Origin of the sequence: Acinetobacter sp. 102 (assembly GCF_037028485.1) — a bacterium.
GTDB classification, from domain to species: domain Bacteria; phylum Pseudomonadota; class Gammaproteobacteria; order Pseudomonadales; family Moraxellaceae; genus Acinetobacter; species Acinetobacter higginsii.
In genome coordinates this window covers 1-115,343 of sequence record NZ_JAZEZK010000011.1, presented here as the reverse complement: position 1 = coordinate 115,343, position 115,343 = coordinate 1, and the positions used below count along the sequence as shown (strand labels likewise).

Below are 115,343 nucleotides of genomic sequence, written 5' to 3'. Positions count from 1 at the left end.
AATGCAGCAGTCGCCTTAGCTGAATCTTTGGCATCAAATGCCCAAGCGACATCAACATATTCACGGCTTAGATCAACCTGTAGATAATTGGCAAGATCCTTACTGAAGTAATAGCTTTGCATTGGTTCGCCATTCTGGTTGGTTGCTTCCTCTTGGTCAGCGACTGTCTTGCCAACTGCTTTTAAAATGGCTTTATCGTTACGTAAATCAACTTTGGCAACCGCCTTTGTATAATCTACTTTTGGCCAGTTAAAGTGAGGACGATCTTCATCAGCCAATTTTTCATAATGTGCTTGAGCATTGGTTGCATTTTGCTTAGGGTCATCGGTCAGTTCAAACGGTGGCTTATTATCTTCAGCTTCCTGGTCAATTACAGCCTGTGTTTTATCTATTTTTGGTTGTACTTTTTCAGCCTTAGGTGTATTCGTTTTTTCTAATGATTCTTCAACACTTTTTTTGGTACCTTGTTCAGCAGGGGGAGCAAAAACACCAATCATAGCAAATGAAAAAAGACTGACAGCAACTCCATAAAGACTGATTTTGCCTCGACTTAATGGAGATTTTCCACGTACAGCAGACAATGATGGTTTGACCAATAAAGTGATGGTTGCAATAACTGAAACCAAAAAAATCATAAAGAATAGAAGTGCCAAAGAAATCCCTCACTAAAACAGATTATTATAAAAATAGTGAATCATTATATTGACATAGTGATTCACTATCGGCAACATGTAAAGACGCAGCAAAATCTGCGTACAGATGTGGAAGTCTGTTAATTCATCCCAAAGAGCAGAAAACATCCGCTCATATGCGGCTTTTTTTTGCCTATAATGGCTGATCGGCTATACTTGTTATGGTAGATCGGGCAGGGTAAATCGTGTATTCGATTTAGCCGTTTCTTTGGGTACGGTACTTCCACCCCTGTTCGGTCTATCACCATTCTGTGGAAGGAGTGGCGGTAGGTTTGCAACGAACTTACCCAAAGGAAGTAAGTCATGAAAAAAACTATCCAAGTCATTGAACACACTCCAATCAATAACTGGCACGATTACAAACAACGCCAGAAACAACGAAAATTCGCCCTAATCCGTAAAAATTTTATTGATGGTTTTGCAGCCCTAAGTACCGTTGTATTTACGGTTTCATTATTCTTTTTGGGAGGGCGATAAGTCATGAATACAGAATTAATCCCATACGTTCCCATTGCCCCTCGCGTTCAATCAAAACATCGGGAGCTTGTCGGAATCTGCGTTTTGTTCTTTGAAATTATAGACAGATCTGTATATTTATCTGTTAAAATCAATCACGTACATGACAAAGGGTGGCTCGCAATATGTCCAGATCAAATCAATGATCTTGCAAACGAGTTACAACTAAAACCTATCAACGTCCAAGAGTTAAAGAATGCTCTTGAGAATCTGATTTATCCCAAATTTATTGGCGAAAAAACCATTCAAAGCCCTATCTGGAACAATGTGGAAGTCACCGTATGGGAATTCCAATTAAATCAGATTGATAGGGTAGAGGAAATGAAAACGACTTATACAGATGCGTCACTGAATATTGACAGCTCACTTGGCGCGCTACGCGTTTGGAGAAAGTCGCTAGAAGCTTCCACTGGTGATAAAGATGTCATTTATAACAATAACGATTTGATCTTTCTGATACAGGATCTGGAACACAAGCTAGAGAAAGTCCAGCGATATGTCGAAGATACTGAGTAAATAAAAAAAGCCTCCATAAATGGAGGCTTTCTCAATTTTAATCATACTTTTTCAAGATCTTTGGCATAGGTTTTACTTAGACCTAAAAGAGCAAGCTGCCCATCGGGTGATAACTGTCTATATGCCTTCAATAGCAAACTTTCCTCACTTGTGAGTCCAGCATAGTCTGGATCAATACCTAAGAGCACGTAGCGAATATCTACACCATTCTTATGCAGATTGTGTAAATAGATCCACTGGTCAGGCACATTACCACGTACGTATGCACCTAAAGTATTGTCACTAGCACCTATTTCTCTCGAAAGAGGCTTCGCTTTCAAATTCTTTTTTTCAAGCTCCTCTTTAAAACGTATCGCTATCTCCGCTTGAATAGTCGGGATATCAGGCATAAAAATATTTCCTTTTTATGTTTAAAGGTAAAAATTCTGTGCTATAGTGATTCATAGCAAATCACTATGTTCTAAGGATAACGTATGAGCACAGAAAAAACACCTCCGTACCTTACCCGTGCCCCCAAGCTGGAAGAGCCTCGAAAAAGCGTAATTATTTACTTACCCCTCAATGAATATAACGAAATCACAGGTTTGGCCAAAGCCACCAATCGCAGTAAATCAAGTATCGCTGGCGAACGCTACAACGTAGGCAAAGCACAAGAGGGCTAATCAGATGCATCATTTCAAACAAAAACGCGAGCACCGGTACAACGTCAACTTAAACGATGACGAAGCAAAGCTATTCGATTTATTGAACAAAATGACAGGCGAGCATACGGGGGTAATCATAAGAAACCTCGCGTTAAAGCAAGCACTTGCCCTATTAACATCAGATGATTCGGTTGATTTTAGTCTAGATAACATCCTAAACAAAGGCACGCTTGAGCACCTCCAAGGGAGCTGAATATGCCGACAAATAAAACTGTAGCTCTCACAGAAAGAGAAAGGGTCATCATCGAAGAGGCCAGAGTTCAACTAGGACTCGAATCGATGGAAGAAACAATCGAATTTCTTTATCGCCAACGACTTAAAAATAAACTTTTTAGCCTCGCTGGACGTGAAATCGTCAAAAAGAAACGTAGCTTGTAGAAGAAATATGTATCCAGAAACTCAAAGCTTGATTGTAGATCGGTTGCACAACGACTACGGTTTTAAAGTTAAAAACGGTAAATTACGTGGCGGACGTTGCCCTGAATGCAATCATAAAGAGCGTTCGGCTTGGGCACATGCTGAAGCACCATGGGTCGTGTTCTGCCCACGTAAAGTTGAATGTGGGAAAGAGATCTCGATTCGAGATCTTTATCCCGACATTTTCGAAAAGTGGGAGAAACGTTTTAAACCCACTCAAGAAGATCCCAACAAAACCGTGAATGCCTATCTAGTTGAAGGGCGTGGTTTTCCTCTGGAGAAACTTTCTGAACTGACTTATTCACAGGAATATTATAGAAGCCCTGATCATGATCTTGGCTCAGTTACATTACGCGTTCCGATTACGGATGAAGAGGGCAACGAAGGCTGGTGGCAGCGTATTCTCGATGATCATGGTGTATTGCAGAAAACTACGGTTAAATACAAGTGGGAGTCTAAGACACATGCTTGGATGACACCAAATACCAATTATATTGATTCAAAAGAAATTTGGATTACTGAAGGCATTTTCGACACGATCGCGCTTTGGCTTTCAGACATCACCAGTTTTTCTGCTTTAACAAGCAATAATTACCCCTCTATATTTCTTAATTTATTAGCCAGCAAATGTGATGGTTTAGGTAAACCTCGACCAAAACTGGTATGGGCGTTTGATAATGATCAAGCTGGCCATGATGGTATTTTTAAAAATTTAGCATTAGCCGCAGCGGATGGTTGGGAGTGTGAAGTTGCATTACCACCTGGTGGACGTAAAAAGACAGATTGGAATGATCTTTATAAACAAAACCGCCTCACTTTTGGCTATTTAGAAACATATAAATATTACGGCTCTTTACTTATAGCCGAAAAAGCTGTGGATAAAGGCATACTTATCTACAAGCACAAAGGAACTAAATCATTTCCTTTTGATTTCAATAATCAGGTGTATTGGTTCAAGCTCGATATGGACAAATACGATGACTATATGAAAAATATCAAAGCTGACCCAGATGACAATGAAGATTGGGCAGAGGAAGAAAAAGAAAAAGCTATAACAGAACGTCGAGATGCAGCGATTTTGGCTGCAGCTGAAGCCAAGTTAATCATGGATTGTAGACCGCGTGGTTTGTATTACCAATACATGGCTGAAATCGACGAAGCCGACTATTACTTCCAGATAGATTTCCCTCGCGGTGCCAAGACCATAAAAAATACATTCAGCGCAGGGCACATCTCGTCAGCTTCAGAGTTTAAGAAACGTCTTTTACACATTGCACCAGGTAAATTTTACAAAGGTAACAGCAATCAACTTGATGCATTTTTAGAGCGTGAGCTCACCGATATTAAGCGCGTTCAATTGATCAATTACATTGGCTACCATGCCGACCAGAAAGCCTATGTTTTAGGTGAATTAGCCTACCAATCAAGTAAACAGTTCAGACTAAACAAAGAAGATTATTTCGAACTCCCAAACAAAACTAACCTAAAGTGCAAAGCCCCTTTTGCTTTAGAAATTAATCCGAACTTAACAGATTATAAAAAACAATGGATTACTGATTTTATCGATGCGTACAGCGTTAGAGGTCTCATCACATTAACGGCATTTTTTGGCAGCTTATATGCCCAACAGATCCGCAAAATGCATAAATCTTTTCCATTCTTTGAAGTGGTCGGTGAACCTGGTACGGGTAAATCCACCCTGCTTTTATTCTTATGGAAATTGTTTGGTCGAATCAAATATGAAGGTGTCGATCCAGTTAAATCCACCAAATCAGGCTTAATTCGTACCTTCAGACAAGTTTCAAATTTGCCAGTGGTATTGATTGAATCAGAGCGTGAAAACGAGAAGGGAACAATTAAGCAGTTCGATTGGGATTCTCTTAAAACGTTATTTGATGGTGGATCGCTCGGTGCACAGGGGATGAAAACGGGTGGTAATGAGACCTACGAGCCACCATTTATGGGCACGATCATTATCAGCCAAAATGCTGAGGTTGTATCGACTACGCCAATTATGGAACGTATCGTTCACACCAAATTTTGGAAGAGCCAACTCACAAAAAACAGTCTATATGCATCACGCAGACTCGATAAATACGAGCCAGAGGATGTCAGTCAATTCATCCTGCAATGCTTATCAAAGGAAACAGCGATCTTAGAAGCCTACAAGCTTGGCTTTGAAAAATATGATGCCATTTTGCACCAGGAACAAAACAACATCCGCAGTTCACGTGTGGTTCAAAACCATGCCCAATTTATGTCGCTATTTGATGCCCTTTGCAAACATGTTTGCGAGGTTCCATTAGAGATCCAAAAGCAAGTTCATGCCGAATTTATTGCAATGGCTCAAACACGGGACAAAGTGATCAAGTCAGATTCGATCATTGTTCAGAATTTCTGGAACACCATTGAAGAAATGGAAGATTCAATAACTAAGGTTCAGCACCATGACAGCGTTGTGAATCACTCTGCCAAAGCTGACATTTTTGCGATCAATTTTGCTCATTTATACAAAGTCGCAGCGGATTATCGATATTCACTTCCAGAAGTAAACGAATTGCAGACTGCGTTACGTCACAGTCTTCATTACCGCTTTGTCGAGGCCAATAAAGCCATTCAAAGCAAAATCACAAGTTCAACAAAACGATGCTGGATCTTTGAAAAACCAGTGTCATCACGGGATTAATCCCATTTTTAAGGAAAATCACTATGTATAAGTTAAATATTTCAACACCAGCATTTCTGCATGCTTCGTTACCAATATCGATGGAAGTTGGTGAATTTCTAATAAATCGTTTGAATCAATTAGACAGTCAAACTATTCACCGCGATGAATTACAACAAAAATTGGGCTATCCCGTTGGTGTTGGCTCTAACTCAGGTTCGTTCTTACAGAACATATATAACTTTACTGATGCGATTTTAAAAGAATCAAATGCTCATCGTTTTACCGTTCAAATCGAAGCAATCCCAGCACATCAAAAAGTTGATTCAATTTTTAAAGGTAAAGATTCAATTCCAGAGGAGGGACGTTCAGTCATTGTAATTTTTGTGGATCAAAGAATTGAATCCGATGTCAGATATTGCGCTGGTTGCAAGGAATGGCATGCAAAAAATGGCAATGTGAAAGTCACCCGCATACACAAGTGGGCATATACAGAAGATTTCTACAATTTATTGAAATTGCCTGAATTTCCTGAAGCTGAATCTAAAAGCAAAGAAGATAAAAGTATGGAGGATATTTCAAATGATTTAGCACGACTATTTTTACTCAAAGCACTCTTGGGCGCTGCAAAGTCTAGATCTGAAAACCCACGTTCATTTTTCTAATATTTATAGGCACACATACAAAAGCGGCCACTTTTGTATGTGTCACACAACTACCGGAGAGCAATTATGCAAAATGATTCTACAGTACAAACCGAACAAGCGGAAATTCCAGCTTACTTACAGTGTGAGCCACGCACATTCAAAGTCAAATTAAACCACTGGCATGAGGATACTTGCGAGCTTGAATTTACAGTTGTCATTAAATGTATTGATGACGAACTACATGAGCACAATAATTTTTGGTCTGGCCATAGAGGTCGACTCAGTGAAAACGATGGGGACATTGTTGCTGTAATTTTAAAAATGATCGGAAGAAGTGTCTTCTGGTGGTGCTATGAAAATAATTCAAATTCATTACATGAAAAATATGGAGTTAATTCAATTTTTCATCAAGAAGGCTGGTTGTCAAACTGTTTTGAAATTACGAAATTATATTTTGAAAGCCATGTTGATGAAGATGATTTCGAATTTGAACCAGTTCAATCAGAAGGAGCATCTTCATGAGTAAATATGACGAAATGGACTGGAAATGCCGTCGCTGCCGTTGGGTAGGAAATCAAAAAGAATTGATTGGTAAATACAACAAAAAGCATGGCATGACAGACAATGTTTGCCCACGTTGTGAGTGTTCAGTTTTCACCCTTGTTGAACGTAAGGAGCAGTCAGATGCAAAACAATAAATTTCCTAGAAGTCTGATCGAAGACATGTTCAATTCCAATGTCACTTTTGAAACGATTATGCATATTCCAAGCCTAACTGCATCGGATTCACAAAATGTATCTGATCAATTTGAAGAGTTCCTTGGTGATGCATACGAAGATTGGACCAGTAAATCCCTTTTTAAACAGTGCCCAGCACTTGAATCAACACTTATACAAATTCGTGACAATGAAGAAATCATGCAATTTGCTGGGGAAGTAATTCAAGATTTTTACCGTGCATGTGATGATCTTGAGTTTCTTATCCTTATTTCAATTCGGATTCCATATAACTTCAAGTTTGATCAAGAAGGTAAATACAGATCAAACAGTTTGGGTGGTGCATTTCGTCAGCAATGGATCTTAGCCAAGCACATGATTGATGCTGCTGAGATTGCAGTAAAAAGAGCAGAGGATCTGCACCAGGAGGAAGAATCAAAAGCCCGTAAAGAACAAGGACTGGAGGCTCAATCATGAAATATAAAGTTGATCCAAAATTCAAGGAACATTACATCGAATTGGTGGGAGAGGATGATTCTGACTTCACGGTCGATAAGGATGGATTACTTGAGGATCGAGATGCATTCATTTGCCATGCAATATGGGAACTAAAAGAAGAGGAAATTAAAAAGTATCAAGAAACTCTTGAAAACTTACCACTTCAAAACGACTGCATGATCGGTCAAACGTGGTTTATGAAAGGTACACCAGTTGCCAATCTGATCAAACATGCAGAAAGTGTTTATAAAGCTGAATCCGTTGCTCAAAACTCTAAGATCCAATTTGGTACGGACGATAATAAGACCTGGTGGGCACATGACGTTCCATATTTCGGTACAGTTCAACTAGATCTAATTGAAGAACATGGCTTGATCGAATGGGACATCTATTTCAACGAATGTTGGCAAGGTCCATTTGAATCTAAATCCCGATGTATTCAACATCTTGAAGAGTGTATCGCTGAAAAACGAGAAGAAGCGAAAGAGGGATAACCATGTCTACAAAAAAATATCAGGTACGGATTCGTAAAGATTTATCCAATAGCCCTATTCAACAAAAAGCAGCTTCATTGCTTGGAGCTTGTGCAGTTTCTGAGATTAGAACTCTGATAGGAAAGTTCCAAAATCTTAATGATGCGTTTGAAAAAATGGCAACTGTTAAAGAATTAGAAGAGTACGAAATTATTTCAATCATTCTAATTGATACAGATAACAGTGAGCAGCTGGGCGAAGATTTTGACTGGGAGGGCGAAGCCCATGTCTAAATATCAATGTAAATGTGGTGGTCTTATCCTTCCAAACTTTGATTTATACAAGGTGGATGATGAAGTAAATTTCATGATCCAAAAAAGAAAGCGTATTGGTAATGGTGAAATTCTTGTTAATCAAACAGCCTACCAAGGAAAAATTACCAAAATTGATGGCGATGACATCACAGTCAAAGCTGCAGTACGTACTTATGTGCTTTCACGTTATGAAATAACTCCAAAAGATGCACCAGGACCAATCGAATATTTCCGCCTAGGTAAATGCCGATGTGAATTGGATCAACAGGAGCTATCAGCATGAATATGGCAGTCTTAAATCTTCAAAAGGTGGGTAGACCAACCAAATTAAAAAGCACCCACGGTACCTGGTGGGATTCAGAATTAATCGTTCTGGAAACTATGCTCGAGGAGCACAAAACATTTACTGAAATTGCAGATGTGCTGGATTGCACACCGAAGCGCGTACGTCAAAAGGTGGATTGGCTCAGAGCCAAAGGATTACCACCAAGCAAAGGCGGTCGACCAAGACATGCGTTTCGTCGTACTAGAGGCAGTTGGTGGGATTGTGAAGTTGCGGTTTTAAAGGCCATGCTTCAGGAAAAATTCAAGGTTCCTTACATTTCTGAAGTACTGGATCGAGACACTAATTGTGTTCATACCAAAATTAAATATTTACAGACTAAGGGGGAGCTATGAGAGGCGTAAACAAAGTTATTTTGGTCGGCTCGCTTGGAGCGAACCCCCAATCTAAAAATTTTCCGAATGGTGGCTCTTATGCTCAATTTTCTATCGCTACATCCGAACGCTGGCAAGACCAGCGTTCAGGGGAATGGCGTGAAAATACAGAGTGGCATCGTATCGTGGCATATGGCCGTTTAGGTGAGATCGCGGTGCAATATCTTGCCAAAGGCGCAAAGGTTTATATCGAAGGATCTCTTCATACACGCAAGTACACCGATGAAAAGCGAATCGAACGCTATGTGACTGAAGTAAAAGTAAGCCAGATGCAAATGCTCGACACTCAGCCGATCGCTAACCCAGTATAAGGATAACAATGATGGATTTTCAAAATATTGTGATCGCACGTCAGGCGATCACAGACAAACATGGTACCAGTAAACCCCAACTGACGATCCTAAGAGAAATGGAATGTCCTGTGTGTACAAAGGGCAAAATTAGCTATCAAATTAGTGCACACAATGGCCATATCGCTGCCGAATGTTCTACCAATGACTGTGTAAGATGGATGGAATAATTATGTACCCAAACCAAGGTTTAATTTTCGATACAGAAACCCACAAATTACATGGCGACATCATCGAAGCTGGTGCATTAGATTTCACGTTTGAGAATGGTGAGCTAAAGATCGGATATGAGCATGATCTTGGCAGATTCAAACCAAGTGAATCTATCGGTTTAGGTGCTATGGCCGTGCATCATATCTTTGATGAGGATCTAAAAGACTGTAAACCATTTACAGATTTCAAAATCCCAGTGAGATTAAATACTCGGTATTTGATTGGCCATAACATTGATTATGATGTCCAAGCTATGAATAGAACAGGTTTTGATTTCAATGCCCAACTGTTTCAACCTTTTGAAGCAATTTGTACGCTAGCGATGGCTCGACGTTTATGGCCACAATTGGAAAGCCATTCATTAACTGCCCTTGCATACCATGTCAGTGAGAATAAAAGGCAAACTCGTGTTTGTCTAAAAGAAGCACATAGTGCAATTAATGATTGTTACACGACCTTTGAAATTTTAAAGGCCATAGTCGAAACGGCAGGGCTTAAAGACATGGAGGATCTCGCTGCGTTCTCATATAATTCTCGGACCCCAACGCATATTTTTTATGGCGATTACAAAGGCTACGCAATTTCTGACTTACCCGATCAAGTCCTAGATGATCTTATTTCCAAATCAGATGGACATCTATTGAGTTCATTGCGGACTGAATCTTTTAGACGAAGTGAACTCCCTTTCTGAACCTATTAAACACCTCAAATGCGCCTCCGAATGAGGCGCATTTTTTTTACAATAAGTTTATGTGATTTTTAGGAAATATTATGGCAGCGGGTATCGAGTGTCGTGGCAATAGCCTACGAATGTGGATTCTCAACAAAGGTGAAAAACTTAATGAGCCTTTAGACTGGCCAGCGACTCCTGAACATACAGAAAGAGCCAAACAATGGGCAGAGTTGATCACCTTAGAAATGAAAATGGGAAAATTTGAGCTTTCAAGACATTTCCCAAATTCAAAAAATTTAAAGGAAAACCAAATTTCATTTTATGCAAAAATTTACTTAGATGACATTAAAAAGGAAGTGGCTCCGAGTACTTATGCTTCGTATGAAGGGCATGTGAAAAATCACATAAACCCCAAATGGGGCAGACTTCACCCAGAAGAAATTGAAACTAAACAGGTAAAAAAGTGGATTAAGCAACTGAAGGAAACGCATAGCAGTAAAACGATCCGTGAAATTATTACGAGATTCTCTCAAGTCCATGCAGTATGGCGTGACGAGAATAAAGTAGCCTTTGATCCATTCCAAAATATCACCATTCACCAGGCGGATACTCCAGAGCCAGATCCATTCACTAAAGCTGAAATCAATCGATTACTTCAGACAGAAACGGATCTCGATATCGAGAACCTCTTACCTTGCCTTTTCTGGACTGGACTATCCATGTCGGAACAGATCCCGATCGCATGGGAGGATATCGACTTAGATAAAGGTACGATCCAAATAAACCGGTCTTATGTTCGTGGCGTTTATCGTGTGACCAAGAATCGTCGTCGTAAACGTGAAATTAAACTGTTACAGCCAGCATTAGATGCATTGAAGGAGCAATATCATTTTTCAGGTAACACACGCACCCAAGTGATTGAAGTACTCCAGCGCGATAACCACAGCTATAAGGAGGAACGTTTAAGGTTTGTTTGGCTCAATCGCGAACGGTCGACACATTTTGAATATCACGAACTACGTTATCGATGGGGCAAACATCTCAAAAAAGCCAAGGTTCGCAAACGTGGAATTAACCAAGGACGACATACATTTGCTAGTCAATTATTATCCAGTGGCCAAGTACCTCCAGAGTGGATCGCGGAGCAGCTGGGCCACGCTGATACATCCATGATCTATAAGCATTACGGGAAACTGATAGCAGAGGATATGCCAGACTATTTGTCAAAAATTAATAATTATATTCAGCAGTAATAATGTGAATAGTAATTCACTAAAAAATTACTCCAGTTAGTCACTTATAAGTACCTGAATTTTTTAGGTACTTTTTTTTTATTACTCCATTACTCGACGAAAAATAGCATCCCATATCAATTCGGCCACACCAAATCTAGCGATCGTTGTCCTGGTGCAATGGTAAAGATTTATCAGTGAAAGTGGCCAGACATTCCCATATTTGACTGTTTTAGGCATTCTTGAATTTTAAGTAACTGTTATATATTGATTTATTTTTAATTTGTGTGGGGTTCGAATCCCGTCATTCACCCCAATTTCGGAGCATAGCACAGCCTGGTAGTGCACCTGGTTTGGGACCAGGGGGTCGTAGGTTCGAATCCTACTGCTCCGACCATCATCTTAAAAGATGAGATAAAATACCGCTAAGTTAGCGGTTTTTTTACGTCTGGATTTTTTAAATTTAATAGCTTAAATTGAGTCCGTAGCCGTAGGTCGCGGCGTACCAATTCACGATAAATGTAGAGATTAAAAATACAAGAACTAAGATCATGATGAATTTATAGCTCGCTTTTTTGGCTGCTATAAGATAACCAGCCAACATGCTTAAGATGAACCAAAACCAAGTATAGATCATTAAAAAGTTCTTAAATGAACCACTGCAACCTTCTATACATGGCCTTTTATGTTTTAATAAGTTAATAAAAATTTCATGCGAAAGTTGCATTAAAACAATGATAATGATGAGACTTAAGATAGGGTATATAATCTTTTTTATCATTTGACCTCAAAAAATAATATTCGCTTGGATTGAGCATAATCCGTATATTGATATCGACCTATATTCATTCTATTTATACCAAAAAAGAATCTAGGTACTGTTGTCCAATTATTGGTTAGCCTAAAATTATTCCATAGATCTATATGTCCTCCAGAGGCAATATCTCTAAGCTCTTCTAGCCCATCTCTTTGCCAAAAGTCTCCAAAGTAAACAATTCCTGTACGGCCTTTAATTTTTTTCTGCCAATCTTTGCCAGTGATATCCTCCGCTGGGCCGATACCACAAACTGGACGTGTTTGTAACCACTGGGCAAATTCATTTGCTCTTGTTGAGGTGGGTAATCCTTTTAAAAGTAAGCGACCAATAGTTGCTTCATTTTTTTCTGGTTTTATTAGTTTTTCTGAGAAAGAAGTCATTTTTATACCAGTGCGATGAAATGTAACACTCATTCGAATTGCACATTGATTTTCAAACTCGTCAGGTATTTTTCCATTTACAGTATAAGGTGGAGTTTTGTCACCATAGTAATTATCCCATAACTCTTTAAATGTTATTGGCACAATACCCACCATACTACAAGCCGCAACAGAACCTCGTTTGGGATTTGTTTTAACAGTCCCCGATTGATTAACTGGCATCACCACCACGCTTGGTGAGTGCTTCTTCACCTAAATAGAGTTTATAAGAAGCATGTCCCTCGGTTTCAATCCGTGGCAGTTTCCCATCAGTACCAATTGTGCCTTGAAAGATTTTACCGTCAGCTGTTTCGATCAAGTAGGGCATACCTTCGGCAAAACTAAACTCAGCTGCCACTTGTTCATCGAAAACCTGAGGGCTGCTGGTATTGAGGAAGTTGCTAACAGCGGATGAACTATTCGGGCCTGTACCGATTCCGTTATCTCTCACCACAAGGCTTTGATTCGGGAAAAAGGTTGCGCCGCAAGTGGCTTTGTCACCTGCCATAATAATTGTTCTAGTGCCTGCCATTAAAAAGCCTTTGCCTGAGGATTGAGCTGTAGCCATCACTTGGCATTTGGGGCAATAGTGCTTCATTCCTTCTACATGTGCTGGAATCCCTTCAATGAGAAAGGTGTGATCTGCCTCTTGTACTATGCCACCGTGGTCTGTATGACAACCTTTGGTGATGAGTGCCTTCATTATTTTATCCAGTAAATAATATTCAGTTATTTGAAAAATTTGTTTTAATAAAACTAATAAGTGATTTATTTACTTGGTTTGGCTATTCAAAGTAAAGTGGAATGCAAACATTGTCCTGATGTGTTAAAGGAGTAAGTTTGAAGTGTTGATTGATGAGTCCATTCTGAGCCTTTTGCCAGTTTTAAATAGACATGAATGAATATTATTAGGAGGTGACTTATTGGCTTCTGAAAGATTGCATTTTTACTGCAAGGGCATTGCTTGATTTGGCTATTGCGCTTTGAGGATGATCCAGTTAAGTTGCTTATATTGATATGAATTGGTTAGACAACTACAACAGTATTTAAATGCCGTGTTCGGCATAATGCTTCCACTTTTTAAAAAGAAAAAACAGAGTATAGCGATGACAGAAACAGCTTTTGATTTTGTAATTATAGGTGGTGGTTCAGCAGGATCGGTACTGGCTGGGCGATTATCAGAAAATCCAAATATTTCGGTATGTTTATTAGAAGCTGGTGGTGATGGCAATAGTTGGTTGGTGAATACACCTTCAGCAGCAGTGATTAGTATTCCGACTAAAATTAATAACTGGGCTTTAGAAACCATTCCACAAAAAGGATTGAATGGCCGAAAAGGCTATCAACCGCGAGGTAAGTGCTTAGGTGGAAGTTCTGCCATCAATGCAATGGTGTATATCCGTGGACATCGCAGTGACTACGATCATTGGGCTGCTTTGGGTAATGCGGGATGGTCTTATGACGATGTTTTACCATATTTTATAAAATCAGAGCATAACGAGCGCATTCGTAATGAATATCATGGGCAGCATGGTCCACTTAATGTCAGTGAATTACGTTCAGATAATCCTTATCAAAAAACTTTTGTTGAAGCTGCGAAGCAGGTGAATTATCCACTCAATGATGATTTCAATGGTGCAGAACAAGAAGGACTCGGTGTTTATCAGGTCACGCAAAAAAATGGCGAACGCTGGAGTGCTGCCCGAGGTTATCTATTTCCTCATTTAGGCCAGCGCTCCAATCTACATGTGATTACCAAAGCTTTGGTGTCAAAAATTGTGATTGAAAATGGTCGTGCTGTTGGGGTCGAATATAAACACAATGAACAAAGCACAGTTGTTCGAGCCAAGAAAGAAGTCTTATTGTCAGCAGGAGCATTCCAGTCACCACAAATCTTGATGCTATCTGGTATTGGCCCACGTCAAGAGCTTGAAAAGCACGGTATTCCCGTTGTTAAAGATTTGGCGGGTGTGGGTGAAAACCTGCATGACCATCCAGACTTTATTTTTGCTTATAAGACCAAGCAAATGGAGGGAACCTTTGGGGTGTCAGTGGGTGGAAGCCTAGATCTAGTCAAGCAGATTGGACGTTATCGTAAAGAGCGTCGCGGTTTGATCACCACCAATTTTGCTGAGTGTGGTGGTTTCTTAAAAACTCGTCCTGAGCTGGATAAGCCAAATCTACAACTGCATTTCGTGATTGCGGTGGTGGATAACCATGCGCGCACCATGCATATGGGACACGGGATTTCATGCCACGTCTGTTTGTTGAATCCGCGTGCGCGTGGTTCAGTCAAACTCAGTGGTAAACATGTGGATGATCCATTGCTGATTGACTTTAAATTCCTTGAGGATGAACAAGATCTTCAGGATATGGTCGATGGTTATAAAGTCACGCAAAAGTTAATGAACGCACCCGCTTTAAGTGAAAAAATTAAAGAGGATATGTTTACCGCCAATGTGCAGTCTGATGATGAAATTCGTGAGATTTTACGCCAACGTGTCGATACGGTGTATCACCCAGTCGGCAGTTGTAAAATGGGTGTGGATGAGATGGCCGTGGTTGATCCTGAACTGAAAGTCTATGGTATTGAGGGACTGCGAGTTATTGATGCCTCCATTATGCCAACCGTGGTGAATGGTAATACCAATGCACCGACGATTATGATTGCTGAAAAAGCGGTGGACTTAATTCGTCAAACGTGGAAGTAAACTTAAACGATCAGTAATTGGAGCTAAGCTAGAAATATCTTAGCTCTTTTCATTTTCAGCGTTGTTGCGTGGCGTTTCCAACATACGTGGAAAGGTGAAGTTATAATTTTCCAGTGCATAGCGAAACAATTGAGCAGGGCGCTTGCCGACAATTTTTTGCTGTCCTGTTTCTTCAACTGCACCTGCTTCCTGCATACGCCGTCTGAATGATTTCTTTTCTAATGTATGACCTAAAATAATTTCATAAATGGTTTGTAATTCGGTCAGGGTAAAAAGCTCAGGCATGAGACTGGCGGGTAGAGCGGTGTAACGGGTTTTGTTGCCAAGGCGATCATAAGCGAGTTGGAGCAGTTGTTGATGATCAAAGGCTAAATCCAGTTGTAATGCTTGATCGATCGGAAGCCATTGACTATGCTCAGTGGTGTGACTTGCTTGAATTTCAAATTTGTCAAAATCAATCAGGGCAAAATATAAAGCGGTAATCGACCAGCCGCGTGGATCACGATGTTGATTGCCAATGGTTTCGACTTGTTCTAGGTAAGGGGAATGAATCCCTGTTTTTTCAAGTAGTTTGCGGTGTGCCGTTGCCATTAAGTCTGGGTCGGTTTTTAAATCGACAAAGCCACCCGGTAGCGCCCATTTGCCTTTTTCGGGAAAGTTGGAGCGCTGAATCATTAAGACTTGTAATTGACCTTTTGCCACAGAAAAAATTGCCATATCGACCGTAAACAGTGGGGTGTCATAGTCTGTTTTTTGGTAGTGGGCAAGGTATTCCTGTTCGGACGTATAGGTCATTTGGTGTTATCTCATGGATGAGTGAATCAAGTATAAAGGTTTTTATAGATTTGAATGTGCTGTTTATAAATGAAAAAACAGTTTAGCTTGTTTCGGCATAGCAACATTCGTCATCGAGAAATCAAAACTTTTGTGTATTGGCAATTGCATACTTTTGGGGATAAGGCCTAAGCAAAAACTGTTCATTGCTGCGGTTAGTTGATGCTGCATCCTGAGCCCAGTTCAAAATAGCATTCTGAATTTCGTGCAAGATTGTTAAATGGGCGGCATTCATGCCGCCTGTCATGATGTAACGTAGATGAACTGCAAATTAGAGGTCTTGATATTGCTTAGACCAATCTCTCCCGAATTTGATCGAGCGAGCATTCTCTTAACAATTGACCATTTTCAAATACTGTTTGCAGTGCCCCCATCTTCTCCTGTTCAAAGCTTTGTTGATCAAAGAGCTCAAAACCATTTTCGGTTTGTTCAACCCGTAATAAGCCCTTGGCTGATTTTTTAACACCCGAGTCGGTCACTGGATCTTTAAACAGTTCGCGACCGACGCCATTGACCTGCCCCCACGTGGCTTTTACAGCAAAACCAAAGCTATCGCGAGTCAAATAGTTATAGGTATAGCTGCCAATTCCAAAAACCAGATTGTTGGAAGCAAAGCCTTTGGCTTCCAAACCTTTTAAGATATTTTGTGCACGTTCTAGGGTAATTGAGTCACCATAGATTAAGCCAACACGCTCATTCAGTACTTTATAGCCTTGCGTTGTTTCTGTGCCGCCAAAAATCTCCCATAAACATTGCACTGCACCTTTATAAGCAGGACTATCTCGCTCAGCATCAGGATCGCCGCAGATAATTTTCACGGGATCACCTGAGTCAGGGCGAAACACCACTTTGGCGAGTCCGAGGGCATTCGGTTGGCGTTTTAAAATCTCTGCTTTTAATTCCACGCTAAACTCGGTAATCACACGCCAGAAATCCCAAGTATCTGAAACGATACTGACTACCCCAGCAGGATAAAGCTCACAGATCAGGCGTCTAAAGGTTTCGATTTCACTTTCTTCACTGCCCATACACATCACACTGTGTTCTGTTGCAGGCACTGAAACACCGATGACACCAGTGGCGTTATAATATTCTTCAGCATAGTCAATTGATGCAACTGAATCGGTACCGATAAAACTGGTCAAGTGCCCCACGCCTGATTGGGCTGCATCATAGATCCCACTCATCCCACGGCTACTAAAATCATGGCCTTGAACAGCAACAAAGTCTAAAGGTGCACCTGTTTTTTCTGCATATTGGGTCAACAAGCGTTTGTATTCATAGGCAATGCTGGCGGTGGTACAGCTTTTCCAGAGTTCGGCACTGAGCACGGTTTCAATATAGTTGGTTAACCAAAAGAAATTCGGATCAGTATTGATGATGGTCAATACTGGTACTTTGATATTGACGCGGCTACCTTCTGGCAAGGCTTTAATTTTTAATGGTAAATAACCAAGATCGTGCAAGGCTTCGATGTGCTCGACGGGCACAGCACCTTCACCTAAAGCGTTGTCCATACGGCGTTTATAGGCTGCCACCACTTTGGCTTTAGCTTGATTGAAGAAGCCTTCATTCCAAGTTTCAATCAGAAAGTGTTTGATAAAGCCTTGCAGACCAAAGAACACAATCTTGTCATCAAAGTCAGGCAGCATTTTGGCTAAACGTGATGAACGCGGGGTAAAGTTGGCATAGACGTATTCAGTTCCCACTGGATACTGGCGACGGTGGTCTGCTTTATAGAAATCAATTGCATTGAGTGGGTTAATTTTAATACTCATTTTTATCGGCCTTTTGCTTTAATCTTGATTTTGAAAATTGATGATATTGAGTTTGCTTGCTTCTGCTTGTGGCAGGCTATTGCTGGTAAAGAGCTGATCGACCAAGCCATCAAATACCGCGAGACCTTTGCTAAAAATGCCATGGGTGACATACAAAATAATGTTTTGGCAATTTAGGCTGCGTAGTTGTTTGGCAATACCAATAAAGGTGGCACCACCATCGCAAATATCATCGGTGATCACGGCTGTTTTTCCTGTCAAATCAGGGCTATCCACCGCCGTTGTTCTAATTTTGCCAGTGCTTGGATCACGTTTCTTTTCACAGTGAATCACTTCAATGGTCTGTTGGCGTTTCGGATTGATACCGTTTGCAATCGCTTGGGTGCGTTGTATTGCACCTGCATCAGGGCAGATCAATACCGTATTGTCGGCGCTTAAAATCTGCATTAATGCTGGGCTTTGCTGGATAATCTCAATCGGTTCAATATTGATTACCTGTTGGAAGCTGGTATTTTTGCGTAACAGCTCAAGGGTCACTGGGCTATGGCAATCCCACACCACAATTTTCTGACGTTGTCCCACAAATTTTTCGCTATTGCTATTCAATAGCTTGGTCATTAAATCTAGAGAGAAGGCCTGACCTTGTGCACAGATACGGTCTTGACGTGCATAGGGAAAATAAGGGATTTCCACCGAAAGGCGAGTGCCTTGTTCTAGTAACACATTTTCCAATAATAGATAATCCATCACATCTGTACTGTTCTGAAGTGAGGCTTTGATCTGCGTGTCAGCTTGTAATTGGTTCAATAACTCAGGTTGTAGTTGAATATGACGTTCACCACCTGAAAACTGCAAAAACTCGATGGGAACATTGGCTTGAGTTGTCATAAGTTGAATCGTCATTTTTAATTTCTCTTTTATAGTGGCTTAAAGCCAGTAAATATATAGTGTCATAAAGACACTATTAAATGCAAGGTTTAAATTTGATTGTTTTAATAAAAATAGGGAAGCAATTTAGAAAAATAGATTCATCTATTTGAAGTTAAAAGAGAATAATTTTTAAACTTTTTTTGAATCAATTGAGCGATTTTAAAATACATCATTTGCTGACTTTATTACTGCGATATATTGATATTTAGGTCATAGTTTTTGACAATTATCCTTGTCAGGATTGAGTCATGTGTTGTTTGCTTGGTACAGCAACGGGTCAAAGTGCTAAAAGCGAACAATGGGAATAAAACAAAAAAGGAAAGCATCCTATGAAATCTCTGATTTGTCATAACGCTGAGTTAAAACTGGAAGACAGCCTTCAATTGGTTCCTGCAAAGGGGCAAGTCTTACTTGAAGTGGTACGTTGCGGTATCTGTGGTTCTGATTTACACATGCAGCATCACTGTGATCATATGCATGATTTGGCAGCGCGAGTTGGCTTTAATGGGGTGGCAAAGTCCTCGGATAAATTGGTTTTCGGGCATGAGTTCTGCGGCAAAGTCTTGGATTACGGTCCAAAAACACGCCGTAAATTGAAAGCCGATACTTTGGTTTGTGCCATGCCCTTATTAAATGTCGATCCACAAGGCTATGTGCCGACGGGGCTGTCACCGAGTGCTTCAGGTGGTTATGCAGAACAGGTCTTAGTGCAATCCAGTTTGATGTTTGAAGTGCCGAATGGTTTAGATGCGGACAGTGCCGCACTGACTGAGCCGATGGCTGTTGCGCTGCATGCAGTACGTCGTAGTCGAATCAAGAAAAATGAGCCAGCGATTGTGATTGGCTGTGGTCCCGTGGGTTTGGGTGTGATTATTATGCTCAAAGCAGCGGGTGTCAAAACCGTAGTCGCCAGTGATTTTTCACCGAATCGCCGTCGCTTGGCCGAGCAGTGTGGTGCAGATATCTTGATTGATCCTAAACAGCAATCGCCATTTAGCAGTTGGAAAGAGCTTGGCTTATTGGGCAATGTCTCAGAAGCGATTAATATGGGCATGGGGATTTTTGATAAGGTTCAGACCTACTCATTACCGTGGGTGAATGCCATGCGTGTCGGGGATAAACTCGGGTTACTGCCAAAACGTCCGGTGATTTTTGAATGCGTGGGTGTGGCTGGGATCATGCAGCAGATCTTGGAGGGTGCACCTTTATTCTCACGTATTGTCGGAGTAGGGGTTTGTATGCAAAGTGATAAGATCGAACCTGCGTTGGCGATCAATAAAGAATTAGAAATCCAGTATGTGCTGGGTTATACCCCACTTGAGTTCCGTGACACCCTGCATATGATTGCGGAAGGTAAAGTTGATTGTTCACCATTGATCACGGGTGTGGTCGGTTTGGAAGGCGTCGGCAATGCGTTTGAGGCGCTGCGCGACCCAGAGCAACATGCCAAGATTTTGATTGATCCAAAACGTGCAGGTTCAACGATTGAACTGATCAAGCCTTAATATTCAAGATTCTAAAAAGCCGCTTTCAATGAAGCGGCTTTTTTATGTCAGAAGTCTTGATCCCGTTTGGATTAGAAACTTTTGGTCAATGACAGGGTTACGGTTGAATCAATCGGATTCGATACTTTGGCGTTGGGATTACCATTGCTGTATTGCTGATAAAAACCGTCTTTATCCCATGCTTTGCTATAGGTCAAGCTGCTTGAAAGGTTATATGGCAGTTCTTTGTTGACGGCAAAACTGGCATCTTGGAAGCTGGCTGCAGAAAAGTTTTTAATGCGTTGGTTGCCATAATGGGCATCGACAGACCAACCTTGCGTAATCGGTTGATGCCAATTGACATCCAAATACCCCGAGCCACGTGAATGCTTATTGTTGCCGACGCCCAAAGTATCCGAGTTATTGCCGAAATAATCTTGGGTATAGGTCATCGCATATTTAACGCTGAGTGGCCCATAGCTGATCTCAGGGATAATTTCCCCATAATCAAAACGGGTATGGCCGGTATCCGCAGTGGTTTTTGCCCCAGGATAATAGTAATAAGCGACTTTGGTGCCAACGGTGATATCACCAAAACTGTGGCTATAGCCAGTATATACATCCCACTCGACCGAGGCATCCCGAATAAAATGATCACTTACCGTCGATGCCCAAGTCCCTGCATAAAAACCGTTGGCATGGTTGTAATCCAGTCCACCTTGTAAGGCAGGTTTACCCCAAGTTTGTTGAAAACCGCGAGAAACGTATTGGCTGGCCGCAGTGATATTGGCCGAGTAGGGTGAAGGGGTTTCAGTGGCGTGGGTGCTTTGAAAGTAAAAAGCCAAAGGTGCAATTAAGAATAAAGTTTTTTTCATCATTTCTCCCTGAATGAAGTGAAACCCGAAGCTGAGCTTCGGGTATCCCCTGAGGAATATCTTCCTTATAGTATTGGACGTAACGGCGCTTGACGTACAGGTGCTGTACCCGCTTTGTAATAACCCGCTTCAGAGCGAGGGAGTTTCTTGCCACGGATTTTATCGGCAATTTTTTCTGCGATCATAATGGTGGTGGCATTCAGGTTACCAGTAATGATCAGTGGCATGATGGAAGCATCAACCACACGTAAGCCTTGTACGCCATGAACGCGACCTTGACCATCGACTACGGCCATATCGTCTTCGCCCATCTTACAGCTACATGATGGGTGAAATGCTGTTTCGGCATGGGTGCGGACGAATTCATCTAGTTCTGCATCGGTTTGGATATGTTTACCCGGACTGATTTCTTCACCACGATATGGATCAAGTGCAGGTTGCGCCATGATTTCACGGGTGATACGGATCGCATCACGGAATTCACGCCAGTCTTGTTCAGTTGACATGTAGTTGAACAGAATACTTGGATGCTCAAACGGATCTTTTGATTTCAGCTTGATACGACCACGCGACGGTGAGCGCATTGAACCGACATGGGCTTGGAAGCCATGCTCTTTTACTGCATTACTACCGTTGTAGTTAATCGCAACAGGTAAGAAGTGATATTGGATATTCGGCCAGTCAAACTCTTCCGAGCTACGGATAAAGCCACCCGCTTCGAACTGATTGCTCGCGCCAACGCCAGTGCCATTGAATAACCATTCAGCACCGATTGCAGGCTGGTTATACCATTGCAGTGCAGGGTAGAGTGATACAGGTTGCGTACATTGGTATTGCAAGTACATTTCTAAGTGGTCTTGCAGGTTCTCACCTACGCCCGGCAAGTCATGCACGACATCAATATCCATCGATTTCAGGAAGTTGCTTTCACCCACACCTGAGCGTTGCAAGATTTGTGGCGATGCAATTGCACCTGCACAGAGCAAGACTTCACGTTTCGCTTGTGCCTGTTTCATATTGGCTTTGTCTGCACCAATAATATATTCCACACCCACGGCCTGTTTTTGATTGAACAGGATGCGGTTGGTGGTGGCATGCGTGACGATGGTCAAATTCGGACGACCTTTGGCTAGATCCAGATAACCACGGGCTGTACTAGAACGGCGACCTTTTGGGGTCACAGTACGGTCCATTGGGCCAAAGCCTTCTTGTTGATAACCATTTAAGTCATCGGTACGTGGGTAACCTGCCTGTACGCCTGCTTCAACCATGGCATGGAATAAGACATTGTTGCCATTTTTAGGGGTTGCGACGGATACTGGACCCTTGTCACCGTGGTAGTCATTACCACCGATATCACGAGTTTCGGCTTTTTTGTAATACGGCAAGCAGTCTGCATAGGTCCAGTCTTCCAGACCTTTCATTGTTGCCCACTGATCCAAGTCCATGGCATTACCACGGATATAGCACATGCCGTTAATCAGAGAAGAACCACCTAAGCCCTTACCACGACCACACTCCATACGGCGATTGTTCATGTGTGGTTCAGGATCGGTTTCATAGGCCCAGTTATAGCGACGACCTTGTAAAGGAAAAGCCAAAGCAGCTGGCATTTGAGTACGGAAATCTAAACGGTAGTCTGGACCACCTGCTTCCAATAATAAAACAGTCACGTCTTTGTCTTCAGTCAGACGTGTTGCGAGCACATTTCCGGCAGATCCTGCGCCAATGATAATGTAGTCATATGCTTGAGTATTCATCGTTATCCCTTTTTCTATTCTTGAGGATGCCGATGCAATCATGGGATTGCTCGGCATTGAGGATTAATTTTGAGGGTGAAAGCTAAGGGCATTAGAAAATGCTGTGATACTCACCCAACTCAACTTGAACGGATTTGATACGGGTGTAATGACCCAAAGTGGTTAAGCCATTTTCACGGCCAACACCAGATTGCTTGTAGCCACCGACTGGCATTTCCGCAGGCGATTCGCCCCAGGTATTGATCCAGCAGATACCTGCTTCAAGTTGATGAATCATGCGATGCGCTTTGGTGATGTCTTGTGTCACAACACCTGCGGCTAAGCCAAAGGTGGTGTCATTGGCACGACGGATTACTTCTTCCTCAGTTTCATAGCTGAGAATGCTCATCACTGGGCCAAAGATTTCTTCTTGCACAATTGCCATATCATCTTGGCAGTTGCTGAATACCGTCGGGAGTACATAAGCACCTTTGGCTAAGTCGCCTTCAGTGGCACGGCCACCACCGATCAACAGTTTTGCACCTTGCTGTTTGCCTGACTCAATGAAAGACAACACTTTTTCCATATGCGGGAAACTGGTGAGAGGTCCGAAATTGGTTTGCTCAGCCATCGGATCACCGATACGGATACGTTTTACCCGTTCCACAACGGCTGCTTCAAAGTCAGCAAGCAAGGCTTTTGGTACAAACACACGGGTACCATTGGTGCAGACTTGACCTGAGCTAAAGAAGTTTGCCATCACTGCGATATCCGCAGCGCGGTCGAGGTTGGCATCATCACAAATAATCAGGGGGGATTTACCGCCCAGCTCCATCGTGACTTCTTTCAAGGTTGAACCCGCAGCACTGGCCATCACTTTCTTGCCTGTTTCGACACCACCCGTGAACGAGATTTTTTCAATCACAGGATGTTCAGTTAACCATTGACCGATATCACGACCCGCACCTTGGACCACGTTAAATACGCCGTCTGGTACGCCCGCTTCGGTATAGATTTCAGCAAGTTTAAATGCAGTCAGTGGGGTGGTTTCGCTTGGTTTGAAAATCATGGCATTACCCGCTGCTAGGGCAGGCGCAGATTTCCACATGGCGATTTGAATTGGATAGTTCCAAGCACCGATACCAGCCACTACACCGAGGGGTTCACGACGAGTATAAAAGAAGCTTGATTCGCGCAGTGGCACTTGCTCGCCTTGAATCGCGGTTGCAAGACCTGCGTAGTATTCGAGTACATCTGCGCCTGTTACGATATCCACAGTTGAGGTTTCGCTATAGGCTTTACCGGTATCGAGGGTTTCGAGCTGGGCAAGTTCGTCATTACGTTCACGTAAGATATCAACTGCACGACGTAAGATGCGTGAACGCTCCATCGCCGTCATCGCTGCCCAGATTTTTTGGCCTTGTTGTGCGCTTTGAACAGCCGCTTCAATGTCTTGTTGTGATGCTTGTTGAAGTGTTGCGATCACTTCACCGTTGGCAGGGTTAATGCTGTTAAATGTTTTGCCACTGGTCGCTGCGACATAACGTCCGTGGATATATAACTGGTGAACTTGTGCATCACTCATTCTGTTTCTCCTGCAAAGGCTTGTTCGCAAATTGAATTTGCGTTTTTACATAATCGTAAGCAATGGAACGGGCCAGTTGGCTGTCAAACTCGTCGTGACTACTTAAACTGCCGCGTAACCATAATCCGTCAATCAAAGCTGCTAATCCGCGAGCAGCGATGCTTGCCTGTTGTTTATCATCGACCAACATAAGAAAATAATGTTTCAAGTTGGAATACAGGCGTTGATCATTAATTCGTTGTAAACGTCCAAGTTCGGGAAGGTGCATACTGGCAGACCAAAAGTCTAACCAGACCCGCATGGCTTGTTTGTTGACCTGACTGATATCGAAGTTGGAATCAATAATGGCCTTGATCTGGCTTTCTGGATGCGTATCTGCTTCGGCTTTGTATTGGTCAGTCTTTTGACGCAAAACGTTGAGCATTTCTTGCATACAGGTATTGATCAATCCCTGTTTGTCACCAAAATAGTGACTCACAATACCAGTCGATAGTTCGGCCTTTTTTGCAATCTGTGCAATGGTGGTATTGGATAACCCCACTTCAGAAATTACATAAAATGCGGCGCTAATAATTTCTTCACGTCGCACATGCTCTGGTTTTACTCTACGCTTTGTCATGCTTATCCATTTAAAGCCCTGCCAAGGTGCTTTTTATTCAACATTTCTCGATGTAGAGCATCATAACATTTTTTTATCATACTTTTTATTGATTGAACGTTCAATCAATAAAAAGTATAATCTGTAAAAATCAATGAATTTTTGATTGGAAAGAATAGAAGTAGCGTAATAAATCAAAGATTCTTATGGATAAGGCGATAAGCAGAATTGAACACTTATCACATTATTTTTTAAGAAAAAACACCAATTGCAAGGAGCAAGAACATGGTGTCAGAAAGTAATGAAGGGTCCCCATCTGAACCTATACGTTTAAATTTGTTTGTTTTTTGGAGCTCCGCAATCAGTATCGGCATTTTTGGCCTATTGTTTGTGTTGTTTCCACAGCGCAGTCAGTTCTGGTTAACCTATATACAAGGGCAGGCCAATCAATTATTTGGCTGGTACTACATGCTGGTGATTGTAGTTTGTTTAGGTTTTGTCGCATGGCTGGCTTTTTCTCGGGTTGGGCAGATTCCTTTAGGTAAAGATGACGATAAACCTGAGTTTGGCTATCTGGCTTGGGTGTCGATGCTGTTTTCCGCAGGAATCGGGATTGCGCTGCTGTATTACGGTGTAGCTGAACCCGTTGACCATTTTATTCGACCGCCAGAAGGTCAGGGTGGAACCATTCAAGCCGCACGTGATGCCATGATGTATAGCTTTTTACATTGGGGCATTCATGGTTGGGTGTTGTATGCCTTATTGGGTGTGACACTCGGTTATTTTGCTTTTCGTCAGAACTTGCCATTGGCGTTGCGCTCTGCGCTGTATCCAATCTTTGGTGAACGTATTCATGGTTTGATCGGTGATTTTGTCGATGGTTTTGGGATTTTAGCCACAGTCATTTCTTTGGTGACGAATCTCGGTATTGGTGCTTTGGTACTGGTTTCGGGTGTACATTATCTCTTGCCTGAGATTCCAAATAACCAAACCACTCTAATTACGGTGGTGTTGCTGATGATGTCAGTTGCGACCATTACCACTGTGGTCGGGATTGAAAAGGGCTTGGCTTGGTTATCGCGTATCAATTTGCGTTTGCTCTATGCGCTCTTGCTGTTTGTATTCCTTACAGGACCAACCAACCATTTGCTCAATGGATTAGTACAGAACGTGGGTGATTATCTCGATCATTTTCTAGCGAAGAGCTTTGATATGTACCTCTACAATGCCAAAGCAGGTGAGTGGTTAGGTTCATGGACAGTGTTCTATTGGGCATGGTGGATTGCATGGGCGCCATTCGTAGGTATGTTTATTGCGCGTATTTCCAAAGGCCGTACCATTCGTGAAGTTGTGCTCGGTGTCTGTCTGATTCCATTAGGTTTTACGTTGGCTTGGATCTCGATTTTTGGTAACACCGCAATCTATTTTATTTTGGAACAAAAGCAAAAAATCTTAGGTGATCTGGTGTTAACCGATCCTGCTTTGTCCTTATTTAAGCTTCTCGAATTTCTACCATTCAATCCTTATGTTGCTGGGATTGTTGTTGTGATTTGTTTCGTATTGTTTTTGACCCCTGTGGGTTCTGGTACACTCATGATCGCAAATCTGTCCTCGAAAGGGGGTAGCAATGAAAGTGACTCACCGATTTGGTTGCGAATTTTCTGGTCTGTGGTGATTACCATTGTCAGTATCGGGCTGCTGTTGGCAGGGAGTTTTCACTCTATGCAAAGCGCTGTGGTGCTGTGTGGTTTGCCATTCTCCGTTATTATTTTGCTGTATATGTTTGGCTTGGCCAAAGCACTGAAACAGGATCAATTTAGTCCTACACCACCGCAAGTGATAACGCAGGTAACTCAGTCATCACATCACACCACTGAAAAATCAGAAATATTGTAATTCGGGTAAATAACTTTTGTTTTTCATTTTCTATTCAGATATGTCTTTTCATTGATCTCGTGATGAAAAGACGTGGATGAATATTTTCTTTTTCTTCTCTAACTCCCTGAGGATTGTATGGCGACAGATAATCCAAGAGCGGTTGATGATGCTACATTAGCGAATAAAGACCATTTAAATCGTGTGGTCTTCTATGTTTCAGCTCTACTTATTTTAACATTTGCACTTGTTACGATTTTATTTAACGATTTTGCCAACCATTTACTCAACGTGGTGCTGGCTTGGGTCAGTGATAAATTCAGCTGGTATTACCTATTAGCTGCAACATTGTATTTAATCTTTGTGGTTTTTATTGCTTGCTCACGTTATGGCGATATCAAACTTGGTCCTAAGCATTCCAAACCTGAGTTTAGCTTACTCAGTTGGTCAGCGATGTTGTTTGCGGCGGGGATCGGAACAGATTTAATGTTCTTCTCTGTTGCAGAACCTTTATCTCATTATATGAATCCGCCTGTGGGTGAAGGTCAAACCTATGAAGCTGCGCGTCAGGGTATGGTTTGGACGCTGTTCCACTATGGTTTAACGGGTTGGGGCATGTATGCGCTGGTCGGGATGGCCTTGGGCTACTTTAGTTATCGCTATAACCTACCTCTCACCATTCGTTCCGCGCTCTACCCAATTTTTGGTAAAAAAATTGATGGTCCAATTGGGCATAGTGTAGATATTGCAGCAGTTATCGGGACCATCTTTGGTATTGCCACCACCTGTGGTATCGCCGTCGTCCAGATCAATTATGGTTTGCATGTCTTATTTGGTTGGCCTGAAAACCTGTTGATTCAGTCGGCACTGATTTTGGTTGCTGTGATTGTCACCATTATTTCGGTGACAGCTGGGGTCAATAAAGGTATTAAGGTTTTATCTGAAATCAATATTTTTGCCGCAATTGGCTTAATGTTGTTTGTCTTGTTCTTGGGCAATACCGGATTTTTACTCAATGCATTGGTACAAAACTTTGGTGACTACATCAGTCGATTCCCAAGTTTGGCCTTGGAAAGTTTTGCCTTTGATCAGCCTAAGGATTGGATGAATAGCTGGACCTTGTTCTTCTGGGCATGGTGGGTAGCTTGGTCACCTTTTGTCGGTCTGTTCTTGGCGCGGATTTCCCGTGGTCGTACCATTCGTGAATTTGTTTGCGGTACCTTAATTATTCCATTGTTGTTTACCATCACATGGTTATCTATTTTTGGAAACAGTGCTTTATATAACGTCATTTTTGAAGGCAATACGGCACTGGCTCAAACGGTTCTAACTGATCCTGCGCATGGTTTTTATGACCTATTGGCGCAATATCCGTGGTTTGCATTTATTGCAGGTGTGGCGACGATTACAGGTCTGTTGTTCTATGTAACCTCTGCCGATTCTGGTGCGTTGGTTTTAGGGAACTTCACCACTAAATTTTCCAATGTTGATAATGATGCGCCACGCTGGTTAAGAGTGTTTTGGGCAACGGCAATTGGCTTGCTCACCTTGGCAATGCTGATGGCAAACGGGATTACCGCGCTACAAAGTGCTACGGTAATCATGGGCTTACCCTTTAGTTTTGTCATGTTGTTGGTGATGGCGGGTCTGTACAAGTCTTTGCGTCTGGAAGATTATCGGAAGGCGAGTCGTAGTATGAATGCAGCGCCCGTGGTCGGAAACGTGGATATCCTGAACTGGAAAAAGCGTTTAGCCCGTGTGATGCATCACCCAGGTACCAGTGAAACCCAACGCATGCTTGATAGTGTCTGTGAGCCTGCAGTACGCACAGTTGCCGATGAACTGGTTAAACGTGGTATGCAAGTCGATGTCACCCAAACAGCATTGGAAGACAACGATGCACTCTATCATTTAGATTTAACCATCTACTTGGAAGAAGAGCACAACTTCGTTTATCAAATTTGGCCGGTACGTTATATCGCGCCTAACTTCAGTGAACGTGGTAAACGCGGTAAGCAGTTCTACTACCGTCTGGAAACCTTCTTGTATGAGGGTTCGCAGGACAATGATCTGGTTGGATACACCAAAGAACAGGTGATTAACGACATTCTTGATAAGTACGAACGGCATATGACTTTCTTGCATATCAATCGTATTAGTCCCGGAAATCGTCCTTTGTATCCAGACTCTCAAGATTAGTCTGCTGAATAATAAAAAACCTCACGTGAAGTGAGGTTTTTTATTGGCCTGATTATAAGGCGCCATATTTTTGCCATGTTTCACCCGTTTCATAGGTTTCATAGTGGCTTTTGAGTTCATGCAGCGATTGGGTCTGGTAGATCGCAAAGATGATCATGATCAAGAATAAGCTGATCAATTTAATGGCGCGTTTATTCTTATATTCATCTGAATAGAGGTAGAAAATACAATAGAAGGCAATCATCAAATAGGTGCAAAACAGTGAGTTAAACACCAGATAAATCAGCAAGGCAGCGGTCGTCACCAAAGCAATTCGGTTTTTTAAAATCGTTGGGCGCAAGCTCAGAATGTTCAATATCAAAAGGCCAAACGAGGTCCAGAATAGATAGGCATGCCCACCGATAATGACGATATAGGTCGATTGCAGCCACAGCAAGACCAGCCATACAAAAACGGAAAAAATAATAAATTTAGAGAGGCCTGAAGACGCGGGCAAAGTATGTTTCATATGACATTGAATTTTAAAATAACTATTTGTTTAATACGGGGATTAAAAACGGAACTTCAATAAATCTTTGGTCTTGAGCTTGGTTAAGACAACGCAGAGCAAAGACAGTGAACCACCCATCAACATTGCAGGAATCACGCTGAAAAAGCGCGTCATCACACTGGATTGCAACGCACCAAGCTCATTACTCGAGGTGACAAAAATGCCATTAATGGCAGCGACACGTCCAAGCATGTCCTTGGGTGGAATCAGTTGCAGAATCGTTTGACGAATGACAATGTTTATACTGTCACATGCTCCCATAATAATGAGAACTGCGACTGAAAAATACAGCTGTCTGGTAACAGCAAATAACAAGGTACACAGGCCAAAGCCTGTCACTGCTATCAACATCATCTGCCACGGTCTAGATTTTGGTGGATAGCGAATTAAAATGATCATCATCACCAATGCGCCAAAAGCAGGTGCCGCGCGTAATAGACCAAAACCATCTGCACCGATATGTAAAATATCTTGGGCAAAAATGGGCAAGAGCGCGATGATGCCACCAAAAAAAACTGAGCTCATATCGAGAAACATCGCCCAAAAAATAATTTTAGTTTTAAAAATAAAATGCAGCGCTTCTTTTAGACTCTGAGTTACTGACTCTGTTTGGATTTGAGGAAAATCTCGTTTTTGCAAACACCAGAGGGCAATACTACCACTTAAAAAAAGTGCCACGATGACGCTAAACGTAATATCTAAATCCAGATGAGCCAACAGGAAGCCACCAATGACGGGAGAGAGAATACCACTGGCTTGCCAGCACATGCTGGTCCAAGTGGCGGCATTGGTATACAAATGCTCCGGTACGACAAAAGGACGTAAAGAATTAAAGCAGGGACTGTATATGCCGCGAATACAGCCAAATAAAAACAGAATACTCAAGCATGAGATTAATAATAAATTTGCACTGATGGTTTGAGTGTGGAAAAGATCAAAGCTTATCCACAAAGCAAATGATAAGGGGATGGCAAAGCTAAAGCTGATCTGCAAAATACGCTGCCGATTAAAACGGTCAGCAATATAACCACCCCACAAAGAGAGGACGAGAAAGGGCAAAAAATCCATGATCCCGACCAAGCCGAGGATAAGCGGATTCTTGGTAATTTGATATAGATAATACGCGATCAGCACTTCCTGAATCAGCACCGCAAACGTTAGGCAGCATTGATTGATGGTCAATAACGTGAAGTCACGACTGGCAAATGCAGCAAAAGCAGAATGAGGTACAGCAGAGGACATAAGGCGTAGATTTAAAACATACAAATAAAGAAAAAGGGAAGAGCTGAAACTCCTCCCTTTTTGATGTGCTTAGCGTTACTTATTGAGCAACAGCTTCAGCTTTAACAACTTTCTTAGCAGGAACTAAGTTTGCTGGAGTCGTATAGTTCAAGCCTAAAGTTGAACTTGAGTACTGACGGATTTGATCTAACAACGCTGGATCGGTTGAAAGGTCTTTACCATAAGAACGTACGATTTCATGTAACTTAGCATTCCATACACCTTTGGTTTGCTCAGGGAATGCTTTTTCAAGCAAGTTAAGCATGATGTAAGGTGATGTAGACGCACCCGGAGAAGCACCTAACAATGCAGTTACAGACTTATCTTTAGATGCAAAGATTTCTGTACCGAATTGCAATTTAGCAGGTTTGCCCGGCTCTTTTTTGATGATCTGAACGCGTTGACCACCTTGTTGTAAATGCCAGTCTTTTGGATCAGCTTCAGGGTAGTATTTTTTCAACTCATTGAAACGATCTGCATCAGACATTAACACTTGGCTTACGAGGTACTGAACAAGATCAGCATTTTGTAGACCAATTGCAGCCATAGGCAACACGTTGTTTTTGTTGGTCGATGCAAGCAAATCAAGCTGTGAACCATTTTTCAGGAACTTGTTTGAATAAGTTGCGAATGGGCCAAACAACACATATTTTTTACCGTCGATATAACGAGTATCGATATGTGGTACAGACATCGGAGGCGCGCCAAGATCAGCACGACCATAGACTTTCGCTGTGTGTTTTGCTGTTACTGCTGGGTTGTCAGTTACAAGGAACTCACCACCTACAGGGAAGCCAGCATATTGTTGCGCTTCTGGTAAGCCAGTCATTTGCAATAATTTAATTGCAGCACCGCCTGCACCAATAAACACAAAGCGTGTTTTCACATGATCAACTTTGCCAGATTTCAAATCTTTGAAAGCCACAGACCAAGTGTTGTCATCGTTTTTGCTGATACCCGTCACTTCAGTTGAAGTGCTGAGTTTGAAGTTTGGACTCTTTTCAAGGTTGCCAATCAACTGCTTGGTGATTGCACCGTAGTTCACGTCAGAACCAACGTCCATACGAGTTGCAGCCACTTTTTGTTGAGGATCACGACCGTCCATCACCAATGGTGCCCATTGTTGAATTTCAGCTTTGTCTTCACTCAATTTCATGCCAGCGAATAACGGGTTTTGAACCATGGCTGCATAACGCTTTTCCATGAAATTCACGTTATCGCCCCATACGAAAGCAATGTGGGGTACTGGGTTAATGAAGGTATTTGGTGTTTCGAGTACACCTTGCTTCACTTGGTATGCCCAGAACTGTTTGGCAATTTCAAACTGACCTGCCACGTTTACAGCTTTAGAAATGTCCATTTTACCGTCTTTTTCTTCGGTATAGTTCATTTCCATAAAGCCTGAGTGGCCTGTACCCGCGTTGTTGAAACCGTTTGAACTTTCTTGTGCAACAGCATCAAGACGTTCATACATGCGGATATTCCAGTCGGGTTGTAATTCGTTGAGGTAAGTACCTAAAGTGGCACTCATGATCCCGCCGCCGATGAGTACAACATCGACAGTTGGTTCGTTACTGGTGGTTTTAATTGCCTTAGACGCAACTGGTCTAAAAAGAAAGGCAATTGCAATAATAATTAATACTACGAGTAGTACTAATAAATATTTCCAAAATTTTTTCATTCAATTTACCTTAAAAATTAAATGACGCTCTATATGACAAGCGATATAGAGAGAAAGAATTTAAATGATGATACAGGCGCAATAAAGGCACATCAGTACGGCAAGGGATCGCCTTAACACTGATGTTGAAGAAGTTAGTTCATGAATTTTACTTTAATTTAGACGGTATTTTGGTTGAACTAATGTTTCAAAATGTACAAATCAAGCCGACTTTGATGATTTATTGTGTGAAAGTTGTAGAAAGTTCTAGTAAATCTTAGACTTATGGTTTAGAGAGATGAGTCACATTTTGACCAAATGAGCGGATTGAATTATCAAAAAATTGGTCTAGATGAAAAGTTTAAATTGGCACTCGGCTTTATAAAAGACAAAACTATGATGTTTAGACACCATCCTAATATGGAGGCGCTGGCATGAAGCTCAGAGCGCTGGAGCAGCAAGATTATCAAAACTGGTTGTTGTTATGGCAAGGCTATCAGGCTTTCTATAAGGTCGAGATTGATCATAAGGTGACGGAAAAAACATTTTCTCGATTACTTGATCCAAATGAAGATATGTACTGTCTAGTGGTGGGGGATCAAGATACTTTGATTGGCTTTGTGCATTTTATTTTTCATCGAAGTACGTGGACTACAGGTGATTACTGTTATTTACAGGATTTATTTGTTGATCAACATTCACGGATAAAAGGTTTAGGTCGTAAGTTGATAGAAGCTGTTTACCAAAAGGCGGCTGAAAGAGAATGCTCACGTGTTTATTGGCTAACTCATGAAACCAATTACCAAGCACGAATGCTTTACGATAGCATGGCCGTGAATGCAGGATTTATCCAATATCGGAAAAATTTGCATTAATTCCAGCATCTTAACCAAGTGTGTAGGTTGAGTTCTGTTTTAAACCGCGAGAAAAAGCGGTTTTTTATAGCTCATCGGTTATGTTGTGACAAATAAAACTGATCATAAAACTTTCTTTGTGACTTTATTTAATGATTTCACTTCAACGGAAAGCAGCAAATTTTTCCTAAGGTGATCGGGCTGAGCTCTACTGTCCGCCTGATTGCACAGACCTTGTTGAGCGATTTTCACCTTAGTGAATTTCTTAACATGAATTTCATTCATTTTGAGGTTAGATTAAATCATTTTTATTCAGCTAATGATTGCGGTATAAATCACTCTATAAAGAAATTTAGATTTATCTCGGAAATTAGGGTGGCAGATTAAAATGAGTAAAGAGTTTGCATTTACGATTAAGCGTATTGATTTTGATGAGAACTACACCCCATCAGAAAATACACGTATCACAACCAACTTTGCGAATTTGGCAAGAGGCGAGAGTCGCCAACAGAATCTGCACAACACCTTAAAGATGATCGACAATCGCTTTAATGCTTTGGCGCATTGGGATAATCCTTTTGCTGATCGTTATAAAGTTGAGCTGGAAATCATTTCGGTTGAAATGAAGGTGGATGCGGCAAGCAATGCCAATCCACTTCCTTTAATTGAAATCTTGAAAACCAATATTGTTGATCAAAAAACCAATGAGCGTATTGAAGGTATTGTGGGCAATAATTTCTCTTCTTATGTACGTGACTATGATTTCAGTGTGCTATTGCTTGACCATAATAAAAATCAGTCTGGATTTAGCACACCAGAGAACTTCGGCGACTTACATGGCAACTTGTTTAAGAGCTTTATTGAGTCAGAGACTTACAAGGCAAACTTTAAAAAGCCACCTGTGATTTGCCTCAGTGTTTCCAGCAGCAAGGTCTATCAACGTACTGAAAATCAGCATCCAGTATTGGGGACGGAATATTTGCAAGATGAATATTCATTAACGGATGAGTATTTCCAAAAAATGGGCTTAAAGGTGCGTTATTTCATGCCGCCAAATAGTGTTGCGCCGTTGGCCTTCTATTTCTCTGGGGATTTGTTGGCGGATTACAGCAATCTGGAGTTGATCAGCACTATCAGTACCATGGAAAGCTTCCAGAAGATTTACCGTCCTGAAATTTACAATGCTAATTCAGTGGCAGGCAAATCGTATCAACCAAGTTTGAGCAACCAAGATTATTCACTGACTCGCATTGTATATGATCGAGAAGAACGTAGTCGTTTGGCGATTGAACAAGGCAAATTTGTTGAAGAACAATTCATCAAACCATACCGCGAGACGCTTGAACAGTGGTCTGCCAGTTATGCAGCACAAAACAACTCGCAAAAAAGTTACGCGCACTAATTTATTGAAAATATAAGGTTATTGATGATGAAAAGATTATTACCTACGTCGACTGCGGGTAGCTTACCGAAACCGTCTTGGTTGGCAGAGCCTGAAAAGCTTTGGTCACCATGGAAATTGCAAGAGCAGGGTCTGATTGAAGGTAAACAGGATGCTTTACGTTTGTCTTTGCATGAGCAGCAAGTAGCAGGCATTGATATTGTCAGTGATGGCGAGCAAACCCGTCAGCACTTTGTGACGACATTTATTGAGCATCTTACCGGTGTTGATTTTGAGAAACGTGAGACGGTGCGCATCCGTAATCGTTATGATGCCAGTGTACCAACTGTGGTCGGTGCTGTATCGCGTCAAAAGCCTGTTTTTGTTGAAGATGCCAAGTTCTTACGTCAGCAAACCAATCAACCAATCAAATGGGCGTTGCCAGGGCCAATGACCATGATTGATACGTTGTATGATGCGCATTATAAAAGCCGTGAAAAATTGGCATGGGAATTTGCCAAAATCCTGAATGAAGAAGCCAAAGAGTTAGAAGCGGCGGGCGTGGATATTATCCAGTTTGATGAACCTGCTTTTAATGTGTTCTTTGATGAAGTAAATGACTGGGGTGTGGCGACTTTAGAGCGTGCGCTTGAAGGTTTGAAGTGTGAAACTGCGGTGCACATTTGCTATGGTTACGGCATTAAAGCCAATACGGACTGGAAAAAGACCCTTGGTTCTGAATGGCGCCAATATGAAGAGGCTTTTCCAAAGCTACAACAATCAAAACTTGATATCATCTCGCTCGAATGTCATAACTCGCGTGTGCCGATGGATCTGATTGAATTGATTCGCGGTAAAAAAGTGATGGTTGGTGCGATTGACGTGGCGAGCAACACGGTTGAAACGCCAGAAGAAGTTGCCGATACCTTACGTAAAGCACTTCAGTTTGTCGATGCCGATAAGCTGTATCCATCAACTAACTGTGGTATGGCACCTTTGGCACGTGATGTTGCACGTGGCAAGCTGAATGCATTAAGTGCAGGTGCAGAAATTGTTCGTAAAGAACTCGCTTAATTTAACGACCCCTAGATGGCTTAAGGGCTGCACATTGTAGCCCTGAGCACATTTAAAATAGATCGGGTTTAATTGAGGTATAAAGTGATGGTTGAAGCAACAGATTTTAGAGATGCAATGTCTTTACTCACCAGTGCAGTTAGTGTGATTACCACCACTGGCATGTCTGGTCGTTATGGCTTTACTGCATCTGCTGTATGTAGCGTCACTGATACGCCTCCGACTTTATTGGTGTGTATGAATCGGGCATCGAGTTCACATGTACATTTCGTCGACAATAAAATCTTAAGCGTGAATGTGTTAAGTGCAGATCATCAACATATTTCTAAAGCCTTTTCGTCTAAATTGAGTCCCGAAGAACGTTTTAAACACGGTGCTTGGTCAGAACTGGAAACAGGTGCGCCTGTTTTGGATGATGCCTTGGTGAATTTTGATTGCGAGATTGATCAAATTCAGGAAGTGGGAACGCATACGATTTTTATTTGTCGTATTGTGGCGGTTCAACAAAGTGGACATGATCAAAGCTTGGTTTATTTTAATCGTGCTTATCACCAAGTGGGGCAAACTGAAGTCGCTTAAAGTAGGATGCTTTAAGCCGATTGGCTCATTATTAAAATACATTTACATCATAATTTAAAAATAATAAACAATATAATTTATTGAAAAATAATAATAAAATTGCTTTGGCCCAAAGTGTAAGATTGACACCCTTAAACTCACCGATTATTCTTTAAGCGCTGGCCTACATCGCCAGCCGGTTTTAGCAGACCGTTTCCTAAGTGCATTGAAAAACCTTGTTTTTTTGATGTAGACTCGTTCGTCCCCCTTTTGTAGCGGTAGGGCGAAAGGGGGACGCCTTCGGGCGTGCTGATTCTTAGGTTCAGTCTGCTAACCCTCTTTCACCCTGCCACCATAATCTTTATGTCTTGGCAGAATTCCGAAGGATTTAGGAGTTGGCCATGCACTGTATTTTTATTCTTCTTCATTAGTCTTTGACAGGGTTTGAATGCGCTTCGTAATTCAGACAGTGCTTTGTCACGACTAAAAAATCATATCAACAATAAAACTTGAGATACGCTCAGGCCGTCTTATCGGGTCTTTGCATGCCTTTTTTTGCTTATTGCAGCATAAATGGCCGCTTGATCGGGTTGAGCAACAACAAAAATTATTCAATCATGGAAATGATATGCCACCTTTTGCTTTGACTTATCGTGCTTTAAAAGTCTTGGATACCTCGCAAACACTGTTTAACCAAGATGGCTTTCATCATGTTGGGGTCGACCTGATTATTGATGAGTCTAAAATTGCCAAAGGCACCTTTTATAAATACTTTCACTCCAAAGAGCATTTGGTTGAAATGACGTTGAGTTTGCAGAGAACGGCACTGAAGAAAGAAGTCCGTTCAATTCTGTATGCCAATAAAAATTTATCGGGGCGTGAAAAGCTGAAACGGATTTTCTTTCTGCATGCCGATTTAGAAGGGATGTACCATTTATTGTTTCGGGCAGTTTTTGAAATTAAAGCACGTTATCCAAAGGCATATGAGATGGTGGTGGAATACCGAAACTGGTTGATTCGTGAAATTTATATGTTGTTGGTCAGAATGGAGATGAATGCTGCAAAAGCAGATGCACAGATGTTCTTGTTTGTGGTGGATGGGGCAATGGTGCGGTTGTTGAGTGGGAATAAGGTGGATAAAGGGAAGTTGTTGGAAGGATGGTTGGTGGGGGCTTGTTCAGATTGAGTTTGCATGTTATTTGGGTAGGTCAAAACTAATATTTCCAAATTGATCATTCTTAGCTTTGCCTTTGGTATGCACATGTAAGTCTCATCGAGCCCATTCTGGACCACGATTAATCATAATTTCTCCGTTTATTTATTCATTTTTTGGTTTTTACAATATTAATTTTAGCCTAAAAGTTATGAGTTAATTCAAAAGTTTAATTAAACTTATAAAACTTTCAGCAAGATCATTTTTCATGGGCTAATTTAAGCCATATTTACCTTGTTTAGAAGTCCCAAGAGTATTTTAGATTATAAAAATGGATTCTTGTATTTCTCAAAATATATTTGAGAAAAGAAAACTAATTTATTAGCTTCTTCGATGCTAAGTCGTTCTGTAGAATAGCGCACTAAGCGCAATTTTTCTTTATCTATGAAGCAAATGGTAAAGAGTTTTTTTGGGATTGAATTGTTTGGGGAATCAAGAATCTCCTCATTCTTAATTAAAAAAATGTTGTTGGAAGTGATATGAACCTTATTGAGTTAAAACAGTTAGAAGATCAGCTTTGGTCAGCAGCAGATAGCTTACGTGCAAACACTGACTTAAAGCCTAACGAATATTCAACTCCAGTATTGGGTTTGATCTTCTTAAAGTTTGCTGACAATAAATACGCTGCTGCTGAAGATGCAATTCTAAAAGAATTTAATGAACTTAGAGGCTCTCGTCGTGAAAAGTCGATTGCTGAAATTGCCATTAAACATTGTGGTTTTTACTTACCTGATAATGCTCGTTATAACTATTTGCTTGAACTTCCTGATAGCGAGAACTTAGCAAAAAAAATTAAAGAAGCGATGCAGGAAATTGAAGATCATCAAGGCCAAGATGATTTTAAAGATGTATTGCCTAAAGAAGAGTATCAAGCCTTTAACCGTCGTCCAGAGAGTAAAGATGCGCTACGTGGTTTAGTCCGTAGTTTTTCAAATATTCCTGTGGATGCTTCAGGTGATGTATTTGGCAAAATTTATGAATACTTCTTGGGTAAGTTTGCGCTTTCAGAAGGACAAAAAGGTGGTGAATTCTTTACGCCAACTTCTGTTGTACGTTTGATGGTTGAAATGATTGAACCTTTTAATGGTTCTGTATACGATCCAGCATGCGGTTCTGGTGGTATGTTTGTTCAGTCTTTACAATTTGTAGAGCGCCGTAAAGCATTAAGCAAAAAGCTTGGTGAAGCTGAAAATACCAATCATTTATTCGTATATGGCCAAGAAAAGACGCTAGATACCGTCAAACTTGCCAAAATGAACTTGTTCGTAAATGGTTTGAAAGGTGAAATCCAGCAAGCAAACTCCTATTCAGAAGATCCATTTAAAGGCTTTGAAAAATTCGATTACATCATGGCGAATCCACCATTTAACGTAGATGATGTGGCTATTACAACAGTTGAAAATGATCCTCGTTTTAATAGCTATGGTTTACCGCGCAATAAGACTAAACCTAAAAAATCAGATGATAATTCAAAGATTGAAACAGTTCCAAATGCAAATTATCTATGGATTAACTTATTTGCAACTTCGCTAAAAAAGGCACAGCAAGCTAAGCTATCCAACAGTGGTCGTGCAGCTTTGGTTATGCCGAACTCTGCTTCGGATGCCCGTAATTCAGAAGCTGATGTACGCCAGACATTGATCGAGCATAATTTGATTTATGGCATGCTGACTTTGCCATCAAATATGTTCTATACGGTAACGCTACCTGCAACACTCTGGTTCTTTGATAAAAATAAAACAGATGACAAAATTTTGTTTATTGATGCTCGTAACATCTTTAGACAGATTGACCGTGCGCATCGTGACTTTACAGATGAGCAGATTCTTAATATTGCCATGATCGGTAAGCTTCATAAGCAGCGAAATCATGAATATATCAGTTTGGTGGACGATTACTTTAGACAAGGGATGGCTAAACTTGAAGCCACAGTTCCTCATGTAGAGCCAAGCTTTAAAAAACTCAAAAATGCGTTAAAAGATGATGCAGTGATTGTTCAAAGTGTTGATGAACTTAATGAACATTGGCATGCCTTAAAACCTTTAAAAGAGAGCTTTGATGCTTATATAACAGCTTTCCCTCAGGCAGTAACTAAAGATTTAGTTGCTGATTTGAATGGGAAGCAAAAGAAGTTAAGAGCAAGCTTTACACCATTCTTTAAAGCGATTGTGGATGAAGCAAAAGTTTTAGACAAAGCCATTCGTGAAAAAGAAAAAGCGCATAACGACTTAGTCAAACTCACTCGTGCTGAAGTTGCCGAAGCTAAGGCAAATGATAAAAAAGAAGTACTTAAAGTTAAAGAAGTCAAACTTAAAGAATTGAATGCTTTAACAGCAGATATTAAAGAAGTGAAAGCCTTACTTGCCGATATTAAAGCTGATCGTAATGAAGCTGAGTATTTCTTCAATCATATTTCATGGTTACAAGAGCGTTTTCCAAATGCTGAATATGAGGATGTAACGGGACTTTGCAAGTTAGCAACACCTGAGGAAGTAAAAGAACAAGATTATTCTTTAAATGCAGGGCGTTATGTGGGTGTAGTGATTGAAGAAGATGGGCGTACAGAAGAAGAGTTTCAGGAGAATATACTCGATTTAAAATTAGAATTAACTAGATTAACAAATGAATCCATCAAATTGAGTCATTTAATTAGTAATAACCTAACGATGCTTTTAGGAGATTGATATGAATTTCAATTTTATATCAATTGGAAGCTTAATTGATTCTAAAGAAGCATCATTACAAACTGGTCCTTTTGGTACTCAACTAAAAGCTAGTGAGTATGTAGAATCTGGAACCCCAGTAATCAATGTTAGAAATATTGGATTTGGTGACATTAGAGCTGACAATTTAGAATTTATAACGGACTTTAAAGCTGAGCAACTGAAAAATCATATTCTATGTAAAGATGATATTGTTTTTGGAAGAAAAGGGGCAGTAGAGAGACATTCATATATCCAAGACGAGCAAGTTGGTTGGGTTCAAGGGTCTGATTGTTTGAGACTTCGTTTAAATACTGAAAATGTAGATTCTAGATTTTTATCGTACTATTTTAAGACACAACCTCACCAAGATTGGATGCATGCTTTGTGTGCCTTTGGTGCAACAATGGCTTCACTAAATCAAGATATTGTTCGTCGAATTTTATTCCCATGTCCTTCGATTTCAGTACAAAGACAAATTGTTGCTATTCTTTCAGCTTACGATGACCTCATCGAAAACAATAAAAAACGTATCCAAATTTTAGAAAATATGGCGGAAGAGCTATATAAAGAATGGTTTGTACGGTTTCGTTTTCCTAATTGGGAAAATACAGAGTTTGAAAAAGGCATTCCTAAAGATTGGAAAATTGAAAAAATTTCGAATTTGGTTGATAGAAAGAAATTTGGTCGTGTTTACAAAGAATATGAATTATGTTTAGAGGCAGACATTCCTGTTATTGATCAGTCTCAAAAAACTATGCTAGGTTTTCATGAAGGAGAAGCAGAACATATAGCATCTTTTGAAAGTCCTATGATTATTTTTGGGGATCATTCATGCAAGATGCAGATCATGTTTAAGAATTTTTCTTTGGCAGAAAATGTTATCCCATTCAAAAGTAAGCATAATATTTTATTATTATATTTATTTTCTTTAATTAAAGATCAAGTAGAAACTACAGAATATAAAAGACATTGGGGCGAGCTGACCAATAAGAAGGTTTTAGTTGCTCCTTTAACTCTTCAAGAGAAGTATACAAATTTAATTATAGATAAGATGAAACTGATTGAGATATTAAAAACTAAAAATAGCTTATTGGTTAATAACAGAGATCAGTTATTGCCTCGCTTAATTTCAGGAAAACTATCGGTAGAAAACTTGGATATTCAGTTTCCACCATCAATGCAAGAATCGTAAGTTATTAAAAAATAGAGTTATTTAGAGGGATAGAGGGGGTAATTTGTGGCAAAAGTAACACGTAATTTTATAAGTGAAGATGATATTGAACAAGCAACGATAGCACTTTTGAATACCGAGTTTGGTTATCAGCACTTAAACTGCTATACCACAGATTCAAGTGACTTAAATGATCGTTCGGGTCGTACTGACAAAAAAGATGTTATCTTCAAAGATCGTATCATTGCCAAATGTGTGCAATTCAATCCCCAAGTCCCTCTAGAAGTGATAGAAACTGCTGTATCTAAACTGATGGATCGTCGTGGTTCTATGTCTGCTATTAAAGCTAATATGGAACTCTATACTGCTATTCGGGATGGTGCTTCTATCACCTATGAAGATAAAAACGGTGAGAAGCATGAAAATGAGTCTTTAAAACTGATTGATTTTGAAAACCCTGAAAATAATGAGTTTTTGGTGGTTTCTCAGTTATGGATTCAATCGACAGGACGTACGCCATATTGCGCTTATCGCCGTCCTGATCTCATTCTCTATGTAAATGGTTTGCCATTGGTATTTATTGAACTGAAAAACTCTAATGTAAAGCTTAAGAATGCTTTTGACGATAATTTAAAAAACTATAAAAATGATATTCCTCAGCTTTTCTTAACCAATGCTTTTTGTGTGCTTTCAAATGCGACAGATACAAAACTAGGGAGTTTTACTGCTGAATGGGAGCATTTCTTTAACTGGTTACGTGTGGAACAAGAAAAAGAAAAAGTAAATAAAGAAGAAATTGAAGAGCAAGGTACAAGTATCGAATATTTACTACGTGGTTTATGCCGTCCAGAACGTCTTTTAGACTATGTCGAAAACTTTATCTTATTCCAAAAGGAAAAATATAAAATTATCGCTCAAAACCATCAGTTTCTAGGGGTAAATCATGCTTTCCAAAACTTCTTAAAGCGTGATGAATTGAAAGGTCGCCTAGGTGTGTTTTGGCACACACAAGGTTCTGGTAAAAGCTTCTCTATGATTTTCTATGTCAGGAAGATTTATCGTAAAGTCACAGGTAATTTTAGTTTTGTGGTGATTACTGATCGTGAAGACTTAGATGATCAGATTTATAAGAACTTTATCCATACACAAGCCGTCTCTGAAGCAGAAGCGGCAAAGCCTAAAAATAGTACCCATCTTCGTACATTATTAAGCCAAAATACTAAGATAGTCTTTACCTTGATTCAAAAGTTTAGATACCACAAAGGCCAAGAATATCCTCAGTTGTTTGATCCTACTAAGCGTGAAGTCACCGTGATAGTTGATGAGGCACACCGTACTCAATATGAATCACTTGCTGAGAATATGCGAAAAGGCTTAGATGGTGCACATTTTCTTGCGTTTACAGGAACACCTATTCTTAAGCAGAAAAAAACAAAACAGTGGTTTGGAGAATATGTTTCTGAATATACATTTCAGCAAGCAATAGAAGATAAAGCAACATTGCCACTTTTCTATGAAAAGCGAGTGCCAGAGGTATTATTACAAAATGATGATCTCAATGAGGAACTCGCTGAAATTTTAGAAGATGAAGAGCTCAATGATGCTCAGAAAGAAAAACTTGAGCGTAAGTTTTCAACTGAATTGGAAGTTATCAAACGAGATGATCGTCTAGATCGTATTGCTGAAGATATTGTGTACCATTTCCCACGTCGTGGATATTTAGGTAAAGGAATGATGGTTGCTGTGGATCAATTCACAGCAGTACGAATGTACGACAAGGTTTCAAAACTTTGGAAAGAAGAACAAAAGAATTTACAAACTCGTATTCATAATTCTAAAAATGATATTGAAAAACATCGTTTAAAACAGCGTCAAAAGTATATGAGTGCTGTACAAATGGCGGTAGTTATCAGTGATCCAAGTTCAGAAAAAGAGCGCTTTGATAAACAAGATCTGGATATCCAGCCACATATTGATCGTTTAAATAAACTTGATGCAAATGGTGCTGATATTGAGGACAACTTTAAAGACCCTGAACATCCATTACAACTTGTCTTTGTGTGTGCAATGTGGCTCACAGGCTTTGATGCACCCACTGTTTCAACGCTTTATCTAGATAAGCCTATGAAAGGTCATACGTTGATGCAAACGATTGCTCGTGCAAACCGTGTGACTTCATATCGTATTCAGAATACAGAGGGTGAGCTGGTAGAAAAAAGAAATGGCGAAGTTATTGATTACTATAATGTATTTAGAAATCTAAAAACGGCTTTAAAAGATTACGGTCAAGGTACTGGTGAAGATGGGGAAACAGATGCTCCCGTACAAGATAAAACTGTACTTTTTCAAATGCTAGATGAAGCAATTATAAAGACGCTAGAATATTGTGAATCTAAGAATATTGATTTGAATCAAATATTGGAAACTCGTCATGAGAGTGGCGGCACGTTTAAAGAAAATGCTTTGTTTGAACAATATGCTGATCAATTATTAGAAAAAGACGAATATCGTAAGACTTTTAATGTTCATTTCAATACAGTTGCGGCTTTATATGAAGCATGTAAACCAAATATTTTGGTGCAACCTCGACCAATTGTTTCGGTTATCCAATTTTTACATGGCTTCATTGAAGCAATGATTGAGCCTCAAGATTTAGAAAAATCAGGTACCTCAGTATCAGATTTATTGGATAGAAGTGTAGTTGTTAATGAAGATACTGCGAAGACAGTTAAAGACTTTAAAGAAAATTATAGTTTAATTCATGGTCAAAAATGGGATTTAAGTACAGTTGATTTTGACAAGCTGAAAGAACAGTTCAAAGAAACTAAGCACAAGAATATTGCCATTGCAGATATGCGAGCTTTTCTTGAGAAAAAGATCATTCAAATGTTGAAGCAAAATGGCGGTCGTATTAACTTTGCCGAACGTTATCAGCAGATGATAGATCGTTATAATTCAGGTGCAACAGCGACAGAGCAATTATTTGACGAACTTCAGAAGTTTACAAAAGGCTTGAAAGATGAAGATCAACGCCATATCAAAGAAGGACTGACAGAAGATGAGTTGGAAATCTATGACCTTCTCTTAAAGGATAGGTTAACCAAAAGTGAGCAGCAACAAGTGAAGTTAGCAGCAAAAGACTTAATTACGGCTCTTTTGAATACGACTCCGAAAATTTTAGTTCAAGATTGGTGGAAGGATGTTCAAACTCAAGCCGTAGTAAAAGATGAAATTGAGAAGGTCTTAGATAAAGACTTACCAATAAGTTATGACGAGATTCAATTTAAAGAAAAGGTTTCAACAGTCTTCGAGCTGGTTAAAACTTTAGCGATGAATGATGATAAGTGGGTAAGCTAATACAGCTCATTTAATGAAATAGTAATAAGCATAACTTTTAAAGAATAAAAAAAAGAACCATTCATTAGAACGGTTCTTTTTTTATTTGAATGACAACTCATGTGTCGCGTGACGCGTGACGTTCAACTTACCAGCTTAACGCACCACCAGTTTGGTAATCCGTTACACGCGTTTCAAAGAAGTTCTTCTCTTTACGCAAGTCCATCATCTCAGACATCCAGCCAAACGGGTTGGTTACACCAGCAAATTGCTCAGGTAAACCAAGTTGCGCTAAACGACGGTTACAGATGAACTTCAAGTATTCTTCCATCATGCTTGCATTCATACCCAATACACCACGTGGCATCGTGTCACGCGCATATTCGATCTCAAGCATCGTGCCTTCAAGAATCATTTGAATCACTTCTTCTTGGAAGTCAGCCGTCCACAAATGTGGGTTCTCGATCTTGATTTGGTTGATCATGTCGATACCGAAGTTCAAGTGCATAGACTCATCACGCAAGATGTACTGGAACTGCTCAGCAACACCGTTCATCTTGTTACGACGACCCATACTCAAGATTTGAGTAAAGCCACAGTAGAAGAAGATCCCTTCAAGAACGCAGTAGAACGCAATCAAGTTACGCAATAAACGTTGGTCGTTTTCAGGTGTACCAGTGTTGAAAGTTGGATCACTTAAAGATTGAGTGTACTTCAAGCCCCACGATGCTTTACGTGCAACAGATGGAATCTCGCGATACATGTTGAAGACTTCGCCTTCGTCCATACCCAAAGATTCGATACAGTATTGATAAGCATGCGTGTGAATCGCTTCTTCAAATGCTTGACGCAAGATGTACTGACGGCATTCAGGGTTGGTAATGTGACGGTAGATCGCCAATACCAAGTTGTTTGCAACCAATGAGTCCGCAGTCGAGAAGAAACCCAAAGAACGCATGATGATGGTACGCTCATCTTCAGTTAAGCCATTTTCAGACTTCCAAAGCGCGATATCATGGTTCATGTTCACTTCTTGCGGCATCCAGTGGTTTGCACACCCGTCAAGATACTTCTGCCAAGCCCACTCGTATTTAAACGGAACAAGCTGGTTTAAGTCAGCGCGACAGTTGATCATTGCTTTATCATCAACCTGAACACGCTGTGCACCCATCTCAAGCTCTTCCAAGCCAGGTGCAGCATCTAAGTGTTCTAAGGCAGCAGATGCTCGTGCCAACGAATCGGTTGGATTTGTTGATCGCACGGTACTGGTTCCAGCGGGTTGTGCAGCAGCCACGCGCGGCGATGATTGCTCTGAATCAGATACCACTTGCGTATTAACCGTTTTTTGCGTGTCGATGGGCGCAGACTTGTGTTCAGGTGTAGTCGGTTTTTGCGAATCATCTTCAAAATCGTCCCAACTAAGGATAGACATATTCATTCTCTCTTCGTTGCTTTATATCTTTTATTTAGACATCTCAAGCAAGGAGATGTCCTACTATACGCTCAATTTGTGTAAGCAAAATTAAGTTTTATTGACTGAAATTTTAAAAAGTGACCAATGGACACCGATAATCCCTAAAACTTATTTTGCTTACGCTGTTGTTTACGTATTTTAAAAAATGCGTAAACCATTGGAATATAAAACACTAGAAAGGCACAGATCAGGACTATCACACCAAATTGATAATTATGACTGAGATGGAACATGATCTATGCCTCAATAGAAACCTTTCTCGAACTCCCTCCAAAGGAGAGGGAGTTTATGCAGAGAGGTGTGAAATTACTGACAAGCTTCGCAGTCTGGATTGTCAATTGAACAGGCCAATGGCACTGGCGCTGCTGTTGAGAAACCATCATCTTCAGTTTGAACTTCAGCTTTTTCTGCTACAACCGCTGCTGCCGCAACCACAGGCGCTTCAACCGATGCTGGTTTAACTGCATTCAGTGCCCCAGTATTAATGGTTGATTTCTCTGCAGAAGTCGCACCTAAAGCTCGGAGGTAATATGTAGTTTTAAGACCACGTAACCATGCCATCTTATACGTGATGTCAAGTTTCTTACCATTCGCGCCAGCGATGTAAAGGTTCAATGACTGTGCTTGGTCGATCCATTTTTGACGACGTGACGCAGCATCTACGATCCAGCGAGTATCCACTTCAAATGCAGTCGCGAAGATTGCTTTTAATTCTTCAGGAATACGCGCAATCTTTTGAACTGAACCTTCGAAGTGTTTCAGATCATTCACCATTACGGTATCCCAAAGACCACGTTCTTTTAATGCACGAACAAGGTAAGGGTTGATCACGGTGAACTCACCAGAAAGGTTAGATTTCACATACAAGTTCTGGAAAGTTGGCTCAATTGATTGAGACACGCCACAAATGTTAGAGATGGTTGCAGTCGGTGCAATCGCCATCACATTTGAGTTACGCATACCGTCTTTTTGAACTTTGGCACGTAAAGTGTCCCAGTCTAAACGTTGAGTGCGATCCACTTCGAACATACGCTCTGGACGCGATTTCGCAACGATTTCTAAAGAGTCGATTGGCAAGATACCTTGATCCCACAATGAACCTTTGAATGTTGAGTAAGCACCACGTTCAAGCGCAAGGTTGCTTGATGTTTCAATTGCGTAGTAGCTGATCACTTCCATCGATTCATCAGCGAAATCAACGGCTGCATCTGAACCATAAGCAAGATTCATTTCATACAATGCATCTTGGAAGCCCATGATACCCATACCCACAGGGCGGTGTTTCAAGTTCGATGTTTTCGCTTGTGGTACAGCATAGTAGTTAATGTCGATGACGTTATCGAGCATACGCACCGCAGTTTTCACTGTACGCGCAAGCTTTTCACGATCTAATACGCCACCTTGAACGTGTTGTACAAGGTTGATCGAACCTAAGTTACACACCGCGATTTCATCTTGGTTTGTGTTTAAAGTGATTTCTGTACACAAGTTCGAAGAGTGAACCACGCCCACGTGTTGTTGTGGTGAACGTAAGTTACATACGTCTTTGAATGTGATCCATGGGTGACCTGTTTCGAACAACATCGAAAGCATTTTGCGCCATAAATCTTTAGCACGTACTTTCTTGTGTAGCATGTTTTGTTCTTTTGCTACAGCTTCGTAGTGTGCATAACGCTCAGCGAATTCTGCGCCAGTTAAATCATGCAGGTCTGGTGTTTCAGACGGTGTGAACAAGGTCCATTCAGCATCTTCAAACACACGTTGCATGAACAAGTCAGGCACCCAGTTCGCTGTGTTCATGTCGTGGGTACGACGACGGTCATCACCTGTGTTTTTACGTAGCTCTAGGAATTCTTCAACATCCAAGTGCCAAGTTTCAAGGTATGCACAAACTGCTCCTTTACGCTTACCACCTTGGTTTACCGCAACGGCTGTATCGTTGGCAACTTTAAGGAATGGAACCACACCTTGAGATTTACCGTTGGTGCCTTTGATATAAGAGTTCAATGCACGTACAGGTGTCCAGTCATTACCTAAACCACCCGCCCATTTTGATAGCATCGCGTTGTCACGCATTGCACCATAAATGTCATACAGGTCATCACCAATCGTGGTTAAGTAACAGCTAGATAATTGCGGACGCAATGTACCTGAGTTAAAGAGCGTCGGTGTAGAAGCCATGTAGTCGAAGCTAGACAATAAGTCATAGAACTCGATTGCACGGTCTTCTCTATTTTCTTCATTGAGCGAAAGACCCATTGATACACGCATAAAGAATAATTGTGGTAATTCAAAACGCACGCCATTTGAATGGATGAAGTAACGGTCAAATAAAGTTTGTAGACCTAAATAAGTGAACTGGTTTGAGCGTTCTGGTTTGATCGCAGCAGCCAATTTTGCAAGGTCAAAATCAAGCAAGTCCTTAGAAAGAAGATCAAGCTCAATACCTTTCTTCAAGAAGGTTTCTAAAGCATCACCTTCTAAGGTGTCTGTCGGTAGACCGAGGAACTCTAAACCTGTGCTAACGAGTTCGCTACTAAGTAAACGCGCAGTCACATAAGTATAGTTTGGCTCTTGTTCGATACGGGTACGCGTTGCCATCATCATGGTGGTCGCGATATCGCTTTCTTTTACGCCGTTATATAAGTTCTTTACCGTTTCATCAAGAATGGCTTGAACATCAATTCCTTCTAGACCTTCACTTGCAGTTTCAATGGTGGCTGTAAGCGCATCCAAATCCAATGGTTGGAGCTGACCATTGGCATCTGTAATTTGAAGGGTAGGGTGATGGTTCGCACCAGTTTGCTGACGAGCACTTGCGCGTTGGTCACGATAAATGACGTAGGCACGTGCAACTTTTTGCTCGCCTGTACGCATCAATGCCAATTCAACTTGGTCTTGAATTTCTTCGATATGAATCGTACCGCCAGAAGGCAAACGGCGATTGAATGTGTTCATTACCATTTCAGTCAGTTGAGTGATACGGTCATGGATACGACTTGAGTCAGTACCTTGTTGACCTTCAACAGCTAAAAATGCTTTCCCAATCGCAACAGAAATTTTCTCGGCATTAAATGTCGCAATCTCACCGGTGCGCTTAATGACCTGAAGTTGGCCAGGAGTAGAAGTGATGATGCTCATGTCAGCATAGCTCCATTATCATCTATTTTTATGTTCATGGACCGTTTGAATCGAGCAAAAAGTATGCCACGATGTTTGAGGGATAAACACAATACTTAGTGGTTAAAGTTTATTTTCAACACAAGATACGGGATTTTTTGCAGTAGATCAATCCTTGACTTTTTACTAATTTTTTTTTCATGTGTTAACTGCTGAAATCACAGTCACATAGCATATCAAAGCCATTAAAAAAGGCTTATAGATAACTCTGTGGATAACTCAAAAAACAGACACTTAAATTGTTTTGGGTGAATAAAGAAACAAATTGTTTAACATTGGCACAAAATCTATACTAAATATTCATCCTGTCGGAAAAAGCATAGAGAGCTGAAAAATATATTAAAATTCATAATTTTAATAAAAATATAACAAAAGGGGTTAGGCGTGTATCAGTTTGGTGAACGCCTACTTGTTTACAATGTAAACGTGTGTATATTGCAAAACATAAACCAATGTATCTGTCAGATTTCATAGATAGATTCACTCAGATTTTAGGGGCAAACAAATGAGCCAAGAAGAAAAGTTACCGAAGATTTTGATCGTAGAAGATGACGAACGCTTAGCACGTTTAACACAAGAGTATTTGATTCGTAACGGTTTAGAAGTTGGAGTCGAAACGGATGGTAATCGTGCAATTCGTCGCATTATCAGCGAGCAACCAGATTTAGTGGTTCTCGATGTGATGTTGCCGGGCGCAGATGGCCTGACCGTTTGTCGTGAAGTACGTCCGCATTACCATCAACCAATTTTGATGCTCACTGCACGTACTGAAGATATGGATCAGGTTCTTGGCTTGGAAATGGGTGCAGACGATTATGTTGCGAAACCTGTTCAACCACGTGTGTTATTAGCGCGCATCCGTGCTTTATTACGCCGTACTGACAAAACAGTTGAAGACGAAGTTGCACAACGTATCGAGTTTGATGACCTTGTGATTGATAACGGTGGTCGTTCAGTAACGTTAAATGGTGAGTTGGTTGACTTCACCAGCGCTGAATATGACTTGTTATGGTTGTTGGCGTCGAATGCAGGTCGTATCTTGTCTCGTGAAGATATCTTTGAGCGTCTTCGTGGTATTGAATACGATGGTCAAGATCGTTCGATCGATGTACGTATTTCACGTATCCGTCCAAAAATCGGTGATGACCCAGAAAATCCAAAACGTATCAAAACAGTGCGTAGTAAAGGTTATTTATTCGTTAAAGAAACCAACGGAATCTAAACTCTCTAAAGCCTCCTTTTAAAAGGGGGCTTTTCCCTTGATAGAGGAGGGGCTTGTACAGCGTGGCTGTTCAGGAGAGATTTTAACTAGCTTGGAATTATTTACCCTATGGTAAGTCGAGTACTGAAAAACAGCATATTCTTGCGTATCTATGCTGGATTGGTGGTTTTGGTTGTTGTGGTTGCCGCATTTTGTTATTTGCTGGTGCAGATCATTAACTATCAACGGGCGCAAGAATATCGTGAATCTCTTACCGATGGCATTTCTTATGTCATTAGTGAAGGGGTATCTCGTCAGCCAGAAAAGCAACAAAAGTTAGATTGGATTTCCGATGCGTCTGATTTGCTGGAACTACCGATCTACTATGTCGATGCTGAACGGGTAGAACTATCGCGTACCGAGAAAAAACGTATTGCTGAGCAAAAATCAGTGGTTCGTTATGATGCGAATAATGGGATTGGCTATATCATTATTGGCCTGAAAGACGACCCTAAGCATTTCCTCTATATTAAAGTCGATAAAATTGGCGAACGCCAAATGAAAGCGCTACCGATTTTTGTACTGGATTATTTGATTTTCTATCCAGGGCAGGAGCGTGAGTATTTAGACAAAATTAAAAAGCATTTCTATTACCCAATTGAAATTGCGGATATTAAAGACATTAATCTGGATTCGGAGCAGATTGGTCGTTTGCGCCAAGATCAAAGTGTGTTGCTGTATAAAGACAGTGCAACTGTGCGTGGCACCACCATTTCGATTGTTTCTCCAATGCCAAACCATCCTGCGCAAGTGCTGATTTTAGGGCCTGTTCCAATGTTTAATTGGATGCCGTTCCAGCTGTCAGCAGGGATCACCTTATTCAGCTTGTTCTTATTAAGTTTGGGTGTTTATGGCCTGATTTTACCGCTTGAGCGTAAAATTCGTCAGGTCCGTTATGCCTTGAATAAGATGAAGTCGGGTGACTTGTCATTGCGTGTACCCATTGAAGGTACTGACGAAATGGCAAATTTGGCATCCAGTTATAACAATATGTCAGATCATATTCAGCGTTTGATTGAAGCGCAGCGTGAATTGATGCGTGCGGTGTCGCATGAACTCAGAACACCTGTGGCACGGATTCGTTTTGGTATGGAGATGCTGGCTGAAGAAGATGATTATAATTATCGTATTCAGCAAGTGGACATGATTGATAAAGATATTGAAGCACTCAATACCTTGATTGATGAGATCATGACCTATGCCAAATTGGAGCAAGGTACGCCATCTCTAGATTTCGAAGACATTGTACTGGTTGAAGTATTGGATCAGGTCGCAATGGAAACGGAAGCATTGAAGACGCAAAAAGAAATTGAACTGATTGCACCGCCATTAGCCTTGAAAGTGGATGCAGAACGCCGCTATCTACACCGAGTGGTGCAAAATCTGGTCGGTAATGCAGTACGTTATTGCGATAATAAAGTCCGCATTAGTGGTGGGGTTCGTGCTGACGGTAATGCCTATGTCTGCGTCGAAGATGACGGGCCGGGGATTCCTGAACAAGAGCGCAGTCGTATTTTTGAGGCCTTCGCCCGTTTAGATGACAGCCGTACCCGTGCTTCAGGTGGTTATGGTCTAGGTCTGTCAATTGTCAGCCGGATTGCCTATTGGTTTGGTGGTACGATCCAAGTCGATCAAAGTCCAAACTTGGGCGGTGCACGCTTTATCATGACGTGGCCTGCCAAGCGTTATAAACAAGTCATTAAAAAATAAGTAGTGAAAAAGGAATGATATTTATCATTCCTTTTTTTATTGATATTAATAAAAAAGCCAAAGCAAAATACTTTGGCTAAATCAGGTCTTTTGGCGACCTTGAATTATTACTATTTATTCATGAACAGATGGATCGGGTTCAATCAACGGTTTGCCTGAGCGAAGGCTCTGCAATGCATCTGCATTGAAGTCAATCAGTAGCGCATTGTTCTTGATATCGATTTTATAACCTTTGATCAGGGTTTGATCTCCATTTAAGGTTTCGACTTTATAGCCATCGGCAATATTGAGAATACTTTCTAAATTGGTTGTTGTGGCGGCAAAATCCTCTCTAAATACTTCGTAAATGTCTCTTAAATCAAAAATTGCATTATCAGCATCTGGATGTTTTCGAACATAACTTTCTATATGGCGCATCAGAAGTTGTGAAAAAAAGAAATAATCCGAAGCGTGAGTGTATTCTAGATGCATATTTTTCTCCTTTTGTTCTCATTCTAGAATACTCATCTATTCGCGCTGCTGTGTATAAAGATAATTAAAGTATTTAGCTGAATTGCAACATATTATGTCGAAATGACAACTTGGTTTCGGCCCTGCCGTTTGGCTTGATACAGCGCATCGTCGGCCTGCTTAAATAATTGCTCAATGGCGTGCTGATTTTCAGGTGTGCAGATACAAATTCCAATGCTGATTTGAATGAAGAAACGTTGCTGTTGTTCATGTTCAATCGGGGTTTGGCTGATCTGTAGGCGGATTTTTTCAGCGCAGAGATAAGCTGCATCGGCATCGGTGTCGGTCATAAAGATAGCGAACTCTTCACCGCCTAAACGACCGAGCAAGTCTTGAGGGCTGAGTAGGCTCTGAATGGTGTGCACGCAGCTTTGCAAGGCACGATCACCCATCTGGTGTCCATAGCTGTCATTCACTTGTTTAAAGTGATCAATGTCGAGCATAAGAAAGGCCGTACTTTGACCAGCCTGTGTTGCTTGCTGCTGGAACAGTTGCACCGATTGTAGAAATTGGCGGCGGGTCAGGCTGGAGGTGAGTTCATCATGCGCAATGGTATCTTGCAATTCTTGGATTAGCTTGGATCTCACCATATTGATACTGGACACGGTGAGTGGGGCAATCGTCATCATAATCAGTCCAAGGCGGATTGAGATGGCATTATTTAAAAATTGCTGGGGATAAAGTAGCAGGTAGTTCTGCGAGACGTGATAGATCACAAAGGCGCAGCTGATCGAAGTAATCATTGCCACTGAAAAATGACGATAGCTCAATGCACACCAGATCAGTGCCGCAATTGGATAAAGTAGGGAACCGGGACCTGCATCATAGTAGCCAATTGCAATGGAGAAAATAACTGCAAATAGCGGTAAGCTTTCTTGTACCGTTTGAGTTTTAAACTCTTGGAGTTGCTGTTTAAATTCACTCCAAAGCGGAGCACTAATGATTGCCGGGAGCAGTAATAATGCATTTTGAATTTCCGCAGTAAACCAATAGCCAAAATCAATCCAAAATGAACCTAAAGCAAATTTGGTGTTAAATAAAGGTAGGGTGAGGGCTGCAAATAATGAGCTAGCCAAACCACCGATACAGCAAAAACTAAATAGAAATAGATAAAAATAACCATGATGCATTGAACGGATAAATGCATTAAATTTGACATATAGGGCCAATGTCGTGATGACGTAGAGTAGATTTGCTGAGGTTAGACAAATATTGAGTAAAAAAGGCGTATCTTGTGAGGTATCGGCAAGTAGGTAACCCACGATTGCCCCAATAAAACTGATCGGGTGGCGTGTTTGCGGAAAACGAATGAGTAAACCGAGCAGAACCGAGTTAGCAGGCCAAAAAGAGGCAAGAAAGGTGAGGTGTCTGGTTGCGATACCGAGTAGGCAGCACAATAGAATTACCCCACTAAAAAGTAGAAATAATTGTAAAAGGGAGCGTGGTTTTAATGCTGCATAGGCTTGGGGCATGCTGACGCGGTTCTATGGGGAGGCAAGGTCGCGCTATTATATAGGGTCTGTTGAGATTTCACAGATGCTTGCGACAGAGGACATTTTTTAGACGGTACAAGGCAGGTTTTACGAAACTTAGTTATTCTAAGTGTGTGAGACCTAACGCCGTAACGGCAAAAAAAGTCCCTGTCCTTGCGCTGCGTCAAAGCAATGCTTTGCTCTTGCTTAGGTTATGGCTAAAACCTCCATAAACTGCGTTATGAAACTTGGCAAGGGGATCACCATTGCCTGCATTTCATGCCTTGTTTCTGTCGTTTTAGCCGATAACGCAATGCATGGCTGAAATGTCAACAGGCCCTAACTTCTGTTTAAATTTTCATCATAAATTTGTATCAATGCAATGATTTAGTTCGTGCTGCAATATATTGGGGCGGACCACTCAAAATTTAGATTTTTTCACGATGTAGAAAAAGAAAAAAATGATCAATATAGTCTTCTTGATTAGATAATTCGATTTTTAGGGGTGAATTAACCATGATCTTGGATATATCGGTAAATTTAAGGACAAAATCATCCGAAAGACTAAAGCGCTTCAACTAGCATGAGAAATTAGAAATCAGGTACAATTGGCGGGATTAATTTTGTGTTTGGTGTATTTGAAGGCCAATACATACATTCTTTGTTAAAAATAGGCCTGCCAGGAGTTATCCCCGCATGAGTGCCATTACTCCATACGAATGGGCAATAATTGCCTTCGTGATCGGCGTTACATTTCTTTGCGTTTTTATGCTCACTGTTCCCTTACTCCTAGGGGGTAAAGCATGGGGACGTGCAAAGCAAGAGCAGTTTGAATCAGGTGTAGTTGGTGCGGGCGGTGCTCGTATCCGCTTGTCAGCCAAGTTCTATTTAGTTGCAATTTTCTTTGTGGTTTTCGATCTGGAAGCCCTCTATCTCTACGCTTGGGCAACTTCAGTTCGTGAAGTCGGTTGGGTTGGTTTTGCAACGGCTGCTGTCTTTATTTTAGTTTTATTAATCGGTTTGATTTATGAGCTTTCTACAGGCGCACTTAACTGGGCACCTTCAGATCGTCGTAAAGCAGCTGGGATTAAAACCAAAATAGGTTCGCCAAATATGAACATTGCTGACATTACGCGATTCAATAATATTGAAGAGTTAGTTGTCGATCCTACTGGTCATATTCCAGCACAGTCTTCAGGTCGTGTTAAATCTAAAACACCGACTACATCATTACTTAAAAAGGAGTAAGTCGGGATGAAATATACTTTAACCCGTGCGAATCCAGATGCCGATCAATATCCATTACAAGATCGTCAAATCGTAACTGATCCACTTGAGGAAGAAGTTAATAAAAGCGTGATGATGACGCGTCTTGAAGATGTGTTGCATACAGCGGTGAACTGGGGGCGTAAAAACTCTTTGTGGCCTTTTAACTTTGGTACTTCATGCTGCTACGTTGAATATGCAACGACTTTAACGGGTGTACATGACTTATCCCGTTTTGGTGCTGAGGTTATTCGTGCTTCACCACGTCAAGCAGATTTGATGATTGTTGCAGGGACCTGCTTTGTCAAAATGGCACCTGTAATTCAACGTTTGTATGAACAAATGCTTGAGCCTAAATGGGTGATCTCAATGGGTGCTTGTGCGAACTCTGGCGGTATGTATGACATCTACTCTGTAGTTCAAGGTGTCGATAAAATTATTCCTGTTGATGTGTACATCCCAGGTTGCCCGCCTCGTCCAGAAGCATTGATTCAAGCATTGATGTTACTTCAAGACCAAATTCAACTAGAGCGCCGTCCACTTTCAGCGGTTATTGGTGATGATCTTCAGCCTGTGTATAAGCCAAAGATGATGCCAGAACGTGACCGTAAAAATGCTGAACGTATTGCGGTGAAAAACTTACGCTCTATGGATGATATTAAATAATTTTCTCGATGAGTTTTTGACATGTCCCGTGATGGGTATGGTCATCGGAAAAATTGCCAGAATTTGTATTAAATAGGAAGCCAAGCCAATGGCTGAAACTGACATTGCTATGCCAGAATCAACACCAGTTGATTCCCGCCCTGCATTTGCAATCGTAGAAGAGCTCAAAACCAAATTTGGTGAGAACTTCTATGTGCAGACGACTTTTGAAGAGTTTCCAACAGTCTGGGTTGAGCGCGCACGCGTGCAAGAAGTCCTTATGTTCCTCCGTAAAGTGGAACGTCCTTATGTGATGTTGTTTGACTTATCAGCGGTAGATGAGCGTTTACGTGTTCACCGTGATGGTTTACCAGCATCTGACTTCACTGTGTTCTATCACTTGTTATCGCTTGAGCGTAATAGTGATATTCGTATTAAAGTTGCGTTGAATGAAAATGATTTAAGCATTCCAACTGCAACCAACATTTGGCCAAATGCCAACTGGTACGAGCGTGAAGCTTACGATATGTTCGGTATCGATTTCGCAGGGCATCCAATGCTCCGTCGTATCTTGTTACCAACCTATTGGGAAGGTCACCCATTACGTAAAGAATATTCAGCGCGTGCGACAGAATATACGCCGTATATGCAAGACCAAGCAAAGCAAGATTTCGAACAAGAACACTTACGCTTTGTACCAGAAGACTGGGGTCTAAAACGCGGTAATGACGACGAAGACTTCATGTTCCTGAACTTGGGTCCTAACCATCCATCTGCACACGGTGCTTTCCGTGTGGTATTACAGTTGGACGGTGAAGAAGTGAAAGACTGTGTGCCTGATATCGGTTATCACCACCGTGGTGTGGAAAAGATGGCTGAACGTCAAACATGGCATTCATTCATTCCTTATACCGATCGTGTCGACTACCTCGGTGGTTGTGCGCAAAACATGCCATACGTGATGGCTGTTGAGCAGCTTGCTGGTATTAAAGTACCTGAGCGTGCACAAGTCATTCGTGTGATGTTGAACGAATTATTCCGTATCAATAACCACTTGTTGTTTTGTGGTACAGCGATTCAGGATGCGGGTGGTATGACTCCTGTATTCTATATGTTCGCAGACCGTCAAAAAGTCTATGACATCGTTGAAGCGATTACGGGTTACCGTATGCACCCAGCATGGTTCCGTATTGGTGGTACAGCACACGACCTTCCAAATAACTGGCAAAAACTTGTTAAAGAGTTGCTAGAGTGGATGCCGAAACGTTTGAATGAGTACTACACTGCTGCACTTAAAAACTCAGTATTTATTGGTCGTACGCGTAACGTTGCGCAATACGATGCTAAATCTGCGTTGGCTTGGGGTGTAACAGGTACTGGTTTACGTGCGACGGGTATTGATTTTGACGTTCGTAAATATCGTCCATACAGTGGTTATGAAAACTTCGACTTTGATATTCCAGTGGAATATGAAGGCGATGCATATGCACGTGTCTTGGTTCACTTCCGTGAAATTACTGAGTCGTTGAAAATCATTCAACAGTGCTTGGATAACATGCCATCTGGTCCTTATAAAGCGGATCATCCATTGGCTGTTCCACCACCGAAAGATAAGACATTACAAGATATTGAAACCTTGATTACGCACTTCTTGAGCGTATCTTGGGGTCCAGTAATGCCTGCGGGTGAGTCATCATTTATGACGGAAGTCGTGAAAGGCGCGAGTACTTATTATTTGACTTCAGACAAGTCAACGATGAGTTACCGTACCCGTATTCGTACACCGACATTCACTCACTTACAGCAAATGCCTTCAGTGATTAACGGCAGTTTGGTTTCTGACTTGATCATTTATTTGGCGACCATTGACGTGGTTATGGCTGACGTGGATCGCTAGGGGTAAACGATTATGATGATTTTGACTGATAAAAAACCACGTGTGAATGTTGAAGGGATTTTGACTGCTGACGAAATTCATGACATTGAACATCACATTGGTCATTACCCGTACCCACGTGCAGCCTCTTTGGATGCTTTGAAGTGTGTACAGCGCCGTAATGGTTGGGTAGATGATGCACAAATGAATGCGATTGCACAGTTGTTGACGATGAGTGTGGCGGATCTTGAAGGTGTTGCAACTTTCTATAACCGTATCTACCGTCAACCGGTTGGTCGCCATGTGATTTTATTGTGTGACTCAATTGCATGCTTCTTGATGGGTGCAGAAACTTTGGCAGAAGCATTCCAGCGCGAGTTGGGTATCCAGTACGGACAAACCACAGCAGATGGCCGTTTTACCTTGCTCCCAATTTGCTGTTTAGGCAACTGCGATAAAGGTCCAACTTTAATGATTGATGAAGATACGCATGGTCTTGTGGACGTGTCATCAGTTAAACAGTTATTGGAGAAGTATGTATGAATACTGAACCAAAACCAATTTATGGCGACGGTAATCCAGAAACGCATCCATTGACTTGGCGTTTGAGCAAACAAGAGTTTGTGCGTGCAGCAGATGAGTATGAAGCACTTGAAGGTTATGCTGGCTTTAAAAAAGCATTGAGCATGCCACCAAAAGACGTGCTTGAAGTCATTAAAGCTGCAACGGTCAAAGGTCGTGGTGGTGCAGGTTTCCCAGCGGGAATTAAATGGTCATTGATGGCGCCAAATGATGGTGGTCCACGCTATTTGATCTGTAATGCCGATGAAATGGAACCAGGTACCTTTAAAGACCGTTTGTTGATGGAAAAACTTCCTCATCAATTGATCGAAGGCATGCTGATTGCAGGTTATACCTTAGAAGCAACTCAAGGTTATATCTTCATCCGTGGTGAATATGTTGAAGCAGCTCAATACTTAAATGAAGCATTAGAGCAAATCCGTGCCAAAGGTTACTTGGGTGACAACATCCTTGGAACAGGCTGGAACTTTGATATGCATGTTCACACTGGCGCAGGTCGTTATATCTGTGGTGAAGAAACTGCATTGATCAACTCGCTTGAAGGTCGTCGTGCCAATCCGCGTACTAAGCCACCATTCCCGCAAGTTGCAGGGGCATGGGGCCGTCCAACGATTGTCAACAACGTTGAGACCTATAACAACTTGCCAGCGATTATGCTTCGTGGTCCTGAGTGGTACATCAATCTTTCTGCGGGTAAGTCGAAAGATCCGGGTACCAAGATCTATGGTGCATCAGGCAAAGTTAAATTCCCTGGTCTTTGGGAACTTCCATTTGGTACAACAGCGCGTGAAGTGATTGAAGAACATGCGGGTGGTATGCGTGATGGTCTTACTTTGAAAGCATGGTTACCAGGTGGTGCTTCGACTGACTTTTTAGCAGCTGAGCACATTGATTTGCCAATGGATTCTGAAACGATCATGAAAGCGGGTTCACGTTTAGGTACCTGTTTGTTGATGGTTGTGGATGAAACTCAATGTATGGTTTCTGCTACACGTAATTTAGAAGAATTCTTTGCACGTGAATCATGTGGTTTCTGTACACCATGCCGTGATGGTTTACCTTGGGCAGTTAAAGCGCTTAAAGCACTGGAAGCAGGCGAAGGTAAGAAAGAAGATATCGATCACCTACAAGAACTTACTCGTAAATTGTGGATTGGTAAAACTTTCTGTGCTCACGCACCAGGTGCGATGGAGCCGCTTATGGGCGCACTTAAATATTTCCGTGGCGAGTTTGAAGCAAAGGTTAAAACCCATGCTCCTGCTCTAGACGTAGAACAAGCTTAAGGAATTCGACTATGGCTACAATTCATGTCGATGGAAAATCGTATGAAGTCAACGGCACTGAAAACTTGCTACAAGCATGTTTAAGCCTTGGCATCGACATCCCGTATTTTTGTTGGCACCCATCCTTAGGTTCTGTTGGTTCTTGTCGTCAATGTGCGGTGACTCAGTACGCAAATCCTGAGGACACACGTGGACGCTTGGTGATGTCATGTATGACACCTGCTGCCGACAATACCTATATTTCGATTGAAGACAAAGAAGCGACGGATTTCCGTGCGTCGATTGTTGAATTCTTAATGACCAACCACCCGCACGACTGTCCAGTCTGTGAAGAAGGTGGTCACTGTCATTTACAAGATATGACCGTCATGACGCAACATGACCGTCGTCGCTATCGCTTTACCAAACGTACGCATCACAACCAAGAGTTGGGTTCGTTTATTGCGCATGAGATGAACCGTTGTATCGCATGTTATCGTTGTGTGCGTTACTACAAAGATTATGCGGGCGGTACGGACTTTGGTGTATATGCCAATGCTTCACGTGTTTACTTTGGTCGTCCAGAATCAGGCACTTTAGAGTCTGAATTCTCTGGTAACTTGACTGAAGTCTGCCCAACGGGTGTATTCACGGATAAGACCCATTCAGCACGCTATAACCGTAAGTGGGACATGCAGTATGCGCCAAGCGTATGTCATGGCTGTTCTTCAGGTTGTAACATTTCTCCGGGCGAACGCTATGGCGAAATCCGTCGTGTTGAAAACCGTTTCAATGGTTCAGTCAACCAATACTTCCTTTGTGACAAAGGTCGTTTCGGTACAGGTTATGTGAATCGTGAAGATCGTCCACGTCAACCGCAGTTCCGCAATGGTGAAACTGTTGCGACTGTGAGTGTTGATCAGGCACTTGATCAAGTGATTACTCAACTTCAAGGCAAGAAAGTGTTAGGTATTGGTTCACCACGCGCAAGCTTGGAATCAAACTACGCACTGCGTGAATTGGTCGGACAAGACAATTACTCAACAGGTATGTCTCAAAAAGATCAAAACTTGGTTGAGTTAGCTGCATCAATCATGCAAACACAGGGTATCTATAACCCGAACATGCGTGAAATTGAAAGCTATGATGCGGTGTTGATCTTGGGTGAAGACTTAACTCAAACTGCGCCACGTATGGCATTGTCTGTTCGCCAAGCTGCGAAAAACAAAGCCAAAGAAATGGCTGCTGCGACACGTACACCAGACTGGTTAGCAGAACCTGTACAACGTATCGGTCAAGATGCAAAATCACCAATCTATATCCTTGCTGCAACACAAACGCGTTTAGCCGATGTTGCAACAGGTGAAGTGGTTGCATCTCCAAATGATATCGCACGTTTAGGTTTCGCGGTTGCTGCTGCTGTTAAAGGTGAAGCACTCTCTGGTTTAGCGGATGATGCCAAAGCATTTGCGCAAACCATTGCAGATACTTTGAAAGCGGCGAAAAAACCATTGATTATCTCTGGTACCAGCTTACAAGATCCTGCAATCATGGAAGCTGCAGCTCAAGTTGCACAAAACTTAGGTGAACATGCAGGCTTGTCATTGACTGTTCCTGAAGTGAACTCAATGGGCTTGGCGCTGTTTGGTGGCTTAAGCTTAGAACAAGCATTTGCACAAGATTATGATGCAGTGGTTGTGATTGAAAATGACTTAACTCGTCGTTTACCAGTGGCTCAAGTGAAAGCTGCATTTGACAAGGCTGAGACTGTGATCGTGCTCGATCATAGCGAAACTGAAACCTTGAAACTTGCAGATATCGTACTTTCAGCAGCAAGCTTTGCTGAAGGTGACGGTACTGTCGTGAGCCAAGAAGGCCGTGCACAACGTTTCTATCAAGTGTATGACCCAAGCTACTACAAACCTGAATATGCGATCAAAGAATCATGGCGCTGGTTACATGCCATTGAGACAGGTCTCAAAGGCAAAGCAGTGGACTGGACATTGCTTGATGATGTGATTGATGACATCGTGAAGAATGTTCCTGTGCTTGCTGCAATTGAAGACGTTGCACCAGATGCTGGCTATCGTATCCACGGTTTGAAAATTGCACGTGAACCACGTCGTTACTCAGGTCGTACCGCAATGCGTGCACCGTTATCGGTTCACGAACCTAAGCAACCGACGGATATCGACTCTGCATTAACGTTCTCGATGGAAGGTTATGTAGGGAATCAGACTGCATCTTCATTGGTACCTTTCGCATGGTCTGCGGGTTGGAACTCACCACAAGCTTGGAACAAATACCAAGATGAAGTGGGTGGTCACTTAAAAGGTGGTGATTCGGGTGTTCGTTTATTCGATCGTTTAGCAAAACGTCCTGCGCGTAGCTATGTTGCACCTTCTGCTGTTGTTGTGAATCCTGAAAGCTTCCGCCTTGTGCCGATGCACCATATTTTTGGTTCTGGCGAATTCACCATTAAAACACCTGCGATGGAATCTCGTATTCCTGAAGCAATGTTTGCTGTGGGTGAGCAAGATGCGACACGCTTAAATGTTCAAGATGGTCAACGTATTACAGTGAAAGCGGGTGAAACGAGTATTAGCTTGCCAGTACAAGTGATCGAATATTTACCAACAGGTTATATTGGTTACCCAATTGGTTTAGCACCAACTGTTTCATTGGCAGAGCCTGTTTCTGTGGCGGTAGGAGTGTAATTCATGAATCAAGAAATTATACGTCAAACGCCACTTTGGGCTGAGAACTGGCCAATCGCTTATTCAGTGATTCAGGCGATTGTGATCTTGCTGGTGGTGGTTTTGGTTGCTGCTTTGATGTCATTTATTGAGCGTCGTCTCTTGGCATTATGGCAAGACCGTTATGGTCCAAACCGTGTCGGTCCAGGTGGTATGTTCCAGATCGTTGCCGACATGCTTAAGATCATGTTCAAAGAAGACTGGACACCAAAGTTTGCTGATAAGCTGACTTTCCGTTTAGCACCAGCAGTTGCGATGGCAACTGCGGTACTTTCATTCATGGTGATTCCAGTAAGTCCTACACTGGGCGTTGCGGATATGAGTATCGGCCTATTGTTCTTTATGGCAATGGCAGGTATTGCAGTTTATGCAGTGTTATTTGGTGGTTGGGCGTCTAACAACAAATACTCATTACTCGGTGGTCTTCGTTCTGCTGCTCAAACCATTTCTTATGAAGTGTTCTTGGGTATCTCGTTGATGGGTGTGGTTGCGATTGCAGGTTCATTCAACCTTCGTGAAATTGTTGAAGCACAACGTGATATGTGGTTCATCATTCCTCAGTTCTTAGGTTTCTTGATCTTTGTGGTTGCGGGTGTTGCGGTTACGCACCGTCACCCATTTGACCAACCAGAAGCTGAACAAGAATTGGCTGAAGGTTACCATGTTGAATATGGTGGTATGAAGTGGGGGATGTTCTTCGTTGCGGAATACGTCAACGTTGTTTTGATCTCGGCTTTGATCGTGACTTTATTCTTCGGCGGATGGCTTGCACCATTTAACTTAGAAATTCCATTTGTTCCACCATTATTCTGGTTCGTGATTAAAACAGCATTCTTTGTAATGATGTTTGTCTTGGCGCGTGGCTCGTTAATGCGTCCACGTTATGACCAAGTGATGAACTTTGGTTGGAAAGTTTGTTTGCCATTGGCGTTGGTCAACTTGTTAGTGACTGGTGCTGTGATTCTGATGAATCAGGCCTAGGACAGCAGGGAGTACAAAATGTATAAAATTCTAGCTGGCTTTGGATCGATTGTACGTTCGTTATGGATGGTGTTCAGCCATGTAACACGTAAACGTGACACGATCTTATATCCAGAAGTACCGGGTGAACAAATTGCGCCTCCACGCTATCGCGGTCGTATCGTATTAACGCGTGATCCAGATGGTGAAGAGCGTTGTGTGGCATGTAACCTGTGTGCGGTTGCATGTCCAGTGGGCTGTATTTCATTGCAAAAAGCGGAAAAAGAAGATGGACGTTGGTATCCAGAATTTTTCCGTATTAACTTCTCACGCTGCATTTTCTGCGGTATGTGTGAAGAAGCATGTCCAACCACAGCGATTCAGATGACACCAGATTTCGAACTTGGTGAGTATGTACGTCAAGACTTGGTGTATGAGAAAGAAAACTTACTCATTTCTGGACCTGGTAAATATCCTGACTACAATTTCTATCGTGTCACTGGTATGGCTGTGAGCGGTAAAGAAAAAGGTCAAGCACAAAAAGAAAGTGCACCAGTAGATGTACGGAGCTTATTACCATGATGTGGCCATTTTATTTGATGGCACTTGTGGCCATTGTTTCGACAGTACGTGTTGTGACCAACACCAATCCTGTGCATGCATTACTTAGCTTGATCGTTTCTCTTCTTGCGGTTGCTGGCATTTTCATGATCGTGGGTGCGCCGTTTGCGGCTGCCCTTGAGATCATCGTTTATGCAGGTGCGATCATGGTCTTGTTCGTCTTCGTTGTCATGATGTTGAACCTTGGACAAGATACCATTGAACAAGAAAGCAAATGGTTGACTTCAGATGCTTGGGCTTTTCCTGCACTGATGAGCTTTTTATTAGGCTTAATCTTGGTGTGGATGCTCGGTGGTGAATACACCACGATTTCTGCGCCAATGGGTACAGAAGTTGTTGGGCCTAAAGCAGTCGGTCAAGCACTATTTACTCACTATCTATTATTGGTAGAAGTTGCCGCGATGTTATTGCTTGCAGCACTTGTTGCAGCATTCCACTTAGGCAAACGTGAACCAGGTGCAGAAGAGGATAAAGAATAATGGGACACATCCCTTTAGAACATGGTTTGATCGTTGCAACCATCCTTTTTGCACTGGGTTTTTACGGTGTAATGGTGCGACGCAACCTTTTATTTATGCTAATGAGCCTTGAGGTGATGATGAATGCTGCTGCGTTGGCATTCGTCTTGGCAGGTAGTGTTTGGGCTCAGCCAGATGGACAGATCATGTTCATTTTGATCCTGACGCTTGCTGCAGCAGAGGCATGTATTGGTCTTGCGATCGTCCTTCAGTTTTATCATCGCTTCCATCACTTGGATGTGGATGCTGCTAGTGAGATGCGCGGATGAGTACATTATATTTAACCGTTTTATTTCCGCTCATTGGTTTTATCCTTTTAGCGGCAGGGCGTGACAAACTTTCTGAAAATGTAGCTGCCATTATTGGTGTTGGTTCAGTTGGTTTATCTGCGTTATTTGCTTTAATTGCCGGTCTTGCATTTACCAGCAGTGGTCAAACCGTTTTTGTTCAACACTTATGGACTTGGTTCAGTGTTGGCGGTTTTGAGCCAGGCATCAGCTTACATTTAGACGGCTTGTCATTATTGATGACAGGTATGGTCACAGGTGTTGGCTTCCTGATTCACATCTTCGCATCATGGTATATGCGTGGTGAAGAAGGTTATGCGCGTTTCTTCTCTTATTTCAACCTATTCGTTGCCAGCATGTTGTTGTTGGTATTGGGCGATAACTTGGCGTTATTGTTCTTAGGTTGGGAAGGCGTAGGTCTGTGCTCTTACTTATTGATTGGTTTCTATTACTCAAACCCTGCAAATGGCTGGGCGGCAATCAAGGCATTCACCGTAACACGTGTGGGTGACGTATTCTTACTCATCGCATTGTTCTTGCTCTATCAACAATTTGGTACTTTGAATATTCAGTACATTGTTGAAAATGCAGCGACTGTCATGACACAAAGCTCATCATTGTCGATCTGGACAGCATTGATGTTGTTCTTGGGTGCAGCGGGTAAATCAGCGCAAATTCCATTACAAACTTGGTTAGCTGATGCGATGGCTGGTCCTACACCAGTGTCTGCATTGATCCATGCTGCAACAATGGTTACAGCAGGTGTGTACTTATGCTGCCGTATGTTCTCTGTGATTGAAATGGCACCAGAAGTAATGCAGTTCATCTCGATTACAGGTGCTGTGACTTTGCTGGTGGCTGGCTTTGCCGCATTGGTGCAAACCGATATCAAACGTATCTTGGCTTACTCAACCATGAGTCAGTTGGGTTATATGTTTATGGCAGTGGGTGCTGAAGCATACCAAGCTGGTTTATTCCACATGTTGGCTCACGCATTCTTCAAAGCATTATTGTTCCTTTCTTCAGGTGCCGTAATTCTTGCATGTCATCACGAACAAAACATTTTCAAAATGGGTGGATTACGTCATAAGATTCCATTCGTATTCTGGTGTTTCGTAATCGGTGGTGGCGCATTGGCAGCACTTCCAATCGTGACTGTTGGCTTCTTCTCTAAAGATGCGATCTTGGGTGCAGTATATGCACAGTCTACAATTGCAAATCTTCCACTTTACAATACGTTGTACTGGGTTGGTGTTGCGGGTGCATTCTTAACGTCTATCTATACTTTCCGTTTAATCTGGGTGGTATTCTTCGGCGAAGAGAAAACCCATGCACATGCGATTCATGGCGTCACTTACTGGGGTCCGCTTGCAATTCTTGCTGCGTTATCAACAGGTATCGGCTACTTCCTACAAGCGCCAGTTGCAAAATTATTGACTGCTGCAAGCATTCCAAGTTTTGTTGTTCCTGAGAGCTTAGAAGCTGCTGTTGCACATGCTGAACATTTAGCAAGTGGTGTTGCCCTCGCTGGTTTAGCTGTGGGTATCTTCTTGTTTGCTTTTGCATACGGTGCAGTAAAAGCTTTTGCTCAAACATCTTTGGGTTCAGGTTTAGCGCACATTTGCCGTACAGCATTTGGTTTCGATGCTTTGTATGACATCGTATTTGTAAAACCTTATTTATTGATTGCGAAAATTTTAGGTCGTGATCCAGTTGACGGTTTATGGTTAGTACTCCCTGCAATTGTGAAGGGTGGTAATAGCTTTACAAGTTCGCGTCAAACAGGTTCATTACGTGAATACGCTTCAAGCATGTCACTCGGTGTAGTGGTGTTATTGATGATCTTGATCGTGATTCAGGTTGTGGGGAAATAAAATGGAAAACAATTTAATTTTACCCGCACTGATTTTAGTTCCTTTCATTGCTGGTTTTATTTGTTGGTTAGTCGATAAATACGACCAACATTTACCGCGCTGGATTGCCTTGATTGGTATGTTGATTACCTTCGGTTTGGGCATTGCACTGTGGCAAAGTGGTACATTTAGCTACGAGTTGGGCGGTAAAGTCCCGACTTGGGCGGCTGAATTCCATCTTCCATGGATTCAGACTTTAGGCATTAGCATTCACTTAGCGGTGGATGGTTTATCTCTACTTATGGTGTTGTTGACTGCATTACTGGGTGTACTTGCAGTTGGCTGTTCATGGGGTGAGATTCAAAAGAACGTTGGTTTCTTCCATTTAAACTTACTTTGGAGTTTGGGTGGGGTCATCGGTGTATTCTTGGCGATTGACTTATTCTTGTTCTTCTTCTTCTGGGAGATGATGCTCGTACCAATCTACTTCTTGATTGCGTTATGGGGACACTCAGGGTCGAATGGTCGTTCGCGTGTTTATGCTGCAACCAAATTCTTCTTATATACTCAAATCGCTGGTTTGATCATGTTGATCGGTATCTTGGGCCTTGTGGTCTATGGATACATGATGACAGGTATGATCGGTTTCGATTACAACTATCTATTGGCTGTTGCGAACCACTTACCACCTGAAGTTGCTTATGCATTCATGCTGTGTTTCTTCATCGGTTTTGCGGTGAAATTACCAGTATTCCCATTACACGGCTGGTTGCCTGATGCGCATGCTCAAGCACCAACAGCGGGTTCTGTGGATTTAGCGGGTATTTTGATTAAAACAGCTGCGTACGGTTTGCTTCGTTTCGTAATTCCATTCTTCCCGGCTGCATCAGCACAATTTGCTGATATCGCCATTATTTTGGGTCTGATTGGTATTTTCTACGGTGCATTCTTAGCGTACCAACAAACAGATATGAAACGCTTACTTGCGTACACGTCTATTTCGCACATGGGTTTCATCTTACTTGCAATTTATGCAGGTAATATCCTGACATTCCAAGGCCTCATGATCATGATGTTGGCACATGGTTTGTCATCTGCTGCATTGTTCATTATGTCGGGTCAAGTGTACGAGCGTTTACATACACGTGATTTACGCTTGATGGGTGGTCTTCGTGGCCAGCTGCAATATTTGCCATTCTTCTTGATGTTCTTTGTTGCAGCATTGGTTGGTGTACCAGGTCTAGGTAACTTTATTGGTGAATTCCTGATCTTGATGGGTTCATTCAAAGCTTATCCAGCGTTCACGATCATTGCAGCAGTGAGCTTGGTATTTGCTGGTCTTTATGGTCTGATTCTGATTCACAAAGCATTATTTGGTGAACCAAACCCAGAGCAAAAACAGCACTATACTAGTCCGCTTAAAGATCTATCTGCACGTGAAGTCACTATTTTGATGATCTGTGCGATCGGTTTAGTTTGGTTAGGTATTTACCCGCAAACATTCTTGGATATGTCTCATTCAAGCATGCAATGGTTAGTAAATAGTTATATGCCAGTACAAGAAGTTGTCGAAACTGTTCAACAGGCTGCAACTCAACTTGAACATGTGGAGATGCAATAAATCATGAACTTCACAATTTCTTTTTCTGAGCTAATGCCACTTGCTCCCGTGATGATTGTGGCTTTGACCGCAATCGTCGTGATGTTATTAACTGCGATTAAGCGTAATCACAATCTGATTGCAACAACTTCGGTTGTGGGTTTAAACCTTGCTGCAATTTATATTGGATACACCATGTTTAGTGGGCACTTTGCACCAGTAAACGTGATGGGTATGTTCATGGTTGATCCATTTACCATGCTCTATCAATTCCTGATTCTAATTGCTGCTTTAGCGTGCTGTACTTTATCTCATGCTTATATTGAGACTTATAAGGACAACCGCGAAGAGTTGTATATCTTGTTACTGTGCTCAGTGACAGGTGCAATGTTGTTGGTTTCAAGCTCACACTATGCAGCATTCTTCATCAGCCTAGAGTTGATGTCGATTCCTGTATACGGCATGTTGGCGTATACCTATCAACGTAGTCAGTCTTTGGAAGCGGGGATTAAATACCTTGTGCTTTCAGCGACTGCTTCTGCAATGTTGCTCATGGGTATGGCTTATATCTATGCGTATACAGGTTCATTGTCATTCTATGACTCTGTTCAGGCATTGTTTACTGCAATCAAACAACCAATGGTGTTATTGGGCTTAGGTTTAATTATCTTTGCTGTTGCATTCAAACTTTCACTTGCGCCATTCCATAAATGGACGCCAGATGTGTATGCAGGTGCACCGGCACCTATGGCAACCTTCTTGGCAACGGCTGCGAAAGTTGCAACGATTGGTCTATTTGTACGTTACTTACTGACTTCTGGTGCAATCTTGGTTGAATCATTAGTGACGGTGATTACCATCATTGCGGTATTGTCGATCGTGGTGGGTAACTTACTTGCAGTTCGTCAAGTCAACTTGAAACGTATCTTGGGTTATTCATCGATTGCACACTTCGGTTATTTGTTAATTGCTTTAATCAGCATGACTTACGCAAGTCTTGGTAGTGTGACGGTTTATGTAATTACCTATGTATTGACCACAATCGGTGCATTTGGTGCGGTTGCATTAATGTCGAGCCCATATAACAACGTCGATGAAGCACAAAGCCTTGCAGACTACCGTGGTTTGTTCTGGCGCCGTCCGATCTTGACTGCAACATTAACTGTAATGATGTTGTCTTTAGCAGGTATTCCATTAACAGCAGGCTTCATTGGTAAGTTCTTGGTGGTGATGGCTGCGGTGACAACGCAACACTGGTTCTTGGCGGCAATGATTGTGGTGGGTAGTGGTATCGGTTTGTATTACTACTTACGTGTGATGGTGGTGATGTATATGACTCCACCAGATGTACCTCGTATTGATGCGGATGCTCATTGGGGAAGTAAAGTCGGTGGTCTTATGGTCCTTGCTGCTGCGTTATTAGTATTGGTGATGGGTGTTTATCCGGATCCAATGATTAACTTGGCATTGAAGGCAGAGATCCTTTCTCCGTTGCACTTTATGTTGTCTCAACAACAGTAATCGTCGGATTTGTACAAAAAAGCCTCCAAAGTTGGAGGCTTTTTTATTGATGAGTAAAAAAACACTTTATAATGGAGTGAGATTAATATTACCTAGGTACTCATTCGTGTCGATTCAAGAAATCCGTCATCCGCTCATTCGCCATAAACTTGGTTTATTACGTCGTTCAGATATTAGTACCAAGAACTTCCGTGAATTAGCGCAAGAAGTCACGATGTTACTGACTTATGAAGCAACAAAGGATCTTCCTGTTGTTGATCATGAAATTGATGGGTGGGCAGGGAAAGTCTCAACTCAGCGTATCGCAGGGAAGAAAATCACAATTGTTCCAATCTTGCGTGCTGGTATTGGTATGCTTGAGGGCGTTCTTAGCCTGATTCCAAGCGCGAAAGTGAGTGTTTTAGGTTTAGAGCGTGATGAAGCAACTTTAGAAGTGCGCACATACTATAAAAAGTTGGTGCCTGATGTTGCCAATCGCTTAGCCATGATTATTGATCCAATGCTTGCGACAGGTAATTCTTTAATTGCTGCAATTGATGTATTGAAAGCAAGTGGCTGTAAAGATATTCGTGTCATGGTCTTGGTTGCCGCGCCAGAAGGTGTTGCGAAAGTAGAAGCGGCACATCCAGATGTGTTGATCTATACCGCGTCGATTGACCAAGGTCTGAATGAAGAAGGTTATATTGTTCCTGGTCTTGGTGATGCAGGTGACAAAATTTTTGGTAGTGTTCAAAAAGACTGATTTTTGAAACATTCATAAAAAGAGACTTGATCTCATCCTGATACTGTTTTGGGGATAGATTGAAAGTCTCTTTTTTATTTTTATATACTGTGATGATCAGATTTGCAAAGTAGGATAAATGTCATGAAGCAAGAGTTCTATCAGGGAAAAATTAAACAATATAATCCAGACAAAGGCTTTGGCTTTATTGGGACCTCTGAAGGGGATGTGTTTTTTCATATTTCAGAGTATCCCGCTGGTGGCGAGCCGAAAAGAAATGAAAAAGTGAAATTTGTGGTCGTTGAAAATGACGGGAAGTACAAAGCCACAAAAATTGAGCTTGTTGATCCAAATCCAGCGAAAACTAGAAAAACTAAAATAGCGACGCACAATAATTCAATCACATCAGAGTTGTTATCTAACTTCAGACGCTAATTTTTCTGGTTTGATTTGAACTTGTTTTTAAAGCTCAAAAGAGAAGAGGCGGTTAGCCTCTTTTTCTTTCTATCAGTATTGCTTCTCGATTGGCCTATTGTAGCTAATCAGCTGTTGAACTAAGTCCGAGAGGCAAAGCATTTCATCGGTTATTAAGTTAAAAATAAATTATGTGAATTCTCATGATGAGATTTTTATATTCATTAAATAAATGGTTATCATTTTATTAATGATTTTTATTATCATTTGTTAATTTATCTTATATACTGTGGTCAAATTTTTATCGGGGTTTGATCACTTGAAAAAGAATATATTATTTTTATCTCTTATCGCTTTGCCGATGTTTGCTGTTGCTGAAGACAATACCGTTTTACCAACGATTACGGTAAAAGCTGATCAACAAGAGAGTTATGCTGCTGGTAAGCTCAAGAAAAATTCAAATTTGGGTAGCTTAGGCAATAAATCTACTATTGATACCCCGTTTTCTGTTACGACTTATTCGGATAAGTTGATTCAAGATCAGCAAGCTGCCACTGTTTCAGAAGTATTAAGAAATGATCCAAGTATTCGTGAAACAACCAATGCTGGACATTTAAATGAAAATGTTCAGATTCGTGGTTTTAGCGTTGGATTTGAAGACTATAACCTAAATGGCCTGTTTGGAATGGCGCCGACTGGGCGTATTCCTACAGATATTCTTGAGTCAGTCACTTTGTTAAAAGGCCCAAATGCTTTAGTTGCTGGGATGGCGCCAGCAGGTAGTGTTGGTGGCGTTGTCATGGCTCAGACTAAACGTGCCAATCAAGATTTGACTCAAGTTTCAGCGAGTTATGAAGATGGGGGATACTATAAATCAGGTTTTGATGTATCCCGTCGCTTAGGCGCAAATAATGAATTTGGTATCAGAGCGAGTGGTTCATATGGTACAGGGGAACATCTTATTGATGGAATGGATGATAGCAATGCAACTGGCGTACTCGCACTTGACTATACGACAGACAAATTAAAGTTAAATTTTGATGCCTATGCGATGCGAGATGATCGTGAAGGTGGTTCACCAGCAATGGTCTCAATGGGAACAATTAAGCAAGTGATTGCAGCTCCTGATGGTAATAATAACTATTTTCCAAAAATTGAAGGAAAGCAGAGTAGCCAATATGCGGGACTATCTGGTGAATACAAGTTCGCTCCAGATTTAAAAGTGTTTGCAGGGGTTGGATATACTGAAAAAGAATATTCAGGCCATCTTTTTGGTACACGAATGATTGTGCAAAATGCTGAAACAGGTGCTGCAAAATCTCAATATTATCGAGTAGGGACTCAGGAACACAATGTTGCGGCAAACACGGGTCTTGAAGCGAAATTTGAAACAGGAAGTATCAAACATACTGTTGGTATTCGAGCAGATTATTTAACGCGTAAATATTGGCAGCACGGTGCGGCAACAGTGTCGGCCTTTGATACTAATTTATATGATCCATTAAACACTGGAGCAATGCCAACCAGCTATCCTAAAATAGTACCTTACGGGGACAACAAGTATGTGAGCTATACATTGACTGACCAAGTTTCGATGTTGGATGATCGGTTACAGTTAATTTTAGGAGCGCGCTATCAAGATATTGATACCAAAAACTTATTCAGAAAAACTAGTTACTCAGCAGATAAGGTTTCACCAAGTATAGGTATTGTTATTAAGCCTTTTGCTGAAAATCTTTCTTTTTACGCGAGTTATGTTGAAGGTTTATCTGAAGGTGTAACCGTTTCTGATATTACTTATCCAACTGCGAAAAATAAAGGTGAAACTTTAGCACCGTACCAGACTAAGCAATATGAAATTGGTGCGAAGCATCAAATGGGTTCTTGGTTAAATACTTTAGCGCTGTATCAAATTGAAAAACCAGAAGCTTATTTAGACAGTGCTACATCAATCGTTAAAGATGATGCTGAAACTCGTTCACGTGGGATCGAGTGGTCATTCTCAGGTAATATTACTGAGGATTTAAGCTTGCTTGGAAATCTGGCTTATATCGATGCTGAGTATATTAAGTCTGGAACCCCTGCTCTTGAGGGAAAAACAATTTATGGTATACCTGATTTCACTGCTGGTTTGGCCTTAGATTATAAGATTCCACAAATTGATGGCTTGAGTATAAATACACGTGCGACCTATGTGAGTAAACAGTATTTAAATAACACAAATACTTTGGAATTACCTGATTACACTATTTTTGATTTAGGTGCTAAGTACAAAGCAAAAATTGGTGGTGTGGATACAACATTTAGAGCAAATATTGATAATGTTGCGGACAAAAAACATTGGGCCGGTGTATTTAATAATGACTATGCCATTATTGGTGCAGGTCGTACCTATAAATTGGGTGTGAGTTTCGATTTCTAAATAAAAATAAAAAACGCTTCCTATTGGAAGCGTTTTTTATTGGAGTGAATTACACCTGATGTTCGCAAAATTGTAAAAAGGCTTTCAGTCCAGGCCCTTGGTACTTTTGACGATGCACGAGCATATAGAGCGGTCGGGTTAATTGCCAGAATGGAGTATCCAAGATCACCAGCTGACCTTTCTCTTGTAGCGGTTCAATCGCTAATCTAGAAACACAAGACATGCCTAAACCACCCGCGACAATTTTTAAGATCGCTTCATTATGACCCAGTGTTAAACGAATATTGGCATCGGGTAAATCTTGCAAAATGGCATTATCAAATACTTCACGTGTACCTGAGCCTTCCTCACGTAGAATCCACTCCACATCTAGGAAATCAGTTGGACTCACGGGGCGATTCAACTGTGCTAAGGGATGATCTGGCGCACAACATACGGCTAGCTCATCATCACGCCAATGGATACATTGCAGTTGAGGTAAATGACAAGACCCTTCGATCAAGGCCAGATCCAATTGGAATTGATTGACTGCTTCAATCATTTGACGGGTATTGCCCACTTGCAGTTGCAGATGTGCTTGTGGATGACGTTGTAAAAATTCAGCCATCAAATCTGGCATTAAATAATCACTAATTGTAAGCGTTGCACCTAAACGTAGATCAATGCTTTGTAATTCACCCTTAGCCGCTTGTTCAAAAGAGTCACAGCGACCTAAAATTTCTAAAGCTTGTGGGAGTAAAAAACGTCCCAAATCATTGAGCTGCAATCGTTTACCCAAACGATCAAAGAGTGGTGCACCTAGACCATCTTCTAAATCTGCTAAAGCCATACTTGCCGCACTTTGTGTAAGTCGGACAGCATCACTCGCTTTGGTTACCGTTCCTTCTTGAGCGACCGCCACGAAAACAGCCAACTGGCGTAATGTCATGCGCATGTTAAATAGCCTTAATGTTTTGAGTATCCATCAATTATTCGATCATGCTAACATGAGCGCACTGTTTCATGCCACGTTCTCATCATGTCAATTGAAAAATTTAGCGTAGAAAAGGTTTTATCTGTACACCGTTGGACTCATAATCTTTTTAGCTTCACCATGACTCGACCAGCTCATTTTAAATTTACCGCAGGTCAGTTCGCACGTATTGGTTTAATGGTTGAAGGGGAACTGGTTGTTCGTGCTTATTCAGTTGTCTCTTCACCTTTTGATGAAACATTAGAATTCTTTTCAATTGTTGTGCCTGATGGTGCTTTTACCTCGAATCTACAACACCTCAAAGTCGATGATGAGTTGTATCTGGAAAAAATTTCCTATGGCTATTTAACGCTGGCACGTTATCAACAACCGTTACCACAGGATTTATGGTTATTGGGAACAGGCACGGGGCTTGCGCCGTTTTTATCGATGTTACAAGACTTTGAAACATGGAATAAATATCAGCAGATCAATCTGGTGTATAGCGTACGTACTGAATCTGAGTTGGCTTATGTCGAGCGTATCCAAGAGATTGCAGCCTTATTTGGCGAAGGGCATACGGGCTTTAAGTTCATTCCAATCATTACCCGTGATCCGAATGCCGCCCTGCATGATCGTTTGCCTGTTTTAATTGGCAATGGTGAATTAGAAAAAGCAGCAGGGCTCTCTTTTAACCGAGACAGTAGTCATGTGATGTTATGTGGCAATCCACAAATGGTGGAAGATACTAAAGAAGCCCTGAAGCAACGCGGTTTAATTATGAATCGTCGTGGCGAAGGCAATATTGCTGTAGAGAATTATTGGTAGAAGAGTGCTGAATGGATATGTCTTAATGTACAAACATATCCATAAATTCACGAATTTCTTGAATGGCGGTATCGACATCCGTGGTTAACCAAGTCGGTTCAAACAAGCCAATATAATGCTCTAGGCGATCTTGCGGGACGACCAGACGGACAGGACAATCTTCTTCGAGTAAGCGCCAAGGTAGAATCGGAACTTCATTATCCAAAAAGGGTTGTACATTGCGAATATCGACAATCATCGCATTGATACAATCTGGCAATGGCATCACCGAAAACTCTTCTGTACGACGACGAAAGTATTCTAAATCGCCCCATTTCAGAATATAGCTCGGCTTATTGAACTCAATAATTCCAATCAAATGTTCATCGCGTGTGTGATGTAAAAAACATTGATGGGTCACATCAGTGTCTAATTCAAGAGAAACGCTTTGTTGGCTATAGGACATAAAGCAGAACGGCTGAGAAAGGAGGCGCGTATTATAGCTTATTTTAACGCATTCTAAAACCGACTATATTTTAAACAAAAAATAAATAAAAGAAAGTGGAGTTCTGCAACCAGTGCAACGATAGTCCGAAGCTTTTTCACACAATGCAACACTGGGTATTGCTAATATAAAACTTGAAAAGTAAAAGGATGAGGGCTGCTATCATGCATGATTTTAGTAAGCCACAGCCTCATGTGGCCAGCAAAGAAGAAATTACCAAAAAGAGAAGATTACCCGTTTATATTTTGATTATGGTCGGAATCTTCCTGATTGCATTACTTGTTTATATGGTTGCTGATCATTCAGCCAATCCAACTGCTCAAGTGATCATGTCACATATGCAGTCGGCCATTCTGAATGCTTAAGCAAGCATATCTTTAGACCAAAACCAATTCATAATAAAGCTCATTGGTGTGAATCAATGAGCTTTTTTGCAATATTGTGAGACTTTTTTGTTGTATTAGTGATGCCATTGATTGATTGGAAAATAGACAAAAACTAAGGTGGAAGCATCCATAAATCATGTTCTTCATTGCAGAACGTTCTTAAGTGGATGTGTATCAAGATTTAAAAACACAATATAAGGATAACAACATGAATGATTTTTTTAGTGACCCCTCCAATCGTGGAGGATTTGATGCAATGTATTATTGGGATCAGTTTCATCCTATTTTTGCTGCAGTTGTCATCCTACTTGTAGGGTGGATTGTTGCTTTAGTGATTGCAGCAGGTGTTAAAAAATTACTGCAAAAGCTTGATACCAATCATAAATTGTCTTCTGCAACAGGCCGTACTCCAAATATTGAAAATCTGGTCTCTAAACTGGTGTTCTGGTTTGTGATGATTCTCGCTGTAGTTGGCGCACTCAATGTTTTAAATATCAGTGGGGTCAGTGATCCATTTAGCAATATGGTTGGTCGCGTATTGGCCTATATACCTAACTTGCTGGCAGCAGTCGCCGTGGGCTTTATTGGCTGGATTATCGCACGTCTGGTTCGTGCGGGGCTAACCAATGTACTTTCTAAAACTGAATTCGATGAGAAGCTGAGTGGCGAAGTTGGTGTCAGTTCACTCAGTAGCAATATTGGTGAAATTTTCTATTGGTTAGTGTTATTACTGTTCTTGCCTATTGTCTTATCAATTCTGGGTTTAACAGGGCTTTTAATTCCAGTACAAAACATGGTGAATGAAGCGATTGCTTATCTGCCGAACCTGTTTATTACGGCTGTGATCATTTTCGTGGGCTATGTGTTAGCGAAAATTGTAAGAGGCATTGTTGAAGGCTTAAGTAATAGTCTGGGTTTACAGGCGCAAGCTGAAAAAGTTGGCTTATTTAAGAACTCAAATGTTTCTAAATTCTTAGGTTCATTTGTATTTGCCATCATTATTATTACCACTTTAATTGTGGCTTTTGAAGCCTTGGGTATCCAAGCAATTTCTCAACCTGCAACCGCCATGCTCAATCAAATCATGTATGCAATTCCACAAATCATTGCAGCTGGTTTGATTTTAATTGTGGCTTATATTGTCTCCCGTTTTGTTGGACGTTTAGTGGCTGAACTGATTTCTGGGGCTGGGGTGGATGAAATCCCGATGAAGCTGGATTTACAACGCTTCTTGGGACAAACCCGTGTTTCTGACGTGATCGGTTGTTTAATTGTTTTCTTTACCATGTTATTTGCGGTTTCAGAGGCAGCCAATCGACTTGGATTAGAACAGGTCAGTGTACTGATCGCGATGTTTATCCAGTTTGGCGCAAGTATCCTACTTGGTGCTGTGATTCTAGTGATCGGCTTCTGGTTAGCTAATGTGGTCGCCAACATCGTACAACGTGGTGAATACAACAGTTCACGCTGGTTAGGCAATTTAGTCCGTATCTTAATTATGGGCTTAGTGATTGCAATGGGTTTAAAAGCCATGGGCATTGCTGACTCGATTGTGAATTTGGCATTTGGTTTAACACTTGGTTCAGTTGCAGTCGCATTTGCATTGGCCTTTGGTCTAGGAGGACGTCAACCTGCAGAACGCTTACTGACGGATCTTTTAGATAAAGCAAAAACTGAAGGCAATAAACCAAATCCATTACATAAGGATGAGGTTAAGCCAGTAGTTCCTGTGAGTCCAACACCAACAGCACCAACGACTCCAGTAAATCCTGTGAGTCCGACGCCAACGTCATCAGATACTCCGGCGAATCCACCACCAATTCCGCCGTATTCGGATGAATAGAAAAAATAATCTTTGATTTTTTTAATCAATTCGACCACTCTAAGCAGGGTGGTCGTTTTGTTTGTATCGGCGCTATTGGCTTTTGTTTTGGATTGCGATTGGATATTTTGAGTAAAGTTAGAGGGTTTAAATAACAAATTTGACCTCAAAAGCAATTCATTTATAGCTAAAGTATCAATAGTCTCTAAATAAAAAGTCTATAGGAGAATGAACATGAAGAGGCCAAATCGAGTATTCGCACCGATTATTATTGCAGGCATTACTGTAGGGTTCTTGGCGAGTGCTTATAAATTTGTTGTTGCTAAGTCAAACTCTTCTAAAGAGAGACCCATTGAAAATACACAACAAATCGCAACTTCAGAAGCGGCAAACTCTTCAGACCACCAAAACTGAAACAGATTTTATTGAACGTAGCCTGAAGTGCTGTAATTCATATGGTCATATCAGACAAATTGAGCCGCTGCCTGTGCAGAAGACCATGCCCATTGGAAGTTATAGCCACCTAAGTGTCCTGTAACATCCAGCACTTCACCAATAAAATATAAACCTTTCTGTTTTTTACTTTCCATGGTTTTGGAAGATACTTCACTGGTATCCACCCCACCGAGTGTGACTTCGGCCGTTCGATAACCTTCAGTACCTGATGGTTTTACCGTAAATGCATGCAATTGCGCTGCTATATGTTCGAGTTGTACATCACTGAGATTGCCAATTGGTGTTTCACTTTGTTCTGTCCAAATCAGTTGCTGTAATTCAAGTACGATACTTTTGGCGGTAAATTCACTGATTAAGGTGCGTAGTAGAACTTTAGGCTGTGACTTTTTCTTATCTTTAAAGAATTGTGCAAAGTCTTGGCTTGGGAAGAAATCAATTTTAAAGCTTTCCCCAACATGCCAGTAGTTCGAAAGTTGCAGTGAGCTTGGACCACTAAGACCACGATGGGTAAACAGCAAAGCTTCGGTAAATTGATGACGATCATTGATCAAGGTTGCGTCTAATGCATTGCCACTCAAGCGGGTGGTGACTTCTTTAAACTGATCGGAGAAGGTGAACGGAACCAGACCCGCACGGGTTGGATAAACATGATGTCCGAACTGTTGCGCAAGTTCATAACCAAAACCTGAGCCACCGAGGGTTGGAATGGATAATCCGCCCGTTGCCACAACTAAGGATTCACAGTGATAAGTCCCTTGACTGGTTTCAATCATAAAACTGGAATCTGCCTGAGCCTTCACTTGCTGTACTTCACAGTGGGTTTGAATCTGAACACGTTTGGCTTTGTCACATTCTGAAAGTAAAAGTTCCAGAATCTCTTTAGATCCTTTGAGGGTAAATAATTGCCCGTGTTTGCGTTCTTCGTACTCGATGCCGTATTCGCAGACCAAAGCAATAAAGTCCCAATTGGTGTATCGCGTTAAGGCTGAGATGACGAAATGTGGGTTTTCAGACAAATAATTGGCAGCTTCGACCTCCAGATTGGTAAAGTTACATTTACCACCACCTGACATCAAAATCTTTTTGCCGACTTTATTGGCTTTTTCCAACACCACAACCGAGCGCCCACGTTTGCCTGCTTCTGCAGCCAACATCAAGCCTGATGCACCTGCACCTAAAACAACAACATCAACTTGATGAACCATGGGGAAAATACTCAAGGGAGGAAAAGCGGGCAATTATAGAAGATTTAGAGCAGTTTGAGTATGTTGATTGTTTGATTAAAAAAGATACTTTTAAAATCAAAGCATGTTATAAAATTGGACTCAATAAAGGGGATAACAATAATGAATGATAAGACTTTTTTAGAAGGCACTCCGCCTCATCAGCAAGATCAACTCAGACAATATACCTTAATTGCGTATGGGCTTTATGCGGCCAGTATTTTTGTGGGATTAACAAGTATTGCTGCCATTATTATGAATTATATGAAGCGTGACGAGGTAAAAGGAACATGGTTGGCCAGTCATTTTGAATGGCAAATCAAAACCTTTTGGATCACTCTCATTGCTGCAATTATTGGATTTATCTTGTCTTTTGTACTCATTGGTATTCCGATTCTATTTGCAGCATCAATCTGGTTTATTTATCGCATTGTCAAAGGCTTAGTGGTGTTTATGGACAATAAGCCGATTGGTGATGGCTGGTTTTAAGCACTTGATTCGATCAAATAAAAAGTCACTTGCGAGTGGCTTTTTTATTTTAAGCGCCCTTGTAATCCACCCGTATGAATCGCCAAAATACGGCTATTTTCAGGAAAATACTGCTGCTGAATTAAATCGAATAGCCCCAGCATCATCTTGGCGGTATAGACCTGTTCCAAAGGAATTGCATATTGTTGTTCGAAGTGTTGCATAAATTGCAGCAACTCAGCTGTGGTTTTTGCATAACCACCACAGCAGTAGGCATCGGTTAAAGACCAATTACTTTTGTTGGTCCACTGTTGAATATTCTGTTTTAGGAAGTCGCCTTTCAATGCTGAAAAACCTAGAACCTGTTGTTGTGCAGAGCTGCTTTCAATCAGTCCAGCAATGGTGCCACCTGTTCCAACTGCACAACAAATCACATCATAATTTTCTCGATCATCTTTGCTTAAAATTTCCTGTGTTCCTTGCAGTGCAAGTGCATTGCTGCCACCTTCTGGAACAATAAAGGCCTGAGGATATTGCTGTTGTAGTTGTTGTAAATATTCCGCTTCATGGCGCAGTCGATACTCAGCCCGACTGACAAAATGCAATTGCATACCAAAATCTTGCGCTGTCTGTAGGGTAGGGTTTAAGTTTTGAGTTGCAAGTTCTTCACCACGAATTATGCCAATGCTTTGCAAGCCAAAACGCTGTGCAGCATAGGCTGTAGCAGCAATATGATTGGAGAAAGCACCACCAAAAGTCAGAACTTGAGTCAAACCTTGTTGTTGTGCTGCAAGCAGGTTGTATTTCAGCTTATAAAATTTATTGCCTGAAATGTGAGGATGAATCAGGTCCAGACGCTTAATGGTCAGTTGAACCGAACTAGGAAGTGCTAATGTTTGATAGGGTGTGGGAAAAGCAATGTGATCAAACATTTTCGAACAAGAGAAATGGATTTGATCACATTGTAAATGGATTTGATTGAGAATGTCAGTTTTGTATTAGGAGTCGGTATCCACAGAGGTAATTACCGACATCCCAGGACGTAAGTTTTCGATGCCTTTTTGATTTGGATCTATGGCGATACGGACTGAAATACGTTGTACCACCTTGGTAAAGTTACCTGTGGCATTGTCGGGTTTGAGTACACTAAATTCTGAACCTGCGGCAGGGGAAATCTGTTCAACATGTCCTGTAAATTTCTGATGATTCATCGCATCGACGGTGAAATACGCTTTTTGCCCAATTTTCATATTGGCAATTTGGGTTTCTTTAAAGTTGGCAATCACCCACGTTTGTGTCGGAATCAGATAAAGCAATTGTGTCCCCGCAGCGACATATTGGCCCACCCGTGGATTGACCTCACCCAATTGTCCATCCAGTGGTGCAACAATGGTGCTGTAGTCTTTGGTGGTATTGGCTTGGTCGAGTTGTGCTTGTGCACTATTAACTTGTGCTTTTAAGCCAGACTGTGCCACTTGCGCCGTTTTTAAAGCTTCTTGTGCCACCAAGATATTGGCTTCGGCTTGTTTTAGTAAGGCGTGATTATTCTGCGCATCTGCCGCGGCTTTATCTTGTTCAGATTTAGACGCCGCACCGCTATCGCCCAATTGTTGGTAGCGTTTTAGCTGAGCCACAGATAAATCATACTGTGCCTTGACTTGATCCAGTTTGGCTTGTGCGGCCACAACATCGGCCTGACGTTGCGCAATGGCTTGGGTTTGATTGGCAAGACTGTTTTCTGCTTGCTCTACACCAGATGCTGCTTGCGTCACTTTTTGGTCATAGGTGGTGGCATCAATATGCATCAAAACCTGACCTTGTTTAACTTGATCAAAGTCTTTGACCAAGACATCTTTAATATAGCCATTGATCTGTGAAGACAGGATGGTGGTTTTACCTTTCACATAGCTATTGTCAGTTTGTTCAACTGCTGTATGGAAGGGGCCAATGCGCCATGCCCATAAAATAATGGTGATTCCGACCAATAACACCAGCAGCATCCACCACAGGGTAGAGCGTTTGGTTTTAATGAGTTTACTGGTCGGCGGTGGTGGTGGAGGCGGCATTTGGGCGACAGTCTCAGGCACCTTGGCTGCTTGAGTTGTCTCATTTTGCTCAGTGGTTTGAGCATTATTATTTTCAGGTTTCTCTTGTTCGGACATAAGCTTTTCTCAATCAAAAAGGACTAACTGGCTGCTTGCAGATTTTTTCGGGTTTTGTATTTATCCCGTGCATATTTAAATAGCCCCCACAGCAATAACACCACTGCAAAAATACCGTTTAATACGATTACATCGTTATAGGCACGTACCTGAGCCTCACGGGTGACCACCTTATTCAGGTTTTGCAAGGCTTGGTTATTTTGCAAAACAGGGTCATTGCTACTGACCATGGCACTATGTTGGTAGGCTTGTAAACGCTGTGCCACAATTGGATTTGTCGGGTCAAGATTGCTATTGATTTCGACTTTATAATCATAGGTATGGCGCTGCTGATAGGTGTTGAAAAAGGAGGAGCCGACCAAACCACCAAAATTCTGTGTGGCTGAAAACAGTACAATGAAGGTCACCACATATTGCGGGCCACGTTGCAGGGTACGCATAAAGCCCATCAGCAGCAGTGGGCCGATAAACACACCACCTGCAAAGCTGACGAGAAATTGACTGCGGTAAAAGTTGGCAGGACGCACATCACTGGTCAGGTGATAGTCCAGCGCACAAGCAATCAAAATCAGGATTTCAGCAAGGAACAAATTCAGAATCAGTCGTTCACGATGGAAGGTCAGAGCACTAAATACCGAACCTGCAATGGTGCCGCAGAAGATCACCACATACAGTGGTACAAACTGGTCAGGTCCCATGCCCATAGTCTTAAGGAAATTGACCGCAGCATAGCTTTGTTCTGACATGAGTAAGCGTAGGGCGAAGGCACTGACCACAAAACTGAGTAGATCACCTGCGGCTAACCAACGGGTCATAATCAATGGATTGCTGCGATAGTGTTCATAAGTCAGTCCCAACACAATCAAACAAAAACCGACGATTAAGGTGTAGGCCAACCAAGGACTATTGAACCACCATAAAATCGGCCCTTGGGTGAGTACGATACACAGACAGGCAAAACCGGGTGCAAGCAAGGCAAAGGTAAAGAAGTCCTGCTTCTCGAATACCTCTAAGCGTAGGCTGCGTGGCAGTTTTAACGCCACCACCATGGCAAAACAACAAATTGCCAAACCCAATTCAAAGGTATAAATCACATCCCACTGATTGGCACTGAGCAGAAAAGGCGAGATGATCCATGCCAAAGGCAGGCCAAGTTGCTGAAAGCCGAAGGCCAGATAAATCCCTTTGGCCATATCCGCCTTACCAAAGGCTTGCATGGTGTAATACATCCCTAGCGAGCTTAAAGGCGCAGCTGCCAAACCTGCAATAAAGCGCACAAATAAGGCAACTTCATAGGTTTGAACAAAGATATGTAATACCAGTACACCAATAAAAGCCAACAGGCCAATTTCTGAAAATAAGCGCAAACCATATTGTTGGCGGGCTTTAAACAGAATCAGGTTAGAGCTGACATTGGCCATCACATAGGCTGCAGGTAGCCATGCTGCTTGCGATGGGGTGAGACCATATTCACCTTGGAAAATCGGTAAATTGGCAACGATAAACCCGTTACTTAAACTGGCTGCAATACATATAAACAGACCAATAAAAAAATAGGCAAAACGTTTTGGTCGGGCATGTGCAATTGCAGCAGGCGAGCCCGGTAAGGTTGGGCGCTCATCGGCAGACCAATCTGGAGGAGTCTCTAGATAGCGAGGGCTTTTATCCATATTATTCCTCGAACTAAACTTTAATGCCGTTTAATAATAATTCTATTGCTCGTTTGGCTAAGCGCACTTGATCAGAGGCGTGATGTCCTTGAAATGAAGAGCCCAAAATCGCTGTAATCATGGCAAAATCGTGTGGCGTTAAATCTGGACGACACAATTTGTGTTTTATGGCGCGATCAATCAAGGGTTGCAGTGCTTTATCACGCCGCTCATAAATGTTTAGCATGATTGGGTCTTGCCGATCAATAATGCGCCAGTAATCAATCAGCACCACCAGATGGGGCAATTGTTCGATATGCCCCTCGATCAGACGAATAAAGCCATCATCAAAGTCTTGTAAGGCAAGCGTACGTTGTTCCAAACGTTCTATGGCACGTTCCAGTAATGCTGTCATCAAGGCTTTACGATCTGCAAAATTACGGTAAAAGGTTGCACGTCCCACGCCAGCATGATCAATAATGGCTTGTAAAGGCACATGAACCCCTTGCTTGCGAAAGATTTCTTCAGCCGCATTTAGAAGTTCATCACGATTATGCGCTGCCAATTGCTGACGTTTTGCCATGATTCAAATTTCTTGGGAGATAGGGTGAATTAAACGGACATTTTTGTCCGAAGTAAATATGCTGAGAAACTTTATTTTGTTTAATTTCGGTTAAATTGACGTTCTGAGTGAGTTTTCTCAGGCCATACAGTGTTAAAAAATAAGGGTAAATTACGCATGTATAAAAAATACAAATAGGTGGAAAATGCAAGGATTTATCCCGCGCTTGCTAAAAGGAATAAAGTATCGGCCATATTTGTCTGCGACTTTTTCTTTGGGACTTATGATTTATGGGGCTTTGCATCTGCTTACCCAGTGGCATTGGGCAACCTGCTTACAACTGGGTTGGAATATTGCGATTTGGCTGTATTTATTTCTGACCTTGAAAATGATGTGGCACTTGGACGCCACCCATATTTTACAACGCGCCAAGCAACAGGATGAAGGTAAGTGGATGATCTTGACCGTGGTGCTGGTTGCCATTGTAATCTGCTTTATTTCGATTGTGGTGCAATTGGGGCATGTGCCTAAAGATCAGCCGATTTTAAAAAGTGCTCTGATTTTACTGACCATCGGGACGATTTTTTCAACGTGGTTATTACTGCATACTTTATTTGCGATTCACTATGCACATGATTACTACCTTGCCAAAAGTCGTCATCAAGAAGCAGGTTTGGATTTTCCTAAAACCGATCAACCTGATTATCTCGATTTTATCTATTTCAGTTATATCATTGGTACCTCTGCACAAACGGCTGATGTCTCAATTACCAGCTCAGCGCTCCGACATCTGAATATTTTTCATTGTGTCTTGGCTTTTATTTTTAATACCGTGATCTTGGCGGTGGCGATTAATGTCGCAGCCAGCTTGATTGGTCTTTAATTAATAACTTATTTTTATAAATTAATTTAAAATTGATCATTTTTATTTTTGATTAAGGTTGGTTATTTTTGAAGCTAAACCCACAGTGCAAGGATAAGAAGATGAATACCCAGCATCAAGTTAATCAACAGCAATATCAAGATAAATCCCAAGCCTATTTAAACAGCACAGTGCATGCGCAAGGTGTTGAGTTTGCAAAAATGCAGCATTTGATCCAGTCACATCAATTGAAGACCGTGTTGGACTTAGGCTGTGGCGGTGGCCATGTCAGCTATCAGATCGCACCATTTACTGGTGAAGTAACTGCTTATGATTTAACGCCGTCGATGGTGGAGTTGGTGGCGCAACAGGCCAAGCAAAAGGGCTTGAATAATGTGATCGCTCAGCAAGGGGCTGCCGAGAGTTTACCCTTTGCCGATCAACGCTTTGATTGTGTGATTACCCGCTATTCAGCACATCATTGGCACAACGTCGCGCAGGCGATGGCGGAAATTCGCCGTGTATTGGCGCCACAAGGCAAGGTGATTATTGTCGATATTTTAGGGCACTCAAATCCTGTGATGGATACCTTCTTTCAGAGCATTGAAACCATTCGAGACCCAAGTCATGTACGCAATTATAGTTTGCAGGAATGGATGCGCTTTGCTGAATCTGCAGGTTTTAGGGTCGAGACAGTTGAAAAGCAATATTTAGATTTAGAGTTCAAGAGCTGGACAGCGCGGATGCAAACCCCTGAATATGCGATTCAGACCATTCGTCATTTACAGAAAAAGGCATCTGATCAAACCCAGCAATATTATCGTATCCAAGCAGATGGTTCATTCAGCAGTGAAGTGTTGTATATGGTGCTTTCAACGTCATGTGGATGAGGTTAGCAATAAAACATTGAATTCCCAATCTATTCTAAGCAGAATAAGCTGTCTATTTTGTGGCACTTAGACCACGGCTTAAATCAATTGGGTATATTATAAAATGACAAGTAGATTAATTTTAGCAATCAGTTTGCTCTGTTGCAGTAGCGCGCTATGGGCTAAAACCGAAGTTTTGGCTCAAGCGGGTGAGGTCAAAATTATTAAACGAAATTGCAATGTGAAAACCGATGCCTGTGACTATATTAAAACCTATAAAGGTCAAGACAAAGTCTTAATATCGCAATGGAATAAGACGGCAAGGGCCTATCAATTCACCCCAAAACTGATCGGTTTTAAGCTTGGTGCAACAGGCAGTGCACATATCCTCACGGTGTATGATCAAAATAATAAGCAGCAGGAATTCTTTGAATTATTAAAAATGTCACCCAATCAAAAGTGCTTCGTGACCAAACAGCAATTGGATAAAGAACATGACAAAGTGGTGTTTTACCGCCTGCCTGAACTCAAGCCTTATTTAAGTATCAGTAAAAAAGATCCAAAGTTTAGCGAGATGGAGCAGATTGGCTATTCTACCTTCTTTGACGAGAGCGATGGCTCGTTTAATTTTGGCTATGATGCGGAAGAAGACGGAGAGAAATATTTTCAGGAGATCAAAGTCGAAAATCCATGTAGTTTAAAACCTAAAATCATTAAACAAGGTGATGAGTAAAATCAAAATGATGATACAAAATAAGATGTTGAAATTGGTGCTTGCTGCTACGGTATTGGTCGCGACACAGACTGCTTTTGCTGCGGAAAGCGTCAAGAAAACACGTTATGGGCAAGTTCAAATTAAAGTCAGCCCTGAGACTGGGCAAGAAACGCTATATTTTAATCATAAGATGGTACTGCCAAAAATTGAGGGCAATAACGGTCTGTCGATTGAAGGCATTTATAAATTACACATGGATGATGTGGTTTTGGTGCAAGACATTGGCGGCAGTGGTTGTCCGATCCAACTGAATTTTGTGAAAATCAGTCCAAACCAGAAAGTGACGGTTTCGCCTGTTTTTGGCTCATGTTCGGATCTCATCAAAGTTTCAGCAAAACCCAATCAAATTATCGTGAGCATGCCTGACTTTATGGGGGCACCAGAAAGTGAGGAGCAAGAACGCAAAGTTGCTCAGAAGAAAATGATTTATAGCTATGATGGAAAATTACTGAAAGAAAATGGCAAGCTGCTGCTTCAAGAATAAGCGTACTACTTAGCAAATTAGACTGAATTTTGCTCATGGCTAAGGACTGATCAAGTGGATGAAGTAGATCATCAAGATCTACTTCATTTTAGTATTTCAGAAGGATTTAATGAAATACGGTTTCTAAGGCTTTTAAACCGACTTTAGGGTCGAGCAGACCGTTGTAGATTTCAGGAACTTCACGGTCTACCCCTAAGAGTTGATAAATAGCAAGCATGGCGCCACGGATGGAATATTCCACGGTAAACACCACATCATCTTCCAGTTCCACAAATTGACCCAAGAAAGCAAAATTAACGGCATTCTCTGGAATCAGTAAGGGACGGTCGCCCGCTTTACGACAGGCAAACAGGGCAGAAGCATAGGGCATCATCACGGTGCTAATGTCACTATGCGCCAGTACATGATCCAGAATATCGTCGAATCCGAGTTGGCGAATTAACTCAATCACAATTTCTTGCCCAGTGGCTTCACTCATTGGTTTTTTGATGTAGTCACCGATGTGGTCAATTTCAAAGCCATAGCCCCATAGGGTAAATTTGCCTTTAGGTAGGTCAGCAAAATGTGGCTGCGCAGGCACGACGATGGATAAATGCCAGCCTGATTCAAACCAAGTCATCAGTGCACCCGTTCCTGGCTCATTGCCTGTGTATTCGATGATACGTTTGAGCAGCACATCATCATGCAGGGTCAGGGTAAAAGACTTCCATTTATGTTCGTCGATATTGCCATTAAAGGTCATTGGGCGGCCAAAATCAGGTGCTTTTTGTGCAAGGGTTTCCCATAAGCGCCAGCCATGGTCCTGTCGATCACGAATTAAGGCTGGCACATCATTTTGACCACCATAACGTGAATCGGCTGTAATCGAGCCTAAGGTAAATAAGGCGAGATCATGTTCACCTAAGATAATCTGTTCAGTCCCTTCTGAGAGATTGAGATAAAGCTTGCTTGCCTTACGTTGTTTACTTTGCTCATCTTCAATAAAATCAGCATCGGTGACATAAGTACCAAAGCGCACATCCACGCCTTGTTCGACTAACCAACGTTGTAAGGGATAAATCATCGAATCATATTGATTGTATTTAGTACGCTTAACCCCAGCCAAGGTATGAATACGGGGTAATTCCTGAATAAAGCGTAAGAAATAGCGGCGTAATTCCGCTGCACTATGCCATTTCTGAAAGGCAAAGGTGGTGCGCCACATCCGCCAGAAATTGCTTTGGAAAAATGCATCATCAAAAAATTCATCAATACGACGGCTGCCAATCCGTTCTTCTTTGAGTGCCAGCAGGCGTAGCATCTGTGCGCGATTCAAGGTGGATAAGCCAAGCTTTTCGGCTTCTGCAATGACATGGTTGGCATCGATTAAGCGAGCTTGGGCATGGGTTTTAATTTTTTCATTAAATTCACGGCATTCTTCGCGGACAGAAATGTTGGGATCTTCCAGTGAGGGGATGCTGGAAAATAGATCCCATGTGCAGAGGTAGGTTTCATCGGTCAACATTCTTCCACCACGAGTTACCCATGCATGGTTTGGATTGAGTGGGTTGTGTCCACCATCCATTGAACCGCCTGAGACCTCAAGCTCTTCTAAAATATGAATGTTTTGGGCAGGGACTTTGGCATCACGAATGGCAAAGGCTGCCGCCGCCATACCAGCAATACCACCGCCAATAATCCACAGATGTGATTGTGAAGGGTCTAAATTTTTCAATTTTTTAGTTTGCATCTAATGTGCCTCGGTTATCGTTATTGATGAAAATGAATTTAATTCCATAAATTTATTATGGGTTTTAAGTCGCTAAAAATAAATGAAAGTTACACTAAAATGGATGACAAATTTTGATCATAAAATTAGTTTTATAGAAAAATCGGATACTCGATCCATGACGGAGATGAATATGCTATTTTTAAGTGTTTGATATTCATTGTAAATTGAGTCTTTGCTCTAGCTTGAGGCTTTCTCATCAACTTCTGTTGCTTAAAGCGCACAAAAATTGCTGAGATTAGTCAAAATTTTTATATCTTCTGGCGATACTTTTTCAGTAAAATTAATATTTGAAAATTATTCTAATCTAGAGGTTTCACTTGGAATCGTTATTGATTTTAGGCTCAATTGCTTTGGCTTTAATGTTGGGTGCAATCAGCCCCGGTCCTACCTTTATTTATGTGGCTAAAAACTCAATTGCGATTTCTCGTAAGCATGGACTGTTTACCGCCTTGGGAACAGGCACGGGTGCAGCCTTATTTGGTTTGCTTGCGGTCATGGGCTTGCAAGCGATTCTATTAGCCGTACCTTCTGCTTATATCGCACTAAAAATATTTGGTGGTCTGTACTTACTTTGGCTGGCGTATAAAATTATCAAACATGCCAAAGAACCAATGGAAGCAGTCAATGGCACTGTGAATCGCATGAGCTATGCACAAGCCTTTCGCTTAGGGCTGATTACTCAACTCAGTAATCCGAAGATTGCGATTATCCTTGCCAGTATTTTTACCGCCTTATTACCGAAAGACATTCCAAGTTATTACTATGTGGTGTTGCCAATGCTGTGCTTCTTTATTGATGCAGGTTGGTATTCGCTGGTTGCAGTAGCATTGTCAGCCGAAGGCCCACGTAAAGTTTATTTAAAATCAAAATCGATATTTGATCGGATTGCGGGTGGTGTGATGACCTTGCTCGGATTAAAGCTGATCTTTGGCATGAAATGATGCAGCAGAAAAAAGCGACCGAGAAGGTCGCTTTTTTATTGCCTAGAATCAACGCATCTCGCTTAATCTTTAAAATGCACAGGAATCCATTGATAGCTCTTTCCATCAGCAGAATAAATATGTCCAATCCCTGGGAATGGTAAATGGGGAGCAGCAATGGTTTGTCCATTTTTGGCGAAATCAGCAAACTGCTTTAAGCGTGTAGCGACGGCTTTTTTCGGGTCAATATCGTATTCAATCGCAGTTTTGGGTTGATCGAATTGCACAGTATGTGAATGCACGATATCTCCAATAAACACCACGCTTTCACCTTTGGTTTTTAATTCATAGCTAAAGTGACCAGGCGTATGTCCCGCCGTGTTAATGACTTTAAAGCCCTGAATTTCATCACCGAGTTTATAGGTCTTAAAGCGCTGTTTGGCTTGGTATGGGGCAATCGCTTGTTTAATGTGCTTTACGGTTCCTTCATAACCCGCTTGTTTATCTTTAGGAAGCTTGGCAGCCTGTTTTGGATCAAGCCAATAATTGGCTTCGTCACTGGAAACGTACACGGTTGCGTTGGGGAAATTGGCTACGCCATCTTTGCTGATGCCGCAAACATGATCAGGATGTAAATGCGTGAGTAAAATGGTATCGACCTGTTCCGGTTTGTAGCCTGAAGCCTCGAGGTTTTTTAGAATTGAGCCTAAATGGGCACCAAAACAACTGGCTGCACCGCTATCGACGAGTACCAATGATTTTCCAGTATTGACGAGGAAAGCATTGATGGAGGTCTGTACGCCTTTATCTTGATCAGCATAGTACTTCTTTAAGATTTGCTGGACTTGTTGCGGTGAAATATCTTTAAACAAGCTTGGTGACATAAAGTTAGTTCCATCGAGCAGGGCGGTAATTTGTACATCACCGACTTGGTGTTGGTAGTAGCCCGCAACCTGTTTTTGTTGTTCAATGATTGGCAGGATCTTGCTTGTTTCTGCATGGCTAAGTAAAGGGAAGCTGCTCAAGAATGAGACGGAAAGGAGGAGGGCTGTTTTTTTCATAGAATCATTAAATTTATTAGAGAAAAACTTTTTTACCATGAATTCAAATAAAATTGGGTATTTGAGCGCAGAAAAAAATCCACTTTTGTAAGCGGATTTTATGAGAGGTTCTCGTCTTAGCGTATGGCTTTAATGCTGGGTTAGCTTGGAAAAGTCTACCATTTCAAATTCTTCAAGATCACAATTTGCCAATGCACATTTCTGCTCGGTATAGGCCGCTTCACCTAAATTTTGTTTGGCCTTATTTGCCCAAAACGCAGCTTTTTTGGCATCTTGCTGTTCAACCGGCAGTCGAAAACCATATTCATCTGCAAGTGTCATTTGTGCAGCAACAGAACCTTGCTGCCCTGCTTTTTCGAGTAAGGGGATGTATTGCTCAGTAGTTGAATAGTATTGCGCCAGCAAATAACTTGCATAAGCATCCTTTTGATTGGAAAGCTTTTGAATTGGCTTAAGGTCGATTTGTTCTTTTAACGCTGAATCTTGTGAGAATAGAGCAAATTCTAAAAGTGCAACAGATGCAGTTGGGTCTCCTTGTTTGATATAGCGATTCATTTGCTTTAAAAATAAGTTTTGCTGTTGATCGATATATTCTTTTGCCTTCACCTCCTTATTCTCTGAAAGTAGCTGTTTTAATGTAGGATCAACTTTTATATTTTGATTCTCATCATCCGATTGGAATAAAGTATTGAATATTAGTTGAACTTGATCTTTGGCTTGTTGTACTTGAGGGCTAAATTGATAATCCGGTGCTTGAGCAACCGCACTATGCAAACAAAAAATGCTTAAAAAAAGAAAAGCTATTATTTTTTGGAACATGTTTTACCTGATGTATTTATCGTTCATTTAATATTTTGGTTGAATTATAGAAATAAAAAAAGGGCTTCCGAAGAAACCCTTACATCAGTTTTATATATTAAGACACTTTATCGCCTGGTTTTGCGCCAGATTCAGGTGAAATCACCCAAACACCTTCGCCATTACCTGCGGCAAGTACCATACCGTTAGAAATACCAAAGCGCATTTTACGTGGCGCAAGGTTTGCCACCATCACCACCAATTTGTCTTTTAGATCTTCTGGCTGATAAAACTCACGAATACCACTAAACACATTACGTGCTTCAGCTTCACCGACATCTAAAGTCAATTGCAGCAATTTATCAGAACCTTCAACGGTTGCTGCCTCAAGTACTTGAGCAACACGAAGGTCAACCTTCATAAAGTCTTCAATACCGATAATTTCAGCTTCACCTACTTTTGGCTCAGGCTTCTTCTCGGCTTTCTTTTCTTTTTTCTTCTCTGCTTTTGGTGCTTCTGCCGCAGCAGCTAAAGAATCTTTAGAGGCATCCACCATTGCCGCAACCGCTTTGGCATCAACACGTTGCATTAAAGGTTGGAATTGAGCAATTTCATGTGCAAGCAAAATTTGCTGACGTGATGCAAAGTCAAAACTTTCAAGTTGTAAGAAGGCTTGAACCTGTGCAGCAAGTGTTGGTAAGACTGGAGCTAAGTAAATCGCAAGTTGACGGAACAGGTTAATACCCACCGAACACACATCATGAACTTGTTGTTCCTGACCTTCTTGCTTGGCAAGTGCCCACGGTTTTTTCTCATCGATATACTGATTCGCACGGTCAGCCAACGCCATAATTTCACGGATTGCTGCCGAGAATTCACGTGCTTCATAAGCTTGTGCGATTGAATCACCTGCATCAATAAAGCTTTGAACCAGTTCAGACTCTGCACATGTATTTGACAAAGTATTATTGAAGTTGGTGTTAATAAATTTTGCACAACGGCTGGCAATATTCACCACTTTACCAACAAGGTCAGAATTCACTTTTTGAACGAAGTCATCTAGGTTCAAATCTGAATCTTCAACTTTGTCAGACAGTTTAGACGCAAAGTAGTAACGTAGATATTCAGGATTCAAATGCTCTAAATAGGTTTCAGCTTTAATGAAGGTTCCACGAGATTTCGACATCTTCTGACCATTCACCGTCAAGAAGCCATTCACGAATAAACCTGATGGGGTACGGTAGTTAGCACCTTCAAGCATTGCAGGCCAGAACAGTGCATGGAAGTAAACGATGTCTTTACCAATGAAGTGATAGACTTCTTTATCGCTGTCTTTTTTCCAGAAATCATCGAAACTTAAATCGGGACGTTTAGTTTTGATGTAGTTTTCAAAGCTCGACATATAACCAATCGGTGCATCCACCCAAACATAGAAATATTTATTTGGCGCATCTGGAATTTCAAAACCGAAATAAGGCGCATCACGCGAAATATCCCAATCCGATAAACCTGCTTCAAACCATTCGTCTAGTTTGTTAGCAATCGAAACAGGCAAACGGCCTTGGTCACGGGTCCATTTCTGTAAGTATTCTGAGAAATTCGGAAGTTTAAAGAAATAGTGATCCGATGATTTCTCAACAGGAGTCGCACCACTTAAAGTTGAACGCGGGTTTTCTAATTCAGTGGCGTTGTAGGTTGTACCGCACACTTCACAAGCGTCGCCGTATTGATCTTCCGCTTTACATTTCGGGCACGTGCCTTTAATGAAACGGTCAGACAGGAACATGCCTTTTTCAGGGTCGAATAACTGGCTAACAGGGCGAATGGCAATATTGCCGGCTTCACGGTTTTTAATATAGATTTCTTCTGAACGTGCTTTGTTCTCGTCACTATTGGTTGAATCATAGTGATCGAAATGTACGCCAAAACCATCAAAGTCACGGATATGTTCTTTCTGAACATTGGCAATTTGTTGTTCTGGGCTAATCCCGTTGGCTTCAGCACGTAGCATGATTGCTGTACCGTGAGCATCATCCGCACATACATAAGTCACATCATGGCCCATTGCACGCATCGCACGAACCCAAATATCTGCTTGGATATAACCGAGTAAGTGACCCATATGGATAGGACCATTGGCATAAGGTAGGGCATTGGTGACTAAAATTTTACGCACGGATATTGTTCTCTCATTCGTATTTGCAAGGCAGATGATTTTACATGACTTGGCCCCGACTTGCACAAGGGATTCGGTGAAATCTTTTCAAGCTGTGTTATGGGTCTATTTTCATGACTTCATGCAAGCTTCACTTGCACTTCAATCAAAACACATTTCCTTTACTGATAATGGCTGCATGCTCAATAAATAAAGGAACCAACCATGAGATCTTGGCATTTGCTTTGTGCATCTTTTTGCGCAAGTGTGGCATCGGTTTTTAGTTTTGTGATTCCCTATTGTTTGTTCTTAAACTTTCAACAAAACCATTTATTGCATGTGGTCAGCAATGCGATGCAAGTGATGCTATATCTCACTCCATTTCTGATCGTGCTTGCTTTTATCTTCTACGTTATTGTTTTATCAATATTGAAATTACCCAGCAAAATTTTTGATTTGGCGCAGTTTTTAAAAGTCAGTTTGGTCTTTTTTACGGGGTGGATGTGCTTAGTGCTGCTGATTTTACTAGAAGATCAAGTGAATGGCTTTGATTTTGAAACATTAGCCATGAGTCTTTTCATTTTTGTTGCGGTTTTGCCTGTGCTTGCATTGGGTTGTATCAGCGCCAATAGTTATTATGTGTTGATATGCAAAAAGAAGTATGGCGATTTAAATCAATTTGAGAGGATCTAGAGCAGGAGAGTATGCATCCCGAAGGATTACATACTTTGCATTTGTTTTACTGTGACACTGTGCTTTGAATTTTTTCTTAAAGAGATAATCTTTCCTTTAGATAGGAAATGAATGTGATAGCTCTTTAAGCCGTCCGTTTTCGGATCAAGGGTAATTTCAGCAAACATTGGCGTCTGCCAAAGTTCATCACTGCCCAAAGTTCCTAACCATGCTTGTGCTTTTAGTGCCACCGTAAATTCATCTTTGAACTCAAGCTCAGTAATACTCAGTTCACTGCACCAATGTTCGGTTTTAGGAAATTCAGCTTTAGAAAATTTCCAGCAGATCGTAAGCGCTAGACTGCTTTCAACAGGTGCTTTATCATCACTTTGCTGATGAATCACTGGAATTAACTGTTCAGCAAGATCTTTTTCAAACGAAAGAATCATGTTTTGGATTCTTCTTTTACTTGAAAGTATGTACTTCAAACGTTTTTCTTGGGCTTGAAGTTCCTGCTGAATTTCTAAGAGTTCATTTTCATTCATATTAGGTAATTCTGACAACGAGGTCTATGATTGAGATATTGCGGAAGTATATCCGAACTATCTCCTTATATTGTTAATAGTTTTTAATACAAATTTATTGGTTGCAAAAATGATCGAAACTGCACGATTACGCTTAAGACAATGGCAAGCAGAGGACTATGCATCCTTTGCCGCAATGGGCACCAATCCACAGGTGATGGAATATTTCCCTAAACTCCTGACTCGAGCAGAAAGCGATGCACTGATTGATCGAATGAAATCAATTATCGATGCAAAAGGCTGGGGCTTTTGGGCGGTTGAGCTAAAGCACAATCAGCAATTTATTGGTTTTACCGGTTTACATGATCAACCGACACAATTTTCATTTTCGCCGTGTGTGGAAATTGGATGGCGACTCGATCAAGCCTATTGGGGACAAGGTTATGCACCAGAAGCTGCCCAAGCGGCACTTGCATTTGCTTTTGATCAATTGAAACTGGAGAAAGTCGTTGCATTTACCACGTTAGAAAATGCCAAGTCACAAGCTGTGATGCGAAAATTAAATATGAAAAAAGTATCGGAGTTTCAGCATCCCGCTTTAGCCTCAGAGCATCCCTTAAGCTGGCATGTGCTGTATGAGATTCTACGATCTGATTTTGTTGAATAAATGGGATGTTATTCATTTATATGATTTTTATATCTAAAAATTAAAAGCTTTATCAATCCGCAATCAATTGAATCTTCCTGTATCCCATTTGTTTCAATTTGCAGCAATGGGCAAAAAAAAACTTCAAACACGGTATAACTAAGATTGATCCAAACAATATGTTTTTTACCTATAGTGAGGAAATATCATGACAAACGAAAAACTTGATGAATTAAAAGACCAAGCAGCAGAATTGGGTAATGACTTAAAATACAAAGCAAAAGAAGCTCAGCTACAAGGTGAAAAAGCAGTGGATGACTTAAAACACTCCGCCGAGGAGCTTAAGTTAAAAGGCGAAAAAGCCCTTGATGATTTAAAGAAAGATGTCTCTGAGCAAAATGCAGAAGGTAGAGAGGCAGTTTCATCTAAAGTGGATGATATTAAAGCCAAACTTGAAGATACCCAACATGCGGTTCAAGATAAGTTTGATCACTTTAAAGAAGAAGCTGGTCATAAACTGGATGATGCCAAAGCCAAAGCCTCTGAGCTAAAAGATGAAGCTGCTGCAAAGTTTGATGATCTAAAAGCTCAAGCAAGTCATAAGCTGGATGATTTAAAGAAAGCCGCAACGGATACGATCAATAAATTCAAAGGTTAAGCTTGCTAACCTTGTGATCGACTGTAGATCTTCCTCAAACATAGGCAAACTATGTTTGAGGATTTTTATTTGAATATTTTTTAAATGGGTTTCGATCATGTCGTACAAATAAATCGTACCGGCTGATTAATGGGCATATCAATGTATTGTTGGCGTTCTAGATCGAAAATCTTATAAAAGGGCTGAGTACGTTTTTGATCAGGGAAAAGTTGATTCATTAATGCTGTTTCTAAGGGTGGCTGAGTTTCTTGGTGATGTATTTTGCCTTCTTTATCGATGTAGAGTTTGACATTCAATCTGAAAGATTCACCTTCTAATGGAACACTTTTTTGTAAAAGCAAACAGGCCATTTCAGTTAAGGACGACGGTGAAGCAACCCGTCGAATACGTTGTATAACAGCTTGATCTTGCATGGAAATAAAATAATAGATTTGCTCATAGTTTGAGAATAGGCGTTTACTATTGTGATCACGTTGTTCTGCCGAAGTCTCTTGAGTGGGTAAATCCTCTGGTTTTATCTGTTGTGCAAGCGCTAAAGCATGCCGATTAAGTCGCTCTGAGTTGCTTGCTTTGAATAATTGAATCTTTAACCCATTTTTTTCTGGGCTGATTCTAATTGATACCTTAATTTCAGACGATGGGGATAGCTCTTTTTGCTTATTTACCACGATTTCTGTTTGTGGTGGCAATTGATAAACAGCACGATTCATCGATTCTTGGGCGAATAGCGGGAAGCAAGCAAAAAAACTACATATCGCCAAATAATATCGTGTCATTGAATACTCCCAAGTTAAGCATAAACATCATGTGACTCTGCATATGATGAAAGCGTCATCCCATATTCTCATCGTCGATCTGATCAGCTTAGTAATATATCCTGTTCCTGTGAAAAGTATCAGTTGCTGAAGATTGAAATTTAAAGCAGAAAAGTTGCTATAAAAAATGAGCAATTATCTGCTTTGATATGAGCGTCAATTCTTCAATACTGCTAAACTAGCCAAACTCAGTGAAATGTTGATCTGTTTTTGGAGTAAACAAAATGTCGTGGCTTTCTTCCTTAAAATCTGTTTTTTCACCAGCGCAAGAAGTGAAGGAAGACGAGATTCAAACAGTTCTACAAAATTATGTCCTGCCACATTCAGACAATGCGCTCAAAGAGCGTATCAGCCAAGTGAATGTACAAGGCCGTATTTTACAACTCACGATTAATACTTACCCGCAAGAAAAAGATCATTTACAGCAGATCCATGATGAACTGGCTGAAGCTTTGGAAAAGTGTGGGATCCAAGAATTAAACTTACATATTATTCAACAAAAACATGCGGCGCATGGTGAAGCAGGTCATAGTTGCTCATCGAAGCCAAAAGCAGAAAACAGCAATTTACCTCCTGTGATGGATGCATCACCTAAAGTAGAAGCCGATCCGAATAATCCCCCGATTCAAAAAGCTGCACCACAACAACGTGATGTGGCTGCTCATCCACGTATCCAAAATGTGATTCTGGTTTCTTCGGGTAAGGGTGGTGTAGGTAAATCAACGACTACGGTCAACCTTGCACTTGCATTGCAACAACTTGGTCTAAAAGTTGGTGTGTTGGATGCCGATATTTACGGACCAAGTATCCCAACCATGTTGGGCAATGCGGGCAGAACCCCACAGATTGAAAATGAACACTTTGTACCTTTAGATGCTTACGGCATGGCGGTACTGTCGATTGGGCATTTAATTGGTGCACACAATACACCTGTGGCATGGCGTGGTCCGAAAGCAACTGGTGCGTTGATGCAGTTATTCAATCAGACTTTATGGCCTGATCTAGATGTACTGGTGATTGATATGCCACCCGGTACAGGCGATATCCAACTGACTCTGGCACAACGTATTCCTGTGACGGGTGCAGTGATTGTCACCACGCCGCAAAATGTTGCGTTGATGGATGCAACCAAGGGTATTGAATTATTTAATAAAGTGAATATTCCAGTACTCGGTGTGATTGAGAATATGTCGACGCATATCTGTTCAAATTGTGGTCATGAAGAGCAAATTTTTGGTACAGGCGGTGGTGATCAGTTATCTGAGCAATATCATATTCCTTTGCTTGGTCATTTACCTTTAGATGCCAAAATTCGTGAACATGCAGATCAAGGCACACCAAGTGTGATCGCAAAGGATGCAGCCGCAGACAGTTATCTCAATATTGCCCAAGCCGTGTTGCAACAAATGGAGAAGTTACCCAAACGTCAGAAAGACGATAAGCGTATCTTCTAAAATGCTCAAAAACCCAGCATATCCTGCTGGGTTTTTACTATTTGATTAAAATAAGTTTTTATTTTTACGCTTTAAAAATAAATTAAAAAAATAAAAAATGGTATGTTGCTTGCTTATCACTTGTTTTGATTTTTGAGTATAGATCGATGATGCAATTTAAAAGCCTGATGGGTATTGTCAGTGTTTGTGCAGCTTTAGTTTTAAGTGGCTGTAATGGAGATAATTCTTCAAATAGTAATAACCAAGTACAGGAAAAACCAAAATTACAGCCGATTGTGATCCAAGGTGCATTACCTGTTGAATCAGAGCGAATGGCATCAAAACTAGAAAATGTCAGTGTAGAAACCATTGGTGGCTGGAAATTCTGGAAAGGCACCTATAAAGGTTATCCAATGGTGATCTCTAAAACCCGGATGGGGATGAGCAACTCGGCCGCAGCGACAGCCATTGCAATTCAGCATTATCAACCGATTGCGATTATCAATCAGGGCACCTCAGGTGGACATGATCCAGACCTCAAGGTGTTTGATATTGTATTAGGCAAATACACCACCAATATTGGTGCATTTAAAACGCCAAATAAACCGATTGGCGGTGGTTCTAATTCACTGGAGTGGAATGAAGCATTTGATGTATTACCAGAAGATGAGTCTGATCCAGAACCGATTGCGATTCGTAAATTCGAAGGGGATAAGGAGTTACTGATCGCCGCTTATAAAGCTAAAGTGCATTACAGCAAAGGACAAGTGGTCGAAGGCACCATCGGTTCAGCAGATACCTGGAATAATGAACTTGATCGTATCAACTTTTTTCATACCAAATACGGAACCTCTGTAGAAGAAATGGAAGCCGCATCGGTGGCTCAAATTGCGCAACAGTTCAAAGTACCATTCCTTGGGGTACGTATCTTATCGAATAATATTACCAATAATGGCGCCTATGACCCTGCAACAGGCGAAGCGTGTCAGGACTATGCACTTGAGGTCGCGGAGCAATATATGAAGGCGAAAGCAGACGCTAAATAATGAATATGATCGAGAAGAAATCATTTAAATGGTTTCTTCTCTCTGTTGTTTTTCTCGTTTGCGCCAGCTGCGAATCACGATCCAGCGCCACATCAGGTGAGTCGCTAGATAAAATAAAATGGCAAATAAAACAGCTTCAATGATTAGACCTGAAACTAAAATTTTGGCCAAACTAAAATCAATATGACCATGTCCAAAGTTCTTAATCCAGTTTAGAATTTGATGCAGAACACCAAGTAGCATCTCTTTGTTTATCATATTGACGTGATAAATTTTTGTCCCAAACCAAAAGCCTAAATACAGAATTGGCACCACGGTAAAAGGATTGGTGAGCCAAGCCATACAGAGGCCAATTGGTAAATTTACTTCAAAAAATAATACCGTCAGAATAATAAACAGACTATGAAAGGGGACGGGTAAAATCCCCCAGAAGGTGCCAATAAACATGGCTTTTGCAATCGAGCGACGATTCACATACCAAAGCAATGGATTTAAGGCGCGATCGCCAAAAATTTTCATCAGCTTTAAGCTCGCGACTTTCTCTGATGAAGGCAGCCACTTGTGAAAGAATTGCTTAGGCATAAATGCGGAAATAGACCCAATAGGACAGATAAACAGGAAATTGTATAGAAAATAACACGATTTACTTAGTGAAAACTTAAAATTACATCAGACATTATTGCACTAAAAATCAGCCCAAAATGGATAGGTTACATTTATTGTATTTTAAATAGACGCTTTTTATGCAGTGACTGTTGAGTAGAGTAGGCTTGAAATTTATAAAATAAATATAAAACAGTTGTTTAACTTGTATTTGGTCATAACTGTTTACAGTTAATTTTTTGCTATGGCTTATGAATTGGATTAATCTGAAACGATCTCCTAGTGAGGTCATTCAATGATTTCATGGTTCTTTATTGGTTTAGTCATTACCATTCTGTTGACGCCTGGTCCTACCAATACCTTATTGGCATCTTCGGGTATTCAAGTTGGATTACGCAAATCTTTACTCTTGATTCCAGCAGAAGCAATTGGTTATATCATCGCAATTAGTGCATGGGGCATGCTGATTGGTAAAGTCTCTACAACTTTACCTGCATTGCCTATCTTTTTGAAATTATTAAGTGCGGGTTATATCGTCTTTCTTGCGATTAAATTATGGCGCACTGCGAACCAAGAAGTGGCTTTAAATCAACCCACGATTCGACCTAGAGAATTGCTATGTGCGACCTTGTTGAATCCTAAAGCACTGTTATTTGCTTCAGCGATTTTTCCTGTTGCAGCATGGAAAAGCCAAGAGATTTATATGGCACATATGAGTACTTTTGTCGGTTTGATTTTGCCAATTGCATTATTCTGGATTTCAGTTGGTGCCATGTTAGCAACGAATAAAGTTGCATGGTTGTCTCAATCAAAATTACAGCGTACTGCATCTGTCGTACTTATGGCTTTTGCCATCCCAATTAGCTACTCAGCATTAATCAATTTATAACTTTGACAGCGTTATCCACATAACAGGATAGTGCTGTTGTTTTCATTGATACCATTTTACGTTAAAGTACTCGCCAATTATTAACTTCGTCTATGGATAAAAAGTCATGGCAATAAAATCTGATCGTTGGATTCGTGAAATGAGCGAAAAACACGGCATGATTGAACCTTATGCAGAGAATCAAGTTCGTTTTGATGAAAACGGAGAAAAGTTGATTTCTTATGGGGTATCGAGCTATGGCTACGATGTCCGTTGTGCGCGCGAATTTAAGGTGTTTACCAACGTTCATTCAGCGATTGTTGACCCAAAGAACTTCGATGATAAAAGCTTTATCGATATCGAATCTGATGTGTGCATTATTCCACCAAACTCATTTGCTTTAGCGCGTACCATCGAATACTTCCGTATTCCACGAAATGTTCTTACGGTTTGTTTGGGTAAATCGACTTATGCGCGTTGCGGAATCATTGTAAACGTAACGCCGTTAGAACCTGAGTGGGAAGGTCATGTTACCCTAGAGTTCTCAAATACAACCAATTTGCCAGCGCGTATTTATGCAGGTGAAGGTGTTGCACAAATGTTGTTCTTTGAAAGCGATGAAGTGTGTGAAACATCATATAAAGATCGTGGTGGTAAATACCAAGGTCAAACAGGTGTGACTTTACCGAAGACCTAATTATTAATCGTTAAAATTTTTAACCATTGATCATCGGGTCAATGGTTAATACCCTCTCAGTAAAAGTTAAATATAATGCTTATCACATCATCATAAATCGTATCGTTTTTAACGAATAATAATCCTTAAATTTTTAGTATTTCCTTATTTTTAATCAATTAGATTTATCCATCTAAATAAAATGTTCTACGTCTCGTTCTCTTTAAATTCAGGATAAGCACTCACCTGTGATTTATGCGATTGCTTGATGATGTTTTAACCATTGGTCAGGAAAATATACAAATTAATCAAATAATAAAAAAGATATGCTAAAAATAAATCGCAATTTTTTAAAATATTAAGAACAGGTGGGGATAATTGTGAATAAGATCTATCAAGTGGTATGGAATGCGACACATCTTTGCTGGCAAGCCGTGAGTGAGAAGGCCAAAGGTGGCGTTGTTGCAACGCAATCAACAACAAAAATCAAATCTAAAAGCTCAGTTGCTCATACAGCAAAACTAGCAGCATTCTTTGCGATGAATGTACTGAGTGCAAGTATTGTATTTGCAGGACCAACAGGTGGCGTGGTTAGCTCTGGAACAGCGAGCATTTCAACCGCAGGTACCACCACCACGATTAACCAGTCCACCGCAAAAGCTGCAATTGACTGGAGTAGCTTTTCCACCAATAGCAATGAAATTGTGAATTTCGTGCAACCGAATAGCAGCTCGATTACCTTAAACCGCGTCACAGGTACAAGTGCATCCAACTTAAATGGTCAGTTAAATGCCAATGGACAAGTGTTTATTATTAACCCGAATGGGGTGTTATTTGGCAGTACCTCACAGGTGAATACCGCGGGTTTAGTGGCATCGACTTTAAACCTGAGTAATGCTGATTTTAATAACAATCTATTTAATTTTAACAACCCTACCAATAACAAAACCGTTGAGAACCGCGGCAAAATTACTGTACCTACAGGCGGTACGGTTGCCTTAATTGCGCCAACAGTAAAACAGACAGGTACGATCAAAGCACCGCAAGGCAATGTATTATTGGCAGCAGGCGGTGATATTACCCTGAATCTAAATAATGGTAGTTTGTTGGGGTATACCATTAATCAAGGTAAAGCACAGGCCTTGATTAACTCAGGTGGAATGATTCAGGCCGATGGCGGTAAAGTGATCCTTACTGCAAAAGGGATTGATGAATTAAGTAATGCGGTGGTGAATAGTGTTGGGGTGATCCAAGCACAAACGGTGAATAATGTCCGTGGCGTGATTGAGCTTGGCAGTGATTTAAGCAGTGGTACCGTGAATGTCAGCGGTACCTTAGATGCATCAGCTCCGAACGGAGGCAATGGTGGGCAGATTAAAACTTCTGCGGCAGAGGTTCATGTCAGTTCAGGCACCAACATTACCACTCAGCGAAATAGTACGAGCAGCTTACCGCCGACCACCAGTGGCTGGGAACTGAAAGCCAAAAATGTCGATGTCGATTTCTTTGGTGGCAGTGTCAGCAGTACCACTTTGGGTGATGCTTTAAACAAAGGCAATGTCACTTTGAATGCGATGGGTACAGCAGAAGGCCAAGGCAATATTAATATCAATGACGAAAGCAGTTGGAATGCCAATACTGCGCTGACACTAACCGCAACTAAAGATATTAACTTTAATAGTGATTTGGATTTAAGTGGAGATAAAGCCAAACTCGCCATGAATTATGGAGCTGGTTCGGATTACAACTTAAATAATGGTGCCAAGATTAATATCAGCGGTTCATCACCGACGTTGTTGATTAATGGAAGTTCCTACATTGTGATTAATGATCTAGGTGAAGAAGGTGATGCCAATATCAATACGCTACAAGGGATGAACAATAACCTGACCGGGAATTATGCCTTGGGTAGCAATATTGATGCATCAGATACGGTGAATTGGAATAACGGGAAAGGCTTTGATGCGATTGGACAATTACCAGTAAAAGTCGATGGAGGTATTCAACAAATACCTGAAGGAGGCATTCCTCCAGAAGCTCCAATTTTCCAAGGAAACTTTCATGGACTAGGGCACAAAATTGACGCTTTAACCATTAATCAACCTCGACCCAATTGGGGGCCAATCAATGATCAGGTTGCGATTCCTCAAGGATTGTTTAGCATTACTTATGGCAGTGAGTTAAGAGATGTTGGCCTTACCAATGTGTCAATCAAAGGACATGCTTATATGGGGGCTCTCACAGGACTACATTTAAGTGGCAACATTAAAAATGCCCATAGTACCGGTAAAGTTGATGGTTTATTTTATGTTGGGGGGCTAATTGGAGCTGCAGGTGGGCAAAATATTAATACTAATTTAGGTAAAATTAGCCAAAGTTATTCTGAGGCGGATGTGAAAGGCATTCTTGGTGCTGGCGGATTAGCAGGAGGAAGTGTATTCCCTATTTATGATAGTTATGCTGCAGGCAATATTTCTTTACCTGATTTTACAATGACTGTAGAGCAAGAACAAAGTCTTGATCCTAATGGTACAGGAGGTATGGGAGCAGGAGGCTTAGTGGGTAGTGGGCAAGGTATTTATAATAGTCACGCTACGGGGAATATTTTATCTGGTGCATATGTAAATGGAAATTGGCATCCAGAACTTGGATTTGCGGGTGCAGGTGGATTAATTGGATTCTTAGGTGCTCAGGAAAACAGCTCACATCATATTGACCAAAGCTATGCTACAGGTAAAGTTAGCGGCCTGTTTGGTTTAGGGGGATTGGTTGGTGCAACTGTTTATAGAGGTTCTGATCAAACACCACGTTTATATATCAATAATAGCTATGCGACAGGTGATGTGATTGCAAGTGATGCTGTTGAAAGCCAACATATAGGTGGTCTTGTTGGGGGAAATGCGCCAGATAATATTATCAATGCCAGTTATGCGACTGGGCGAGTGAAAGGTAATACCAACGTAGGTGGTCTAATAGGTCACAATAACGATGGTATTGTGACAAATTCTTATTCAACCAGCACTGTGGAAGGAAAGACTTCTGTCGGAGGGCTCATTGGATATAATATTGGAACGGTTGAAAATAGTTATTCAAATGGCGCTGTAACTGGGGTAAATCATGTCGGGGGGCTCATTGGAGATGACCCTTATGCTAATGGTATAGTCATTAATAGCTACTGGAATAATGAAACCTCAGGTCAATATACCAGCGCGGGTGGTACAGGAAAAACCACCGCTGAGCTGCAAAAAATTCTGACCTTTTCAGGTTGGGATATTGCCGATGCTTCTGACCCAAATTCAAGCTCGACATGGGTGATTGATGAAGATAATGCGACCCCATGGCTCCGTTATAATCATTAAGATTAAAAGAGATTATTAAGATATAAGATCAGAGACTTAAGCCTCTGGTCTTAAATAATAAGATATTGATTAAATTTAGAGAAATAATGAAATTTTATTTATATAAACAAGTAGGGATGTACAAGAGAATACTTCTACAGGTAATGAGAGGAGCTAGTATTCTAGTCGTTGCTTCTACTATTGTTCATGCAGACGTTGTGATTCCTGATAGTGGCACTATTACCAAGCAATTAGGTCCTGAACAATTCAAAGAAACACCAAAAACAGACCAACAGTACTTTGGCGCTGATTCATCGCAGCAAAATTACAGTCAGGATCAAACCCCTATTGGGGTCACAAAAGTCCAGATAGAAGGGAATCAACAAATTGCTACAGCAGTTTTACATGATTTAGTCAAATCACTGGAAAATAAAAATAATCTACTTGCTGATTTACAGCTTGGCGCAGAAAAAATCACCCAATACTATAAAAAGCAGGGTTACTTTCTGGCGAAAGCCTATCTACCGAAACAAAAACTAGAAAATGGAATATTGGTGATCAGAGTACTCGAAGGACAACTTGGTCAAGTTCTTTTAAATAACCAGTCTAAAATTAAAGATATAACCATTAAGCGCTTTACCGATCAAATTCCTCATCATCAGGCGTTACAACAACAGCAAAGTAATCAGACCTTGCTACTTATCTCAGATCTAGCCGGTGTTGGGCAAATTCAGGCAAACCTACAGGCTGGCGAACAGATTGGGCAAACAGACCTTGTTTTGGATATTCTTGGACAGCCAACTTGGCTCGGACGAATTGGGATTGATAACTCTGGAAGTAGCTATACAGGAAAATATCGACTTTTAAGCTATATCGAAAGTAATAGTTTATTGGGATATGGAGAGAAGCTATCTGCTCAATTACTCGGAAGTAATCAAGATTTGGTTTCAGGAAGTGTAAATGTCCGATTTCCTGTAACAGGAACGGGTCTATGGCTGGGCGGTGGTTATAGTAGAACTGAATATGAATTGGGTGAACAATTTAAGCAATTGGATGCGACAGGGACCTCTGAAAACTATAATGTAAATCTCACTTATCCATTGATCCGAAGTCAAAAGACGAATCTTAATTTGAAGCTGCTGGCTGAAAAAAGAAAGTTATTTGATGAAATTGCGGCCACAAATACAGAGACATCCAAACAGATAGAGGCGAGTCGGATCTCACTCAATTTTAGCCGAATGGATGATTGGGGAATTGGAGATGTCAAAGGTGGTATTAATCAATTTGAGTTGATCACGACGATTGGCAATCTGAACATACAAAGCCCATCGGCTTTGAATATCGATCGCTTATCTGCAAAGACCCAAGGCAGTTTCAATAAATATGAACTTAAGCTTTCCAGACAGCAAAGATTAACAGCATCTTCATGGTTGACCAGTGAGTTATATGGACAACTTGCATCTAAGAACCTCGATTCCGCCGAGAAATTTTCCTTGAACCAAATGCGTGCTTATCCAGCAGCAGAAGGACTTGGAGATCAAGGTTGGGGGGCATCGATTAATTTTTATTATCAACTAGCACCATGGCTAAATACTTATTTATTCCAAGATGTTGGACGAATACAGCAAAATAAAAATCCATATCTCAACGATAAAAATACCCGCAATTTGGCAAGTACAGGGATTGGTTTTGGCGGTGGCTATCAAGACTTTGACTATAATGCGACACTTGCATGGCGAAATACTTCAGCTGCGAAAAGCGACAAGGATCAGCAACCTCGATTGCAGTTTGGCATTGGGTGGAGATTTTAGTTGCGAATTTAGCACCTGATTTTATCTGAGAAGTGTTGAGCAGGGTTTTGCGTACAGTAGTGTCAATCGTAGCCTAACTAGAGTTCAATCTGGTAATTACATTTTGCAACAATGATCTGGATTTGACAGATCCTGAAATTTTACTTTATGGGAAATTAATAAGCAGATAAAAATCATTAGTATAGAAAATTTAAAGAGCGTTCATCTTTTCTTTCACTCATCGGAAAATACGCCGTTTACCTAAATTATTTTGCTTTTGTGTAAATTATCAGCATAATGAAGAATGAGATTATGTAGGCAGATTGTCTGCATTTGAGTGAAGCGTAAATACGGTTTTCCTATAGTTTGTAGGGCATCACTCAAAAAAGGATGTTAGAAAAAGAATGATGATGCGGAGCATCAGGTAATAGGAAGGTCAAGATGACTAGATTAACTTCTACGGTTTTGTTCAAAAGAACTGTTTTAGCAAGTTTCATTAGCTTATGCGTAAGTCAATCTATTTTCGCACTACAAGAAATTTCCGATGATGTTTTAAGTGAAACCACTGGTGAAGGGATTGCTTTTTTGCCTCGGGATTTTTCTTTTCGTTTTAATGGAGCAGAGAATCCATTAGCGAATGGAAGTACTCCTTTAAATTTTACTGATACTGGGTATATTCGATATATTCCGGTAGGGCCTTTGACTCAAAAGTCACTTGATACAAATAAAGATGGTATTGTTAGTTCGCTAGATAGAGCTGTAGGCAAGGCAGACTTGTTTTTATACGGTTTGGCTTTATCTAAAGCTAATGGAAATGCTAATAACCGTTTTAATAACACTTCTGGGATTGCAAGTTGGGGAACGGCAACTAACCCTTGGATATTAAAAGTCGCTACGGAAAGCGGAGTGCCAACTTTTACACCAGATGATGTATCTGGAACAACACCTGTTAGAAATACGGATACAGGGGCAGTAACGTATTTGGCTCTGGAAGCACCTCTTTTCAATAAAGTGTTACCAACTAATGCTATAGATGGAGCAGATGCATATAACTTAAAATTAGGGTTATGGGCTGATGCTTTTGTTCGTAATCCAAATGTTGCAGAAAATATGGCAGCAACAGGTAATCAATTTAACCTTGGTGAGTTGAATGGTACAACGGATAATACAAATACACGAGCAAATCGACTTCGATTGAATGCTGTATGGGATGGTTTTGGAATTAATGGTAGCCGCATCCAAATATTTCAAACATTAGGTGGTTCAAATAGCACAGGTGGAATGAGTAAGTTCTACAATGAAACTTTAGGTTTAAATGGATTACTACGATTAAATAGTGGACCAAGTGATACATTACGTGCAACAGCAACAGCAAATGCTGTATGGGTGGAAGCAAGTCCTGTTGCTACAAATACTTATACAGTTCCAACTGCATTAGCAACAATTGGTGCTGCCCCTGCTTTTGCATCTTCAGGTGGGTGTGGTGTTAGTGGTACAAGTCCTGATGCAAGAAATTTATCAACTTTTTCACGTGGCGATTGTATTCAAAATGAACAAGTATTAACCCGAACAAGTCGCACGACTACAACGTGGGGAGCTCCGACGACGGGTAAAATATTACGTATAGGCACGCAAGAAACAACAGATAGTAATATCTTAACAACACCAGCTATTAATGGTGGAACAGCGCCTATATTTAGAGATCCATCTGTGAATGATGGAGCTATTTATATCTATAATCTTAATACCAACCTTGTATTGGGATCTTTGTATCAACCTCTAGTTTTAGGAGTGGCTGATGATGGTCGCAATGTATCATTAGAAATTGCACGTATTCCAAATAAAGAGAGTATTTATAAAAAAATCTACACAAATTACTCACGACCTGTAACGGCTTCTGATCCTTCTGCTTGGCAATTTAATGGTGGTTATTATGGTTCTACATGTAATGTTCATTATTGTGGAGAGCATCCTTCAGGAACAGTAACTGCACTTTCAAATAATTATCAAGGATCAACTGCAACGCATAGTAGTATTACAATTGGTTCAACAGTTTACAACTCAGCAAAAAATGAGCTAACGGCTTATAGTGGTGCAGAAGCAGTTGGTATTTCTTTTGGTGCTTTGCAGTCAGGAACTGTAGTTAATGATCAACAGTATAAACAAGTCCAACAACAAAATCGTAATTGGACAACAGGATATGAACGATATTGTAGTGGTGGAACAAACTGGCTAGGTTCTTGTCAAGGCTATAGTTGGAGATATTTTAATCAAAACTGGCAGGCTTTTGATGCTTGGAAAAATGTAGATAGAACGACATATTCTAATAATATTAATATTACGAGCCCTAGAGATCCAATACTTAATCCTAATGGTGGAATTCCAACAATAGCTCCTGTAAAAGCAACAGCCCCGTCAAATAATTTTGGCTCAGCTGCAATAGATGGGTTGTTAATTCAGCATCTCAAAATGACAACAACAGGCTTATAGTAAAGAGGCAGAAGTAATGAAAAAAACATTTTTATTAGGTGTGTCTTTGTTATCAAGTCTAATGACTCATGCCGGTTTACAAGTGTTAGATAGTCAAGCTATGGCTGAGGTTCGAGGACAAGCCGGAGCAGATCTGTCATTAAATTTGCAACTCAATCAGACAGGTATGAATGGTGATTTTGATACAGCATTATGTACGGATTTACGTTTTTGTCGTTTAGGTTTATCGTTAAATAAACGTTATTTGAAGGAAACCACAACAGGTTCGGGTGTTTGGAGAGCTGATGATATTAGTGGAAACAAACTATGGTTAGTTTTTAAAGGAATCCAAGGAACTGTAAACATTCAGAAATTAGGTTTGGATGGAGTTGATCTAGTTTATAATAATGATGCGGGACAAGTACAAATAAAGCCAGCAATTCAACTTAGTTATAGTAGCAATTACCCAATACTTATCCGTAATTTTGGTTACCAGTCACTTGCGATTGAAAAAGATAGTGTAGCAGATGAAGGTGCAAATAATATTCCAGGTTATCTAGTTTCCACAGCGGCTGGGGTAGGTAGTTATACATATACAGGTAACACATTCGATGGTAAACACCCAACAAATGCCGGTCTTGGTCGTGAAACAGGATTCACTGGATTAATGATGAATGGCAATCTTGCAATACAAGGGAATGTCGTTATGTTTGCATGTGATGGAAGCCACCCACGTTGTTAAGTTGGAATGAATTTCAAAGGACTGAAGTGATGAAAAAAAATAATCAAAATCACAATTTGACATTGTTTGTACTAAATACTCTTACTGCAAGCATATTTTTGATTAATTCTGCTCATGCTCTACAGAGTTTAGATGATAATGCTCTACGGAGTGTAAATGGTCAGGATGGTGTCCATATTGCAACCTCTTATGATGAAATTAATGTAGATAAATTTTACTGGGAGGATGATGCGGGAAGAGGGAGTACAGATAAGGCATATACAAAAACATTAAGAGCAACTGCCGAAGGTTTTAAAATTAAAGCGACTAATGCTAATGTTTCTAATTTGGCTATAGCAAATAGAACCCCTGGTACGGATTATAAAATTAATGTTGGTAGCGGTATTGGGGCTGATACAGGTAAAACTGGTTTAGATTTAATGTTATCAACTAACCCTTCATTGATTACTATAGATAATTTCAATATTTGTGATACAGAAAGTAGTCAGCGTTGTGGTGTACCTATTGGAAGTGTAGCAATGCAGACAAGTTCTGTGATTGATATTGCTTTTAAAACACGCGATGGGCTTTTTAGTAAAGACAAACAGGCGGTTCTTGATTTAGGCTTAAAAAATGCCAATATATATTTAGGGCAGAAAGATGTAAGTGGTGAGCTGAATCAATTAATTTTAAAAAACTTTAACTTTAATTTTTTAGGCAAAGGTGTGATGTTTATTGATGCATCGGGTGGTTTTAAATTACAAACGAATGCAGATGGTGTAAGTAAAGCAACAATAAATATGGCTCCAGATTCAACACATGGATATGTAGATTTTAGACGTACACCTGATTCCGCATCTGCAAACTTAAAAAATAATGGAAGTTATGGAGATGCAACCTCCACAACTCCTAATGGAACAACAACAACTAATGCAGGCCTAAATCTTGAATTTATGCTTAATAAAAATGTGGATAAAAATTCACCGTACACTCTAAATACGACAAATAGCCCAACAAATGCTACTGGTTTGATTCGAGTGGGTGCAAGTGGGAGAATGGTCAATGGATATTTGCAATTGCGTGGTTTAAATGCCGATGGTAAGAATAATCCTGATTACACTGGGTTGAATTATGGTAATGCAGATAATAGTAATATTGTCGGGAAAGTTAATAACTCAAGTACAAATTTAAGTTTAGCTGCCAACAACCCCATTACATCCGCCGCTGGAGAAAATATTATGGGGAAAACGGGTATAGCTTTCCGTATGGCGGCTGAGTTTACCCAAGATAATGATTTGATGTTGGGTTCTGATGGTAAGGCAACAACTTTAGAAATTGGTAATGCTGGTTTAAATACGTATGGTTTTGAGTTTGGTAATTTAACTGGCCTTGTAGCTACAAATAGAGGTTCATTTGATAGCGGTAATGTTTATATTAATCTTGCTGATACCAAAACGCTTTTACTCCCAGCAAATAAGTCGTTTCAAACTAGCCGTTTTGGTAACGGAAATTTTTTAACTAATAATAATGACTATATTCAATATATTTATACGAATACACCTGATGGTATTCAGATAAATCAAAACCCCTATAGCCTCTTAGTCGCAATTCGTGGTTCAGAGTTTCAGGCGATTTCAAGACGAGGTCGTTTCACAAATAGCGCCAGAACAAATGATGCTTTTGGCAATAGTGTTCCAAATATTGTTGAGCATGATGGGCAAAATGGCACAACATTAAATGAATGGGGTTTAGCATTACCTATTTACAATCTTAATGCAAATATTGCACTCTTCGGTACAAATGTTGATGCGTCTACGGCATACGCTTATACAACTGATTATAAAGGATATAATAAGTCACCTTCAAATAAGGTTGTTATTGGGGCTGTTGGACAAAAAACACCACGTTTAGGTTTTTCTTTGGCAATGAGTACTCAAGGGGTTAGTGATGATGGAGCGAAAACAACTTCAATTATGGTAATCGATGGGAAAAAGGTGAACGGTCAACCTACTGATTACTACATGGGGTTGCGTAATATTGATATGTTGATTAAGGGAACTGGAAGTATTGGTGTTGAAAAGGGCAGTTTGAATGTTAGCCTTAAAGATATGCTAATTGTAGCAGCAGCTCAAGTTGCGGCAGGTTACTTACCGGGAACGACATATAGCCGTTGTGTACAAAATGTTTCAAATTCTGGTTGTAGCGCTGTAGCTGCAAATAATAAAGTGCCGCTTAATAATTTTTCACTTTCAAACGATGTTCTATTAGGAGTAAAGCTTCGTATTGGCGGTAGTATGGATTTTTCATTGATTCCAAATGGCGAATATCGAGCAGATGGTACTGGAAGTAGTTTGAATATTGTCGGTGATTTATCTTTAGATAAGAATCAAAATAACACAATTCAAATTAGTGATCCTGTTGATGGTTCAACGATTGGGTTGGATAATTTAATGGGTAAAATGGCATTTAATAACTCAATTGTTATTGGTCGTCATAGTTCTGGAGAGGGTGTTGTTAGCTTTAATACGGCAATTAACTTTAACCCTGATAAAAATGCAGCAGATGTGTTTAGAGCCAGAGATATAAACTTTTATCCTCCTTCTTCAGGTTCAAGTAAACGTTTAGGTGAACTTGCGATTACAGGTGGAAGACTAAACAGTAGTCTAAGTATTGTGCCTCGAAATGGTAATTTTACTAACTAACTTAGGGATGAGGTGTGAAATGTTTCATTTAAAATTTTTAACAGGTGCCTTATTGATGTTGGGGAGCCTAAATGTTCATGCTATTGACTCTAAGTTACGACCTCTAAATGACGAAGAGCTGGCAGCGACACAAGGCCAAGCTCTGATGAGTTTATCCTATATTGCTCCAGCTGATGCAGCAAATGCTGAAAGATTAAGAAATGGAGGGGCATCTAATATTGGTTTTTATCGTTTAGGGATGGAAGCAACGCTGGAATTAAATGCAAATATCAAGCGCTTACAATTGGGGTGTGGCGGTACGAATGGAGCAGATGGATGTGATATTGATTTACAGGATGTTGGTTTAAGCGGCGTGAAATTAGATAGTAATGGAGCTTTACTGCCTATGACTCGAGAAGAACGAGCAAGTTCATCCGCGAAATTAACGAACCCATTCATTGAGTTTGCGATTAAAAATCCAGGGCAAGCGTCTACAAGGGAGGTGGTTGGTTTACGTTTGAGTGCAGAAGATGCATTGGGCTTATTAACGATTGGTGATAACGATCTAGTTGATAGCAGTGGTAATAAAATTCCTAATGGTATTAACTCATTAAGTGGCTATGTTAAAACAAAAGCAACTTCAGGTGAAGTAATGACTACACCAACAATATTTGGTAAAGCGGGTGATCAAGTATTAAGAGGAATGGTTTACGCTGATATTCTAGGAGCTCTTTGTACTGGAGGTTGTGGTGAAGAGCCTTATAATGGTTTTACAAGCTTACCAGGTCATGCGAATACAACAGGCCTAAGTATTCCATCATTAAAAGCGAAATTTAATGTGCCAGATGCAATAATTACAGGTCAACGTATGAAATCTGCGACAATTCGGAACGTAAACACAACCAGTATTGATGATATTGTTATAAATAAAGATTCTGGTAAAATTCAATTGAAGTTGGATCGACCGGTATCTGTATTAGGCATTATTAATGTCTCTGAAATTTATATCCAAATGGAAACAAAAATTAAAAATTTAAGTGCAAATATTAATTTTGAAGAAAACTTAGGATATCTACATAATCTCCCAATTAATGGAGGGGGATTTTATTTAGGTTTGCAGAGACAAGCACTTAAGTGGCCTGGTGCTGAGGAGCAGGATATTGCTCAACCAGGATGGTGGATGTCATTTCAAAATCCCCTCGATCTAGGGTATTTGCAAGCTCCGGCAGGAAAAACTGTTGATATCAGTTCAGTTTATCCTCAAATTGCGAACTCAATTAGTGCATGGTTAAGCCGGGAGGAAAATAAAACGAGTGTGAATAGCCGAGAAGGGATTGAAGCGCTAGTTAATGGAGGATTACAGAAAACGATTCCTGATATTAACTTGGCTGGTAGAACTGCTTATGCAAATTTACAAGATGTCCCATTAGGAACTGTCCAAAATGTAGTAGCGAATTGTTACGGTACATTAAAAATGTGTTGATTTTAATAGAATCAAAAAAGGCGGTTTAATCCGCCTTTTTTATTTCAGGGGGAATTAAATTAAAATGTTAAATTTACGTGGCATACAACGAGTTTGTATTGTTGGTGGGGGAACAACTGGTTGGTTTTCAGCTTTAAGATTACGCCAAATTTTTAATCAATCTGTAGAGGTTGTAGTAATTTCAGCACCAGAGATTCCTATTGTTGGAGTTGGGGAGGGGGGAGTTGTTAATCTTCTAGATATTTTAGCTAAACTTGAAATAAACATTAAAGATTTTATTGATAATACGGGTTCAACTTTAAAGCTTGGGTTTCGATATGAACAATGGAATACTGGAAAGAAAGAAGACTA

General features: G+C 41.0%; 105 protein-coding genes and 1 tRNA gene (1 of these 106 running past the window's edge). 73 read left to right on the top strand and 33 right to left on the bottom strand.

Annotated features, from left to right (window positions below; all coding sequences use genetic code 11):
- A protein-coding gene (locus WA352_RS12700) for a hypothetical protein (protein ID WP_336142796.1) crosses the window boundary here: on the bottom strand, window positions 1-653 show its 5' portion. The gene continues 175 nt to the left of window position 1, outside the view; only the first 653 of its 828 coding nucleotides appear in the window; its start codon is at window positions 651-653; its stop codon lies off the left edge, out of view.
- Between the two features lie 342 nt (window positions 654-995).
- Here WA352_RS12700 and WA352_RS12695 point away from each other — a divergent pair, with 342 nt between their 5' ends.
- Both WA352_RS12695 and WA352_RS12690 read left to right on the top strand, forming a co-directional pair.
- The gene (locus WA352_RS12695; protein WP_336142795.1) at window positions 996-1,169 is read left to right on the top strand and encodes a hypothetical protein; all 174 of its coding nucleotides are present in this window, start codon (window positions 996-998) and stop codon (window positions 1,167-1,169) included.
- Between the two features lie 3 nt (window positions 1,170-1,172).
- A complete protein-coding gene (locus WA352_RS12690) occupies window positions 1,173-1,724 on the top strand; it encodes a hypothetical protein (protein WP_336142793.1) in 552 nt (183 codons plus the stop codon).
- A gap of 41 nt (window positions 1,725-1,765) precedes the next feature.
- Here the strand turns inward: WA352_RS12690 and WA352_RS12685 are convergent, their stop codons facing one another.
- Window positions 1,766-2,113 (bottom strand): hypothetical protein, encoded by a 348-nt coding sequence (locus tag WA352_RS12685; RefSeq protein ID WP_336142791.1) that lies wholly within the window; start codon window positions 2,111-2,113, stop codon window positions 1,766-1,768.
- An 84-nt stretch (window positions 2,114-2,197) separates the two neighbouring features.
- Between WA352_RS12685 and WA352_RS12680 the strand changes: the two genes are divergently transcribed.
- The 17 genes from WA352_RS12680 (at window position 2,198) to WA352_RS12600 (ending at window position 11,741) form a co-directional block, all read left to right on the top strand.
- Complete coding sequence (locus WA352_RS12680) at window positions 2,198-2,386, top strand: hypothetical protein (protein WP_336142789.1); 189 nt, start codon at window positions 2,198-2,200, stop codon at window positions 2,384-2,386.
- A gap of 4 nt (window positions 2,387-2,390) precedes the next feature.
- Complete coding sequence (locus tag WA352_RS12675; RefSeq protein ID WP_004804672.1) at window positions 2,391-2,621, top strand: hypothetical protein; 231 nt, start codon at window positions 2,391-2,393, stop codon at window positions 2,619-2,621.
- A 2-nt stretch (window positions 2,622-2,623) separates the two neighbouring features.
- Window positions 2,624-2,806 (top strand): hypothetical protein, encoded by a 183-nt coding sequence (locus WA352_RS12670; protein ID WP_016660456.1) that lies wholly within the window; start codon window positions 2,624-2,626, stop codon window positions 2,804-2,806.
- 7 nt (window positions 2,807-2,813) lie between these two features.
- Complete coding sequence (locus tag WA352_RS12665; protein WP_336142783.1) at window positions 2,814-5,531, top strand: toprim domain-containing protein; 2,718 nt, start codon at window positions 2,814-2,816, stop codon at window positions 5,529-5,531.
- Window positions 5,532-5,554: 23 nt separating this feature from the next.
- Window positions 5,555-6,175, top strand: coding sequence for a hypothetical protein (locus WA352_RS12660; RefSeq protein ID WP_336142781.1), 621 nt, complete (start codon window positions 5,555-5,557; stop codon window positions 6,173-6,175).
- Between the two features lie 66 nt (window positions 6,176-6,241).
- Complete coding sequence (locus WA352_RS12655) at window positions 6,242-6,679, top strand: DUF2528 family protein (protein WP_336142779.1); 438 nt, start codon at window positions 6,242-6,244, stop codon at window positions 6,677-6,679.
- Window positions 6,676-6,855, top strand: a complete 180-nt coding sequence (locus WA352_RS12650; protein WP_336142778.1) for a hypothetical protein — start codon at window positions 6,676-6,678, stop codon at window positions 6,853-6,855. Before WA352_RS12655 ends, WA352_RS12650 begins: the two co-directional genes overlap by 4 nt.
- Window positions 6,842-7,351, top strand: a complete 510-nt coding sequence (locus tag WA352_RS12645; RefSeq protein ID WP_336142776.1) for a hypothetical protein — start codon at window positions 6,842-6,844, stop codon at window positions 7,349-7,351. Before WA352_RS12650 ends, WA352_RS12645 begins: the two co-directional genes overlap by 14 nt.
- Window positions 7,348-7,866, top strand: coding sequence for a hypothetical protein (locus WA352_RS12640; RefSeq protein WP_336142774.1), 519 nt, complete (start codon window positions 7,348-7,350; stop codon window positions 7,864-7,866). Before WA352_RS12645 ends, WA352_RS12640 begins: the two co-directional genes overlap by 4 nt.
- A gap of 2 nt (window positions 7,867-7,868) precedes the next feature.
- On the top strand, window positions 7,869-8,138 hold the full coding sequence (locus WA352_RS12635) for a hypothetical protein (RefSeq protein ID WP_336142770.1): 270 nt from the start codon (window positions 7,869-7,871) through the stop codon (window positions 8,136-8,138).
- Window positions 8,131-8,442, top strand: a complete 312-nt coding sequence (locus tag WA352_RS12630; protein WP_336142768.1) for a hypothetical protein — start codon at window positions 8,131-8,133, stop codon at window positions 8,440-8,442. Before WA352_RS12635 ends, WA352_RS12630 begins: the two co-directional genes overlap by 8 nt.
- Window positions 8,439-8,837, top strand: coding sequence for a hypothetical protein (locus WA352_RS12625; protein ID WP_336142766.1), 399 nt, complete (start codon window positions 8,439-8,441; stop codon window positions 8,835-8,837). Before WA352_RS12630 ends, WA352_RS12625 begins: the two co-directional genes overlap by 4 nt.
- Window positions 8,834-9,187 (top strand): single-stranded DNA-binding protein, encoded by a 354-nt coding sequence (locus tag WA352_RS12620; RefSeq protein ID WP_004960413.1) that lies wholly within the window; start codon window positions 8,834-8,836, stop codon window positions 9,185-9,187. Before WA352_RS12625 ends, WA352_RS12620 begins: the two co-directional genes overlap by 4 nt.
- A gap of 8 nt (window positions 9,188-9,195) precedes the next feature.
- Complete coding sequence (locus tag WA352_RS12615) at window positions 9,196-9,396, top strand: hypothetical protein (protein WP_336142764.1); 201 nt, start codon at window positions 9,196-9,198, stop codon at window positions 9,394-9,396.
- A gap of 2 nt (window positions 9,397-9,398) precedes the next feature.
- Window positions 9,399-10,130: a 3'-5' exonuclease gene (locus WA352_RS12610; RefSeq protein WP_336142763.1), complete on the top strand. Its 732-nt coding sequence runs from the start codon at window positions 9,399-9,401 to the stop codon at window positions 10,128-10,130.
- Window positions 10,131-10,210: 80 nt separating this feature from the next.
- Window positions 10,211-11,365 carry a tyrosine-type recombinase/integrase gene (locus tag WA352_RS12605; RefSeq protein WP_336142761.1) on the top strand — a complete coding sequence of 385 codons (1,155 nt, stop codon included), beginning with the start codon at window positions 10,211-10,213 and terminating at the stop codon, window positions 11,363-11,365.
- A gap of 299 nt (window positions 11,366-11,664) precedes the next feature.
- Window positions 11,665-11,741 (top strand) — tRNA-Pro (locus tag WA352_RS12600).
- A gap of 380 nt (window positions 11,742-12,121) precedes the next feature.
- Here WA352_RS12600 and WA352_RS12595 read toward each other — a convergent pair.
- Both WA352_RS12595 and WA352_RS12590 read right to left on the bottom strand, forming a co-directional pair.
- Window positions 12,122-12,763: a T6SS effector amidase Tae4 family protein gene (locus WA352_RS12595; protein ID WP_033133473.1), complete on the bottom strand. Its 642-nt coding sequence runs from the start codon at window positions 12,761-12,763 to the stop codon at window positions 12,122-12,124.
- Window positions 12,753-13,283, bottom strand: coding sequence for a PAAR domain-containing protein (locus tag WA352_RS12590; RefSeq protein ID WP_033133474.1), 531 nt, complete (start codon window positions 13,281-13,283; stop codon window positions 12,753-12,755). The genes WA352_RS12595 and WA352_RS12590 overlap by 11 nt, the downstream gene beginning before the upstream one ends.
- A gap of 403 nt (window positions 13,284-13,686) precedes the next feature.
- On the opposite strand from WA352_RS12590, the gene WA352_RS12585 reads away from it, so the two are divergent.
- On the top strand, window positions 13,687-15,291 hold the full coding sequence (locus WA352_RS12585) for a GMC family oxidoreductase (RefSeq protein ID WP_243307500.1): 1,605 nt from the start codon (window positions 13,687-13,689) through the stop codon (window positions 15,289-15,291).
- Between the two features lie 39 nt (window positions 15,292-15,330).
- Here the strand turns inward: WA352_RS12585 and ntrR are convergent, their stop codons facing one another.
- From ntrR to WA352_RS12570, 3 genes are all read right to left on the bottom strand, one after another.
- On the bottom strand, window positions 15,331-16,086 hold the full coding sequence (ntrR, locus tag WA352_RS12580) for an ADPR responsive transcriptional repressor NtrR (protein ID WP_033133476.1): 756 nt from the start codon (window positions 16,084-16,086) through the stop codon (window positions 15,331-15,333).
- Window positions 16,087-16,415: 329 nt separating this feature from the next.
- Entirely contained in the window at window positions 16,416-17,903 is a 1,488-nt protein-coding gene (locus WA352_RS12575; RefSeq protein ID WP_033133477.1) for a nicotinate phosphoribosyltransferase, read from the bottom strand.
- Between the two features lie 18 nt (window positions 17,904-17,921).
- The gene (locus tag WA352_RS12570) at window positions 17,922-18,806 is read right to left on the bottom strand and encodes a phosphoribosyltransferase family protein (RefSeq protein ID WP_033133478.1); all 885 of its coding nucleotides are present in this window, start codon (window positions 18,804-18,806) and stop codon (window positions 17,922-17,924) included.
- Window positions 18,807-19,162: 356 nt separating this feature from the next.
- Between WA352_RS12570 and WA352_RS12565 the strand changes: the two genes are divergently transcribed.
- Window positions 19,163-20,338 (top strand): zinc-binding dehydrogenase, encoded by a 1,176-nt coding sequence (locus WA352_RS12565; RefSeq protein ID WP_005205683.1) that lies wholly within the window; start codon window positions 19,163-19,165, stop codon window positions 20,336-20,338.
- Window positions 20,339-20,409: 71 nt separating this feature from the next.
- Here the strand turns inward: WA352_RS12565 and WA352_RS12560 are convergent, their stop codons facing one another.
- The 4 genes from WA352_RS12560 to betI form a co-directional block, all read right to left on the bottom strand.
- Entirely contained in the window at window positions 20,410-21,192 is a 783-nt protein-coding gene (locus WA352_RS12560) for a TorF family putative porin (protein ID WP_033133479.1), read from the bottom strand.
- A 65-nt stretch (window positions 21,193-21,257) separates the two neighbouring features.
- Window positions 21,258-22,952, bottom strand: a complete 1,695-nt coding sequence (betA, locus tag WA352_RS12555) for a choline dehydrogenase (RefSeq protein WP_033133480.1) — start codon at window positions 22,950-22,952, stop codon at window positions 21,258-21,260.
- A gap of 91 nt (window positions 22,953-23,043) precedes the next feature.
- The gene (betB, locus tag WA352_RS12550; protein WP_004804721.1) at window positions 23,044-24,516 is read right to left on the bottom strand and encodes a betaine-aldehyde dehydrogenase; all 1,473 of its coding nucleotides are present in this window, start codon (window positions 24,514-24,516) and stop codon (window positions 23,044-23,046) included.
- Complete coding sequence (gene betI, locus WA352_RS12545; RefSeq protein WP_004804724.1) at window positions 24,509-25,135, bottom strand: transcriptional regulator BetI; 627 nt, start codon at window positions 25,133-25,135, stop codon at window positions 24,509-24,511. The genes betB and betI overlap by 8 nt, the downstream gene beginning before the upstream one ends.
- Window positions 25,136-25,399: 264 nt before the next feature.
- Here betI and WA352_RS12540 point away from each other — a divergent pair, with 264 nt between their 5' ends.
- A complete protein-coding gene (locus WA352_RS12540; RefSeq protein WP_033133481.1) occupies window positions 25,400-27,010 on the top strand; it encodes a BCCT family transporter in 1,611 nt (536 codons plus the stop codon).
- A gap of 117 nt (window positions 27,011-27,127) precedes the next feature.
- Window positions 27,128-29,188: a choline transporter gene (locus tag WA352_RS12535; RefSeq protein WP_005312420.1), complete on the top strand. Its 2,061-nt coding sequence runs from the start codon at window positions 27,128-27,130 to the stop codon at window positions 29,186-29,188.
- A 52-nt stretch (window positions 29,189-29,240) separates the two neighbouring features.
- Here the strand turns inward: WA352_RS12535 and WA352_RS12530 are convergent, their stop codons facing one another.
- From WA352_RS12530 to mqo, 3 genes are all read right to left on the bottom strand, one after another.
- Window positions 29,241-29,696 carry a hypothetical protein gene (locus tag WA352_RS12530; RefSeq protein WP_171549344.1) on the bottom strand — a complete coding sequence of 152 codons (456 nt, stop codon included), beginning with the start codon at window positions 29,694-29,696 and terminating at the stop codon, window positions 29,241-29,243.
- 42 nt (window positions 29,697-29,738) lie between these two features.
- A complete protein-coding gene (locus WA352_RS12525; protein ID WP_033133483.1) occupies window positions 29,739-30,980 on the bottom strand; it encodes an MFS transporter in 1,242 nt (413 codons plus the stop codon).
- A 79-nt stretch (window positions 30,981-31,059) separates the two neighbouring features.
- Window positions 31,060-32,700: a malate dehydrogenase (quinone) gene (gene mqo, locus WA352_RS12520; protein ID WP_004804731.1), complete on the bottom strand. Its 1,641-nt coding sequence runs from the start codon at window positions 32,698-32,700 to the stop codon at window positions 31,060-31,062.
- Between the two features lie 413 nt (window positions 32,701-33,113).
- Here mqo and WA352_RS12515 point away from each other — a divergent pair, with 413 nt between their 5' ends.
- The 8 genes from WA352_RS12515 (at window position 33,114) to WA352_RS12480 (ending at window position 44,992) form a co-directional block, all read left to right on the top strand.
- On the top strand, window positions 33,114-33,554 hold the full coding sequence (locus WA352_RS12515; RefSeq protein WP_033133484.1) for a GNAT family N-acetyltransferase: 441 nt from the start codon (window positions 33,114-33,116) through the stop codon (window positions 33,552-33,554).
- 367 nt (window positions 33,555-33,921) lie between these two features.
- The gene (locus tag WA352_RS12510; protein WP_033133485.1) at window positions 33,922-34,935 is read left to right on the top strand and encodes a DUF1852 domain-containing protein; all 1,014 of its coding nucleotides are present in this window, start codon (window positions 33,922-33,924) and stop codon (window positions 34,933-34,935) included.
- Between the two features lie 27 nt (window positions 34,936-34,962).
- The gene (locus WA352_RS12505) at window positions 34,963-35,988 is read left to right on the top strand and encodes a methionine synthase (protein WP_032864471.1); all 1,026 of its coding nucleotides are present in this window, start codon (window positions 34,963-34,965) and stop codon (window positions 35,986-35,988) included.
- A gap of 87 nt (window positions 35,989-36,075) precedes the next feature.
- A complete protein-coding gene (locus WA352_RS12500; RefSeq protein WP_005205662.1) occupies window positions 36,076-36,567 on the top strand; it encodes a flavin reductase in 492 nt (163 codons plus the stop codon).
- A gap of 607 nt (window positions 36,568-37,174) precedes the next feature.
- A complete protein-coding gene (locus WA352_RS12495; RefSeq protein WP_033133507.1) occupies window positions 37,175-37,732 on the top strand; it encodes a TetR/AcrR family transcriptional regulator in 558 nt (185 codons plus the stop codon).
- 506 nt (window positions 37,733-38,238) lie between these two features.
- Complete coding sequence (locus tag WA352_RS12490; RefSeq protein WP_033133486.1) at window positions 38,239-40,443, top strand: type I restriction-modification system subunit M; 2,205 nt, start codon at window positions 38,239-38,241, stop codon at window positions 40,441-40,443.
- A gap of 1 nt (window position 40,444) precedes the next feature.
- A complete protein-coding gene (locus WA352_RS12485) occupies window positions 40,445-41,656 on the top strand; it encodes a restriction endonuclease subunit S (RefSeq protein WP_033133487.1) in 1,212 nt (403 codons plus the stop codon).
- Window positions 41,657-41,701: 45 nt separating this feature from the next.
- Window positions 41,702-44,992 (top strand): type I restriction endonuclease subunit R, encoded by a 3,291-nt coding sequence (locus tag WA352_RS12480; protein ID WP_033133488.1) that lies wholly within the window; start codon window positions 41,702-41,704, stop codon window positions 44,990-44,992.
- 127 nt (window positions 44,993-45,119) lie between these two features.
- On the opposite strand, the gene WA352_RS12475 is transcribed toward WA352_RS12480, so the two are convergent.
- The 3 genes from WA352_RS12475 to WA352_RS12465 form a co-directional block, all read right to left on the bottom strand.
- Window positions 45,120-46,403 carry a ribonucleotide-diphosphate reductase subunit beta gene (locus tag WA352_RS12475; protein ID WP_033133489.1) on the bottom strand — a complete coding sequence of 428 codons (1,284 nt, stop codon included), beginning with the start codon at window positions 46,401-46,403 and terminating at the stop codon, window positions 45,120-45,122.
- Between the two features lie 143 nt (window positions 46,404-46,546).
- A complete protein-coding gene (locus WA352_RS12470; RefSeq protein WP_004804753.1) occupies window positions 46,547-46,678 on the bottom strand; it encodes a hypothetical protein in 132 nt (43 codons plus the stop codon).
- 73 nt (window positions 46,679-46,751) lie between these two features.
- On the bottom strand, window positions 46,752-49,586 hold the full coding sequence (locus WA352_RS12465; RefSeq protein ID WP_005205652.1) for a ribonucleoside-diphosphate reductase subunit alpha: 2,835 nt from the start codon (window positions 49,584-49,586) through the stop codon (window positions 46,752-46,754).
- A gap of 544 nt (window positions 49,587-50,130) precedes the next feature.
- Here WA352_RS12465 and bfmR point away from each other — a divergent pair.
- The gene (bfmR, locus tag WA352_RS12460) at window positions 50,131-50,847 is read left to right on the top strand and encodes a response regulator transcription factor BfmR (protein WP_004655457.1); all 717 of its coding nucleotides are present in this window, start codon (window positions 50,131-50,133) and stop codon (window positions 50,845-50,847) included.
- A gap of 108 nt (window positions 50,848-50,955) precedes the next feature.
- The gene (gene bfmS, locus WA352_RS12455; protein WP_004804758.1) at window positions 50,956-52,596 is read left to right on the top strand and encodes a sensor histidine kinase BfmS; all 1,641 of its coding nucleotides are present in this window, start codon (window positions 50,956-50,958) and stop codon (window positions 52,594-52,596) included.
- 114 nt (window positions 52,597-52,710) lie between these two features.
- Here the strand turns inward: bfmS and WA352_RS12450 are convergent, their stop codons facing one another.
- Window positions 52,711-53,067, bottom strand: a complete 357-nt coding sequence (locus tag WA352_RS12450) for a hypothetical protein (protein WP_004804760.1) — start codon at window positions 53,065-53,067, stop codon at window positions 52,711-52,713.
- 92 nt (window positions 53,068-53,159) lie between these two features.
- Window positions 53,160-54,578, bottom strand: coding sequence for a GGDEF domain-containing protein (locus WA352_RS12445; RefSeq protein ID WP_033133490.1), 1,419 nt, complete (start codon window positions 54,576-54,578; stop codon window positions 53,160-53,162).
- Window positions 54,579-55,274: 696 nt separating this feature from the next.
- Here WA352_RS12445 and ndhC point away from each other — a divergent pair.
- The 16 genes from ndhC to WA352_RS12365 all read left to right on the top strand — a co-directional run bounded on the left by ndhC (window position 55,275) and on the right by WA352_RS12365 (window position 73,882).
- Window positions 55,275-55,826: an NADH-quinone oxidoreductase subunit A gene (ndhC, locus tag WA352_RS12440; protein ID WP_004804766.1), complete on the top strand. Its 552-nt coding sequence runs from the start codon at window positions 55,275-55,277 to the stop codon at window positions 55,824-55,826.
- 6 nt (window positions 55,827-55,832) lie between these two features.
- A complete protein-coding gene (locus tag WA352_RS12435; protein WP_004655450.1) occupies window positions 55,833-56,510 on the top strand; it encodes a NuoB/complex I 20 kDa subunit family protein in 678 nt (225 codons plus the stop codon).
- An 88-nt stretch (window positions 56,511-56,598) separates the two neighbouring features.
- Window positions 56,599-58,386 carry an NADH-quinone oxidoreductase subunit C/D gene (gene nuoC / locus WA352_RS12430; RefSeq protein ID WP_004804769.1) on the top strand — a complete coding sequence of 596 codons (1,788 nt, stop codon included), beginning with the start codon at window positions 56,599-56,601 and terminating at the stop codon, window positions 58,384-58,386.
- A gap of 12 nt (window positions 58,387-58,398) precedes the next feature.
- Window positions 58,399-58,908, top strand: coding sequence for an NADH-quinone oxidoreductase subunit NuoE (gene nuoE / locus WA352_RS12425; protein WP_004804770.1), 510 nt, complete (start codon window positions 58,399-58,401; stop codon window positions 58,906-58,908).
- Entirely contained in the window at window positions 58,905-60,230 is a 1,326-nt protein-coding gene (gene nuoF / locus WA352_RS12420) for an NADH-quinone oxidoreductase subunit NuoF (protein WP_004804772.1), read from the top strand. Before nuoE ends, nuoF begins: the two co-directional genes overlap by 4 nt.
- An 11-nt stretch (window positions 60,231-60,241) precedes the next feature.
- On the top strand, window positions 60,242-62,926 hold the full coding sequence (nuoG, locus tag WA352_RS12415) for an NADH-quinone oxidoreductase subunit NuoG (RefSeq protein ID WP_033133491.1): 2,685 nt from the start codon (window positions 60,242-60,244) through the stop codon (window positions 62,924-62,926).
- Window positions 62,927-62,929: 3 nt separating this feature from the next.
- Entirely contained in the window at window positions 62,930-63,946 is a 1,017-nt protein-coding gene (nuoH, locus tag WA352_RS12410) for an NADH-quinone oxidoreductase subunit NuoH (RefSeq protein ID WP_004804775.1), read from the top strand.
- An 18-nt stretch (window positions 63,947-63,964) separates the two neighbouring features.
- Entirely contained in the window at window positions 63,965-64,507 is a 543-nt protein-coding gene (gene nuoI, locus WA352_RS12405) for an NADH-quinone oxidoreductase subunit NuoI (RefSeq protein WP_004655439.1), read from the top strand.
- Window positions 64,507-65,025: an NADH-quinone oxidoreductase subunit J gene (gene nuoJ / locus WA352_RS12400; RefSeq protein ID WP_171061079.1), complete on the top strand. Its 519-nt coding sequence runs from the start codon at window positions 64,507-64,509 to the stop codon at window positions 65,023-65,025. Before nuoI ends, nuoJ begins: the two co-directional genes overlap by 1 nt.
- Window positions 65,025-65,333, top strand: coding sequence for an NADH-quinone oxidoreductase subunit NuoK (gene nuoK / locus WA352_RS12395; RefSeq protein WP_004655436.1), 309 nt, complete (start codon window positions 65,025-65,027; stop codon window positions 65,331-65,333). Before nuoJ ends, nuoK begins: the two co-directional genes overlap by 1 nt.
- Entirely contained in the window at window positions 65,330-67,225 is a 1,896-nt protein-coding gene (nuoL, locus tag WA352_RS12390; RefSeq protein WP_005205642.1) for an NADH-quinone oxidoreductase subunit L, read from the top strand. The genes nuoK and nuoL overlap by 4 nt, the downstream gene beginning before the upstream one ends.
- Window position 67,226: 1 nt before the next feature.
- Window positions 67,227-68,825: an NADH-quinone oxidoreductase subunit M gene (gene nuoM, locus WA352_RS12385; protein ID WP_005191270.1), complete on the top strand. Its 1,599-nt coding sequence runs from the start codon at window positions 67,227-67,229 to the stop codon at window positions 68,823-68,825.
- A 3-nt stretch (window positions 68,826-68,828) separates the two neighbouring features.
- The gene (gene nuoN, locus WA352_RS12380; RefSeq protein WP_004804782.1) at window positions 68,829-70,325 is read left to right on the top strand and encodes an NADH-quinone oxidoreductase subunit NuoN; all 1,497 of its coding nucleotides are present in this window, start codon (window positions 68,829-68,831) and stop codon (window positions 70,323-70,325) included.
- 106 nt (window positions 70,326-70,431) lie between these two features.
- Window positions 70,432-71,067, top strand: a complete 636-nt coding sequence (gene upp / locus WA352_RS12375; RefSeq protein ID WP_017402053.1) for a uracil phosphoribosyltransferase — start codon at window positions 70,432-70,434, stop codon at window positions 71,065-71,067.
- A 123-nt stretch (window positions 71,068-71,190) separates the two neighbouring features.
- Window positions 71,191-71,481, top strand: coding sequence for a cold shock domain-containing protein (locus WA352_RS12370; RefSeq protein ID WP_004804787.1), 291 nt, complete (start codon window positions 71,191-71,193; stop codon window positions 71,479-71,481).
- A 340-nt stretch (window positions 71,482-71,821) separates the two neighbouring features.
- The gene (locus WA352_RS12365; protein WP_081406945.1) at window positions 71,822-73,882 is read left to right on the top strand and encodes a TonB-dependent receptor; all 2,061 of its coding nucleotides are present in this window, start codon (window positions 71,822-71,824) and stop codon (window positions 73,880-73,882) included.
- A gap of 49 nt (window positions 73,883-73,931) precedes the next feature.
- Here WA352_RS12365 and gigC read toward each other — a convergent pair whose 3' ends face one another.
- Window positions 73,932-74,816 (bottom strand): LysR family transcriptional regulator GigC, encoded by an 885-nt coding sequence (gene gigC / locus WA352_RS12360; protein ID WP_004804792.1) that lies wholly within the window; start codon window positions 74,814-74,816, stop codon window positions 73,932-73,934.
- 84 nt (window positions 74,817-74,900) lie between these two features.
- On the opposite strand from gigC, the gene WA352_RS12355 reads away from it, so the two are divergent.
- A complete protein-coding gene (locus WA352_RS12355) occupies window positions 74,901-75,662 on the top strand; it encodes a ferredoxin--NADP reductase (protein ID WP_005205637.1) in 762 nt (253 codons plus the stop codon).
- A gap of 22 nt (window positions 75,663-75,684) precedes the next feature.
- On the opposite strand, the gene WA352_RS12350 is transcribed toward WA352_RS12355, so the two are convergent.
- Window positions 75,685-76,107, bottom strand: a complete 423-nt coding sequence (locus tag WA352_RS12350) for a hypothetical protein (RefSeq protein ID WP_004804795.1) — start codon at window positions 76,105-76,107, stop codon at window positions 75,685-75,687.
- A gap of 203 nt (window positions 76,108-76,310) precedes the next feature.
- On the opposite strand from WA352_RS12350, the gene WA352_RS12345 reads away from it, so the two are divergent.
- The 3 genes from WA352_RS12345 to WA352_RS12335 all read left to right on the top strand — a co-directional run bounded on the left by WA352_RS12345 (window position 76,311) and on the right by WA352_RS12335 (window position 78,768).
- Entirely contained in the window at window positions 76,311-76,511 is a 201-nt protein-coding gene (locus WA352_RS12345) for a hypothetical protein (RefSeq protein ID WP_004804796.1), read from the top strand.
- A 229-nt stretch (window positions 76,512-76,740) separates the two neighbouring features.
- Window positions 76,741-78,375: a mechanosensitive ion channel gene (locus WA352_RS12340; RefSeq protein ID WP_033133492.1), complete on the top strand. Its 1,635-nt coding sequence runs from the start codon at window positions 76,741-76,743 to the stop codon at window positions 78,373-78,375.
- A gap of 213 nt (window positions 78,376-78,588) precedes the next feature.
- The gene (locus WA352_RS12335; protein WP_004804800.1) at window positions 78,589-78,768 is read left to right on the top strand and encodes a hypothetical protein; all 180 of its coding nucleotides are present in this window, start codon (window positions 78,589-78,591) and stop codon (window positions 78,766-78,768) included.
- Between the two features lie 50 nt (window positions 78,769-78,818).
- Here WA352_RS12335 and WA352_RS12330 read toward each other — a convergent pair whose 3' ends face one another.
- Window positions 78,819-80,015, bottom strand: coding sequence for an NAD(P)/FAD-dependent oxidoreductase (locus WA352_RS12330; RefSeq protein ID WP_033133493.1), 1,197 nt, complete (start codon window positions 80,013-80,015; stop codon window positions 78,819-78,821).
- Window positions 80,016-80,156: 141 nt separating this feature from the next.
- On the opposite strand from WA352_RS12330, the gene WA352_RS12325 reads away from it, so the two are divergent.
- Window positions 80,157-80,522 carry a DUF4870 family protein gene (locus tag WA352_RS12325; RefSeq protein ID WP_004804804.1) on the top strand — a complete coding sequence of 122 codons (366 nt, stop codon included), beginning with the start codon at window positions 80,157-80,159 and terminating at the stop codon, window positions 80,520-80,522.
- Window positions 80,523-80,566: 44 nt separating this feature from the next.
- Here WA352_RS12325 and WA352_RS12320 read toward each other — a convergent pair whose 3' ends face one another.
- From WA352_RS12320 to WA352_RS12305, 4 genes are all read right to left on the bottom strand, one after another.
- Window positions 80,567-81,433, bottom strand: a complete 867-nt coding sequence (locus WA352_RS12320) for a 1-aminocyclopropane-1-carboxylate deaminase/D-cysteine desulfhydrase (protein ID WP_033133494.1) — start codon at window positions 81,431-81,433, stop codon at window positions 80,567-80,569.
- A gap of 66 nt (window positions 81,434-81,499) precedes the next feature.
- Window positions 81,500-82,663, bottom strand: a complete 1,164-nt coding sequence (locus WA352_RS12315; RefSeq protein WP_005312488.1) for an HlyD family secretion protein — start codon at window positions 82,661-82,663, stop codon at window positions 81,500-81,502.
- Window positions 82,664-82,686: 23 nt separating this feature from the next.
- A complete protein-coding gene (locus WA352_RS12310; RefSeq protein ID WP_004804807.1) occupies window positions 82,687-84,333 on the bottom strand; it encodes an MFS transporter in 1,647 nt (548 codons plus the stop codon).
- A gap of 13 nt (window positions 84,334-84,346) precedes the next feature.
- Window positions 84,347-84,895 carry a TetR/AcrR family transcriptional regulator gene (locus WA352_RS12305; protein WP_005205624.1) on the bottom strand — a complete coding sequence of 183 codons (549 nt, stop codon included), beginning with the start codon at window positions 84,893-84,895 and terminating at the stop codon, window positions 84,347-84,349.
- Window positions 84,896-85,079: 184 nt separating this feature from the next.
- On the opposite strand from WA352_RS12305, the gene WA352_RS12300 reads away from it, so the two are divergent.
- From WA352_RS12300 to WA352_RS12285, 4 genes are all read left to right on the top strand, one after another.
- Window positions 85,080-85,757: a DUF1345 domain-containing protein gene (locus WA352_RS12300; protein ID WP_005312491.1), complete on the top strand. Its 678-nt coding sequence runs from the start codon at window positions 85,080-85,082 to the stop codon at window positions 85,755-85,757.
- A 101-nt stretch (window positions 85,758-85,858) separates the two neighbouring features.
- Complete coding sequence (locus WA352_RS12295) at window positions 85,859-86,626, top strand: class I SAM-dependent methyltransferase (protein WP_033133495.1); 768 nt, start codon at window positions 85,859-85,861, stop codon at window positions 86,624-86,626.
- 103 nt (window positions 86,627-86,729) lie between these two features.
- The gene (locus tag WA352_RS12290) at window positions 86,730-87,338 is read left to right on the top strand and encodes a hypothetical protein (protein ID WP_005312497.1); all 609 of its coding nucleotides are present in this window, start codon (window positions 86,730-86,732) and stop codon (window positions 87,336-87,338) included.
- Between the two features lie 7 nt (window positions 87,339-87,345).
- The gene (locus WA352_RS12285) at window positions 87,346-87,864 is read left to right on the top strand and encodes a hypothetical protein (protein ID WP_005312506.1); all 519 of its coding nucleotides are present in this window, start codon (window positions 87,346-87,348) and stop codon (window positions 87,862-87,864) included.
- A gap of 106 nt (window positions 87,865-87,970) precedes the next feature.
- Here WA352_RS12285 and WA352_RS12280 read toward each other — a convergent pair whose 3' ends face one another.
- Entirely contained in the window at window positions 87,971-89,593 is a 1,623-nt protein-coding gene (locus WA352_RS12280) for an oleate hydratase (protein WP_033133496.1), read from the bottom strand.
- Window positions 89,594-89,952: 359 nt separating this feature from the next.
- Here WA352_RS12280 and WA352_RS12275 point away from each other — a divergent pair, with 359 nt between their 5' ends.
- Entirely contained in the window at window positions 89,953-90,576 is a 624-nt protein-coding gene (locus WA352_RS12275; protein ID WP_023270720.1) for a LysE family translocator, read from the top strand.
- Window positions 90,577-90,638: 62 nt separating this feature from the next.
- On the opposite strand, the gene WA352_RS12270 is transcribed toward WA352_RS12275, so the two are convergent.
- From WA352_RS12270 to metG, 3 genes are all read right to left on the bottom strand, one after another.
- Complete coding sequence (locus WA352_RS12270; protein ID WP_033133497.1) at window positions 90,639-91,616, bottom strand: MBL fold metallo-hydrolase; 978 nt, start codon at window positions 91,614-91,616, stop codon at window positions 90,639-90,641.
- Window positions 91,617-91,745: 129 nt separating this feature from the next.
- Entirely contained in the window at window positions 91,746-92,390 is a 645-nt protein-coding gene (locus tag WA352_RS12265) for a sel1 repeat family protein (protein WP_227505284.1), read from the bottom strand.
- Window positions 92,391-92,532: 142 nt separating this feature from the next.
- Window positions 92,533-94,590 carry a methionine--tRNA ligase gene (gene metG / locus WA352_RS12260; protein ID WP_033133499.1) on the bottom strand — a complete coding sequence of 686 codons (2,058 nt, stop codon included), beginning with the start codon at window positions 94,588-94,590 and terminating at the stop codon, window positions 92,533-92,535.
- Window positions 94,591-94,794: 204 nt separating this feature from the next.
- Here metG and WA352_RS12255 point away from each other — a divergent pair, with 204 nt between their 5' ends.
- A complete protein-coding gene (locus WA352_RS12255) occupies window positions 94,795-95,262 on the top strand; it encodes a hypothetical protein (protein ID WP_005205604.1) in 468 nt (155 codons plus the stop codon).
- A 26-nt stretch (window positions 95,263-95,288) separates the two neighbouring features.
- On the opposite strand, the gene WA352_RS12250 is transcribed toward WA352_RS12255, so the two are convergent.
- The gene (locus WA352_RS12250; protein WP_005191215.1) at window positions 95,289-95,786 is read right to left on the bottom strand and encodes a hypothetical protein; all 498 of its coding nucleotides are present in this window, start codon (window positions 95,784-95,786) and stop codon (window positions 95,289-95,291) included.
- Between the two features lie 109 nt (window positions 95,787-95,895).
- Here WA352_RS12250 and WA352_RS12245 point away from each other — a divergent pair, with 109 nt between their 5' ends.
- Together WA352_RS12245 and WA352_RS12240 are read left to right on the top strand one after the other, a co-directional pair.
- Entirely contained in the window at window positions 95,896-96,432 is a 537-nt protein-coding gene (locus tag WA352_RS12245) for a GNAT family N-acetyltransferase (RefSeq protein WP_033133500.1), read from the top strand.
- 187 nt (window positions 96,433-96,619) lie between these two features.
- Window positions 96,620-97,069 carry a hypothetical protein gene (locus tag WA352_RS12240; protein WP_033133501.1) on the top strand — a complete coding sequence of 150 codons (450 nt, stop codon included), beginning with the start codon at window positions 96,620-96,622 and terminating at the stop codon, window positions 97,067-97,069.
- A 95-nt stretch (window positions 97,070-97,164) separates the two neighbouring features.
- On the opposite strand, the gene WA352_RS12235 is transcribed toward WA352_RS12240, so the two are convergent.
- The gene (locus tag WA352_RS12235) at window positions 97,165-97,845 is read right to left on the bottom strand and encodes a hypothetical protein (protein WP_033133502.1); all 681 of its coding nucleotides are present in this window, start codon (window positions 97,843-97,845) and stop codon (window positions 97,165-97,167) included.
- A gap of 263 nt (window positions 97,846-98,108) precedes the next feature.
- On the opposite strand from WA352_RS12235, the gene apbC reads away from it, so the two are divergent.
- Both apbC and WA352_RS12225 read left to right on the top strand, forming a co-directional pair.
- Window positions 98,109-99,338 (top strand): iron-sulfur cluster carrier protein ApbC, encoded by a 1,230-nt coding sequence (gene apbC, locus WA352_RS12230; RefSeq protein ID WP_033133503.1) that lies wholly within the window; start codon window positions 98,109-98,111, stop codon window positions 99,336-99,338.
- Window positions 99,339-99,484: 146 nt separating this feature from the next.
- Window positions 99,485-100,363 carry a 5'-methylthioadenosine/S-adenosylhomocysteine nucleosidase gene (locus WA352_RS12225; RefSeq protein WP_081406946.1) on the top strand — a complete coding sequence of 293 codons (879 nt, stop codon included), beginning with the start codon at window positions 99,485-99,487 and terminating at the stop codon, window positions 100,361-100,363.
- Window positions 100,364-100,387: 24 nt separating this feature from the next.
- Here the strand turns inward: WA352_RS12225 and WA352_RS12220 are convergent, their stop codons facing one another.
- On the bottom strand, window positions 100,388-100,945 hold the full coding sequence (locus tag WA352_RS12220; RefSeq protein WP_032858878.1) for a DUF2062 domain-containing protein: 558 nt from the start codon (window positions 100,943-100,945) through the stop codon (window positions 100,388-100,390).
- Window positions 100,946-101,261: 316 nt separating this feature from the next.
- Here WA352_RS12220 and WA352_RS12215 point away from each other — a divergent pair, with 316 nt between their 5' ends.
- The 9 genes from WA352_RS12215 to WA352_RS12175 all read left to right on the top strand — a co-directional run.
- The gene (locus WA352_RS12215) at window positions 101,262-101,855 is read left to right on the top strand and encodes a LysE family translocator (protein WP_004804846.1); all 594 of its coding nucleotides are present in this window, start codon (window positions 101,262-101,264) and stop codon (window positions 101,853-101,855) included.
- A gap of 106 nt (window positions 101,856-101,961) precedes the next feature.
- Window positions 101,962-102,531, top strand: coding sequence for a dCTP deaminase (gene dcd, locus WA352_RS12210; protein WP_003653416.1), 570 nt, complete (start codon window positions 101,962-101,964; stop codon window positions 102,529-102,531).
- A 359-nt stretch (window positions 102,532-102,890) separates the two neighbouring features.
- The gene (locus tag WA352_RS12205) at window positions 102,891-105,869 is read left to right on the top strand and encodes a two-partner secretion domain-containing protein (RefSeq protein ID WP_241345196.1); all 2,979 of its coding nucleotides are present in this window, start codon (window positions 102,891-102,893) and stop codon (window positions 105,867-105,869) included.
- Between the two features lie 86 nt (window positions 105,870-105,955).
- Window positions 105,956-107,659, top strand: coding sequence for a ShlB/FhaC/HecB family hemolysin secretion/activation protein (locus WA352_RS12200; RefSeq protein ID WP_033134395.1), 1,704 nt, complete (start codon window positions 105,956-105,958; stop codon window positions 107,657-107,659).
- Window positions 107,660-108,079: 420 nt separating this feature from the next.
- Window positions 108,080-110,128: a hypothetical protein gene (locus WA352_RS12195; RefSeq protein WP_033134396.1), complete on the top strand. Its 2,049-nt coding sequence runs from the start codon at window positions 108,080-108,082 to the stop codon at window positions 110,126-110,128.
- Window positions 110,129-110,144: 16 nt separating this feature from the next.
- Window positions 110,145-110,849, top strand: coding sequence for a DUF6160 family protein (locus WA352_RS12190; RefSeq protein ID WP_033134397.1), 705 nt, complete (start codon window positions 110,145-110,147; stop codon window positions 110,847-110,849).
- Window positions 110,850-110,878: 29 nt separating this feature from the next.
- Window positions 110,879-113,530 (top strand): DUF6160 family protein, encoded by a 2,652-nt coding sequence (locus tag WA352_RS12185; protein ID WP_033134420.1) that lies wholly within the window; start codon window positions 110,879-110,881, stop codon window positions 113,528-113,530.
- A gap of 19 nt (window positions 113,531-113,549) precedes the next feature.
- Window positions 113,550-114,992, top strand: a complete 1,443-nt coding sequence (locus tag WA352_RS12180) for a hypothetical protein (protein ID WP_033134398.1) — start codon at window positions 113,550-113,552, stop codon at window positions 114,990-114,992.
- Between the two features lie 64 nt (window positions 114,993-115,056).
- On the top strand, window positions 115,057-115,343 hold a 287-nt coding region (locus WA352_RS12175), incomplete at its 3' end, for a tryptophan 7-halogenase (RefSeq protein WP_336142730.1).

What these genes read in the sequence shown, in the direction of transcription:
- WA352_RS12695 (WP_336142795.1), top strand. Translation starts at nt 996, where the DNA reads ATGAAAAAAACTATCCAAGTCATTGAACACACTCCAATCAATAACTGG.
- WA352_RS12690 (WP_336142793.1), top strand. Translation starts at nt 1,173, where the DNA reads ATGAATACAGAATTAATCCCATACGTTCCCATTGCCCCTCGCGTTCAA.
- WA352_RS12685 (WP_336142791.1), bottom strand. Translation starts at nt 2,113, where the DNA reads ATGCCTGATATCCCGACTATTCAAGCGGAGATAGCGATACGTTTTAAA.
- WA352_RS12680 (WP_336142789.1), top strand. Translation starts at nt 2,198, where the DNA reads ATGAGCACAGAAAAAACACCTCCGTACCTTACCCGTGCCCCCAAGCTG.
- WA352_RS12675 (WP_004804672.1), top strand. Translation starts at nt 2,391, where the DNA reads ATGCATCATTTCAAACAAAAACGCGAGCACCGGTACAACGTCAACTTA.
- WA352_RS12670 (WP_016660456.1), top strand. Translation starts at nt 2,624, where the DNA reads ATGCCGACAAATAAAACTGTAGCTCTCACAGAAAGAGAAAGGGTCATC.
- WA352_RS12665 (WP_336142783.1), top strand. Translation starts at nt 2,814, where the DNA reads ATGTATCCAGAAACTCAAAGCTTGATTGTAGATCGGTTGCACAACGAC.
- WA352_RS12660 (WP_336142781.1), top strand. Translation starts at nt 5,555, where the DNA reads ATGTATAAGTTAAATATTTCAACACCAGCATTTCTGCATGCTTCGTTA.
- WA352_RS12655 (WP_336142779.1), top strand. Translation starts at nt 6,242, where the DNA reads ATGCAAAATGATTCTACAGTACAAACCGAACAAGCGGAAATTCCAGCT.
- WA352_RS12650 (WP_336142778.1), top strand. Translation starts at nt 6,676, where the DNA reads ATGAGTAAATATGACGAAATGGACTGGAAATGCCGTCGCTGCCGTTGG.
- WA352_RS12645 (WP_336142776.1), top strand. Translation starts at nt 6,842, where the DNA reads ATGCAAAACAATAAATTTCCTAGAAGTCTGATCGAAGACATGTTCAAT.
- WA352_RS12640 (WP_336142774.1), top strand. Translation starts at nt 7,348, where the DNA reads ATGAAATATAAAGTTGATCCAAAATTCAAGGAACATTACATCGAATTG.
- WA352_RS12635 (WP_336142770.1), top strand. Translation starts at nt 7,869, where the DNA reads ATGTCTACAAAAAAATATCAGGTACGGATTCGTAAAGATTTATCCAAT.
- WA352_RS12630 (WP_336142768.1), top strand. Translation starts at nt 8,131, where the DNA reads ATGTCTAAATATCAATGTAAATGTGGTGGTCTTATCCTTCCAAACTTT.
- WA352_RS12625 (WP_336142766.1), top strand. Translation starts at nt 8,439, where the DNA reads ATGAATATGGCAGTCTTAAATCTTCAAAAGGTGGGTAGACCAACCAAA.
- WA352_RS12620 (WP_004960413.1), top strand. Translation starts at nt 8,834, where the DNA reads ATGAGAGGCGTAAACAAAGTTATTTTGGTCGGCTCGCTTGGAGCGAAC.
- WA352_RS12615 (WP_336142764.1), top strand. Translation starts at nt 9,196, where the DNA reads ATGATGGATTTTCAAAATATTGTGATCGCACGTCAGGCGATCACAGAC.
- WA352_RS12610 (WP_336142763.1), top strand. Translation starts at nt 9,399, where the DNA reads ATGTACCCAAACCAAGGTTTAATTTTCGATACAGAAACCCACAAATTA.
- WA352_RS12605 (WP_336142761.1), top strand. Translation starts at nt 10,211, where the DNA reads ATGGCAGCGGGTATCGAGTGTCGTGGCAATAGCCTACGAATGTGGATT.
- WA352_RS12595 (WP_033133473.1), bottom strand. Translation starts at nt 12,763, where the DNA reads ATGCCAGTTAATCAATCGGGGACTGTTAAAACAAATCCCAAACGAGGT.
- WA352_RS12590 (WP_033133474.1), bottom strand. Translation starts at nt 13,283, where the DNA reads ATGAAGGCACTCATCACCAAAGGTTGTCATACAGACCACGGTGGCATA.
- WA352_RS12585 (WP_243307500.1), top strand. Translation starts at nt 13,687, where the DNA reads ATGACAGAAACAGCTTTTGATTTTGTAATTATAGGTGGTGGTTCAGCA.
- ntrR (WP_033133476.1), bottom strand. Translation starts at nt 16,086, where the DNA reads ATGACCTATACGTCCGAACAGGAATACCTTGCCCACTACCAAAAAACA.
- WA352_RS12575 (WP_033133477.1), bottom strand. Translation starts at nt 17,903, where the DNA reads ATGAGTATTAAAATTAACCCACTCAATGCAATTGATTTCTATAAAGCA.
- WA352_RS12570 (WP_033133478.1), bottom strand. Translation starts at nt 18,806, where the DNA reads ATGACGATTCAACTTATGACAACTCAAGCCAATGTTCCCATCGAGTTT.
- WA352_RS12565 (WP_005205683.1), top strand. Translation starts at nt 19,163, where the DNA reads ATGAAATCTCTGATTTGTCATAACGCTGAGTTAAAACTGGAAGACAGC.
- WA352_RS12560 (WP_033133479.1), bottom strand. Translation starts at nt 21,192, where the DNA reads ATGAAAAAAACTTTATTCTTAATTGCACCTTTGGCTTTTTACTTTCAA.
- betA (WP_033133480.1), bottom strand. Translation starts at nt 22,952, where the DNA reads ATGAATACTCAAGCATATGACTACATTATCATTGGCGCAGGATCTGCC.
- betB (WP_004804721.1), bottom strand. Translation starts at nt 24,516, where the DNA reads ATGAGTGATGCACAAGTTCACCAGTTATATATCCACGGACGTTATGTC.
- betI (WP_004804724.1), bottom strand. Translation starts at nt 25,135, where the DNA reads ATGACAAAGCGTAGAGTAAAACCAGAGCATGTGCGACGTGAAGAAATT.
- WA352_RS12540 (WP_033133481.1), top strand. Translation starts at nt 25,400, where the DNA reads ATGGTGTCAGAAAGTAATGAAGGGTCCCCATCTGAACCTATACGTTTA.
- WA352_RS12535 (WP_005312420.1), top strand. Translation starts at nt 27,128, where the DNA reads ATGGCGACAGATAATCCAAGAGCGGTTGATGATGCTACATTAGCGAAT.
- WA352_RS12530 (WP_171549344.1), bottom strand. Translation starts at nt 29,696, where the DNA reads ATGAAACATACTTTGCCCGCGTCTTCAGGCCTCTCTAAATTTATTATT.
- WA352_RS12525 (WP_033133483.1), bottom strand. Translation starts at nt 30,980, where the DNA reads ATGTCCTCTGCTGTACCTCATTCTGCTTTTGCTGCATTTGCCAGTCGT.
- mqo (WP_004804731.1), bottom strand. Translation starts at nt 32,700, where the DNA reads ATGAAAAAATTTTGGAAATATTTATTAGTACTACTCGTAGTATTAATT.
- WA352_RS12515 (WP_033133484.1), top strand. Translation starts at nt 33,114, where the DNA reads ATGAAGCTCAGAGCGCTGGAGCAGCAAGATTATCAAAACTGGTTGTTG.
- WA352_RS12510 (WP_033133485.1), top strand. Translation starts at nt 33,922, where the DNA reads ATGAGTAAAGAGTTTGCATTTACGATTAAGCGTATTGATTTTGATGAG.
- WA352_RS12505 (WP_032864471.1), top strand. Translation starts at nt 34,963, where the DNA reads ATGAAAAGATTATTACCTACGTCGACTGCGGGTAGCTTACCGAAACCG.
- WA352_RS12500 (WP_005205662.1), top strand. Translation starts at nt 36,076, where the DNA reads ATGGTTGAAGCAACAGATTTTAGAGATGCAATGTCTTTACTCACCAGT.
- WA352_RS12495 (WP_033133507.1), top strand. Translation starts at nt 37,175, where the DNA reads ATGCCACCTTTTGCTTTGACTTATCGTGCTTTAAAAGTCTTGGATACC.
- WA352_RS12490 (WP_033133486.1), top strand. Translation starts at nt 38,239, where the DNA reads ATGAACCTTATTGAGTTAAAACAGTTAGAAGATCAGCTTTGGTCAGCA.
- WA352_RS12485 (WP_033133487.1), top strand. Translation starts at nt 40,445, where the DNA reads ATGAATTTCAATTTTATATCAATTGGAAGCTTAATTGATTCTAAAGAA.
- WA352_RS12475 (WP_033133489.1), bottom strand. Translation starts at nt 46,403, where the DNA reads ATGTCTATCCTTAGTTGGGACGATTTTGAAGATGATTCGCAAAAACCG.
- WA352_RS12470 (WP_004804753.1), bottom strand. Translation starts at nt 46,678, where the DNA reads ATGTTCCATCTCAGTCATAATTATCAATTTGGTGTGATAGTCCTGATC.
- WA352_RS12465 (WP_005205652.1), bottom strand. Translation starts at nt 49,586, where the DNA reads ATGAGCATCATCACTTCTACTCCTGGCCAACTTCAGGTCATTAAGCGC.
- bfmR (WP_004655457.1), top strand. Translation starts at nt 50,131, where the DNA reads ATGAGCCAAGAAGAAAAGTTACCGAAGATTTTGATCGTAGAAGATGAC.
- bfmS (WP_004804758.1), top strand. Translation starts at nt 50,956, where the DNA reads ATGGTAAGTCGAGTACTGAAAAACAGCATATTCTTGCGTATCTATGCT.
- WA352_RS12450 (WP_004804760.1), bottom strand. Translation starts at nt 53,067, where the DNA reads ATGCATCTAGAATACACTCACGCTTCGGATTATTTCTTTTTTTCACAA.
- WA352_RS12445 (WP_033133490.1), bottom strand. Translation starts at nt 54,578, where the DNA reads ATGCCCCAAGCCTATGCAGCATTAAAACCACGCTCCCTTTTACAATTA.
- ndhC (WP_004804766.1), top strand. Translation starts at nt 55,275, where the DNA reads ATGAGTGCCATTACTCCATACGAATGGGCAATAATTGCCTTCGTGATC.
- WA352_RS12435 (WP_004655450.1), top strand. Translation starts at nt 55,833, where the DNA reads ATGAAATATACTTTAACCCGTGCGAATCCAGATGCCGATCAATATCCA.
- nuoC (WP_004804769.1), top strand. Translation starts at nt 56,599, where the DNA reads ATGGCTGAAACTGACATTGCTATGCCAGAATCAACACCAGTTGATTCC.
- nuoE (WP_004804770.1), top strand. Translation starts at nt 58,399, where the DNA reads ATGATGATTTTGACTGATAAAAAACCACGTGTGAATGTTGAAGGGATT.
- nuoF (WP_004804772.1), top strand. Translation starts at nt 58,905, where the DNA reads ATGAATACTGAACCAAAACCAATTTATGGCGACGGTAATCCAGAAACG.
- nuoG (WP_033133491.1), top strand. Translation starts at nt 60,242, where the DNA reads ATGGCTACAATTCATGTCGATGGAAAATCGTATGAAGTCAACGGCACT.
- nuoH (WP_004804775.1), top strand. Translation starts at nt 62,930, where the DNA reads ATGAATCAAGAAATTATACGTCAAACGCCACTTTGGGCTGAGAACTGG.
- nuoI (WP_004655439.1), top strand. Translation starts at nt 63,965, where the DNA reads ATGTATAAAATTCTAGCTGGCTTTGGATCGATTGTACGTTCGTTATGG.
- nuoJ (WP_171061079.1), top strand. Translation starts at nt 64,507, where the DNA reads ATGTGGCCATTTTATTTGATGGCACTTGTGGCCATTGTTTCGACAGTA.
- nuoK (WP_004655436.1), top strand. Translation starts at nt 65,025, where the DNA reads ATGGGACACATCCCTTTAGAACATGGTTTGATCGTTGCAACCATCCTT.
- nuoL (WP_005205642.1), top strand. Translation starts at nt 65,330, where the DNA reads ATGAGTACATTATATTTAACCGTTTTATTTCCGCTCATTGGTTTTATC.
- nuoM (WP_005191270.1), top strand. Translation starts at nt 67,227, where the DNA reads ATGGAAAACAATTTAATTTTACCCGCACTGATTTTAGTTCCTTTCATT.
- nuoN (WP_004804782.1), top strand. Translation starts at nt 68,829, where the DNA reads ATGAACTTCACAATTTCTTTTTCTGAGCTAATGCCACTTGCTCCCGTG.
- WA352_RS12370 (WP_004804787.1), top strand. Translation starts at nt 71,191, where the DNA reads ATGAAGCAAGAGTTCTATCAGGGAAAAATTAAACAATATAATCCAGAC.
- WA352_RS12365 (WP_081406945.1), top strand. Translation starts at nt 71,822, where the DNA reads ATGTTTGCTGTTGCTGAAGACAATACCGTTTTACCAACGATTACGGTA.
- gigC (WP_004804792.1), bottom strand. Translation starts at nt 74,816, where the DNA reads ATGCGCATGACATTACGCCAGTTGGCTGTTTTCGTGGCGGTCGCTCAA.
- WA352_RS12355 (WP_005205637.1), top strand. Translation starts at nt 74,901, where the DNA reads ATGTCAATTGAAAAATTTAGCGTAGAAAAGGTTTTATCTGTACACCGT.
- WA352_RS12350 (WP_004804795.1), bottom strand. Translation starts at nt 76,107, where the DNA reads ATGTCCTATAGCCAACAAAGCGTTTCTCTTGAATTAGACACTGATGTG.
- WA352_RS12345 (WP_004804796.1), top strand. Translation starts at nt 76,311, where the DNA reads ATGCATGATTTTAGTAAGCCACAGCCTCATGTGGCCAGCAAAGAAGAA.
- WA352_RS12340 (WP_033133492.1), top strand. Translation starts at nt 76,741, where the DNA reads ATGAATGATTTTTTTAGTGACCCCTCCAATCGTGGAGGATTTGATGCA.
- WA352_RS12335 (WP_004804800.1), top strand. Translation starts at nt 78,589, where the DNA reads ATGAAGAGGCCAAATCGAGTATTCGCACCGATTATTATTGCAGGCATT.
- WA352_RS12330 (WP_033133493.1), bottom strand. Translation starts at nt 80,015, where the DNA reads ATGGTTCATCAAGTTGATGTTGTTGTTTTAGGTGCAGGTGCATCAGGC.
- WA352_RS12325 (WP_004804804.1), top strand. Translation starts at nt 80,157, where the DNA reads ATGAATGATAAGACTTTTTTAGAAGGCACTCCGCCTCATCAGCAAGAT.
- WA352_RS12320 (WP_033133494.1), bottom strand. Translation starts at nt 81,433, where the DNA reads ATGTTTGATCACATTGCTTTTCCCACACCCTATCAAACATTAGCACTT.
- WA352_RS12315 (WP_005312488.1), bottom strand. Translation starts at nt 82,663, where the DNA reads ATGTCCGAACAAGAGAAACCTGAAAATAATAATGCTCAAACCACTGAG.
- WA352_RS12310 (WP_004804807.1), bottom strand. Translation starts at nt 84,333, where the DNA reads ATGGATAAAAGCCCTCGCTATCTAGAGACTCCTCCAGATTGGTCTGCC.
- WA352_RS12305 (WP_005205624.1), bottom strand. Translation starts at nt 84,895, where the DNA reads ATGGCAAAACGTCAGCAATTGGCAGCGCATAATCGTGATGAACTTCTA.
- WA352_RS12300 (WP_005312491.1), top strand. Translation starts at nt 85,080, where the DNA reads ATGCAAGGATTTATCCCGCGCTTGCTAAAAGGAATAAAGTATCGGCCA.
- WA352_RS12295 (WP_033133495.1), top strand. Translation starts at nt 85,859, where the DNA reads ATGAATACCCAGCATCAAGTTAATCAACAGCAATATCAAGATAAATCC.
- WA352_RS12290 (WP_005312497.1), top strand. Translation starts at nt 86,730, where the DNA reads ATGACAAGTAGATTAATTTTAGCAATCAGTTTGCTCTGTTGCAGTAGC.
- WA352_RS12285 (WP_005312506.1), top strand. Translation starts at nt 87,346, where the DNA reads ATGATGATACAAAATAAGATGTTGAAATTGGTGCTTGCTGCTACGGTA.
- WA352_RS12280 (WP_033133496.1), bottom strand. Translation starts at nt 89,593, where the DNA reads ATGCAAACTAAAAAATTGAAAAATTTAGACCCTTCACAATCACATCTG.
- WA352_RS12270 (WP_033133497.1), bottom strand. Translation starts at nt 91,616, where the DNA reads ATGAAAAAAACAGCCCTCCTCCTTTCCGTCTCATTCTTGAGCAGCTTC.
- WA352_RS12255 (WP_005205604.1), top strand. Translation starts at nt 94,795, where the DNA reads ATGAGATCTTGGCATTTGCTTTGTGCATCTTTTTGCGCAAGTGTGGCA.
- WA352_RS12250 (WP_005191215.1), bottom strand. Translation starts at nt 95,786, where the DNA reads ATGAATGAAAATGAACTCTTAGAAATTCAGCAGGAACTTCAAGCCCAA.
- WA352_RS12245 (WP_033133500.1), top strand. Translation starts at nt 95,896, where the DNA reads ATGATCGAAACTGCACGATTACGCTTAAGACAATGGCAAGCAGAGGAC.
- WA352_RS12240 (WP_033133501.1), top strand. Translation starts at nt 96,620, where the DNA reads ATGACAAACGAAAAACTTGATGAATTAAAAGACCAAGCAGCAGAATTG.
- WA352_RS12235 (WP_033133502.1), bottom strand. Translation starts at nt 97,845, where the DNA reads ATGACACGATATTATTTGGCGATATGTAGTTTTTTTGCTTGCTTCCCG.
- apbC (WP_033133503.1), top strand. Translation starts at nt 98,109, where the DNA reads ATGTCGTGGCTTTCTTCCTTAAAATCTGTTTTTTCACCAGCGCAAGAA.
- WA352_RS12225 (WP_081406946.1), top strand. Translation starts at nt 99,485, where the DNA reads ATGATGCAATTTAAAAGCCTGATGGGTATTGTCAGTGTTTGTGCAGCT.
- WA352_RS12220 (WP_032858878.1), bottom strand. Translation starts at nt 100,945, where the DNA reads ATGCCTAAGCAATTCTTTCACAAGTGGCTGCCTTCATCAGAGAAAGTC.
- WA352_RS12215 (WP_004804846.1), top strand. Translation starts at nt 101,262, where the DNA reads ATGATTTCATGGTTCTTTATTGGTTTAGTCATTACCATTCTGTTGACG.
- dcd (WP_003653416.1), top strand. Translation starts at nt 101,962, where the DNA reads ATGGCAATAAAATCTGATCGTTGGATTCGTGAAATGAGCGAAAAACAC.
- WA352_RS12200 (WP_033134395.1), top strand. Translation starts at nt 105,956, where the DNA reads ATGAAATTTTATTTATATAAACAAGTAGGGATGTACAAGAGAATACTT.
- WA352_RS12195 (WP_033134396.1), top strand. Translation starts at nt 108,080, where the DNA reads ATGACTAGATTAACTTCTACGGTTTTGTTCAAAAGAACTGTTTTAGCA.
- WA352_RS12190 (WP_033134397.1), top strand. Translation starts at nt 110,145, where the DNA reads ATGAAAAAAACATTTTTATTAGGTGTGTCTTTGTTATCAAGTCTAATG.
- WA352_RS12185 (WP_033134420.1), top strand. Translation starts at nt 110,879, where the DNA reads ATGAAAAAAAATAATCAAAATCACAATTTGACATTGTTTGTACTAAAT.
- WA352_RS12180 (WP_033134398.1), top strand. Translation starts at nt 113,550, where the DNA reads ATGTTTCATTTAAAATTTTTAACAGGTGCCTTATTGATGTTGGGGAGC.